We start from the raw sequence: 100,757 nt of genomic DNA on the forward strand, positions 1-100,757 counted from the left end.
TAAAGCCGGTCGAGAGCATGTACACACCAGCAACGATCAGCCCGACAATAGCAACGATCTTGATGAGGGCGAACCAGAATTCGATTTCACCGAAATTGCGCACTGTCGGCAGATTGAGCGCCAGAAGCGTGAAGATCAGCCCGAGCGCTGGTACCCAAAGCGCAAGCTCCGGGAACCAGAATGAGACATAGCCCGATACGGCAACAACATCGGCCACGCCCGTCACGATCCAGCATAGCCAGTAGGTCCAGCCAGTGAAGAACTGCGCCCATGGCCCAAGATAATCGCCTGCGAAATCCGCAAAGGAACGATATTCGAGGTTGGACAGCAGGATTTCGCCCAGCGCGCGCATAACAAAGAACAGCATGAAGCCAATGACTGCATAGACAAGCAGGATCGACGGGCCAGCCAGCGAAATGGTCTTGCCCGAGCCCATGAAAAGGCCGGTGCCTATCGCGCCGCCAATGGCGATCAGTTGCAGGTGTCTGTTGGACAGGTTACGTGCAAGATGGGGGGCCTCCTCCCGATGTGGATCGGCAGAAGGCTTTGATGCGATGTTCATTCAAACGCCTCTTGTGGTTGGCCGACGCTGAAAGACAACCTCGCCTGGGCGAGGAGGAGCGTCCTTCCCGTACCGCCTTTTCAGGCAGACTGTGCCTTCTGATAGACGATGTGAGCGCTCCTGTGAACAGAGCGGAATGTAGCAATTGGAATCATATTGGATAGAGAAAGCCGCTGGGTACTGATCAAACAATAGCTTAATCGAGCTGGTGCGGCCCAATAACTAGGGATTTGCGTTCTTCTGCGGCCAGGAAAAATCGTCGGCTCTTCCAGGTGACGGTTTGATTTCAGTGCGGGCTGGGCGCGTGGCTTGCGGGCGCGCAAGGCTACCACCGAGCAGAACGCCGCTTTGATCCTTGTCGATGTCGCGAATACTGACCGGCGCCACGCGGTCCACCGGTTTTGATGGATCATGCGCGCCGACCGCGGGCAGTGGCTGGTCTTCTTCCTTCGCGCCGCCGAGATAGGCACGAAGCGGCTTTTCCGCATAGAAGGCGAGCTTGCGCTTGCCGGCTGAAGTTATGTTGATGCCGTCATTACCGCGCAAACGCGCGGTCTGACCGTTAATATCGAAACCGGTTTGCGTGAAGTTTCCGTCCTCGTCAACAAAACCGTCCCAGACATCGGCGAATTTGCCGCCAGCCTTTTCGGTAGCTGTGCGATAGATTTCATTGAGCGCCAGCATATCCTGTGACATGCCTTTCGGGCGGAAGGGCGGCTGGCCGATCCACACCAGAGGAAAGTGCTTGTCGTTGATGACTTTGATGAAAGCAGTGACCCGCTTTTGATATTCTTCATTCCATTCCGGGGACCGGGGCGGCAGGCTTGCGCCTTTCTCGGTGATCGCCTGCCTGTCGTTGGAGCCGATCATGACTACAACTGCAGCGGGCTTCTCCTCCTCCAGTATCTTGCCGATATTTTCGGGCCAGTTGAAATGGTCGTTGCGCACAAAGCCTGAGGAGCCGTTTATCCGGGTCACGACCTGGAGGTCGGCGTCGGATGCGAAAGCAACATCAAGGCCTTCGGCCAGGCCGTTGCCGATGAAGTCGCCGACGACAAGGACTTTCTTTGCATCCGGCTTTTTCTCGACGAATTCGACCGCGGGGCTTGCCGCTGGCGGCGGTGTCGGGCGTGAAGCGGGAGAAGCTGACTTGGGGCGCTTCGCCTTGGGTCGGGCGCGTTGCGGGGCACGTTGCTCATATTGACGCTGTGGTTGCGCCTGCCGGGAGCCAAACAATAGATCGAAAAGCGTTCTCGGCCGTTCCTGTGCGGATGCCGTGGCGATGTCTGAAAACAGCAGCGCTGTCACCGCCAGCACGATGCTGAAAGCTTTCACAAGCTTGGTCACAGTCCGATTTCCACGCATCCGTTTCGTCTTCATGGCTTGCATAATAGCTTGGCAATCTTGAAAAACAAAATGGAGCGCACTTTTGGTAAAGTGCGCTCCATTCGATCAATCCGACAGTTTAACGACGGCGCAGAACCGACAGGACTTCCTTGCTCGGATGGCCGTCCGGCTGAAGTCCGTTGCGCTGCTGGAAGGCTTCAATAGCTGCCCGCGAGGTGGAGCCGATCTTGCCATCGATATTGCCGTCATAATAGCCGAGCGCCTTCAGATGCGTTTGCAGCTCCTGGCGCTCGTTCATGGTGATTGGCGTAAATGGACGGTTCCAATCCTGACGCAGTCCCTGATAACCGCCGATGCGGTCCGCGAGGAGGCCGACAGCGAGCGCATATTTGTCGGCATTATTGTAACGCTTCAACACGAAGAAATTCTTCGTCATCAGGAATGCCGGGCCCTGACGACCATCCGGCACTTTCAGCGTTGCCTTTTCGTTAGGATCGGGGAAGGCGCGTCCGTTAGCGCGAACGAGACCGATTTTCTGCCATTCGGCGATCGAAAGCGAGCCGGAAGGGAACTTGCGTCCCTGTGGTAGAGCTACCTCGTAGCCCCAGCTACGGCCCGGTTGCCAGCCATTGCGATGTAGCAGATTTGCCGCCGTGCCCAGCGCATCGGGAACAGAGTTCCAGATGTCGCGCTTGCCGTTACCGTCTATATCGACTGCGTAGGCCTGATAGCTGGTCGGGATGAACTGCGTGTGGCCGAGCGCACCGGCCCAGGAGCCGGAAAGATGACCGCGGTCGATATCGCCGGTCTGGAGAATCTTCATCGCGGCAATTAACTGCGTGCGGCCATATTTGGCGCGACGCTGGTCCGCATAGGCGAGTGTCGCCAGCGAACGCACGGCGTCGCGCATCACGTCATCGCGCTTGAGAATTTCGCCATAATTACTTTCCATCGACCAGATGGCGAGCAGGATATTGCGATCGACCGAGAAACGCTGCTCGATGCGCTGGAGCCATGGTCCCCATTTGCGGGCCATGTTCTGGCCGACCGAGACGGATTGCTCGTTCACGCGGTTATCGACATAGTTCCAGACAGGTTCGGTAAATTCAGGCTGGTAGCGTGCCTTTTGCAACACGACCGGATCCGGTGCATCGACACCGCGGAATGCGCGATCGAAAGTGGAAGGCGAAACACCTGCCTTTATAGCGACAGGGCGAAAACTGGCGACCCATTGGCGAAATTTTGCATCGGCCAATGCGGAGCCGGTTGTCAGTGTGGAGGCAAGCACAGCTATCGCAACCGTTGTAGCTGCTTTCAGCTTCAGCGTCTGGCCCACCGTGAATGGAAATCGCAGCATTCTGTGTTTCCCTTCTGCAATCAAATTTAGCCGATACCGGCGCGTTTCCCTTCGATCTGGATTCTGCGCGCTCCGGATTGCATTAGTCAATTAATACCATCCTGTGTTGAATTTGAGCCAGCAGAAAATTCCGGATCGAACCGTTGAACGATCAAATTAGAACCTCTCGGTTAGCAATTGGTTTACCATCGCGGGCTTGCTTGAAAAATTGCCCGAAATTTCGAAAAGTTTTTGAATCAAGCAACATTAAGGTCGGGTCATTGAATGTGATGGGATGAGCCACGCAATTTCGTCGTTCTTTAATGAAAAGGCCTTATTTGAAATTCAGTCGTTTCAATGCTTTGATAGCAAATCTGAAATAGTGAAATCGAGGAGAGGAATGAGTTCTATCCGAAAAATTCGCAAGGCCGTCTTCCCTGTTGCAGGTCTTGGCACCCGCTTCCTGCCCGCCACCAAATCCATTCCCAAAGAAATGCTGACTGTCGTGGACAAGCCCGTCATCCAGTATGTGGTCGATGAGGCGCGCGAAGCAGGTATCGAGCATCTGATTTTCGTCACCGGGCGAAACAAAGCGGTCATCGAAGACTATTTCGATGCACAGGTAGAGCTATATTCCACGCTTGCCGAACGCGGCAAGACTGCTGAACTGGAGCATCTTCAAGATATCCAGCCGCAGCCGGGAACGACCAGCTTCACCCGTCAGCAGGTGCCGCTTGGTCTCGGTCATGCGGTCTGGTGTGCTCGTGAACTCGTCGGCGACGAACCTTTTGCTCTCTTGCTGCCGGACATGGTCATGCAGTCGAAGAAGGGCTGCCTGAAGGAAATGGTCGAGCTGTACGAAAATACTGGCGGCAACGTCATTGCCGTGCAGGAATGCGATCCGGAGGAAGCCCATAAATATGGCATCGTCGGCAAAGGCGAAGCCATCGGTAGCGGTTTCGAGATCACGCAGATGGTCGAAAAGCCTGCCAAGGGTACGGCACCGTCCAATCTCTATATTAACGGTCGCTATATTCTGCAGCCGGAAATCTTCGAGCTTCTGAGCAAGCAGGAAAAAGGGGCCGGCAACGAAATCCAGCTCACGGATGCGATGCTGAAGCTTGCCGATGCCCAGAAATTTTTCGGTTTCGATTATCGAGGCCTGACATTCGACTGCGGCTCCAAGGCGGGCTTCATTGAAGCCAACGTCGCGTTTGCGCTGTGGCGCAACGACATTCGGCCTTCGGTTGAAAGCTCAATCGGCAATCTGCTGAATACTATCAAGCCTGCTTGATATAAACCTGCCTGAACTCTGGTCACGCCCCCTGCAAAGGGGGCGTTTTTTTATGGTTGTGGGCGAGCTCCGGTGAAACTTGCTTTTTTCGACAATGACAATAGGTATTTGACCTAGAACGTATCCCGAAAAGTGTGAAACCCTTTCACGATACGATCGATCAAACAAGTTTTCTCCCCATCATAAGGAAGAATCGCATGCAGGAATTCGAGCAGACGATGGGGGCAGGCGCGCTCATCTCCATCGCGGTGGGCGCTGTGTTATTGTTGCTTTTACTCATCATCCGGTTTCGCGTCCATGCGTTCGTAGCGCTTATAATCGTCAGCCTCCTGACAGCGCTTGCGACCGGCATTCCGGCAGGCAATATTCTGGCGACAATCACTTCCGCCTTCGGTTCTACTCTCGGCGGCGTAGCGCTTCTGGTCGGTCTCGGTGCGATGCTGGGCCGGTTGCTTGAAATATCCGGCGGCGCGCAGGCGCTTGCCGATGATCTCATCAGGCGGTTCGGCGAAAAACGCGCCCCCATGGCGCTTGGCATCGCATCGCTCATCTTCGGCTTTCCGATTTTTTTCGATGCGGGACTGGTCGTGATGCTTCCCGTCGTCTTCACCGTCGCGCGGCGCCTCAAGGGAAGCCTGCTTCTTTACGGTATTCCGGTCGCCGCAGCTTTTTCGGTGATGCATGTTTTCGTGCCGCCTCATCCGGGGCCGGTGGCGGCATCCGAGCTGTTGGGTGCGGATGTGGGGCTTCTCATTCTGGTCGGGATCGTGGTCGTCATACCTGTCTGGTTTATTGCCGGGCACCTTTTCGGCGCATGGATCGGCAAGCGGATCAATCTTCCTATCCCTGAGAGTTTTGATGCCGGGAAGAACGCAGAAGAGGCTCTAAATCCTCCAAGCTCCAGCCTGGTCATATTGCTTCTCCTGTTGCCGCTGGTTCTGATTTTCATCAATACGGGTCTGGATTTCGCCCGTGCACAAGGTTGGGTAAACGCCCAGGCCGACTGGTATCAACTTGCGCGGATGATCGGATCGACACCGGTCGCTCTTCTGATTTCGGTGCTGGTGGCATCTTATGTGCTGGGACCCCGGCGCGGCAGGGACTTGGCCAGTGTCGAACGCATTCTCGATTCGGCGCTCGGTCCGGTGTGTTCCATCATTCTGATTACAGGCGCGGGCGGAATGTTCGGTGGCGTCCTGCGTGCTTCCGGTATCGGTGACGCCTTGTCAAATGCGTTCGCCAATACCGGACTGCCCGTTATCGTGGCGGGCTTCCTGATAGCAACGATCTTGCGCGTTGCGCAGGGGTCGGCAACGGTGGCGCTGATAACTGCTGCCGGACTTGTTCAGCCTGCGGTTCAGGCGGCCGGATATCACGGACTTGAGACTGCGGCGGTGGTGATCGCCCTTGCTGCAGGGTCGGTCATGCTCTCCCATGTCAACGATTCCGGTTTCTGGCTCGTTGGACGTTTCTTCAATATGGACGTCAAGACAACGCTGAAAACCTGGACTGTCCTGGAAACCCTCATCGGGCTTCTGGGGTTCGGCATGGCGTGTATTCTGTTCTGGCTCGCTTAGGCCGACCACGACACGGCATCCCGAAAGGGATGCCGTTCTATCTGTTTATCTTTACGCATTATCCAACGCATCGAAGCGGGATAAGAAATCAGTCCAGTGAACTGGTTTCCCCGCGTAGACGCTACGCACTTTTGCTGGAAACGCTTTAGCGTTGAACCTTCACGCCGAGATAGACGCTGTCGGCTGTATACTCGCGGTCAGATATCCTGCTTGTCAGGAATTCGTGACGCAGGCGTGCATCCAGCCCAACGAAACGATTGATCCAGTAGGTTGCGCCGATCTGCGCGCCGATTGTGTAATCGGTTCCGGTGCCATCCTTGTTTTGCCGGATATTGGCATCAAGCCTGCCGTTGAGGCTCAGGTCGGAGCGTATGCGACGGGTCACATCAAGGCTTGCGAAATGCAGGAGTGATCCGGCAATGCCAGGCGTGGTCGAAGTGTCGACAATTGTTTGCGCATAGAGACGCATGTCGGTTCCGCGTAGCGGTGACCAGTTGAGCGCTGCATTGATCGAAGGACCGCTAATGTCGCTGAGACGGGAATCGTCGCTGTTGGCACGCATGTAACCGGCGGCAAATTCGCCGTTCAGCTTCTCGCCCATATCCAGCATCATGCCGCCGCGCAGCGCAAATTGCGATCCGCTGCGCTCGTATCCGTTGTTGTCCATTTTCTCGTCGAAGATGCGCTTGCCCAGTTCCACTTCGGTGAAGGGTTTGATTGCGGGGGACAAGGAAAAGCCGCCGCGCAATGTGACGCTGGCATAGGTATTGTCGCGGTCTTTCTGAGTGACCGTGCCTCCGGACGACAGCTCCGCATCGCCGTAAATATTGTGTTCAACCCGCCCGGTTGCACTACCGAAGATAAGGCCCATGTCGCGCTCGACGCCGAGACTTCCGTTGAGGGTGTGAACCAGAGGACGCTGCAAGGCGTCGACCACGCCGTTGGGGCTCGACGCGCTCTCACGACGCAACCGGTACCCTGCACCGGTGTTGACGGTCGTTTGGTCGCCGAGATCGAAGCGTAGCTTACCCTGAATATCGACCTGCGGTTCGGAGACGTCTTCGCCCGAAATGGATTTGGCCCAGGTACCTGATGCGTCAAGTGTTGCCTGATGGCGCGCCCAATCCGACTGTGCGTTGAGCCGCAATGTGGTTTCGTTAAGAACTGCGCTGGAGCCGGTTGCGCTGCTGTCGCCATTCGTCGTGACACGGATACCCTGTTCCAGCGACGGTCGCAGGATGAACGAGCCGGTGCGAATGCCGATCGGCGCGAATGGGTCGACTTCCTGTGTGATGCCGCGTCCTTGCTCAGGCAACTGCCGGAAGTTTTCGCGTTGCGCCCGGCCCGTTTCTTCGCTTGTCTCGGTGTCGACTGAGCCGACACGCATATTGTCGGGTTGCAGCGGCTGGTGGTCCTGCGAAACGGCAACTGCCGGAACGGTTTGCGCCGTTGTTGCCGCATCTGTCGCGGGTGTGCTTTCAGGCGGGGTATAACCGTCGTCGGTCGCTTCACCGCCACCATCGTCATATCCAGGTGCGGCAAGCCCACGATTTGCAAGCGTTTCCGGTGAGGATGCGGAAAGCACATCCTCGGCAACGCTTCCGCGCAGATAGGCTTCCTGAGCAAAGGAAGGGCCATGACCGATTGCCATCGCCACGCCCGCCAGAAACAGGCATTGCAGCCTGCGGGCAATGGGCGTCGAACCGCCGGATAAGGCCTTGGCAAAAAGCATGTCGTGTTTTCAAACCGTCGCAACGTGGTAGATGAACGGTAAAGGCACATGGTTAATTCTTGGTTGCTATGGTCGAATTCAAGACCATGTTTCGCTGCACAAATGTTTGGACAACCGGCTGCGAAGAAGTTAACCCTTGCCGCCATGGAAAAGCTCGATCAGATCATCCCTCCGGCAGACGCGGAAGCAGCCATCGCTTCAGCGCTGCGCACCATAAAGACTGAAAATGCGGGCCTTGTTGCGCTGGAAGAAGCACTGAATGACGGCCTTTCCGGTCCATTTGTCGAAGCGGTGAAGCGTATCGTTGCGTCGCGCGGACGTCTCGTCGTCACGGGCGTGGGCAAAAGCGGCCATATCGGCTCCAAGCTTGCCGCCACTTTTGCTTCGACCGGTACCTCGGCATTTTTCGTTCATTCGGCGGAAGCCAATCATGGTGATCTTGGTATGATCGGCCGCGACGATGTCATCCTGGCCATTTCGTGGTCGGGCGAAACGGCGGAACTGAAGGGTATCGTCAATTATTCGCAGCGTTTCCGCATTCCACTGATCGCAATCACCGCAGGCGAGAATTCGGCGCTCGGTCGCGCGGCGGATGTCGTCCTGCTATTGCCGAAGACTGCGGAGGCCTGCCCGCACGGTCTGGCGCCCACGACCTCGACAATGATGCAGCTTGCCATCGGTGATGCGCTGGCAATCGCGCTTTTGGAAGCGCGCGGCTTCACCCCGAGCGACTTCAAGACCTTTCATCCCGGCGGTTCGCTGGGCGCAAGCCTCATCCATATTCGCGATATCATGCATCGCGGCGAACGCCTTCCGCTGGTGAGGGTGGGGACGTCGCTACCGGATGCGATGAAGGTTCTGGCACAAAAGAGCTTTGGCTGTGTGGTCGTCGTCGATGACGGTGGTGATCTGGCGGGTATCGTTACCGATGGTGACATATCGCGCAATCTGAGCCGCAATCTCGCGGCATTGGCGGTTGATGACATCATGACGCGCAAGCCGAAGACGGTGGATCAGAACATGCTGGCGACCGCAGCACTCAACACCATCAATGAAAATCACATCGGCGCGCTGATCGTCGTCGAAGCCGGACGCCCGATAGGGCTCGTGCACTTCCACGACCTGTTGCGGATAGGCGCGGCGTAAGGGAGTAAGGGAGTAAGGGAGTAAGGGAGTAAGGTAAAAATCACTCGTTTTTAGCTTATCCGATTCCTGTTTATTCCCCTATTCAGCAACTTCAATCTCCAGTGAAACGGGATCGAAAGCGATTACGTGAACTTCTGTTCCCGTCGGCAGATCAGGCCCTTTCACGCGCCACATCGTATCGTTGATACGGATACGCCCACGGCCGTTGATGATCGGCTCCGTCAGTGTGGCGCGTTGGCCGACAAGCTGCTCGCCGCGACGATTGAGAAAAGGTTCGTCGGCGTCGCTGCTGCGTGAGCCGAAAAAGCGACGGCCCAAAAGCACAAAAATTATGGATAGAACCAGAAACGCGACGGTCTGAAACTGCCAGCCAAATCCTGCCGTTGAAGACAGGAGAAAGGCCAGTGCACCCGTTACAAGTGCAGCAAGCCCGAACCAGATGAAGAAAAAGCCGGGCGCCGAGATTTCCAGAATGAGCAGAACCAGCCCGAAAACGAGCCAGTTCCAGATGCCGAGACTGGACAGAAACTCGATAATCATGGCGCCCTCTCTCTGTTTGTACGCATTACCCTACGCAAAGCCGCTTTGCACTTTTGCCAATAACGCTCTATCTTTTTGTCTTTACGCGCATCTTGTTCCGAAAACCGTTTCACACTTTTCGGGATGCGCTCTAGCGCCCCGCGGTTGGAACGCTACGTGAGCGGGAAGGCGTCGGCGGCTGCGGTGCCGGATCGATCGGTCGGTTACCATCACCAAAAACTTCCTTGGCAATTGCGCCAATACCGCCAAGCGAGCCGATGAGGGAGCTTGCCTCAAGCGGCATCAGTACGATCTTCTGGTTCTTGGCGCTGGCGATATTGCTGAGCGCTTCCGTATATTTCTGTGCTACGAAGTAGTTAAGCGCCTGCACATTGCCGTTGGCAACGGCATCAGAAACCATGGTGGTGGCCTTCGCTTCGGCTTCAGCGAGGCGCTCGCGGGCTTCCGCTTCGCGCTTGGCTGCTTCCAGTTTGCCTTCAGCTTCAAGAATCTGCGATTGCTTCTGGCCTTCGGCGCGCAGAATTTGTGCGTTGCGATCGCCCTCGGCCTCCAGAACCTGCGCTCGCTTGTCACGCTCGGCCTTCATCTGGCGCGCCATCGAGGCGACGATATCTGCTGGCGGATTGATATCCTTGATTTCCACGCGGGTCATCTTGAGACCCCATGGGTGCGCTGCTTCATCAACGACCCGCAGCAGGCGGTCATTGATCGCATCGCGGTTCGACAGCAGTTCATCAAGATCCATCGAGCCCATGACCGTGCGGATGTTGGTCATGGTCAGATTAAGGAGCGCATATTGCAGGTTCGCCACCTGATAAGCCGCCTGTGCTGCATTCAGCACCTGATAGAAAGCCACGCCATCGACGCCGACGATAGCGTTATCGCGGGTGATGACTTCTTGTGTCGGCACATCGAGCACCTGCTCCATCATGTTGAGGCGCGCACCGATGCGGTCGAAGAACGGTACGATCAGGTTCAGGCCTGGATTGAGCGTACGCGTATAGCGACCGAATCGTTCGACTGTGTAGTTAAACCCTTGCGGCACGGTCTTGATGCCGGCAAACAGCGTTGCCAGAACCAGTGCGGCCAGAATGAGCAGCGTGATATCGAAACCGGTCATTGTCTTTCCTTAAGGCAATAGGGCAATCGGGCAATAAGGCAGTAGGTGGAATCTATCACAGGTCAGAACATACTGCCCTATTCCCTTACTCCCCCTACTCCCTTCAATCTAAACCCATCCCTGTAATTCGCGGCGCACCAGTGTCTCGATGACCTTCATGCCGTCTTCGCTGTCGTTGAGACAAGGAATATGGCTGAAATTCTCGCCGCCATTTTCAAGAAATTCTTCGGCGGCCTCGTTGCCGATCTCATCCACCGTTTCCAGACAGTCGGCAACGAAACCCGGATTGAGAACAGCCATCGACTTGACCCCGTGCTTGGCCAGCTCTTCCACCGTTTCGTCCGTATAGGGTTGCAGCCATTCTTCCGGGCCGAAACGCGACTGGAATGTGGAGCGAAACTGGCTGTCATCAAGGCCCAGCCGCGCCTGCAACAGGCGCGACGTTTCAAGACATTGCTGGCGATAGGGATCGCCCTTGTCCGAGTAGCTTTTCGGAATGCCGTGATAGGATGCGAGAACCACTTCCGGCTTGAAAGAAAGCGTTTCCAGATGCTTCTCGATGGAGCGGGCCAGTGCTTCGATGTAAACGGGTTCCGTTTCATAGGACGGCACGATGCGCACAGCCGGCTGGAAGCGCTTTTTCATAAGCGCTTCGAAGAACTTGTCGTTCACTGTTGCGGTCGTCGTTGCCGAATATTGCGGGTAGAGCGGAAACATGACGATCCGCTCGCAACCTTGCTGCAGCAAACGATCAGTTACGCTTTCGATGGATGGCTGGCCATAGCGCATCGCCCAGTCCACGATCACATTTGGATGGTCGGCAAGTGCCTTGGCAAGCTTCTCGCCCTGCGCGCGCGTATAGGTCCGCAACGGAGATTCGTTTTTCTCGCGATTCCAGATGCGGTCGTAAAGCTTGCCGGAACGTTTCGGGCGGGTGTTGAGAACGATGCCGTAGAGGATCGGATACCAGATAAGGCGGGGCCATTCGATGACACGGCGATCCGAAAGAAACTCGGCCAGATAGCGCCGCATCGGGCCGTAACTCGTGCCATCCGGCGTGCCGAGATTGACCAGCAGAACCCCGACCTTTGGCAGCTTTACCTGCATCTCAGGCTTGGTTGTCTGGCTGGGCTTCTCCTGCACTTTATCCATCTCACTCATCTTCCGACTCCTGTTCAGCCGGAAAACTAGAGAAAAAAAGACAAATTACAATCCTGACAATTGCCGCTGGCAAAATTCTATCGGCGCAGATGTTTTCCGCGCCGTAAATATTTGAAATTTACCCAAGATATCGGGTGCTTACCCTACCGCCTTGCGCGTCAGGGAGAAGCGTGAACCCGATGACGACGTGCAGTTGAGCTGCGCCGGCGACACGAGCGCGCAGTTCACTTTCGACGACGTGCCGCGCACGATGGAGCGCATGTCGATTTCGACAAGCTGCGGCGACTGGTAACGATAGTTGCCCTCGGCCAGCTTCTCGTTCGTGTCGGTGGCGCGGGTTTCGAAAATGCCGCCGTTGAACGATGAGACGATGCCGTTTGGATCAACCCAGCTACCTTCGATGCCAGCCGGGCCACGGGAGACGGTCGGAGTATTGCCGCCGACCGGGCCGGTCGTTTCACACGCGGCCAACGCCAGCGACATGACTGCAAGAGGGGCAATGATGCGGAAGCGTTTCATATCCATGCTCTCCATTAGAGCATTTCCGAGCCAGAATTGTGAAATGGCTGGCGCCTGAAATGCTTAAAACCAAGTAATTAGAGCGGCTTCAACGATTCCGTGCTGATTGGAACCGCTCGGGGATGATTAGTTTGATGTATTGAAACTTGCACGAAAACAAGCCCTCATTGTGAGGATTACGCGATTGTTGCGAAACTGCCGCAATGAAAACTGCCCGATTTTTACCGGGCAGTTGTTTCAGTTCAGCGCACCAGAATATTCCGGAACTGCCACGGATCCTTGGTGTCGAGGTCTTCCTTGAACAAATGGCCGCGACCTTCCAGTGGCGTCCAGTCGGTATAATAGCCGTTCACCGGGCCAAGATATTGCATCTGGACTTCGAGACAGCGGCGGTAATCCATTTCATCGGTCTCGACAATGCCGCTTCTCGGATTTTCCAGAGCCCAGACCATACCTGCCAGAACGGCTGAAGAAACTTGCAGGCCGGTTGCGTTCTGATAGGGAGCAAGCTTGCGCGCGTCCTCAACGGTTAGCTGCGAGCCGTACCAATAGGCATTCTTCTCATGGCCATAGAGCAGAACGCCAAGTTCATCGCTGCCATCCAGAATTTCGTGTTCTTCCAGAACGTGCTGCACCGGCTGCGCCCGGCCAGCGGCGCCGAACATTTCATCAAGCGCCAGAATGGCGTCATTGCTCGGGTGATAGGCGTAATGGCAGGTCAGGCGGAAGTCGAGCTTGCCCTTCTTGTCGCGCAGCGTGAAAAAATCGGCGATGGAAATCGCTTCATTATGGGTGACCAGCAGGCCATATTGTGCGCCGAGCGTCGGGCACCAGGTGCGAATGCGGGTATTGCCGCCGGGCTGTTCGAGGAAGATCGCAGCCTTGTTGCCCTTCTTCTGCTTGCGAGCATTCTTGGGCATCCATTTTTCATGGCTGCCCCAGCCAAGCTCCGCGGGCTGCAAGCCTTCGGCAATGAACCCTTCCACAGACCACGTGTTCCAGAACGTATTGAAAGGCTTCGGCTCCTTGGCGCGCTGGGTATCGCGTTCCGCGATGTGGATACCCCTGACGCCAGCCTTCTTCATCAGCTTTGCCCAGCCGTGGCGATCATTTGGCGCCGGTTCGGTGAAATCAAGTTTCAGTTCGGTCGCAAGGTTGACGAGCGCTTTCTTGACGAACCACGACACCATGCCCGGATTGGCGCCGCAGCAGGAAACGGCGGTCGATCCGCCGGGGTTCTTGCGCTTTTCGGCGCGAACGGTTTCGCGCAGCGCATAATTGGTGCGCGAGGCATTGTCGGCCTCTTCATCGAAATAGAAACCGAGCCAGGGCTCCACCACCGTATCGATGTAGAGTGCGCCATGCTCTCGGGCGTAACGCATCAGGTCGAGTGATCCGGTATCGACCGAAAGATTGACGACGAAAGGCTGACCTTCCGTTTCCTTCAGCAGAGGACCAAGGACCTTCTTGTAGTTGTCCTTGGTGATTGCTTCCTTGATGAAGCGAATGCCCTTGTCATCGAGTATCTTGCGATTGGCTTCGCTCGGATCGATCACGACCATGCGCGATTTGTCGAATTTGAAATGACGCTCAATCAGCGGCAGGGTACCGCGCCCGATCGACCCAAAGCCGATCATGATGACGGGGCCGGTTATCTCACCATAGACTTGCCATTTCGCTTTCGCCATTTTCTTCCTCTCAGATGCCGCAGAATTGCGGTGTTGGGTTATCCTTAGCCCGGTTTAGCTTATGTGCGGGAACGATAACACAACTTCATAGAAAGAAAGAAACAACACAAACCTATGACATCAATACGTGTTTAACGTGTTTTAGCTTTTTAAGCCTCGAGAAGCTTCGCGCGGATCATACCGCGCAGCGAATTGCCGACGAGAATGTTGCGCGCGCTTTTCAGTGCATCGACAGTAACGATACCCTCTTCGACGACGCTGTTTTTCAGCAATTCGCGGCGCAGCACTCCGTCCAGAAGACCGCACGAAAGCGCGGGTGTCGTGCAGGTTGTGCCGCCAACATCGAGAAATATCGACGTAATGGTTCCTTCGCAGACTTCGCCGCGATCATTGAGCAGGATGACTTCATCGATCTCCGCCGGAGAATATTCTTCGCGCGCGGCGATATATGCCTGCCGTCGCGTCGTCTTGTGGCGCAACAGGGGGTCGTTGTGATCGAGGTGCGTATGTGCAATTGCGATCCGCCAGATCGTCTGGGATGGCAGCGGTTCGTAAGGAATGCTGGAGACCGTAGCGACCCCGTCCGGCGCAAGTGTCAGGCGCAGCTTCAAAGCCTGTTCACCAGTTCCGCTTTCTGCAACCTTCTGCCGGATAGCTTCCATATTGCAGGAGAACCCGAGTTCACGGGCAGAATTCTCAAGGCGCGCCATGTGCAGATCGAAACGCAGCACGCCCGAGAGCGGCTCCCAGCGCATGGTTTCGATCAACTGGTAATCCGGCTCTATCAAAACGACTTCAGCTCCGTCTGATTGGATAGAGCTGCGAACCGTGCTTTCAGAAGACATTCCTCGTACTCCGCTTGCGCCGTGGAATCGAAGACCACGCCGCCCCCGACATTGAAGATCGCACGATTTTCATCCAGAAGCGAGATCGTGCGAATAGCAACGTTGAAACGCATCCGCCCGCTCGGCTCGATCCAGCCGAGCGAACCGCAATAGATGTCGCGTGGCCCGGATTCCAGCTTGCGGAGGATTTCCATGGCGCTGATCTTCGGTGCACCGGTGATGGAACCGCATGGAAACAACGCGGCAAAAAGCGTACGCAGCGGCAGGTTTTCTTTCAGCCTGGCCCGTACACGGCTGATCATCTGGTGTACGGTGGGGTAGGTTTCTACGCGGAACAATTCCGGCACATCGAGCGACCCCACTTCGCTGACGAGCGAAATGTCGTTGCGCAAGAGATCGACGATCATGCGGTTTTCGGCTTGGTTCTTCGGATCGTTCAACAGAAACTGCCGGTTCTGCTCATCTTCTTCCGGCGTCGCACCACGCGGCATGGTGCCTTTCATCGGATGGGTTTCAATCCAGCCGTCGCCGTCGACTTCGAAAAAGAGTTCCGGCGAGCGCGACAGGACAATCGGACCACCAAGATCACAATAAGTCGCGTAGCGCACTGGCTGACGCTTCGCGAGCATATTGAAAAGGATCAGCGGGTCGCCGCTCCATTCGGCACGGATCGGAAAGGTGAGATTGCCCTGATAGCAGTCGCCTTCGCGCAGATGCCTGTGAAGTCGCTCGAAACGCGGCGCGTAGTCGTCAAACGACCACTGTGCAATGGGGGCACGCAGAAAGGTGGCATTGTCCTCGTCGCGACCGTGCACAAACTGGTCGGAAGGGCCATCGAACACACCAAAGCAGAGAAGCGGTGCGTTGCGACCCTTCGGCAGCAGCGGTTTCAGCTTGGGCTCGAGAAGATAGCCGGCTTCATAGCACAGATAACCCGCAAGCCATTTTCCGGCGTCGTGGGCTTTCTGTATCGCATTCCATGCGGGTTCGAACTCATCTGGCGTGTCGGCGCGGATGATCGATGAGGGGGCCGTGAAAAGCACATCGCGGCCCGCCTTGTCATCCCGGAACAGGATACGCGGCTTATTGCTTTGGTGAGTCACGCAAGTGCTCAGTCTTCCATGGCTTCAAGCTCGTCGATGATGCCTTCGATCACCGACAGGCCCTTGCTCCAGAAATCCGGATCGCTCGCATCCAGACCGAACGGTGCAAGCAGTTCCTTATGATGCTTGGTGCCGCCAGCTTTCAGCATGTCGAAATATTTCTGCTGGAAGCCCTTTTCCGAGTTCTGGTAAACCGCATAGAGCGAGTTCACCAGGCAGTCGCCGAAAGCATAGGCATAAACATAGAACGGCGAATGGATGAAATGCGGGATGTAGGTCCAGAAGGTCTCGTAACCTGGATTAAGATTGACTGCACCACCAAGGCTTTCGCGCTGCACATCCATCCAGATTTCGCCGATGCGCTCAGAGGTCAGCTCGCCTTCGAGGCGCTCGGTGTGGACCCGACGTTCGAACTGGTAGAAGGCAATCTGGCGCACGACCGTGTTGATCATGTCCTCGGCCTTCTGTGCCAGCATAGCCTTGCGTTCCCGCTTGTCTTTCGTGCGCTCCAGAAGCGAGCGGAAAGTCAGCATTTCGCCAAATACGGATGCAGTTTCAGCAAGGGTCAGCGGCGTTGAAGCCATCAGCGCGCCTTGACCGCCCGCCAGAACCTGATGCACGCCATGGCCCAGCTCATGTGCCAGCGTCATCACATCGCGCGGCTTGCCCATATAGTTGAGCAATACGTAAGGATGCGCCGACGGAATGGTCGGATGCGCAAATGCGCCCGGTGCCTTGCCGGGACGAACCGGCGCGTCGATCCAGTTCTTGTCGAAGAAATCCTTGGCAATCGCGGCCATTTCCGGCGCGAAATTGCCATAGGCGGAAAGCACGGTTTCGCGCGCGTCATCCCAAGGGATCAGCGCTTGCGGCGTTTCCGGCAGCGGCGCGTTGCGATCCCAGTTTTCAAGCTTTTCGAGGCCAAGCCATTTGGCTTTCAGAGCGTAATAACGGTGTGAAAGGCGTGGATAGGCGTCCTCGACAGCCTTGGCGAGAGCATCCACAACGTCCCGCTCGACGCGGTTGGCGAGATGGCGGCTGTCGGCTATGTCCTGAAAACCGCGCCAGCGATCGGAAATTTCCTTGTCCTTGGCGAGTGTATTGGTGATCAGCGTGAATGTGCGCAGATTTGCGCCAAAAGTCTTTGCCAGGGCTTGCGATGCCTTTTTGCGCACAGCACCATCGGCATCCTGAAGCATGTTGAGCGTCTGCTCAATGGCCAGTTCTTCACCATCGACTTCAAAGCGCAGGCTCGACACGGTTTCATCAAACAGTCGGTTCCAGGCGCTATAGCCGGTGATCGATTTTTCGTGGAAGAGCTGCTCCAGCTTGTCATCGAGCTGGTATGGCTTGTCCATGCGCAGATCGGTAAGCCATGGGCGGTAGTGGCCGATGGCTGCATTATCGCTCATCGCCTTTTCGAGCACCGCATCATCGATACGGTTCAGCTCCAGGCCGAAGAAAATGAGATGGGTGCTGGCGTCGGTCAGCTTTTGCTGGATATCGCCGAAAAGTTTCATACGCTTCGGGTCGGTCGTATCACCGTAGTAATAGAGGCCTGCGAAGGAGCCGATACGGCCCATCAGCTCATCCAGCGCTTCGAATTCCTTGACTGCATCAGCAAAGTTACCGCCATTGGTCTTGGCTGCCTCGTTGCCGAGCTTGCTTTTCCAGCGTTCCTCGAACGCTGCTGCCTCTTTCATGGCTTTTTCGATATCGTTCTTCAGCTCGGCGCTGTCCGCAGATGGATAAAGATCGCCCAGATTCCATTCCGGCAGATTGCCGAGGCCAGTGTTTTCGGCTGCAACCGCATCACCGGCGGGCGCGCGCAAAACCTTGTTGAAGGAAAGAGATTCTGAAAAGCGGGTCATGAATATTCTCCAAGAGCATTTCCAGCAAAAGTGCGAAGCGTCTACGCGGGGAAATCAGTTCACTGGACTGATTTCTTATCCCGCTTCGATGCGTCGGACAATGCGTACAAACAAAGAGATAGAGCAGTTCCACGATTTCGCGCTAACCGGAACCGCTCTATTGGGTTTCCTTCTCGCATGTCTTGTCAGGATCGCCAAGAGGTGGGAAAAGCGCTTTGAATTTTTGCGACGGCTTGCCGGGCGATAGGCTGCAGGAAAGCAAATGTCTGAAGCCGGAAGTGGATTCAGGATACAAATTTTGTGAATGGGACACTAAGGCACATTTTAGTATCTTGCATTCGTTGAAGGCTTGGCCCCAAATAACACGCCTGGAATATGAGACACTTAAACTGTTTAAGTATTTTGGGCGCGGGAACTCCATAGGTTGATAATAGCTATTAATGGGCACGCGCATACTCATAGCGGATGACGATCCGATTCATCGACGCAATCTCGAAGCGATAGTCATGCGCATGGGCTATCGAACCATCCTTGCAGACGGCGGAGCAAGCGCGCTTGGCTTTGTAAGCCAGCGTAAGGACATTGTGCTGATGCTGCTCGATCTGTCGATGCCAGATATGGACGGCCTGACCGTTTTGCGACGGATGCGTGAAGCTGGAAGTGCTGTTCCCGTTATCGTTCTTGTCCAAAACGATGATCTCCAGCCAGTTTTACAGGCAATGAAAATGGGCGCGGTCGATTTCGTGACCAAGCCTGTCGCCTTCGAGCGCGTGCAGGTGTCGGTTTCCAATGCCCTGAAAATCGATGCGCTGACACAGGAAATTCACCGGGCCCGGTCATCCTTGAAAGCGCATCTGTCGCTTTCCGATATGGCGATCAAGAGCCCGGAAATGGAGCGGGTCAGCATTCTGGCGCGGCGGGCTTCGGCGCTGGATGCGCCGCTTCTGATCGAAGGAGAACCCGGTAGCGGCAAGGAAACGCTGGCGCGTGCCATTTGCAGCGGCGGTGCCCGCTGGCGCGGCCCTTTCGTGACCGTCGATTGCCGCTCCTTGACGGTGGAGAATGCCGACGACGTCTTTTTCGGTGTTTCGGCGGTGCGGCGCGATCGCCGCGAGGACGATGCCATCCGCAGTCTCGGCAAGCTTGTAGAAGCCGATGGCGGAACGCTGTTTCTTGATGAAGTCGGCGCGCTGCCGCGCCACACGCAGATCAAGCTTTTTGCTGCCATGCAGTCTGGCCAGTTCGAAACCGGCGGGGGAGGCGAGCGCGGGCTTTCCAATGCCCGCATCATGGCATCGAACAGCCGCCCTCTGGCTGATCTCGTCCATATGGGGCGCTTCCATGCCGGGCTTTACCATCTGCTCGGCTCTTTTGCCGTGGCCATGCCGCCCCTGCGCAACCGTCTGGAGGACATTCCGATCCTGCTGCATCAGTTCATGATGCGCTATGTCAGCGAAGAACGGATGGGGCATATCACCGGCATCACCACACACGCGCTTGAAAAGCTGAAGACCTATCACTGGCCCGGCAATGTGCGGGAACTGAAAAATGCCGTTTATCGGGCGGTGCTTCTCTGCGAGACTGGGGAACTGACGGCGGCTGACTTCGTTCAGATCGGTGTGGGGACCGAGGCTGCAAGGGCTGCGCAGCATTCCGCCCGATTCAACCTTGTCGATCGTGATCCAAGTGTGAGTGGTCCGGCAGGCGTGTTTAGTGGGGTCGATGGCGAAGGCGAGGTGCGCACACTTGCCGCAGCCGAGGAGGAAATGATCCGGTTCGCGATTGCTCATTATGACGGCCAGATTAGCGAAGTCGCTCGGCGTCTGGGCATTGGAAGAACCACGCTTTACCGGAAGCTGAAGGAATATGGCATCGATGTGGCGTCGATTTCCGGCAAGGGACCGGGCCTCGATGAGGCGGGTGAAACCACCCCTTTCAACCGTGCTGCAAGCTGACGAAACTGTACTTAACTATTTGAATTTTAGGCATTTATAATGAATATGTTGCCACGCTTCGCAGGTACTGTTGCTGATTAAAGACTGTTAATAATTTTTTAACCATGGCGAAAATAGATGCACCTGTGTGGCTTTTTTGCCATGGTGTTTCCTCATTTGTTGTTCACTAAGCGTCCATTAACCATTAAATCCGACAATCGGAGCTCGAGCGGAACTGGGACGCAGGCTTTTTGTGACACCACAAAGAAAGTCCCGAGGGATGCCTGGAGAATGCCTCTGACGGCGGAAAAACGGTAAGGCGATACGATTCGATGAACAGCATATCGACCATTAAAGCGCGCTTTGCGAAGGCTTGGACCGGAATGAAGACCAAGATGAAGGTATCTGTGTCTATTCCGTCTGCCCTCGCCGCTGCTGCGGTTCTCATAGCGCTGTCTCCTTCGCAGGCTTCGGCTGAAACCCGCTCTCTCAAGCTCTATTACGTTCATACCGGCGAAAAAGCGGAAATCGTCTTCAAAAGAAACGGCCGCTTTGATGCCCAGGGCCTGAAAAAGCTGAACGTCTTCCTGCGTGACTGGCGCCGTAACGAGCCGACCAAGATGGACCCGCGCCTGTTCGATCTGGTCTGGCAGGTTTATCGCTCCTCTGGGTCGAGCCAGTATATCACCGTTGTTTCCGCTTATCGTTCGCCTGCCACCAACGCCATGCTGCGTTCGAGCACGCGCGGCGTCGCAAAGAAGAGCCAGCACATGCTTGGCCGCGCGATGGACTTCTATATTCCCGGCGTTCCGCTCGCGAAGCTGCGCGGCATCGGCATGCGCTATCAGATCGGCGGCGTTGGCTATTATCCGCGTTCCGGCTCTCCGTTCGTGCACATGGATGTCGGCAATGTTCGCTCCTGGCCGCGCATGAGCCGCCGCGAGCTGCTCGCGCTGTTCCCCGATGGCAAGACCGCTCACCTTCCCGCAGACGGCAAGCCGTTGCCTGGCTATGAGCAGGCACTGGCCATGATCGAAAAGCGCAAGGCCGGCGGCGGCGAGATCATGGTGGCCAGCAATTCCGCCCCCCGTCGCAGCAAGAGCCTGTTTGGTGCGCTGTTCGGCGGCGGTGCCGACGAAGAAGAAGATAATGGTGATGTAAGCGCCCCACCGGCGACTGCACGTCCGGCCCGCGCCGCGCCTGCGCGTCCGGCACCAGCGGCGGTCCCGGAACAACCGGTCGAGCAGCCACGTGAAACCATGGTCGCTGCTCTGCCTGCCCGCGACGCTCCGCTTCCGATACAGGCGCCGCGTCCGGAAACCGGGCTCGATGCCCAGGCGCAAGCCGCAGCGGAAATTCCGGTCGCCGCACTCAATGTTCCGATTCCGGCTCGCAAACCGGCCATGGCACCGCAGGATGCCGTCGCGCTCGCCGCAGCCGAACCTGCCGCCGATGCTGCAGCCGCTGCCCGCGCTGCCGTGGATGCGAACACGTTACAGGTTGCCGATGCCGGTACGCCTTCGCCATTGATGAACGGTTTTGTGCCAATTCCGTCCGCTCGCCCGCAGCTTGAGACGGATAATGTGCAGCTTGCCGCAGCCGTGGTCCCGTCGGCGCGTCCAGAGCGGCCGGGTGAACACCCTGCCGCCAGTGGTCAGGATGCAATTGCCGCGCTGGTCAATGGCGAGCAGGCAGAACCGACACAGGTTGCCGATGCAGGCAATGTGGCTGTGCCTCAACCGGGTGAAACGGCGGCGTTCCCGCTGCCGAAGGAAGCGCCGCGTGCCAACACGCAGCTTGCCCTGCTTTCCAAGAAGGATGAGATCGGCGAACTGATCGCACCGCCTTCTGACGATTATTACGATAGCAAGCCGGTCGCAGACGCTACGCCAAAACAGGCTCCGGCAACTACGCAGACGGCCTCGGTTGCCCGCACGGCACCGGCAAAGCCGACGGCCACCGCGTCTGCCGCAGTCCATAAGCAGGTTGCAGCAATCGGCAAGGCTGCCGAAACTGGCGTTCGCACGACGGCAAAGGGCGGGCGTTATGTGGCCAAGGCTCAATCCAGGCCGCGCGCCGTTGTCCAGCCGGCAGCGATGCCGACTTCGGAAGTCGCCATGTCGACGGAATCGGTGTCGAGCACTGTGCCGGTGACCAACCCGGTACTCCGCAACGACGCACTGCGTTCCGCACCGGCCATGGTCTACACGGCGGGCTTCCAGCGCGGCGATTTGCCGACCGAACGCGCCAACCAGTTTAGCGGCAATGCCGTTACCTTCCTGACGGTGGCCAAGTTCACGGAAACCAACTGATCGCCGGACAGACGATAACAAACCAAAAGAAAAGGGGCCTTCGAGGCCCCTTTTTGCATTGGCATTTAGTCATGTTCAGCTTTTCAGATCAGCCGCTTCGCTTGCAAGGTCGGTGATTGCATCCCAGTCGCCAGCCTCAACGAGTTCTTTCGGTGCAACCCACGAGCCGCCGACGCAGACGACGTTCGGCAGTGACAGATAATTCCTGGCGTTGGCAAGACTGATACCGCCTGTCGGGCAGAAGAAGGTTCCGGCCAGTGGTGAAGACAGGGCCTTCAGGAATGATGCGCCGCCTGCCTGTTCAGCGGGGAAGAATTTCAGATGGGTGTAGCCTTCTTCGCGCAGCGCCAGCATTTCGCTCGGCGTGATTGCAGCGGGTAGTAGCGGCACGTCGCTGTCATTGGCTGCGGCGACGATGTATTTCGTCGCGCCGGGGCTGACGATGAAGCGCGAACCCGCCTTCGCTGCGTCCTCATATTGTTTGGCGTTGAGGATCGTGCCTGCACCGACGATTGCTTCCGGCACTTCCGATGCAACAGCGCGAATGGCGTCGAGTGCTGCTGACGTGCGTAAGGTGATCTCGATGGCAGGCAATCCGCCCTTGGCAAGCGCGCGCGCCAGCGGAACTGCATGTTCCACCTTGTCGATCAACAGAACCGGAATGACCGGCTGGCCTGTCATGATGGGGACGAGAAGATCGGTTTTCTGGGGCATCGGCTTGCTCGGCTGTTTGAGTGGATAAATCGATTTAAATCCCCTTCGGTGGTTTGTCTACCGTCGAACAGGACTTGCTCATGCGGCTTTTCTAGAACTGTCGAGTTGCTTTTGCCAGCGCTGATAGGCTTCGGCCATGCGTTTGTCATATTCGTTGCGGGCAAAAGCCGGGCCGTTATAGCGTCGGGCGAATTCGCGCCAGTCGTGGGCTCTCAACGCTTCCAAAAGCTCTGCCTTGTCAATGAAGCGCAGCATCAAGCGCGCCTGGCCGGAAACAGATCCGCGTGCTTCTGCCACAAGGTCGTCGATGGTGCGATAGCCAAGCCACTCCCAATGCGCGCCCATGACCTGCCCAAGACCCCATGACGTGGATTCAAGTGCTGCCTTTTTGCTCAAGCCCATCGCACGTTCAAGCAGGACCCAGCGCGCGGCTTGCGATTTCGGATTGCGTATCTGGCCAGCAACCGGCGCCGACAGGCCGTTGCTCCTGGCATAGTCACGCAGGCGGCCGGATAGTCTGCGATCGAAATAATGCCCTTCGAACCGGATGGCCGGTTCCTTGCCTCCGTTGATATCGAACAGTGCGCGCCCGCCGCTTTCCACTTCCGCAATTGCCAGCAAGGCCGCCGGCTCGATGCCCACCTCATTTGCCGTTGTCGTCAGGGCTGCGATCGTTTGGCTGTCGAACATGTATCTCTCCTCGAAAAGTTGCTCTTCGAGGCGGATTTTGAGGCGACTTGGTCGCATGAGGATAAAGTTGACTTGAATTCGCCGTTTGTGGGGATTAGTTGCGGGTTAAATTTTCAAAGAAGACAGAACCGATGAGCAATTTGCCTTTTACCGTTGCCGCCCTTTATTGCTTTGCGCCGCTCCCGCAATATGAAAGCCTGCGCGAGCCGTTGGCGCAGCTTTGCTGCTCGAATGGCATCAAGGGAACGTTGCTTCTGGCAGCGGAAGGCATCAACGGGACGGTTGCAGGTACTGCACAGGCGATTGAGAAACTTGTGCAACACATAACAGCCATCCCCGGTCTGGCTCAGCCGGAGCTCAAATATTCCCATGCGACCGAAATGCCGTTTCATCGCATGAAGGTGCGGTTGAAGCGCGAAATCGTCACCATGGGTGTCGATGGCATCGATCCGTTGAAAAGCGTTGGCACCTATATCGCGCCGCAGGACTGGAATGCTCTGATTGCCGATGAAAACACAGTCGTGGTCGATACGCGCAACGATTATGAATATGCCATCGGTACATTCGAAGGGGCACTCGATCCTCAGACCAAGACTTTTCGCGAGTTTCCGGACTGGGTCGAGCAGAACCGCGACAAGCTGGAAGGCAAGAAGATTGCCATGTTCTGCACTGGCGGTATCCGCTGCGAAAAGGCGACAGCTTTCGTCAAGGGGCTCGGCTTCGACGATGTCTTTCATCTCAAGGGCGGTATCCTGAAGTACCTTGAAGAAGTCCCGCATGAAGACAGCATGTGGAACGGTGAGTGCTTCGTGTTCGACGAACGCGTAGCTGTGGGCCATGGCCTTACTGAAAGCGACGTTGAACTTTGCCGCGCTTGCCGTCGTCCGATTTCGCCGGAAGACAAGCTTTCGCAGTTTTTCGAGGAAGGTGTTTCCTGTGCCGGTTGCTATGACGAGCGCACGCCGGAAGATCGCGCGCGTTATGCGGAACGCCAGAAGCAGGTGAAGCTTGCCGAACTGCGCGGGGCGCACAAACACATCGGTAGCTGATGCCGCACGCCCTTCATAGGGCTGGTCAAACAGATTTCACCGCATTATGGTGGCTTTGGTTTCGGAACGATCTGAATTCGTTACGGAATTTTGGGCGGCTTTTGCATGGACGCCCGTGCATCAAGGGTTTGACGGCATCCGGGTCGCGTTTGCCTCCATCACACCCATCATCGCAAGTCGGGGCATTGGAATCTCCAATGCTCATACAGAAACAACGCCGGTTTACCGGCGGATGATGGTTTGTCTGTTGTTACAGGCAATATGGAGGATATTCATGAAAAAACTGATCGCCGCATTTCTCATCACCATTGCTGCGGGTGCAGCCTCGGTCGCTCACGCTGCCGAGAAGGTGACCGTTTTCGCTGCCGCCAGCATGAAGGACGTTATCGAAGAAGCCGCCAAGCAGATGAAAGCCAAGGATGGCACTGAAGTGGTCGCGTCGTTTGCGTCTTCGTCGGTCCTTGCCAAGCAGATCGAGCAGGGTGCACCAGCCCAGATTTTCATTTCCGCTGATCTCGACTGGATGGATTATGTCGAAAAGGCCGATGCTATCGACAAGGCTTCGCGTAAGGTGATCGCTGGCAACGCGCTGGTGATTGCAACGCAGAAGGACACGCCGAAGGGCGAGGCCAAGGAGCTTTTGAGCGCTGGTCGCTTTGCCATGGGTGACCCGTCGAATGTCCCGGCGGGCAAATACGGCAAGGCTGCGCTTGAAAAGCTCGATATCTGGAAGGATGTCGAGAAGAATGCAGTCTTCGCCGAGAACGTACGCGTTGCGCTGCAATATGTCAGCCGTGCCGAAGTGAAGGCGGCCATCGTCTACGCATCGGACCGCGCTGCGGCACCGGAACTTGTGGAAGCCTATCGCTTCCCGGCGACCAGCCACGCACCGATCCTTTATCCGGCGGCGCTTGTTGCGAAGAACGAAACCGATGCCGCCAAGGCTTTCCTGGCTTTCTTGACCAGCGATGCCGGCCAGGCGATCATCAAGGATAAGGGCTTTGTAGGCGCTGCGGAGGCTGCCGAATAAATGATAGAGGGCAACGTCTGGCAGATTGTGTCTCTGTCGCTCCGGGTTGCCGGAATAGCTATCATTGTCGCTCTGCCGGTTGCCTTTATCGTTGGCTGGATTCTTGCCCGGTTCAATTTTCCGGGCAAGTCGCTGGCGCAGGCCATCGTCACCATGCCGCTGGTCCTGCCGCCGGTGGTCACGGGCTATCTGCTTTTGGTCCTGTTTGGCGCGCGGGGTGCCTTTGGTGCACCTTTGCAGGAATGGTTTGGCGTTTCCTTTGCTTTTCGCTGGACGGGTGCCGCACTTGCTGCCGGTATCATGGCATTTCCCTTGCTCGTTCGCCCGATCCGGCTTTCGATAGAAGGGCTTGATCGCGGACTTGAAGAAGCGGCGCGCACACTTGGTGCCAACCGGTTCACAGCCTTCTTCACGGTTATTCTGCCGCCTCTGCTGCCGGGGGTGCTGGCAGGCGCAGTGCTTGGTTTTGCCAAGGCGCTGGGTGAATTTGGCGCCACGATCACATTCGTATCCAATATTCCAGGCGAAACGCAGACCCTTTCGCTTGCCATCTATGCCCTGATGCAGACCCCATCCGGCGATGCCGAGGCATTCCGTTTGATTGCCATATCCGCAGTGATCTCGATTGTTGCCGTGGTGCTTTCCGAATGGCTGCAGCGCAGGCTTGCAGGAGCAACGAAATGAGCGGGCTTTCTGTCTCGATTACAGGCCGCAATGGCAGGTTTCCTGTTGAGGCCGACTTCGCCGCCGACTGGGGTGTGACCGCCTTGTTCGGTCATTCCGGTGCGGGCAAGACGACGCTTCTGAAAATGATCGCCGGAACACTCCGTCCAGAGAGCGGGCGCATTGCGGTCGGTGATTTCACGCTGTTCGATGCTGCCAAAGGCGTCAATCTGCCACCTGAAAAGCGCCGTATTGGCTATGTGTTTCAGGAAGCGCGGCTTTTCCCGCATATGAGCGTCAAACGCAATCTGACTTATGCGCGCTGGGCCGGGCACAGGCAGGCAACGCGCAGCTTCGACGAGGTGGTGACGCTGCTCGGTATTGAGCCTCTCCTCGATCGTCGTCCATCGACGCTGTCAGGTGGTGAACGCCAGCGTGTCGCCATCGGTCGGGCACTTTTATCCGATCCGGCGCTGCTTTTGCTGGACGAGCCGCTTTCCTCGCTCGATCATGCGCGCAGGCAGGAAATCCTTCCCTTTATCGAGCGTCTTCGCGATGAAAGCCATGTGCCGATCGTTTATGTGAGCCATGAAATCGATGAAGTCGCGCGGCTTGCCGATCAGATCGTGCTTCTATCTGCTGGCCGGGTGACGGCAAGCGGGGCGGCGGCGGATGTGTTTCCGCTGATCGACGCCGAAGGCGAGGGCGGCGGCGTGCTGCTGGAGGGGATGGTTTTGTCCTATGACGAGCGCTACAAGCTGGCGGAAATCGATCTTGGCGGTGCTTCATTCCAGCTCAGCGATGCAGGGCTGAAACAGAACATGCATGTGCGGTTGCGCGTGCGAGCACGTGACGTCTCCATAGCGCGCAAGGCGCCGGAGAAGATCAGCATTCGCAACGTGCTACCGGTTACAGTAACGGGCATCGAAGCCGACGAAGGGCCGAATGCGCATGTCTCGCTCGATTTTCAAGGCCGTCGTCTTGGTGCACGGCTGACGCGGCGCTCGGTTGACGAATTGGCGCTGCGATCGGGGGACCATGTAGTTGCGCTGGTAAAGGCGGTTTCGGTTGATCGGGCGGCTATTCGGGAAAAATGACACAGGGACAATAATCCGGTTTTCGCCCCGCCTCTTTTATGCTCCTGTCTCTGGCGAATGGGAGAATATGCATGACTGATTTGCAGAACTGGACGCCGCGCCCCAAGCCGGAACGCAAAGTGCTTGAAGGCCGTTATGTGCGGCTGGAACCGCTGGACCCGAAGAAGCATGGGGACGAACTTTTCGCCGCTTCGTCGGTCGCTGATGCTGATCAGCGCTTTAAATGGTTGTTCGAATTTCCGCCTGCCACCCGAGACGAATTCGAGCCCTGGCTGGACAAGGTGACGAAGAGCGAAGACCCGCTGTTCTTCGCTGTCATCGACAAGGCAAGCGGCAAGGTTGCCGGACGCCAGACCTTGATGCGCATCGACCCGACCCATGGCGTTATCGAGATAGGCAGCATCTATTGGGGGCCGCTGATTTCGCGCAAGCCTGCCGCCACGGAAGCGCAGTTCCTGTTCATGCAGTATATTTTCGACGAGCTTGGTTATCGCCGCTACGAATGGAAGTGCCACAACGAAAACGAACCTTCCAAGCGGGCTGCCGAGCGTTTCGGCTTTTCGTTCGAGGGGATTTTCCGCCAGCATATGGTGGCAAAGGGCAGGAACCGCGATACGGCGTGGTTTTCCATTCTCGACAGCGAATGGCCCGCCTTGAGACAAGCCTATCAGGCATGGCTTGCGCCGGAAAACTTTGATAGTGACGGTCAGCAGAAGAAGAAGCTTGAGGAGTTTCGTGATCTTGGTTGAGCGTAAGAAGAGCAACCCGGCAATTGCCGCTGCCATTATCCTGATCGGCTTCGGGGTGCTTGCCTATTTCGTGCCCAGCATCATGCTGGCGCTGGGCGAACGCTCACAAATCGCGGCGATCATCTTCCCGATTGTTTTCGTTCTGGGCTTCTTCGCCATTTTCTGGCTGCGCTCGCGCCGTCAGAACAAGGACTAACCAACAAGCGAAGCACTGAGCAGCAGTGCGCCAGTCAGCGCGATGAACAGGGCGGCGGCGACTTCGATTGCCGCCTTCAGGCGTCCCGACATGGCATTGCTGCCTGCAAATCTGAGTGCCGTGTTCTTTGCAGTGACGGCGAGCGTGGCGAGAACAGCGACGGTGATGAATGTGCCGAACGCCATGGCGAAAACCGAGAGAAGCCCGCCGACCATCAGGCCATTCAACAACGCAAACGTGAGCACGATCAGCGCACCCGAGCAGGGGCGCAGGCCCACCGACAAAATCGCCGACCAAGCCGTTTTCCAGTTGAAATCTTCGCCTAGCGTCGATGGATCGGCAATATGGGCATTGCCGCAGGCGGCGCACACATCACCTTCACCGATGAAGATATGATCCGACGCCGCAGCGGCTACAGGTTTGTAATTGAGCTTTACCGTGTTTCCGACCGCTGCCGCCCGCGTGGTTTGCGAAATACTGCCCTGCCATGCCGGACCGGAAGCCATTGCCGGTTCAGGTGCTGCTGCAAAAAGCGACGAGGCCGGGCTGGGGCTGGCATTGTCCTGCTTCTTGAAAAGCAGCGGCAGTTTGCGCGCCAGAAGCCATAGGCCGAAAAACAGGACAAGCGCAAAACTTGCGATTTCCATATAGCGGGCAGTCTGGTTCATGGAGATGCCGGTGCCGCGCAGCAAAAACCATGCGAGGCCGACGACCGCAATCGCCATGATTGCCTGCAAAAGCGATGAAATGAATGACAGGAAGATGCCACGCCGAAGCGCCGTTTCATTGGCGATCATATAGGAGGAGATGACGGCCTTGCCGTGGCCGGGCCCTGCCGCATGAAAAATACCGTAGATGAAGGAAAGCCCGACAAGAACAGAAGCCTGCCACGGATCTTCGCGCATGGCTTTCAGCGCGTTGGTCATGGCGAGATAGAATGTGCGCTGTTGCTCGTTCATCCAAAGGATGATGTGTGCGAAAGGCCCGGTCGGCTTCATAGCCACCTCATTCGCGCCAATGCCGAGCGATGACTGCGCATAGGCTTGCGCAACGATCATCGTAAGGCAAAGGGCCAGAATGACGGCAGCCGGTTTTCTCATCAGCCTGTCTTTCCTTTCGGTTCACAGTCTATCTCAAGACGGGTTGCGAATATTTTCGACATGTCCGTGCCTGTCGGATCGTTGAAGAACGCATCGGTCAGTGTCGCCTGGTTCTGGGCGAGTGCCTCATCCGGATTGGGGCGTATGACCTTGGCGGTGCAGCCAGCGGGCAGGCCTTTCACGACCAGATCGCTGTCATTCATGTAATCAATCGCGGTATAGAAGGTCGGGTCATAGACACCGAAGCTGACCTTGTGGCCAGCGGCAAGCTTCAACGGCTTTTCAGGCTTGCTCGTGAAGATGATGAGCAGGCGATTATCGACGAAATCTGCTGCAAGATCAGTCGGCCTTGCCATTTTCACGTCCTTGCCGTCGTCCAGAACGGTCTGGAAATATTTGAATTCGGCAATTGAACCATTGATGACATGGCCGAGGTCAATCAGCTCGTTTTTGTCGAGTTGCAGATCGCCATCCTTGTCGAACTCCATCAGAACGGTCGAGGAGAAAACATCGTCGAAACGCCAGACATGCGCAAGCTGTTGCACGGTGCCGTCGGGTGCAATGGAAAGCTCCAGCCGCGCTTCGGCGAAGACATGTGGGTGAGCGAGCGCAAGTGTTGGCAAACATCCGGCCAGCAATGCAATTGCGGCAGACTGGATGAAACGACGCTTGAGCCGGGGCAAAACCACCATAGAAAATTCCATTAGATCACGCTTATGCCCGAAGGCGGCGAAAGTGGGACGTTTTACTTGTTTTATCGCGCATCTTAGTCCCGAAAACCGTTTCACACTTTTCGGAATGCGCTCTATTCCCGCTCCTTGAACCATTGGGTCAGAAAATCGACCAATGCCCGGATTTTTGCCGGCAGATAACGCCGATGCGGATAGACGGCATAGATGCCGCCATCCTTCACGATGAATTCATTCAGGCAGGCGATCAGTCTGCCGCGTTCGATTTCCTCTTCGGCGATGAAGGCTGGAAGCATACAGAAGCCGAGACCGGCCAGTGCCGCATTCTTGGTGGCAACCGGACTGTTTACCTCAATCGGGCCGTTGACGGGAACCGTCATCATGGAGCCGTCAGTATTGCGGAAATGCCAGTTGTTGCGCGAACGTGCATTGGTGTCGATGATGCAAGGCCGGTCGGCCAGATCTTCGGGACGTTCAGGCTTGCCGACGCGGGCGATCAGTTCTGGTGCGCCGCACAGGATGGAATGGAACGGCGATAGCCTCTTTGCAATGAGGGAAGAGTCCTGCAATCGCGTGATGCGGATTGCAAGATCGAAGCCTTCTTCCACCAGATCGACAAAGCGATCATCCAGCCGCACATCGAGAACGATCTCCGGATGCGCGAGGCAGAAGTCGATCAGTGACTGGCCGATGACGGCATCGGCGAACGTGCGCGGGGCCGACAGCTTGATGCGCCCGCGCGCATCCGAACTGGTTTCGCTGACGGCATCTTGCAGCGCGTCGATCTCACGGATGATTTCCAGGGCGCGATGATAATAGGTGTGACCGGCTTCGGTCAGCGAGAACTGTCGCGTGGTGCGGTTCAGAAGGCGCGCACCAAGTTCGTCTTCCAGCTCGCGTACATATTTGGACAACAGCGCCTTGGAGCGACCGATCTTTCGCGCTGCAGCGGAAAAGCCCTCAGCCTCGACCACGTCGATGAAGGCGCGCATACGTGTGAGGGTGTCCATGGTCTAGCCCCGCTCTCCGATGATGTTTCTGGCCAATGCGATCAGCGCCCGGTCGCTGCCGCGTGGTCCGATGAAGGAAATGCCGAAAGGTGCGCCCTGCACCTGTCCCAATGGCAATGTAATCTGTGGCAGGCCGGAAAGCACTGAAAGACAGAGCAGACGCAAAGCCTGTTCACGATAGGCCTGCAAGGTTTCGAAAGGCTCGTTCGCCAGTGGGGCAGCGCCCGGCACGGTTGGCAGTGCCAGCACCGCGTCATTGCCGATAATCTGTTCTAGTTCCTGCGTAAAATGTGCTCGCCGCACACGCTGGCCGGCAACGAGATCAGCGGCGATTTCCGCGCCGAAAGCAAAACGGTCCGCGACGCCGGGGCCGAGCTTGCGATCGCCCGAAGAAATCCAGCCACCGTGTGTCGCCCAGGCTTCCGCCCCCTGTATATGGCGGAAGACCAGATAAAGCTCGTCTATCGAGAGTGTCGGTTGGCTGGCCGCCTTGATGCTTGAGAAGTGCGGGCGCACTTCGGCAAACATGGCGCGATAGGCGTCTGTTTCTTCCTGGCCAAGCAGAAGCTGTTCCAGAACCGGCATATAGAGCAGTTGCGTCAGGCCGAATTCTCTGGCGTCGTCGCCAAGCAGGATGGTGCCAACCCAGTCGTAGAGTTGGATGTCACGCGCAAACCATCCAATCGTATCGAGCGAAGGCGCAAGCGGCATGATGCCTTCGAGCGGAATGCGGCCATGGGTGGTCCGCAAACCAACGAGACCGCAGAAGCTCGCAGGCGCCCGGATGGAGCCGCCTGTGTCGGAGCCGAGCGCAATATCGGCGATCTTGCCCGCCACTGCCGCCGCCGAACCGGACGACGAGCCGCCGGTAACGCGATCCGGTGCCGCCGGATTGATCGGATAGGGGAAATGCGAATTCTGTCCCATTAGGGAGAAGGCCAGTTCATCGGTCTGGGCCTTGCCGACAAATTCGGCACCGGCGTCGAGAAGCTTTGCCACCACGGGAGCCGATCTTTCGGCGACAGGTGATTCGGCCGCGATCTGCGGATTGCCGCATCCGGTCACCATTCCGGCGATGTCATAAATGTCTTTTACGGCCAGCCGTTCACCTCTAAGTGGCCCATTCGATGTATGAACAGGCGGCTTTTCGGGCTTTGCAATGATGGCATTGAAGAAATCGAAACTGGCCATTGTTCACAACATGCAGCAATTAACGGGTTGTTTACGCTCTTTCGAGGCGGGTTCGTGCTGTGAATGTTTCACTTATATTGAACAATGGCAAGCATGCCGTTCAACGCGATTCCACCAAAAATAAATTAGTCCGGAGAAATTTTTGTCATTGAATGGACACGACTTTGCGCTTATATCGCGCTTGCCCAAAGTCGCACGTGCCTGTGGGTGTCCGCCGATCCTCGAATGGTGAGGAATTCGGTACGGTACCTGGACCTAACCGCTCCAGTCGATCTGTTGGCCAACCGCCAGATCGAGGACATCTTGAAGCAACGACGGTGCGGGCCTTTCTAGTGTCTTTCGGCTGTCCAAAAGCCGAAATTACTGAAGAGGCACACCTTCATTGCCAGAAGTGCGGATGCGGTTCTCCAATTCCAATCCAAGGCAGACAAAGCGGAGTAACGCGGACCTAGCGTTGTTCCATCGCCGCATGAGTTTTCGCGTGACATCAGCACCTCCAAAGGCTGGCCTCACGGCGGATACGTTCATGCACACTTTGTCCCTTAGATGCGGCAACAGATAAGCCGTGCGGGAGAACGACCATGGCAACGCAGCGTATTATCGATTTCCTCAACACCTGCCGTCCGGACGGTCCTTGCCTCGTCGTCGACACCGACGTCGTGCGCGACAACTATCTAAGCTTCGAGAAGGCTTTGCCCTATTCGCGCATCTTTTATGCGGTGAAAGCAAATCCTGCGCCGGAAATCCTGCGCCTACTCGCTTCGCTCGGCTCGTGCTTCGATACTGCTTCGGTTGCTGAAATCGAAATGGCGCTGGAGGCAGGCGCGACGCCAAACCGTATCTCCTATGGCAACACCATCAAGAAGGAGCGCGATATTGCGCGCGCTTTCGAGCTGGGTATTCGCCTTTATGCGGTCGACTGCGTGGAAGAAGTCGAGAAGGTTGCCCGCGCTGCTCCCGGCAGCCGCGTGTTCTGCCGTGTGCTGACGGACGGTGAAGGTGCTGAATGGCCGTTGTCGCGCAAGTTCGGTTGCGTGCCTGCGATGGCCATCGACGTTCTGCGCCGCGCAAAGTCGCTCGGTCTCGATTCCTACGGTGTATCGTTCCACGTCGGCTCGCAGCAGACGGACCTCACCGCATGGGATCGCGCGCTTGGCGATGCAGCATCGGTGTTCCGCACCCTTGCTGACGAAGGCATTGTTCTGCGTATGGTCAATATGGGCGGCGGTTTCCCGACCCGTTATCTCAAGGACGTGCCAACTGCTCAGGCCTACGGCATGGCGATCTTCGACGCGCTGTCCAAGCATTTCGGCAACCGTATCCCGGAAACCATTATCGAACCGGGCCGCGGCATGGTCGGCAATGCAGGCGTGATCAAGACCGAAGTGGTTCTGGTCTCGCGCAAGGCGGACAATGACAATGTGCGCTGGGTCTATCTCGACATCGGCAAATTCGGCGGTCTCGCCGAAACCATGGACGAGGCGATCCGCTATCAGATCGTGACCCCGCATGACGGCAGCGAAACCGAGCCATGCGTGCTGGCTGGCCCGACCTGCGACAGTGCGGACGTGCTTTATGAAAAGACGCCGTACCCGCTGCCGGTTTCGCTGACCATCGGTGATGAAATCCTCATCGAAGGCACGGGCGCATACACTACCACCTATTCGGCGGTGGCGTTCAACGGCTTCGAACCGCTCCGATCCTACGTCATCTGATCGTTAGGGCTTAAACCTAATTGATCCTCTCAATCCGTCTGGTGCCGCAAGGCACTGGGCGGGGTGTGCTGCTGCCGCTTTGCGGGGATAGATGTCATGAATGCAACTCTGGAAATTCAGGAAAATATCGCAACTGTTGTCGCTCCCGCTTTCACAATAGCGGGCGAAACGCTGGAGCACGTGCTTGCGCGCGAAGCGCTGCTTGATCGTGCCATGGGTGAAGGCCGTCGCCGGAAATCATCGGAAAAGCTGCGTCGCGGTCGTCTGCCCGCAGAAGGGCTGGCTTTTGCCGCACTTGGCGAAGACGGATTGCTCGCAGGCACTGTGCGGTTGTGGGATGTGCATGCCGGTCTCGATGCTTTCGGCTTTCCGGTGTCTGCCTTGCTGCTCGGCCCGCTGGCTGTCGATCCATCCGCTGCCGGTTGCGGTATCGGCTCGGCCTTGATGCGTCATGCGATTGAGGAAGCAAGATGCCGCGGTCACGGTGCGATCCTGCTTGTGGGTGACCCGGAATATTATGAGCGCTTCGGTTTTACCGCTGAAAAGACCGGCGAGCTTGCCATGCCCGGTCCTTATGAGAAGCGTCGCTTTCTGGCGCTCGAACTGAAGCCCGGCCATCTTGACGGGGCACATGGCATTCTGCGTGCCAGCGGACGCAAGGTGGCGCGTGTAGAGGCCTCTTTGCAGCAGTCCGCGTGAGTTAGGATAAACGCAGCAGCCGTCCGAAGTTGCGGACGGCTGTGATCGCAAGGCCTGCGAGGAAGCCCGCAATCAGCCCGGCAATGACGATCAGCTTGCGTGATGTGCCTGCCGGATCGAGCGGCGGGCGAGCTTCCGACAAAACCCTGACATTGGCCGTATTCAGACCTTCCTGTTCGTTCGTCTCGCGCGAGCGCAGGAGGAAGGCTTCGTAGACCGAGCGCCGCGCTGTGGCTTCGCGTTCAAGTTCACGTAATTTCACCAGATCACCGCTATTGTTCGCCTGCTGCGATTTGAGCTGCGCCAGACGGGCGGTCAGGTCTTTTTCCTGCTGTACGGACCGGGCGACCTCAACTTGCAGCGAGGAGCGGATGCGCCGCAATTCGGCATCGATGTCGTTCAGAACCGTGCCTGCCTGCGACTGCGCCTGAATAAGCGCGGGATGACGTGGCCCAAGCTGGGTGGAAAGGCCGCTTGCCGTCTGGCGGGCCTGCGCATATTGCGCGCGTAAGGCCGTCAACGTGTTGGAGCGCATATCTTCCGGCAAAGTCCCGGACACCACGCTGTTGGATGTCGCGCTGTTCAGCACCTGCACGCGGGCCTGAAGCCGCATGGTTTCGGCACGCTGGTTGGTCAGTTGGTCGTTGAGCCGTGTCAGGTCGTTATCGCTGATCAGCTTGCCGTCGACATTGACCAGATCGTGCGAGGCGCGGAAATCGGCCGCTGCGCGCTCCGCTTGTTCGACATTGGCGCGCATATCGGCAAGACGGTTCGACAATTCGTCCGAGGTGCGCCGTGCGGCATCGGATTGCACCGATGCAAGCTCGCTCTGGAAAACGGAGCTGATCGTATTCGCAAGCGATGCCGATTTCTGCGGATCACGCGTCTTCACCGAGATCGAATAGATGAATGTCTTGGCGTCGCGACCGATGGCGATGCTCTTGTGCAGATTATAGAGAACGCGGGTTTGCAGTGTCTGGCTGTCGCTCACCTTTTTGGGCGACATCATGTCCCTGATCTGTGCAAATAACCCGGCAATGCCGGTAGGGACCAGAGTGCCGTTGAATTCAGGGTCTTTTGTCAGGTCCGTCTTGTCGATCACTTTCAATAGCACGCTGCTGGAATCGATGATTCGTGCCTGACTTTCCGCAACTGCGAGCGATGCATCGGTCGGGAGTTGACCCGGCGTCAGTTCGTCTCCCACCGTCTTGATATTGCGCGGATCGACCAGAATATCGGTCGAAGCGACATACATCTGCGGCAAGGACAATGCATAGAGCGCGGCGATTACACCGCCCAATATCGTGCTGACGAGCAGGAGTTTGCGCGATCCCCGCACGACGTTGATAGCAATGCGCGGATCAATCAGCGGCTTCCATTCGGCATCTGGTGCCGGTCTGTCAACGATCGGACGTGGTTGCTCATGCTGGACCGGTTCGTCGGTCGGCTCGGATAGCGGAACAGAAGTTTCGATTGTGACTTTGCGGCGTTCCCGCTCCTGAACCTTGCGTTCCAGTTCCTCTTCGATCAGCGCGATGCGCTCCTGAAGCTCAGCGACGTCCGTATCATCCAGTTCTTCTTCAAGAACGGGTTCCGCCGGCGCCGGCATTTCTTTTGCGACATCAGCGGCGTGGGCGGCATGATCGTGCTGGCGAAAAAATGCAGCGCGTTCATCCGGTGTCGCGGGCGGCGTCCAGGGTGGCACGGCTTCGTTGTTCCGACGAGCGTTGGAGAATGCGAGAAGAGGTTTCTCAACTCCCGCCTTTCTGCGCTCCTCGTGATCGCTCATTGCCGAAATCGTCCGTATCTGTAGCCGTTTCTACCGTTTCCGGTATCACTGCTGCTTTGAAATCCATAAGCCAAGGTTCCCACATGCCAAACGGGAATCCGGTTGGCGCGCACCTGAAGGCCGAATGTAATTTTTTATAGAAAACAAAACGTTAAAATAATGTCGGACGAAATTACGAAATGCACGATCCAAGAACTTTAGCTTTTGCTTGTTTACTCTTTGAGCTTGCAAAGAAGAGTTTAAGTCTTTTTAGCTAAAACCTTGAGCATTTCCTGTTTCATTTGAATCGTTGGAAATGCTCTATCTTTTTGTTTTTACGCATGTCTTTATCCCAAAACCGGTTCCCACTTTCGGGAGACATGCTCTAATACCGCGATAAAAGAGGCGCCCTGTTGATAGCGAAAGCCTTCCGGAAACTGTCAGGCAACCATGCCGGAATGGTGCGTGATTATTTGTCCCTGTTTTCCGGTTCTGCGGGCAGGCTGGTCGTCTCACTCGTCTATTTCATCGCGCTTGCCAACACACTGCCGACCGGTGATTTCGGTATATTTGCCACCGCCTCGGGTACGGGGGTGGTTCTGTCACGCATCGTTTCCCTGGGCTTCAGTTCGCCGCTTTATCGCATATCGACAGTGAAGCCGCGCCTGCTCGGCATCTATACGGCAGGTTTTCTCGTCGCCATTCTGGTGTCCTTGCCGCTGTTCGCACTGGCCTCCTGGCTGGTTTATTTCGTCTTTTTCAGCCGCGATATCTCCTTTCTGCCATTTGCGATGGTGGTGTTTGCTGAAGCCTTACTCTGGCGTTCGGCGGAAATCGTCATCATCGTCAACAATGGCATGCGCCGTTTCGGCATATCAGCGGGGCTGGTGATTTTCGGGACGGCCACGCGCGCCGTGGCGGCAATCCTTTTCATGTGGCTGGCGAGTGTCCATGACATTGCCCATTGGGCGTGGTGGTATGCGGCGGCCAATGGCGTTGCGCTGCTGACGGCGCTGAAATTCTATCCGTCTATCCGGCTCCGTTTCAAACCGGCGCTTTACATGCGGCGGCTTTCCGATGCGATTGCGGTCATGGGGGCCGAACTGCTGTTCTATATACAGGCTGAACTCGACAAGCTTCTTGTGCTGACAGTCGGCGGGCCTGCGACGGCAGGTCTTTACGCGATCATCATGCGGCTTGTCGACCTGACGGCCCTGCCGGTGCGGTCCTTCAACATGATGCTGGTGCAAAAGCTCATGCGCACGCCTGACATGCTGTCCTCGTTGCGCATCCGCGCCGGGCTGGAACTTGCGGTCTTTGCCGTCTCGGTGGCAGGTCTCGGCGCGATGGTCGTGTTCCTGCAGATATTCCCGAACGCGCTTGGCTCAAGCGTTGCGCCGATTGTCGGGTTGTTGCCGCTGGTGCTGCTCGTGCCGGGGTTCCGCAATCTCATCGAATACCAGACCGAAATTCTGTACGCGCGCGGCCAGTCCGGGCTCAGAACACTGAGCATGGTGCTGATGACCGCCGCGAAAGCATTCTTCGTCTGGCTTCTGCTCGTGAATTATGTCGATAACCACGACTGGATTCTTGGGCTCAACGTCGTATTCGCCGGACTTTATCTGCTGTCGCTGGTTTTCACCTATACGAGCATCCGTCTGCCAGCCAAGCGGGTTTAGACAGTTATGATCCGGCGAATATCGTCGACCGAAAGGCCGAGGAAGGATTGCATGCCGATAGCGACCTGATACGGCTCCATCTCGGCGATGAAAGTGCGGAATTCCTCTTCGCTCGGCGGCGGTGCGAACCACTGCATCCGGCACAGATCGTGGGTGTCGCTGTAATGGCCGGAGCCATGCAGCACGTCATCAACATAGCGACCGTAGATGAAGCATTCGGAAAAACGGCGTATATTGCCAAGAGCCGCCACCCAATGCTGTCCGGTATGGGCTTCGATCCTTTCGCACATGGAAATCACGCTGTCGCGCCGCCACGAGACGAGCTGTCCGATATAATCGTTCAGCCCGCTTTTTCCGTTCTCGATACCGAGCAGCTTGGCGGCATTGGCAGCCCAGACCGGGTGTTCCGGCCATTCCGGATTGGCAAGCGCATTGGGACGCACGAAAAGCCGGAGCTTTTCGCCATGCCATAGCGTGCTGCAATCGAAGGGGCGCAAAAAGGCCGTGTCGGAATCCGTATAGAGAAATCCGTCTTCCTCCACAGCACCGGCAAGCGCGATGCGGCGTAATTGCTGTACATGCCAGCCGCGCAGCGGCTTGGTTCTGAGCGAGAGCCAGACCCGCCTGCGCCATAGATAGGTCGGGTCCCAGAAGGCATGCAGCCAGGAAGGCAGCAGATCGCGTTCATCGATGATGACACGGTACGCGCTTTCAAGTTTGCGAAACAGGGCCACATCCTTGCTGTCGACAAGGATGTAATGTTTCGTGAAACCGCTGACATATTTGTCCATGGTCTCGCAAAGCAGCTTGCAACGCTCGAAATCCTGATCCCAACTGGCTGTGACGATAGCGGTTTTCACCGGGGTGCTCCCTTCATCCAGCCTTTGGCGACGCGCCACAGAAATACGGGATTACCGATGAGGTAGCGTTTTGCGAGCCGTCGCGGCTCCTGCAGCAGCCGGTGCACCCATTCCATCTGGACCTTGCGCACCCATTGCGGTGCGCGCTGCACGCGACCCGTATGCAGATCGAACAGCGCACCGACGGCACTGGCGATCGTGCAATGCTCCGCCGTGATATGCTTGTCGATGAAGAGCTCCTGCCGTGGAACGCCCATGGCGACGAGCAATATGTCGGGATGAAAATCCTTCAGTTGCCCCAGAATTCCATCGAGATCGGCGGGCTTGAAGAAACCGTCGGAAATGACGCGATAATCGTGGTGCGGGATCTGCTGCATGAAAAGCTGCGCGGCATCGGCAGCGACGCCGGGACCGCCGCCCAGTAGGGCGACTTTCAACGGGCGCTTCATGTGTTCCAGTAAGCCAGGAATGAAGTCCGTTCCGTTGAGATTGGCCGGGAACCTGCTGCCATAGGCGACCTTGCTTGCAATATCGACACCCACACCGTCAGGCAGGATCAGGAAATCCTCCAATGCGGCACGGTAAGCGGGCTCCGTCTCTGCAATGTTGGAATTGTTGGCGTTGAGCCAGCCCTGTTTCATGAACCGGCCGTCATCGATGCGGTTCTCGAAGAAGGTGAAAGCGCTGTCCCAATCGAAACAGGCGACCTTCACGCCAAGGATATTCCGGTAGGTGACATTTTCGGTATACATCATGCCTGGTCCGTCATTTTCTCTTTGCCATGAAGTGCTTGCAGACCTCTGGCAACTGCGCGGTCCATGCCTTCGATTTGTGACCGGGTGAAGGCTTTGCCGTCCAGTCTCTGGTGATCCCCAGATCTGATCTTTTTAATGCGCTCTACAATTGCCGCTGCGAATGCTTGTGGATCGTCGGCAATGGTGCAATTGTCCGGAATATTGCCGATACCGCGCACGGAATGTGTGGTGGCGACGCTCGGCATGCCCAGCTCGAATGTCTCGATGGTCTTGAGCTGCACGCCGGTTCCCGCACGACTGATGAGCGGTACGAGCGCACCGCTTTCCACAAATTCGGTCGCATCCGGCACCTTGCCGACGAAATTGACGCCGGACCAAGCTGCAATCAGGTCCGCGGGCGTGTTGCCTGCAATCGCGATGGAAATATCGTCGGGAAGATGCGGTTTTACCGCGCGCAGGAACCATTCGAGACCGATGCGGTTCGGGTGCCATGTCCATGTGCCGATCAGAGCAAGGTCGTATTTTACAGGGCGCTGCTGCGTGGCTTGTGCGCCGCCGGGCGTGATGAGCGGCATCGTCGCAAACCGGTCAGGGCCAAGCCCGAGCGCCGCTCCGTCATCTTCGGCAAAAGTGAAGACGAACCGCGCTTTTCCACTGAGGCGGCTTTCCAGCCCTTTGAGGATGCGGGCTTCGCGACCGAACAGAAACTTCTGGATGAAACTACCAGCGTCGGCGGCGTTTTCTTCTGCCGAACGATATTCCACATTATGCGCCACAAAAAGTGATGGCTTGTCCTTGAAGATATCTTCAAACGCACCGGGCAGGGTTACGCCATTTAACACATAGGCATCGAACGGACCGATCTTGGCGATGGCCGCGCGCAGTGTCCCAGCCGGTATCACCCGCAGCTTCGCCGAGGAAACCGTCAGCCCGGTCAGGAAAGACTTCAGCACCCAGCCAATCTTGCGTTTGATGCCAGCACCTTCGGTTCGCACCTCGACTTCGCCCAGAACGACAGTATCCGCGGCATCGGCTTTCACGCCCGGCCATGTGAAGCCAAGAACAGTCACTTTTGCGCCCGAACGACGCAAGCCATCGACCACGGCGGCATTCGCCACTTCATAGCCGGTGGTCGGTACTCCGTGCGGAACAATCGATGTCACGAAAACAAGGTGAGGGGACGGCAATTCAACTCCTGAACAGTCATTCTGTTGCGTGCAGCATGAAAAATCATACTTCGCGCCTAATCTTTTCCTAATGCATTACTCACCTAAAAAGCCTTAACATTTCAGGCCGGTATGCTCTATGATAGTTTTGATCAGTGTTTATAGCCCTGCGATGAACTTTTCTTTAAACGTTTTTCAATAGTAGCGGATAGCAAATATAGAAGTTCGAAATATCCGGTAGCGTTTATGTCTGATTTACCAAATCATATAGAAGTAATTGCTAAAACACCTGGGCTTCGTTTCGATGAAGTCGAGGTCGTCGTTACATTACCGACGTTCCGCCGTCCGGAACACGTCATCCGCACGCTGGATACGCTTAACGCTCAGCTCACAAATCGCCGTTTCGCAGTCGTGGTGATCGAGAATGAGGCGGAGGACCGCGAAGGCGCCAAGGTTGCGGCACCGCAGTTCGAGACCGGAAAATATACCGGCATGCTGATCGTTGAATCCCATCGCGGCAACTGCAACGCCTATAATGCGGGCTGGCTGACCGCGATGACCTATTTTCCGAACTTCAAATATGTGATCGTCATCGATGACGATGAATTGGCTGATCCCGCCTGGATCGAAAACATGGTAGCCACTGCGGAGCGCTATAACGCCAGCCTCGTTGGCGGCCCGCAATATCCGATCTTCGAAAAGCCGGGCGCGGAAAAATGGGCGAGACACCCCGTCTTCCTGCCGCATTACAACAAGACCGGTCCGGTTCCGATCATCTATTCGTCCGGCAATCTGTTGATTGCGCGTCCGGTGCTGGAAGCGATCGGCTATCCGTTCATGGACCTGAAGTTCAACTTCACCGGCGGCGGCGATTCAGATTTCATCAATCGCTCGCGGGCCAAGGGCTTCAATATCGCCTGGTGCAATGAAGGCATTGTCCGCGAGACCATTCCGGCGCGGCGGCTGGAGAACGACTGGATCAGGGCACGTGGCTTGCGCAACGGCGTCTTGTCGACGCTGATTGAACAGCGCCAGCGCAAGAACGAACCTTTCGGCCAGGTACGCGTCTTCTTGAAGAGCCTCGCACTTCTCGGCTATTCCCCGATCAAGGCCGTGCGGCGCGGTTTCGCAGCGCGCTTCGTGCCGGTCGGGACCTATTTCATCCATATCGGGCTGGGCCGCGTCATGGCCCATTTTGGATATCTGAATGAGCAGTATCGCAACCCGGACAAGAACTGACACCCGTTCCGACGTTGCGACGCAAACCGACATGCGGGCGACAATTCGCACGATTGCGCTCGTTATCGCCACAATAACATTCTGCATCCTGCTGATTTCGTTCCGTCCGTTCAATCCGCTGAGTGCGGCGATGGATGGCGACGCGTCGGGCGGTGGTGACGTCATCAACCAGCTTGGCTTCGGCTGTCTCGGCGCGGTGGCGCTTTTGTCGCTTGCGATGTTCGCCGATCCGAAGAAGGTGATCAAAATCGTCAGCCCTGGCTGGTTGCTGATGCTCGCCTTCCTGTTCGCGTCGGTTTTTGCAAGCCCCGATCCATCTACTGCGATACGCGGTGTGCTGTTGACAATGATCGGCATTCTGACGGTCATTGCTGTTTTGATCCTGCCGCAGGATGGCGACGCTTATGCGTCGATGCTGGTCACTATGGCTTCCATCGTGATCGTCATTTCCTATGCGGGCGTTATTCTTCTGCCGAATCTCGGCACACACGGCGCCGATGCGCTGGAACCGCAAAACGCTTATCTCTGGCGCGGTGTGTTCACACACAAGAACATTGCCGGGCCGGTCATGGCCGCTTTGGCCTTTGCCGGTGTCTATCTGTGGCGGCGCGGCTGGCGTGTCAGCGGCTTTCTGATTGCGGTCTCGGCATTGATCTTCGTTTCGCAAACCGGATCGAAGACCACGGCGGCGCTGGTGCCTCTCGCCATGCTTCTCGTGATCGGCCCCGGCATTTTCGGTCTCCGTTTCCTTGCACCGGTGGCGATCTTCACGATCCAGTTTCTGCTCGCACTATTTACTTTCGGCACGGTCCTGTTTGAGCCGATGCACCAGCTCGTTCTGCAGCTCGATGTCGACCCCACCTTCACCGGACGCACCTCCATCTGGGCCTTTGCCGTTGAGGCGCTTTCCCGTCGCCTGTGGACCGGCTTCGGCTATGAAAGCTTCTGGGGCACGCCGATCGTGAAAGAGGCGGCCAATCCATACTATCTCGATTGGGATGTGCGTGGCATCGTGCATGGACACAATGGTTATCTCGATATTGCGGTATCGATGGGAATTCCGGCGCTGATCTGCGCGATCTTGGTCATCATTGTCATGCCGCTGGTCAATTATGTGCGGTGCCGTCCGGTGCGCGAAAATCTGCTGCTTGCCGATTTCTTCCTGATGATCGTGTTCTTCGGGACGTTGAATGCCATGCTGGAAAGTTTTTTCTTCCGCCGAATGGACCCGGTCTGGCTGACGCTCGTCTTTGCGATCTTTGGCCTCAGGCTGACCGCGAAAATCATCATTCACAAAAGGGTAGCCGGAGCCACTACATGAATATCGCGATTGTCGGGACCGGGTTCGTTGCCGATTATTACATGACCACACTGCGTAATTATCCCGAGCTGACGCTGCGCGGGGTCTATGATCGATCACCTGAACGGCTGAAAGCGTTCTGCGCGCATTATTCAGTCAGCGCCTACGACAGTTTTGAGGCTGTGCTCGCAGATCCAGACGTGCAGATCGTCGTCAATCTGACCACGCCCGAAAGCCATTTTGAAATCTCGCATGCAGCGCTTGTCGCCGGAAAGCATGTCTATTCCGAAAAACCGCTGGCCATGAATTACGACGATGCGGAAGCGCTGGTCGCTTTTGCGCGGCAATCCGGCCTCACGCTGGCGGCGGCCCCGGCCAATGGTCTCAGCGAGGCCTATCGTCTGGTAGCAAGCGTGATCAACGGCATCGGCATGCCGCGTCTCGTTTATGCCGAAATGGAAGACGGGCCGGTATTTCGTGATAAATGGTCGACCTGGCGTTCGCAGTCGGGAGCGCCATGGCCGGGCCTGCATGAGTTCGAGATCGGCTGCACGCTGGAACATGCAGGCTATGCGCTGTCATGGCTGGTGTCGCTGTTCGGCCCGGTCGAGAGCATCTCGGCATTTTCTGCCATAACCTTTCCCAACAAGGGGCCGGGGACCGAACATCTTGATATGGCGCCTGATTTTTCGGTCGGCTGTCTTGTGTTCAAGTCGGGGCTGGTGGCGCGCCTCACATCGGGGCTTGCCATGCCGAAGGACCGCAGCCTGACAATCGTTGCCGACAAGGGCTCGATTGTGGTGGACGATCTCTGGGATAATCGCTCTTCTGTCCGTCTTGAACGCACGGAAGAAAAACGCCGTTTTCTGGCGCGCCTGTTTGGCATTCTGGAAATGCGCATCGGCAAGTTTCTCGCATGGAAACCGGGTGTCGGCACGAAGCTGTCCTATCCGAAGGCCGACAAGCGGTCGCTGCCGATGTACCCTTCGCAGATCGATTTCGTGCGCGGCATTGCCGATCAGGCTCGCGCTATCCAGACCGGTGACAAGGCGTTCTTTTCCGGTGATGTGGCACTGCATATCACTGAAATCGCGCTTGCCTTGAACAATGCTGGCGAAAACGCACAGCCGTACCAGATGAGAAGCAGCTTCTAGCCTTTAGCCAGCACCTTGCGGACAATATCGGCAACGGCTGCACTCTGGTCCAGCGGCATGATCGCATTGGAGATTTGGCCGCTTTGCACCGCATCGCGGACCGCTTCGGCCTGAAATTGCAGCCCGTTGCCGGAAAAGGCATAAGTTTCGATTGTGCGGCCCGGCAGGGGCAGGCGGTTCATTACCTTGCCGACAAAGCCTTTTCCGCCATTCGGCCCGAGCGACGACCGCGCGGCAAAGGCAGAAAACAGGGTCAGCCTCTGGGCTTTCAGAAACGGCGCGTGGATCAGGATCGTGCCCCTGGTTCCCTCAATCAGCATGCGATTGTCGCCGTCGCGATCGAAGCCGCAGGAAAGACTGGCCGTGGCACCCGGCCAGCCAAGCTGGAACTCGGTGCGCATGTCCACACCGCTTTTGGCGCGCTGCCAGCGACCATCGACGTGATCCGGCAGACCTAGAAAATACAGTGCCAGCGATACCGGATAGACGCCGAGATCGAACGCCGCACCGCCGCCAAGGTCCGGGCTGAAGAAGCGGCTTTGCGGGTCGTAGGCGCGGATATAGGACAGGTCGGCTTCAATGCGCGTCACGGTGCCGATGCGACCGCTATCGATATGCTGTTTGGCAGCGCGGATCGCGGGCAGAAAACGGCTCCACATGGCCTCCATGGCGAAGACGTTTTTAGCTTTCGCCGCGGCTTCGATCTGCCGTGCGCCAGCGGCATCCAGCGCGAGCGGCTTTTCGATCAGGCAGGGCTTGCCGGCTGCGATTGCCTGCATGGCCTGCAGCACATGCATGGCGCTGGGCGTCGCAATATAGACGGCATCGATATCCGCGTCGGAAAGAAATTCACCTGAATCGCCAAACGCCTTGTCGGCGCCGATACGCCGCCGGAATGTTTCGGCTGTCTCTGATGTCCGCGAGCAGACTGCGGTAACGCGCATTCCGGTACTTGCCTGAATATCGGCAGCAAAGGCGGCGGCTATCGTGCCTGTGCCCCAAATGCCCCAGCGGAAATCCGTCTTTACCTGATTGTCGCGATTCACGTGCTTGCCCCACAGCTTCATACAGGTGCTATATAACCCATGTAATGCGGCTAACGAAGTTTGTTTATCCTGTCAGGGAAGGTGGACGTGATGCGTGGAATTGTCGTGGCTGTGGCGCAGGACGGCGAGCATCGTTTTTCAAAACAGGTCGTGCCGGAAATCCGCATCGTCACAGGGCTGGGCGTCGAAGGCGATGCGCATCAGGGCGTGACGGTGAAACACCGTTCACGTGTGCGGGCCGATCCAACGCAACCCAATCTGCGGCAGGTGCATCTCATTCACGCCGAACTGTTTGACGAGCTTGCGGAAAAGGGTTTCGACGTCGCGCCTGCCGATCTTGGCGAGAATGTCACCACGCGCGGCGTCGATCTTCTGGGGTTGCCGCAGGGCGCTTTGATCCGGATTGGGGACGAGGTCGTTCTGGAAGCAACGGGCCTGCGCAACCCTTGCGCCCAGATAGAGAATTTCCAGACCGGGCTTCTCGATGCCGTACTGGATCGCACGCCCGATGGCGAACTTGTTCGCAAGTCCGGCATCATGACCATCGTTCTTGCAGGCGGCACGGTGAAGGCGGATGACGCGATAGTGGTCGAATTGCCGCCGCTGCCGCATCGCAAGCTGGAACGCGTCTGAGGATCGCGAAATACGGGTTTTTTGGGTGAGCTAACCGATTTAGCAAGCCGCTAGTGCAGGCAAAACCAGTGATTTTCGTCATGGCAGGTCTATCAACTTTGCGTCATATGCCCTAGATCATCCCACAATAGGATACAGATTGACATGCGCTGCTGCCAAAATTCGGCTTGCAGCCTATTCTTATCGGTTCGGCTTGTCGGCGTTCGATGTTCTGCATGTGTCTAGACGACGGCCGGTCGGTTGCATTTGCGAAGGGCACAAAATGGAAAAAGCAGATATCGGAATGGTCGGCCTTGGCGTCATGGGCTCCAACCTGGCGCTGAACATAGCCGAGAAAGGCTACACGGTAGCCGTCTATGACCGTGATGAGCCTGTGCTGAAAGCCTTCGTTGAAAAGGCTGGCCCGCTGCGCGACAAGATCATCCCTTGCCCCACTTTCGAGGATCTGGCTGCCAATATCCGCAAGCCGCGTCCCATTATCTTCCTCATCAAGGCAGGCAGCCCCGTCGATACTGAGACCACCCGCCTCAAGGCCTATCTTGAGAAGGGCGATATCATGATTGATGCCGGTAATTCCGATTACCGCGATACGGTGCGCCGTCTGAAGGCGCTTGGCCCCAACGATCCAACCTTTGTCGGCATGGGCGTTTCCGGCGGTGCGGAAGGTGCACGCCATGGCCCGTCGATGATGGTCGGCGGTACCGAGGAAGCCTATGAGCGCATCGCGCCGATCCTGCTTGCCGCTGCCGCCAAGTACAAGGACGAGCCTTGCTGTGCACTGGTCGGTCCAGATGGCGCCGGTCATTTCGTCAAGACGATCCATAATGGCATCGAATATGCCGACATGCAGATGATTGCCGAAATCTACGGCATCCTGCGCGACGGGCTTGGACTTTCGGCTCCGGCCATCGGTGATGTGTTCGAGAAGTGGAACGAAGGTCCGCTCAACTCCTATCTGATCGAAATTACCGCCAAGGTGCTGAAGGCCACCGACCCGGAAACCGGCAAGGCGATGGTCGATATGATCCTCGATGAAGCTGGTCAGAAGGGCACGGGCCGCTGGGCGGCCATCGAGGCGCAGATGCTTGGCGTTCCGGCAACGGCCATCGAAGCCGCTGTTGCCGCGCGCTCGCTGTCCTCGCTGAAGGCCACGCGTGAGCTTGCGGCGAAGGCCTATAGACCGGGTTCGCGCAGCCTCGACATTGCCGATCAGGCAAAATTCCTGGCCGATCTGGAGCATGGCCTGCTTGCTGGCAAAATTGCTGCCTATGCCCAAGGCTTCGCGGTGATGGAAGCAGCCTCGCAGGAACATGGCTGGAACATTCCGCTTGCCGAAACGGCGCGCATCTGGCGCGCAGGCTGCATCATTCGTTCGCAGCTTCTGGACGATATCGCCCATGCCTTCGAAGACAGCGAAAGCCGCAACCTGCTGCTCGCACCTGCGTTTGTCGACCGCATGAGCAAGGCTTCCAAGGGCCTTCGCCAGATCGTCGCCAAGGCGGCGCTCGCTGGCCTGCCTCTGCCAGCGCTCGGTTCGGCGCTCAGCTATTTCGACAGTTTCACGCAGGCTCTCGGCACGGCCAATCTCATTCAGGGCCAGCGCGATTTCTTCGGTTCGCACGGCTTCAAGCGTATCGACAAGGATGGCGATTTCCACGGCCCTTGGGGCGAATAAAATTCGCTGTAATTGAAAAAGCCGCCCATCGGGCGGCTTTTTTATTTTAATCTGCCAGCACGAGCAGATCATGCGAGGCGAAATGCACCGTCACCTTGTCGCCGCGTTGCGGCGGAGGCTGGGTCGGGTCGTTGAATGTATCGAACGATAGCCGGTTCTTGCCGAGCGTCACGCGTGTGCGGATGACGGAGCCGAGAAAATGTACGTCGTCGATAGTTGCATCCAGTGAGGTATCGTGGCTCTTGCGGGCTTCGAGGCTCACTGCTTCCGGGCGCAAGGCCAGCGTCAGCGGCTTGCCCTTCGGATGATGGTCGAGCTTTTCCTGCACGGTGATGGTGCGGCCGTCGAGCTCGATACTATTCTTGCCCGGTTCGCTGACCGAGGCTTCCAGCATGTTGAGCGTGCCGACGAAAGACGCTACGAAGCGCGAGGCAGGGCGATTATAGATGTCGAAGGGCGAACCGATCTGGTCGGCGCGGCCTTCATGCATGACCACGATGCGGTCGGAGATCGACAGCGCTTCTTCTTGATCATGCGTGACGAAGACGGTTGTAATGCCCAGCTTCTGCTGGATGGCGCGGATTTCTTCGCGCAAGGATATGCGGATTTTCGCATCCAGCGCCGATAGTGGTTCGTCGAGCAGAAGAACCTGCGGCTTGGTTGCAAGAGCGCGGGCAAGTGCGACGCGCTGCTGCTGGCCGCCCGACATCTGATAGGGATAACGATCCGCCAGATGATCGAGGCGGATGAGCCCCAACATCTCCTTCACTGTGGCGTCGATCTCCGCCTTCGACTTTCCGGCAACACGCAGGCCGAACGAAACATTCTGCGCCACCGTCATATTGGGAAACAGCGCATAGGCCTGAAACACCATGCCGATATTGCGCTGGTTGGGCTTCAGATCGACCACATCCTTGCCGTTAATTTCGATGGCACCGCTGTCGGGTCCCTCGAAACCGGCAATCATACGCAGAACAGTTGTCTTGCCGCAGCCCGATGGACCGAGGAAGGATACGAATTCTCCCTTTTCCACTGCGAGGTTGAAATCGTGGACGACGGTATTGGCGCCGAAGCTCTTTTTCAGGTTTTTGATATTGAGAAAAGCCATGAATGTTACCCGGCGTTTGTCTTGAATTTATTGAGGCGCGAGACGAGCTGCAGCATGATGATGCTGAGCCACGTGATACCGAACGAAATGATCGCCAGCGCCGACGGTTCGTAGGCGCGGTTTGCGCCGACGAGCTGCAGGTAAGGACCGAAGGCCGGACGGTTCAAAAGCGAGGCCAGCGTGAATTCGCCGATGACGATGGCGAATGTGATGAAGGCGCCGCTCATTACGCCGGAGATCACGTTCGGGAAAATGACCCTGAACATGATGCGGCCCCAGCCCGCGCCGAGGCTTTGGGCTGCTTCCGTCAGCGTATTGACGTCGATGGTGCGCATCGCCGTATCGACTGCACGATACATATAAGGCAGCGACAGCGTCATGTAGCCGAACATCAAGAGCAGGTCGGTCGCGCGCGTCGATGCGGTAAATGGCAGCCACGACGACGAGTTATAGATGCGTAAGTAACCGAACACGATGACGATGGCCGGAATGACCAGTGGCATCAGCGTGATGAATTCCATTACCGGGCGCAATTGCGGCAGGCGCAGGCGCACCCAATAGGCCGTCGGCACCACCAGCAACACACCGAAAATAATGGTCAGGAGGCCGAGCAGGATCGAATAGCCGAAGGTGGCCTGGAAATTCGGATCTGCGAATACGACCCGATAGGCATCGAAGGAATATTCGCCACGCCGCATGCGCAGCGAGAATTCGAATGTACCGATCAGCGGGACGAGGAAGTAGATTGCGCCGATCAGGAAGGCGATCCAGGCGCCGATCTTCTGGGCGTTGAAGCCTTTCTTTTTCATCGCTGCCACCTCTCGGCGCGCATGCGCAGCCATATATAGATGAGGTTGGAAACACCCGTAATGACGATCATGCCAAGTGCCAGCGCATAGCCGAGGTTCTGATTATGCAGAACGTCGCCGCGAATCTGCGCATAAAGCAGGATCGGCACGATGTTGAGCGAGGAGCCCGTCAATGCGTAGGCGGTCGCAATGGCGCCGAAGGCATTGGCGAACAGCAGAAGCGTCGTGCCGAGCAGGCTTGGCCAAAGGATCGGGAATGCCACCATGCGCCAATATTGCGCGGTGGTCGCGCCAAGAATGGATGAGGCTTCCCGCCATTCCTTCTTCAGGCCGTCGAGCGCTGGCGTCAGGATCAACACCATCAGCGGTATCTGGAAGAAGAGATAGGTCAGCGTCAGGCCGAAGAAGGAGAGCAGGTTGAAGCCTGTCGAATAGAGGTTGAAGCCGAACCATTCCCTGAGCAGGATCGTCACAAAGCCGGTCCGCCCGAGCGTCGCCAGAAAGGCGAAGGCAAGCGGCACACCCGCAAAGTTCGATGCCACGCCGGAAAAGGTCAGCACCGTCGGGCGCAGCCACGATGGCAGGTTGCCGAGAACCACCGCCCAGGCAAGAAAGAACCCGATAATCGCGCCGCCAATGGCCGATGCGAGGCTGACTTTGATCGATACCCAGTAGGCGCTCATGATCTGCGGCTGGAACAGATCGTGGATGTTCTGGAGTGTGAAGTTTCCGGCCGGGTCCTGAAAAGCGCCGATGATGAGATACATCGTCGGCCAGATCAGAAACAAAATGGCGAAGATGAAAAACGGTGTCACGCCAAGCCAGGACAACGGAAGCTGGCGCTTGCGCACTCCGCTGGGGGCTGTTGTTTCGGCTACTGCACTCATGCGCTCTTTCTTTAGACCGGTTCCCGCCAGAACGGAACTGACAGAACCGTTCCGACTTTTTGTTTTTATTTTTTGCGATCAGCAGGGCTGCCATTCGCCCCTGCCGGAAATAGCTAGAGCATTTCCTGTTTTGATTGAATCATTGAAAATGCTCTATCCATTTGTATTTACGCGCATCTTTTCCGAAAATCGCTTTGCACTTTTCGAGATGCGCATCCTGCTTGCCAATGAGCGGGGCGCTGTTTGGAAAAGAGGACCGGCGACACAGATGAAAGCCGCTTTGATATCGCGCCGACCGTGTAGGGCCGACGCGATATGTTTTCGATGCGACAGGCGCGCTTACTGTACGTTTGCGCCCACGACGCTATCCCATTCCTTGGTGATCGAGGTCTGTGCGGCCTCGATCTGCTCCAGCGTCGGGAAGATCGCCTTTTCATAGGCTGCTGCCGGTGGCAGCTTGTCCAGCAGTTCCTGCGGGATCTTGCCAGCCTTCGCCATCGCATTGAAGCGGATCGGGTGGCAGTAGCCCTTCAGATAGCCGAGCTGGCCTTCATCCGAATAGATGTGTTCCATCCACAGCTTCGCAGCGTTCGGATGCGGTGCGTAGGCGCTGATCGCCTGAACATACACGCCAGCGATAACACCGGACTTCGGAATAACGGTTTCGATTTCCGGGTTGCCCTTGAGCGTGTCGCGGTCGGCGAGCGCGTTGTAATCCCAGCGGATGACAATCGGGGTCGAGCCCTGTGCCAGCGAAGCAGCCTTGCCGATGACTGGAACGAAATTTCCGTTGGCATTCAGTTCCTTGTAGAATTCAAGGCCCTTCTTGCCTGCGGCTTCGCCCGGTTCCGCACCACGGGCAATACCGGCGGCATGCACGCCGAGGATGGCCTGTGCCGAAACGCGCGGGTCACCTGCAAGCGCGACCGAGTTTGCGTAGTCGCTCTTGAGGAGGTCTTCCCAATCCTGCGGGATGTCCTTGACGATGTCCTTGTTCACTTCGAATGCGAGAACGCCGTAATAATCACCGTACCAGTAGCCTTCGGCATCCTTGGCGCTGTCTGGAATTTCGTCCCAGGTCGCAACCTTGTATGGCTGGATGAGGCCGTCCTTCTTGGCCGATGCGCCGAAGGCAAAGCCGACGTCGATGACGTCAGGAGCCTGCGGGCCCTTGTTGTCCTTGTTTGCCTTGATGGCTTCGATTTCATCGCCCGAACCGGCGTCCGGGTTCAGTTCGTTGACCTTGAGGCCGTATTTGTCCTTGAAGCTCTGGATGACTTCGCCATAGCCGCACCAGTCATGCGGGAGCGCGATTGTCGTCAGTTCGCCTTCTGCCTTGGCAGCGGCGATCAGTTCGGCTGACGGTTCAGCAGCGGCGATGGAAACCCCGGCAACGGCGATTGCCGTCGAAAGCGACAGCAGACGCGCTGTGTAAGCAAGCATTGTTTGACTCCCCTGTTTAAGGTCCGGCGAACGCCCCCGGTCGATTCCGGTGCTCGCGCATTCCCGATACCCGCCCTACATGACGGTTGGATGACAGTTTATGGTTTGTCACAAACTACCAGCGGCGGAAAGTGAAACACGTTTTCAGGGACTTAGCAATTCATCCGTTAGCGGGAGTAGCATTTTTATGACAAGAAATGTGACAGCGAATTCGTCACTGTCATAATTCTGCGGGAGGCTTTTCCCTGCGCGACAGCGGTTTGTCTCAGCGCGGCATTAGTGTGATATATGGGGGATAAACGAAAATTTCCGAAAGAAGAGTGAACCTTCACGGGTTTCGTATGAAGCTGGAGGATGAGGGGCTTAATGCCCCCCACCGCCGCCGGCAACCTGCTTCGGTTTGCGCAGCATGATGGCGCAGACGGCGAGCGAACAGAACATCATCGTGAGGATAAAGAACACGTCGATGAAGGACAAAAGGGTCGCTTGCTGGCGCACCATGCCGGAAAGTTTGGAAATGGCGATTGTCGCCCCATCCATGCCAGCCGCGTTGTATTTGGCCGTCAGGTTGGCGATCATCTTCTCAGCTTCGGCATTGCCCCAGCGAACGTGCTCGGCCAGACGCTCATAATGCATGTCGCCCCGGCGGGTCAGGATCGTGTTGATGACAGCAAGGCCGACGGCCCCGCCCAGGTTACGCGTCAGATTGAACAGGCCGGATGCGTTTTTCAGCAAGGCGGGCGGCAGCGTGCCGAGCGCCAGATTGTTGATCGGCACCATACAAAGCATCAACGAACAGCCGCGCAGGATCTGAGGCAGCAGCAGTTCGTAGAAATCCCAGTCGGCGGTGAGGCCGGTCACCATCCAGGTGCCTGCCGCGAAACCGAGGAAGCCGATCATCATCATCAGGCGCGGGTCCATCCTGTTGGACAGGAAGCCCGCGAGCGGTGCGGTGAAGAACATGGCAAGGCCGCTGACGAAGAGCGCTTCACCGATCATGAGAGCGTCATAGCCGCGAACGCTGCTCAGATAGAGCGGATAGAGATAGGTGAGGCCATAGAGGCCGACACCCATCACGAAGGAGAACAGCGAACCGAATGCAAAATTGACGTTCTTGAAGGCGCGCAAATCCACGATAGGCTCTTCTGCCGTAAAGGCTCTGAAGAAGAAGAGAATACCGCCAATCGTCATGATGATCGTCAGGATGAAGATCGCATTGTCCTGCAGCCAGTCATTGCGCGGTCCTTCTTCCAGAACATACTCCATCGAGCCGAGGAATGCTGCCATACCCGCAAGCCCCCACCAGTCGAACTTGCTCAAAAGCGAGCTGTCGCCCTCGTCGAAGTCGATGAGGTTCCATGCGGCGATGGTGACGAGAATGCCAGGGCCGACATTGACTAGAAACAGCCAGTGCCAGGAGAAGGCGTGGCTGAGATAGCCGCCGACGGTGGGGCCGATGGTCGGCGCAAGCGTTGCCACGAGGCCGATCATCGGCGAGACGATCGAGCGCTTGGAAGGCGGGAAGATGGTGAATGCGGCTGCGAAAACGCTGGGGATCATGCCGCCGCCGATGAAGCCCTGAATGGCGCGGTAGACGATCATCTGCTCGATGTTGGTCGCCGTCGCGCAGAGCACGCTGGCAAGGGTAAAACCCGCAGCCGAAATGGTGAAGAGGACGCGCGTCGACAACAGGCGCCCAAGGAAACCCGATAGCGGAATCATGATGACTTCCGCGATCAGATACGACGTCTGGACCCAGGAGATTTCGTCAGAACTGGCGCTCAGACCGGCCTGGATTTCAGCAAGCGACGCCGAGACGATCTGAATGTCCAGGATCGCCATGAACATGCCGAACACCATCGCCAGAAAGGCGAATGCTTTCTTGGGGTCGATGCGGTCGTCTGCCGGGGTCATGGACCCCATTGTCGTGTCTGCAGCCATGACGGCGCACTCCGGAATGGAAAAGAAAGGCGGCGCGAAATCCGTTTCGCCGCGCCACCATCGGTTGTTTCAAGTCAACCCACAGGTTCGATCAGTTGGCCTTTTCGTCGGGTGCCGTGCGCGTATCGATATCGACCACGACACTGAGGCCTGCGCGAATCTTGCCGGATTCCAGCGCTTCCGTCGGGATCATGATACGCACAGGAACGCGCTGCACGATCTTGGTGAAGTTGCCGGTCGCATTTTCCGGCGGCAGCAGCGAGAACACTGCTCCCGAAGCTGGTGCGATGGACGCGACCTTGCCGTCGAACTTCGTGCCGTCGATTGCGTCGACATAGATATGCGCGGTTTCGCCGGTCTTGATCTTTGCGAGCTGTGTTTCCTTGAAGTTCGCATCGATATAAAGCTCATTGACGGGGACGAGTGCCGCGATCTTCTGGCCCGGTGAAACGAGATCACCCTTCTTACCGGCAAGGTTACCGATCACACCGTCAAACGGCGCGCGCAACGTCGTGAAGGATAGATCGCGCGCTGCCTTGTCGCGGGCAAGTTCCAGCGATTTCATCGTGCTTTCGGCCTCGCTATACTGGGCATTGAGCACTTCGATATTGGCCTTGGCGGAGGCGATCTGTGCGTCTGTTCCTGCGAGCTTGGCGCGAGCCTGGTCGAGCGAGGACTGGGCCGTGTCGAGATCGGCCTGCGCGACGAAACGCGTTTCATGCAGCTTTTGCACGCGTGCAATCGTGTTCTGTGCGTTGGTCAGAACAGCCGTTGCGGCCTGCTTGTCGGCGTTTGCCTGCAGGAGCAGCGCCTGCGCGGCATCGGTTTCCGCCTTGATGCGGATGAGCGTCTGCTTCTGGGTTGCGAGCTTGGCTTCGGTTTCGTCGAGCGCAATCTGGTAGTCGCCCGCATCAAGCTGGAATATCACATCGCCAGCCTTCACCTGCTGATTGGCCGCCACCGGGATGTTTTCGATGTAGCCGGTAACTTTCGGTGCGATGGACGCGATGTCGCCCTGAACATAAGCGTCGTCGGTCGAAACCATGAAACGTCCGACCGTCCACCAGTCGTAACCGAACCAGAGGCCGCCAGCGACCGCAACCGTCAGAATGCCAGGGAGAAGGACGCGTTTGCCGAAGCCCTTCTTCTTGCCGCCCTTGGCGGTTTCCTTGGGGGCGGTTTCCTGCGGGCTCGGCGCGGTATGGGGCTGCGATCTCTCGTTCACAGGTGCCTCACTTGTCGCCGGCTGGGTTGCCGAGGCGAAGTTCTTGGCGTTGGGGAACGGATGAATATCGGCCTTATCAACGGACTTCGGGGCGGACATAGGGGAAACTTTCTGTACATCCTTCGGATTGAACCGCTCGGTTCGATGTTGACATAAATCAATAAGATGCGCATATCAAGAGAATATCGAACCGCTTGGTTCGAAAAAAGTTAAGAGTCTTGTGAAATGAAACCCGATCGCAACACCAAAGGAACAACCGATACGATGATGCATGACCGCAACCGGCATGATGAGAAAAACGTCAGCCGACCGGGTGATGGCAAATCGTCCGGTTCCGAAACGGAATGCGGTCGCACGCGGCTCGGCGCTGGTCAGGACCCTGCCAAACGCCGCCAAATCCTTGAAGGCGCTCAGGATGTGTTCCTGCGTATGGGGTTCGATGCAGCCAGCATGAACGACATCACGCGCGAAGCTGGCGTCTCGAAGGGCACGATCTACGTCTACTTCAACAGCAAGGAAGACCTGTTTGTAGCCCTTTGCGAGCATTATCGCGATACAATGTTTCGTGAACTGATCGCAAAACTCGACAAGGGGTTCAATTCTCGCGAGCAGTTGACCGATTTCGGCGTGGCGCTGGTCACGTTGATAACGTCGTCGACAGCGGTGCGTGCGCAGCGCATTGTTCTGGGCGTCAGCGAACGTAAGCCGGAGCTTGCAGCCCGCTTCTATGAGCGTGGGCCGAAGCGCAGCCTCGTCCTTATGGCCGACTATCTCAAGGACATGATCCAGAAAGGCGAGTTGGAGCCTTTCGATCCCGAAAAGATGGCCTATCATCTTTCCGATCTGTTTCTATCCGGCCTTTATCGCCCCCGGCTGTTTGGCGCGTTGCCGGAACCTCCATCGGAGGAAACGATTCGCGAGAACGTTGATCTGGCGATCGATTTTTTCTACCGTGCCTACGGTCGAAATCAAAGAAGTGTTCAAAAAGAGAACAACTGATCTTCAGGAAGCGGTCGAGTGATACTTATTTGCCTTTTAGACTTATAAATTTCTCAAGAGAGCCTTAATTTCTACATTGTTTTTTGTGTGTAATGGTTTGCAATCCATTAATTGCGGGTTGTCAGAGACCCCATTTTTTATGTCACTCATAAATGATTGAAGAGCTTTTGAGCTATGATTCGCTGATATTCCAAATGCAGTAAAATAATAGCGCTTGAGCTTGAGTACCAAGGATATTGTAGAAATGACACTCGATCTCATTCATTTTCCGAATTTCAAAAAGACGTTCTTTGGAACGGCTTTCCAAAGCGACACACTTGCTCTCCTGACGCGAATTCGCGACGAGATCGGTTGCCGTCATATCCTGCACACCTATCGCGGACGGATGGGTGATTGTGCAAAGACCAATTCCGCAGACCTTACGGTCGTGATGACCGTGCCGACAAGCTGGGCCGCGCGGTATTCCACCAAGAACTATTTCGTCATTGATCCGATCTTTCAGGAAGACGCGCCTTATTTCCAGAACGATGCCAGCGGCATTGTTCGCGACCTTCAGGAAGATGCCAACCAGTGCCCTGATATCGCCGAACTGTTGCAGGACGCCGAGAAGCACGGGCTGGGCAATATTTTCATTGCCGTATCGGCCCGCAGCCAGAAGGGCGCGGTGGGATGCAGCTTGTTCAGCTTCGATATCAGCCCGGATGAGGATCGCGAACAGTTTGTGTCCAAGCTTCGCCCGCGGCTTTTGAGCTTGTCCGGGATCATTCATTCCGCCCTGTGCGGCTGCAAGGACGTTGCGACGGTCGCAAGCCTTCTCACTCCGCGTGAAGTGGATTGCCTGCGCTGGGCCGCAAGCGGCAAGACAGACGGAGAGATCGCAGAAATCCTGAGCATCGCGCGCTGGACTGTCGTGACCTATCTGCAGAATGCGAAGATCAAGCTTAACTGCTCCAACCGTACTTCGGCAGTTGCAACCGCGCTTTCGCTCGGCATCATCGAAATGCCGGAAGTCCACCATCTGATGTAATGTCGGCGGTCGCACAGCGATTTAGCCAGAGACACCGGATGTCCCGTGCATCCGGTGTTTGAAGTATTTGCTTTAACCGCATTTCCAGCAGAATCGTTTCGCGCTTTTGCTGGAAATGCTTCAGGCCCTTTTTCTAAGCGGAAGGCGCGCGGCGTCAAATGCGTTGGCGAGCCGTGCGGTGTTTTGGGCCGGGTCTTCGTCCGCATCCTCGAAGGCGATATGGTTCAGCTCTACACCGGCCGTCTTGTCGGTCAGCGTCAGGCGGAAATAGGCATAAACACCCTGATTGCGAAACTCCATGTCGAGTACGATGGCAGGTGCTGACTGCCAGTCGCAGAGATATTCGCCGCCGTGGCCGAGCTCCAGCGTGCCGGGGAAGAAATAAAGCTCGGTGGCTGAGCTGACGATATCGGCGATATTGGCAAAAAGCTCGCAGCGTATGAAGGCAATGTAATCCGCCGGATCAACCAGGCGAAGATCGGTCGCGACCTCACGCAGATTCTGGGCAATGATCGCCTCGCGTTCGTTCGAGAATTGCAGGCTCTTCATCATTTCACCGCCGATCTGGAGGAACAGGCTGTCACTGTTCTGAAATATATAAAATCCATGGCTATCCATCAATGTATCGCATGCCGGGTATTGATGACCCGGATAAGTTCGGCAACGGCCTTGTAGAATTCCGGTGCGATCATCTGGTCGACATTGACCTGCTTATAGAGCGCTCGGGCCAACGGAACGTCCTCGAAGATCGGGATGGAATGCTGCGCGGCAATCTCTCTTATCTTGAGCGCGATGAGATCCTGTCCCTTTGCCACGACTATTGGGGCGGCATCCTGATCGGGCTTATAACGCAGTGCTACGGAAAAATGAGTCGGATTTGCGACGATCAGCGTTGCTGTCGGAACGGTGTTGATCATCCGGCGACGGGCCCGGTCGCGACCAAGTGAACGCAGGCGCGATTTGACCAGCGGGTCACCTTCCGACTGCTTCAGCTCGTCCTTGACCTCCTGTCGCGTCATGCGCAGTTCCTGCCGCCAGTGAATGCGCGACCAGGCAAGGTCGAAACCCGCAATGGCCGTGATTGCGAGAACATTGGCAACGAGCAGACGCACCATGTTCTCGCGCAGGAATTCCGGCAAGGTGCTGGGATCTGAAGCGACCGCATCGGTGAAAAGACTGTTACCGTTGAAGAAAACGACAAAAACGATGACGCTTGCAGCCAGAAACTTTGCCAGCGATTTGAGAAATTCCACCTGACCGGCGCGTCCGAAAATGCGCTGCCAGCCTTTGAGCGGGGATATGCGCGATGCTTGCGGGCGGATGCGTTCGCCGACGAAACGCGGTGCGTTCTGGAATGCGGAGGCCGCAATACCGGCAAGCGGGATGATGATGAATACAGGCACGAGGGCTGCGCCGACCGCCAGCGCCAGCACGCCGAACAGACGGCTTGCATCTTCCGCGCTGTTGAGGAGCCAGTCCTCGGGGCGGTCGATCAGCTCACGCAGGAAGACGGCAAGTTTCGTGGTGGCAGGCCCTGCGACAAAGACCGCGATAATCAGAAAGGAAGCGATACCGGCGAGGATCGGCGTTTCGCGGGAGAAGGGCATATTGCCCTTGTCCAAGGCGTCGCGAATCTTCTGCTCGGTGGCTTCTTCTGTTTTGCTTTCCTTGTCAGCATCATCTGCCATGGGTCACACAGGGATTAGGCAGCGGTTTCGCCAGCGTCGAGGGTGATGATACCGCGCTCGGAAAGATCGATGGCGATACGGGCTATCGTGCGGCGCGCATCGGCAATGTTCTGCGCGGTTATGTTGCCCTGCTCGGCGCCAAGCTCGGTTTCCACCATGCGGCGGCCACGGGTCGAGAGCGACGAGAGAACAAGTTCCTGAAGTCTTGCATCGGCTCCGCGCAACGCGGTGGCGATCTGTTCCGTCTGCACTTCATCGAAGAGCAGCAGGCGCGCGCGCTGCGACAGGCGCTCGATGTCTTCAAAGGTAAAGAGCTTGGCCTTGATGCGGTTGAGGTCGTCGCGGTTGAGATCCTCGAGGCTCGCCATCAGTTCTTCCATCTCGTTTCTGTCGAGCTGGTTGAAGATATTGGCGATCTGGCCGTGATGAGCCTTGACCGGTCCGGCGTCGCCGCGACCGAGAAGGTCGCGCCGCAGCACGTCTTCGAGAAGTTCGGCGGCTGCCGGTGCCACATTGCCGATATGAAGCGAGCGCTGCACGACGGCATTGCGAAGTTGTGGCGGCAGGACGACGAACAGGCGGGCTGCAAGATCAGAAGGCAGCTTCGACACGATATAGGCGATGATCTGCGGATGCTGGTCCGTCAGATAGGCCTGCAGGCTTTCCACCGGCAGGCGTCCAAGCTGCACCCAGACCGATTCCTGAACGAGCTGTGGCTGGACGCGGTCTTCCAGAACTGCATCGACTTCTTCCTGCGGCAGAGCCTCCCGCAACAGGCCTTCAAAGCGCTGGGCAGCTTCCGAAACCGGCGCGCCTTCGGCAAAGGAGTCCTCGAACTGCTTGACGAGCTGTTCGAAATCGAGCGGAGAAATCGGCTCCAGCGTGCGAGCATGACCGGCAAGTTTGCGCAGGTCCTCGGCATTGAAGTGCTTCAGAAGACGCGAGGCGGCGGGGCGTCCGATGGCAACAAGGATCGCCGCCGCTTTTTGAGAGCCGGTCAACGTATCGATAAGCCCGGTGGAGCCGTCTTCAGCCAGGGCTTGCTGCTCGTTTTCGGTCGAAGTGCCTGTCATGAGAATATCCGCAGTGCGTCTGTTACTTGCCGATGATTTCGGTGAGGCTGACACCGAAACGCGAGGAATCGTCTTCAAGAACGATAACTTCGCCGCGAGCGATGACGCGGCCATTGACCACGATATCGACCGGATCGCCGATCTGCTTGTCGAGCGTGATGACCGCGCCGCGGCCGAGCTTCATCAGATTGGCAACCGGCATGGTCGTACCGCCAAGAACAACCTGAACATCGACCGGGATGCCCATGATAAGTTCAAGATTGGGCTTGGATGGCCCCTTCTGCGCGCTGCGCGGCTTTTCTTCGCGCAGTTCCTCAATGGCTTCGTCCAGTTCCTGCTGCATGTTCTTGTCCTTGTTGTCAGCGCTCATGCCTGCCCCGCAAGTTCGACGGTAGCTTTACGAACCGCACGACGCACGAAAACCGGCAGCGCGTTCTTTTCCTTCGGGAGCGATTGTTCGGTGGCGGTCGCGGTTTTTTCTTGTGCTCGTGGCGTGCTGTCGGCAACGTTGCGCGCATGGCGGATGTCGCGGGTCAGCGCCTTGCGCAGCCGGTTCAGTTCCTCGATTGCCTCGTCCATTTCGCGGCGCACACGCTGCGTTTCGGCAAGGCGGGCTTCGAGCTTGTTGTTTTCATCCGCCAAAGCAGTGCCAAGATCGGTGCGTTCGCTTTGGATCGCCTTGACGGCGCGCTCCAAACCGTTGGAGGCGGCTGCCACGCGCAGCGCCAGCACCTTGCCAAGCTTGATCGTCTCGTTGGCCTTGCGACCAACCACGATGAGTGCAGCAAGTGAGGCAAGAGCCATCATTGTGGAAAGCACGTTAGCCAGCAACAAGCTCATCGATGAAATCCTCTTCCTGATTGACCGGGTCGCCGACCTTGACTGTGAAATGAATGCCGGATTTGCCGAGCGTGCACTTGAAAAGCTGCTGATCGCCCGCCCGCAGGCGCACCTGTTCCATGGCGTCGGCGGGCAGTTTCAGAACCTGACCGATTTCCAGCATCGACAATGCGTCCAGCGTCATCGATCCCTGCTGGATGAAAGCTTCGAGTTCGATGCGCGCACGGCTGACTTCCTGCCGCATCTTCTTCGCCCAGGTCGGATCGGCCTGATCCATCGGGCGGCGCAGAAAGGCTGCGACTGCATCCTGCATCGGCTTGTGTGTGCTGCGCGGCAGAAGCAGATGAACCTGGCCGGTTTTGCCGGCGGCAGTAACATCGATGCGGCAGGCGAAAAGGCGCGAGCGCTCGAAATTCTCACGGTCGAATTCGGCTGTGTCGGTGCATTCACCGGCTGCGAAAAGCGCCTGTCCGTTTCCGGCAAAGACCTGATCAAGCGAACCGGCGAGATGACCGGTAAGAAGAGCGGAAATCTTCTGTTCCAGCATGCCGAAAGGCCGGTCCTCATCGACAGAACCGACATTGCCCATATTACCTTGTGCGCCATACATGGCTTCGATCACTGAGAAAACGAGCGTCGCATCGGCAGTGAGATAAAGTGTGCTGCCCCAACGCTCGGCCTTCAGAGGTGCGATGATCACGGCCTTGTCGAGAATATCGGCAAAGGCGGCATCGTCGGTGCTTTCCACCTGGCCTGCCTCAACGTCGAATGCGGCAGCGCAGCCATGTTTCAACCGGTCGCAGAAATGTGTCGAGGCATCCTTGAACACATGGGCAAGCGATTTCAGGTCGTCGCCCGAAAGACCCGCTGCCCGCAGCAGGTTCTCGGCCAGAACATCATTTTTGCGGTTTTGCCCCAATGTAGTCATCTTACGCCGCCTGCTGGGTCGGCGCGCTTGCCATGGTTTCCTGCTCGACCACATCGATGGTCGGGCGATCATAGGCGGAGATGGTCTTGCGCCCATACTCAACGGCAATCTGCGGCAGGGAACCGTTCATATAGGCGAGAAGCGTCTGCTTCACGACGATGTAGAGACGATTGTTCTTTTCGCGGGTCGATTTGATCTTGGCTGCGATCGGGCCGACCACGCCATAAGAGAAGAAGATACCGGCAAAGGTGCCGACAAGGGCAGCGCCGATCAGATGGCCCAGCACTTCCGGCGACTGGTCCAGCGCGCCCATGGCCTTGATGACGCCGAGAACGGCGGCCACGATACCGAGCGCAGGCAGGGCTTCGGAAATACTGACCATTGCTTGGTAGGGCTTGAGCTTGTCGCGGGCGATGGTGTGGATTTCCTCGTCCATCAGCGCTTCGATTTCGTGCGAGCGCACATTGCCGACGATGATGAGACGGCAATAGTCGCAGATGAAATGGGTGAGGTCCTCTTTCTTCAAGACGCTCGGATATGCCTGAAAGATCGACGATTCCTTCGGATTGTCGATGTGCACTTCCACTTCGTTGCGCGACTTTGCGCGCAGTTCACGCATCAGGCTGTAGAGCAGGCCCAGAATGTCCAGATAGTCACGCTGCTTTGGAACCGCATTGCTGAATGCTTCCATGCAGGCGCGGCCGGTGTCTTTCACGAGCGAAAAAGGGTTGGCGATGAAGAAGGTCCCGAGTGCCGCACCCAGAATGATGACGAACTCCCAGGGCTGGATAAGCACGCTGACATGCCCGCCCATGGCGATAAAGCCGCCCAGCATACAGCCCAGTGTGATGACAAGACCGACAATAATGCCCAAAGCTCGAGACTCCCGTACATTCTCTTTGTCGGGAACCTAAGTGCTGCGGCTTGCGCGAACCTTGTCTTGGTCAAGCCAGCTTCGGACAAGCTTGACCTTTCATAAAGAGCGTAAATATCAGCAAGGGGTCATGCGCATGGTCGATACGATGACGAGCTATCGCCTGATCGCGTCGGATATGGCGCGGTCGTTGCAGCGTGTTTCGAAGGAACCGATGGTGGAGCGGGAAACCGCCTATTACAAGGAGAATATCGGCAATGTGAAATCGCTTGACGATTTCATGGCTGACACCCGCCTTTTTAATTATGCGATGAAGGCATTCGGTCTGGAAGACATGGCCTATGCCAAGGCGTTCATTCGCAAGATCCTGACCGAGGGCGTCTCGGACAAGGATTCGATGGCGAACCAGTTGACCGACAAGCGTTACAAGGAGTTTGCGACGGTCTTCGATTTCACGGGCAAGGGCGCGGAGACGACGCAAGACGTCGTGGCGCAACAGGGAACCGTGGACAAATATCTGCGTCAGACGCTGGAGCAGGAAGCGGGCGACCAGAATGACGGCGTCCGGCTGGCGCTCTATTTCGAGCGCAAGGCATCGACACTGACCAATGCCTATGAAATTCTCGGCGACAAGGCGCTCCTGTCGATGGTGCAGACGACCTTTGGCTGGCCTTCCACCATGTCCAATGCCGATATCGACAAACAGGCGAAGCTGATCTCCGAGAAGATCGATTTCACCAGAATGTCCGATCCCGAATATGTGTCGAAGTTCATTTCGCGCTTTACCGCCATGTATGAAATAAATAACCCAACGGCGAGTAGCCCGGCGTCGATTGCATCCCTGCTTCTGGGCGGAACCTCGTCTGTCGGCATTTCGATGGATATTCTGAGCACCTTGCAGAACTTCAAGCCGGGCGGACGCTAGATAATGCAAAGCAATTCAATCTATGTCGGGCTTTCGTCGCTCATCACGCTGGAACGGCGGATGGATGCCATTGCCCATAATGTCGCCAATGTTTCCACGGTCGGTTTTCGGGGCGAAGGCACCAAGTTCGACACCATCGTTTCGAACAAGGCCAGCGACGATGTCAGTTTCGCCACGGCGGGCAAGAGCTTCATCCGCACCGAAGCAGGCCCGATGATCAAGACCGACAATCCGCTGGATGTTGCGGTCAAGGGCGATGTCTGGATGTCGATCTCCACGCCGCAGGGACAGATTTACACGCGTGACGGGCGCATGAACATGCTGCCGACGGGCGATCTCGTTTCCATCACCGGCCATCCGGTTCTCGATGTCGGCGGCGCGCCCATCGTACTCAATCCGGGTGGTGGTGCGCCGAAGATTTCGAGCGACGGCGCGATCTATCAGAACGGTGCGCAGGTCGGCTCCATCGGCCTCTTCACGATTCCCGCCGATGCCGACCTGACCTATGCAGGTACGTCCGGTGTGATCCCGAACAAGCCCGCCCAACCGGTGGTCGATGACAACAGCGTTGGCGTCGTGCAGGGCATGATCGAAGGATCGAATGTCGATGCCATGACGGAGATGACCCGCCTCATCAGCGTGAGTCGCGCCTTCGAACAGGTCAATAATCTGTTGTCGCAGCAGGAAAGCACGGTTTCTGAAGCCATCAAGACTCTGGGCTCCAGAAACGGATGACGCCTGATCTGCCGCTCTCTCGTCTGGCCGCTTTTGCCCGTCAGCAATCGGTGGCACCAAAGCCACTGACCGGCATTGGCGGAACGGTGAGCGACGTGTCGCGCTCGGCCATTGCCGTGCGCGGGCTTTCGCGTGATGCGCGTTTGGGCGATGCGGTGGCAATCCATGCACAAGGCGGTCAGAGTCTTGCCGAGATCATCCGGGTTGCGGATACGCAAGTGCTCGTCAAACCGTTCGATGACCGCATCATTCCATCGCTCGGTGCTGCGGTGTTCGAGGAAGGGCTGCTCAGCATCCGTCCGGCACCGGAATGGCGGGGACGTGTCGTCAATGCACTTGGCGATGCGGTTGACGGAAAGGGCGCGTTGCAGCCCGGTACCCGGCCGATGGCATCCGAGAATCTGGCGCCCGCAGCCCTGCGTCGCGGGCGTGTCGACAGGGGCTTGCGCACCGGCGTCAATGTCATCGATATTTTCACGCCGCTTTGTTTCGGCCAGCGTATTGGCATCTTTGCGGGCTCTGGCGTCGGCAAGTCGACGCTGCTTGCCATGATGACGCGCGCGGCGGATTTCGACACGGTGGTGCTGGCCTTGACCGGCGAGCGCGGACGCGAAGTGCGCGAGATGCTGGAAGAAACCATGGCGGGCCATCTCGACAAGACCATAACCGTGGTGGCGACGGGCGATGAAAGCCCGATGATGCGCCGTCTTGCTCCCAATACGGCGACGGCCATTGCCGAATATTTCCGCGACCTTGGCCAGAATGTGCTGCTGATCGTCGATTCCGTCACGCGCTTTGCCCATGCGGCGCGCGAAGTGGCGATTGCCGCCGAGGAACCGCCGGTTTCACGCGGCTATCCGCCGAGCGTCTTCAGCCAGCTACCCCGCCTTCTGGAGCGGGCCGGTCCCGGTATCACAGAGGCCGGCGGCAGCATCACCGGCATCTATTCGGTGCTGGTCGATGGCGACGATCACAATGATCCGGTTTCCGACACGATCCGCGGTACGCTGGACGGCCACATCGTGCTTGATCGCGCAATTGCGGCGCAAGGGCGCTTTCCGGCGGTCGATATTCCGGGTTCGGTTTCGCGTCTGGCAAAGCACAACTGGACACCGGAGCAGCGCAAGCTGGTCAACCAGCTACGTGGCATGGTCGCCCGTTTCGAGGAAACCCGCGACCTGCGCGCCATCGGGGCGTATCAGAGAGGCCATGACGGCCTTCTGGATCAGGCGGTCGATCTCGTGCCGCGCATTTACGACGCCTTGCAGCAATCGCCGGAAACCGGCCTATCGGACGATCCTTATAACGACCTTGCCGCGGCACTGCGCGGCGACAGACAGGCGCAACACGCATGATGACGGGCTTTCGCAAGACAAAGGAAGAGAAACTCCTTGCAGACCTGACGGCGGAGGTCGAGGCCGCTGCACGACAGGAAGGCATGAAGAAACCGCAGAGCAAGGTGGACCGCTATCTGAAGATCGCGGCCATCACGCTCGCCGCCGGAAGCGCGATGCTGCCTTTCGTCACCTATCTTCAGCGTGTCGATCTGGGCTCGCCCGAGAAGGCCGAACGCAAGATCATCGATCCGCTGGACCGTTCGGAGCAGAAAACGGTGCGCCGTTTCCCATCATTCCGGCCGTCCGAACAGGCCGCGCCGGATGCGGATGTAGACAATACGATGACGGGCTCCGTCATGTCGAACGGCAAGGGTCTTCCGGGAACCGGCATGGGCAATGGCGGCGACGGAAGCGGGGAAGGGCAGGCTTTCCCGAAGCCGGTTTTCGCACTGCGTGAGGTTGTCGGCGGCATGGCGATGATCGAGGATACATCAGGCTACTGGTTTGTCGAAAAAGGTTCGCTGCTGCCGGATGGCAGTCACCTTGTTTCAATCGGTCGTGGTGCAGGTACATGGCAGCTCACGACATCGTCCGGCGATGTGATTGAGATGCGGAAATAGGGGAGTAGGGCAGTAAGGGAATAGGGGAGTATGTTTGCCCCGCGCAATCAGCGCTCTTTCTCACGCAACGACATATCGTTCTTAGAAAACATATTCCCTTACCCCCCTATTCCCCTACTCCCTTATTCTGCGCAAGCTTGACGCAAGTTCCGGCCTTTAAGTTAACCAACTGTAAAGGCGGGATACTCAATGAGCTCCATTCATCTTTTCGATCTGGCTGCAAGGCAGGCACAGTGGTTGTCGGTTCGACAGGCCACCGTTGCGGGCAATGTCGCCAATGCGAACACGCCGGATTTCCGGGCTCGGGACGTGCAGCCCTTCGCGGATGTGCTGGACAAGACGCAGCTCACCATGGCTGCCACCAGCCCCCTGCATCTGGAAGCCGAGGCGGACGGGATCGCCGGTGCGCGCCTGCGCCCGGATGACATCACCGAGCAGACCCATTCCGGCAATACGGTCGATGTCGAACAGGAAATGATGAAGGCTGGTGAAATCGCCCGCGAATATTCGCTCAACACAAGCATCGTCAAGGCGTTTCATCGCATGATGCTTTCGGTCGCGAAGGGGTAATTATGTCTTCCGATGCCTTGCAAAGCACATTGAAGATCGCAGCGTCGGGCCTTTCGGCCCAATCGACGCGTCTGCGCATCGTTTCCGAGAATATCGCCAATGCGCAGTCCACCGCCAAGACTGCCGACGCCGATCCCTATCGCCGCAAGACGGTTTCCTTCCGTACCGAGCTGGAACAGGGCACCGGTGCAGCCGAAGTCCGCATTGCCGAAGTCGGCAAGGACACATCGGCCTTTATCGAACAATACGAGCCGAGCCATCCCGCAGCGGATGAGCGCGGCTATGTCCGCTATCCAAACGTCAACATGGTCGTCGAAATGGCGGACATGCGTGAAGCCAACCGTTCTTATGAAGCCAATTTGCAGGTCGTGAGACAAGCCCGTGAGCTGATCTCCATGACGATCGATCTCCTGAGGAGCACATAATGTACGACTCGATCATGAGCATTTCGGCGCGCAATGCCCTGTCGCGCCTGTCGGAAACCGTTGCCGAAACGGGTGTGGGTTCCGCTTCCGCGCCGCAGGCTGTTCCGGCCGCTCCCGGTGCCTCGTTCGGCGAAGTTCTGTCACAGATGACGGATTCCGTCGGCCAGAGGCTGCAGGCGGCGGAGGCAACCTCCATTCAGGGCATCAAGGGCGATGCGCCGGTGCGCGATGTGGTCGGCTCCGTCATGGAAGCCGAACAGTCGCTCCAGACGGCCATCGCGATCCGTGACAAGATCGTGCAGGCCTATCTCGAAATCAGCCGTATGCCAATCTGATTTACGGCAACTAAGGATACGCCATGAAAGCCCTGACGATTGCCGCCACCGGCATGAACGCCCAGCAGCTCAATCTGGAAGTGATTGCCAACAACATAGCCAATATCAACACAACGGGCTTCAAGCGCGCGCGTGCTGAATTCTCCGATCTGCTTTATCAATCCGAGCGGACGGCAGGCGTGCCCAATCAGGCGAACCAGTCGATCGTGCCGGAAGGTGCATTGGTTGGTCTCGGCGTGCAGACGGCGGCGGTGCGAAACCTCCACATGCAGGGCAGTTTCAACCAGACCGGCAATCCATTCGATCTGGCTTTGACGGGCAAGGGCTGGTTTCAGATTCAAAGCCCGACCGGCGAAACGCTTTATGCACGCGCCGGCGCGTTCAACAAGAACGCTGATGGCCAGCTCGTGACACTCGACGGCAATCCGGTCGAACCGGCGATCACCATTCCGCCGGACGCTGTTGAAGTGACTGTCACCGATACGGGACAGGTTTTCGCGAAGCTGCAGGATCAGGTCAATCAGGTCGACCTCGGCCAGCTAACTCTTGCAAATTTTACCAATGAAGCTGGTCTGGAGCCGCTCGGCGGCAATCTCTACCGCGAGACGGAAGCTTCCGGCGGTCCGCTGGTCGGCGTTCCGGGTGATCCGGGCTACGGTTCGATCAAGCAAGGCTATCTCGAAGCGTCGAATGTCGATCCGGTGAAGGAAATCACCGATCTCATCACGGCGCAGCGCGCCTATGAAATGAATTCCAAGGTTATCCAGGCTGCCGACGAGATGGCGGCAACCGTGTCCAAGAACTTGCGCTGACGGTGATGGCGATGGGCTGTGTGAAGGCGATCTTTCAAAAGAAAAGGCTGGCTCTTGCCGGTGGCTTCCTGCTTGCCGCAATGGCTGGCGCCGGTGCGGCGGACCGCATCGCTTTTGTCGTGCCTTCGGCTACCGTCTATCCCGGCCAGATCGTGAGCGATACGGCGCTGCTGGAAAAGCAGTTCTTCATCAATGCGCCAGCGGCGAACCAATATGTGCTGTCCGCAGATCAGGCGGCAGGCAAGGTGGCACGCAAGACGCTGCTCCCCGGCAAGCCGATCCTCGTTTCCGCATTGGGCGAGCCGTCTCTGGTCACGCGCGGGGTTCCGGCACCGCTGGTCTTTACCGCCGGTACGCTGACCATAACCGCCATGGGCACGCCGCTTGAATCCGGGGCGGCTGGCGATTTCATCAAGGTTCGTAACGTCGACAGCGGCATCATCGTGTCCGGCACGGTGCTGGCCAATGGTCGCATTCAGGTGGGGATGCAGTGAAAAAAACATGCGCTGCCCTGATAGCCGCTTTGGCAATTATTCTCCAGCCCGTCGCGGGCTTTGCGGATGAATCGTCGAAGAATGCGCGGGAATTCGGTTCCGCAGTGGATGCCGATGCCGATTGGCTTGGCTCCGGCGGTGATCCGTCGAAAATGTCCTATGCGGAGCTTGGCCGGGGCAGCGCGGTTGCGCGGCTGAAGGATATCGCCACCATTCAGGGTGTGCGTGAAAACCAGCTAGTCGGTTACGGTCTTGTCATCGGCCTCAAGGGTACCGGCGACAGCCTGCGCAATTCACCGTTCACAGAACAATCCATGCGCGCCATGCTGGATAATCTCGGCATCAGCGCGCCGCGCAACTCCACCCGTTCGAAGAATACGGCGGCGGTCATCGTGACGGCCAACCTGCCCGCCTTTGCCGGTGCCGGTTCGCGCATCGATGTGACGGTGTCCTCGCTTGGCGATGCCACATCGCTGCAGGGCGGTACGCTGGTCATGACCCAGCTCATGGGTGCGGACAACCAGATTTATGCCGTTGCGCAAGGCAACATGATTGTGTCCGGCTTTTCAGCCGAAGGTGAAGCCGCAACCGTGACGCAGGGCGTGCCGACTTCCGGTCGCATCCCCAATGGTGCGCTGGTCGAGCGTGAAGTGGCGGGTAATTTCGGCAAGGAAAGCGAAATGATCGTCGAGTTGCGCGATCCCGATTTCACGACTGCCGTGCGCGCCGCCGATACGATTAATATCTTCGCCAAGCGCCGTTACGGTCGCGGTGTTGCCATTGCGCGCGATGCCAAGACGATCCGCCTGTCACGCCCGAAGAATGTGCCTGCCGCCCGCTTCCTCGCAGAGCTTGAAGGCTTGCCGATCACGACCGACGAAGTGGCGCGGGTGGTGGTCGATGAGCGCACCGGAACCGTCGTCATCGGCGAGAAGGTCCGCATTTCCAAAGTGGCGATCAGCCATGGCAGTCTGACGGTTCGTGTGACGGAAACGCCGATGGTTGTTCAGCCGGAGCCATTCAGCGACGGTGTAACGGCTTTCGAACCGAACACCGATATCGCCGTCAACCAGCAAAATTCCAAAATCGGCATTCTGACAGGCGCAAATCTTGAAAACCTGGTGAAGGGCCTGAATCAGATCGGCGTGAAGCCGACCGGCATCATCGCAATATTGCAGGCCATCAAGACATCCGGCGCCCTTCACGCGGAACTGGTGGTGCAATGACCATGGCTCATAGAATGATCCGGTATGGTTCGGCAGTGGCGCTGTTTCTGGCGGCCTCTGCCCCGGCTTTTGCGCAGCAGGCGCCGACGCCTGCTCCAGCGCCGGTTGAAGCGTCGGCGGCGCAGCAGCTTGCCTCTTCGCCGCCGCTTGGCAACCTCGATGAGATCCGCAAGTTCTGCGGCAACATCGATGATCAGGCGGCAGACGCCCGTTATGCGTTGCAGGCCAAGCAGTTGACCGAACTGAAGGCCGATGTCGAGGAGCGGATGCGCGCGCTTGAGGAAAAGCGCCGGGAATATGAAATGTGGCTGAAGCGCCGTGACGAGTTCGTCAGTAAGGCACAGGATTCGCTCGTCGACATTATCTCGAAAATGAAGCCGGATGCCGCGGCCGCGCAAATGGCGCTGATCGGCGACGAAGCGGCAGCGGCGCTCATCCTCAAGCTCAATCCGCGTGTATCCAGCATTATCCTCAATGAAATGCCTCCGGAAAAGGCGGCAAAGCTGGCGCGCGTCATCGTCGGTTCGCAGCGCACGACGACCGCGCCGCAGGCTGTGAAGGATCAGCGCGCCGCGGCGCAGTCCGGGAATACGGTTCAATGAAAAACAGCATGAACAAAGCGACCCTTGCAGCAGCGACACTCATTCTTCTGGCCGGTTGTGCCACCAAGCCGGAGGAAATCGGTCGGGCACCCGACCTGTCACCGGTCGCGGCTCATCTCGGTATGCAGAACAATCCGCAGTTCAACGGCTATCCGGCGCGTCCGAGCAAGGCGTCCTATTCGCTCTGGGATCAGCGTTCGACCAATTTCTTCAAGGACCCGCGTGCGGCCACGCCGGGCGATGTCCTGACGGTTATCATTTCTATCAACGACCGCGCCAACCTCGATAACAAGACGGACCGCGAGCGTGTGTCGAAAGGCATTTACGGTGCGGGTGGTTCGTTCGCGACGAGCAGCAGCACGGGTGCTGGCGCTGGCGGCGATATGGACGCTTCGGTCAATACCCATTCCGACAGCAAATCGAAGGGCAAGGGCACCATCGAGCGCAGCGAAGATATCCGCCTGCAGGTCGCGGCCATCGTCACCGATACGCTGCCTAACGGAAACATGATCATCCGTGGATCGCAGGAAGTACGCGTCAATAACGAGCTGCGTGTGCTCAATGTCGCTGGTGTCGTGCGTCCGCGCGATATTTCCGGCAACAACACGATTTCCTACGACAAGATCGCCGAAGCCCGCATTTCCTATGGCGGGCGCGGACGACTGAGCGAGATTCAGCAGCCGCCTTACGGCCAGCAGATTCTCGATCAGGTTTCTCCTTTCTAGGTTGGCTGGCATGAGCGACACGACGGCAACGGAAAAGGACGGCAAGGCGAAAGGCTCCCTGACGGGGTTGCTTACGGCCGTCGCGGTCCTGACCATCATCGCTGGCGGCGGCGGCTGGTATCTGGGCGGTTTGATTTCCGCCGATCAGCTCGTATCGGCCAAGCCTTCCGGCAAGGAAGACAAGCCCAAACGCGGCGATTTCGAATCGCGCGCCATCGGCACTGTCGTGCCCTTGCAGCCGATTATCACCAATCTCGGCATCCCGCAGAATACATGGGTGCGTCTCGAAGCTTCGCTGGTGGCAAAGCCGGGGCATGAAATTCCGGCGGCGATGGCGGCAAGTGTCGGCGACGATTTCCTGAGCTTCCTGCGCAGCGTCAACCTCATGCAATTGCAAGGCGCCGCCGGGCTTGCCTATCTGCGTTCCGATCTCGAAGAACGTGCGCGCCTGCGTTCGGAAGGTGCGGTTGATCGTATCTTCATCTCGGCGCTGGTAGTGGAATGAAGAAAATTCTCGGCCTTGGCGTCGTCCTGACGTTCGCTCTCACTCTCTCCGCCCAGGCGCAACAGGCGCTGACGCTCGACAACCTGCTGCCTGCGGGAAGCGGTGCTGCGAGCGGCCAGATCGTGCAATTGTTCGGGCTTCTGACGGTGCTGTCCATTGCGCCGGGCCTGCTCATCATGGTGACGAGCTTCACGCGCTTCGCCATCGCGTTTTCGCTGCTGCGTTCGGGCCTTGGTCTCCAGACCGCGCCGGCCAGCATGGTGATGATTTCTCTTGCCCTGTTCATGACATTCTACGTCATGGCACCCGCTTTCGACCGGGCCTGGAACAATGGCGTGCAGCCCTTGATGCGCAATGAAATCACGCAGCAGGCAGCTTTCACCGAAATATCGCAGCCTTTCCGTGAATTCATGATGGGACAGGTGCGCGACAAGGACCTGCGGCTCTTTGAAGATCTCGCCGATCCGTCTTTCCGTACCGGCGATGATGGCATTGTTGATTTCCGCGTGCTGGTTCCCGCCTTCATGATTTCGGAACTGCGGCGCGGTTTTGAAATCGGCTTCCTGATCGTGCTGCCATTTCTGGTGATCGATCTCGTCGTCGCGACGCTCACCATGTCCATGGGCATGATGATGCTGCCGCCGACAGTGATCTCGCTGCCGTTCAAGATTCTGTTCTTCGTGCTGATCGACGGCTGGAATATTCTGGTCGGAAGCCTCATACGCTCCTTCTCCTGACCCATTTTGGTACGCTTCGGATCGCGCAAGCCAGAATTCTGAGTGAGAATTTGCGAATCTGTTAAATTTCGACCGAATAAATTAGCCTTTATTTAATGTTTGGGCTCTAACTGTCGGCTCATGGTGGGTTCCGCGCGTAACGCGGTAACAGGCATGATGCCGCTCCACCATGCCGGTAATTTCAAATCCGGCCTGTCCCTCAGATTGTTTTTCCCAAGGGGCAAAATACCATGGCAAGTCTTCTTACCAACGCTTCTGCGATGACTGCACTGCAGACCCTGTCGCAGACCAACAAGAATCTCGCAACCACCCAGAACCGTATTGCCACCGGCGAACGCGTTTCGACCGCAGCCGACAACGCAGCTTACTGGTCGATTGCAACCAGCATGCGCGGCCAGAGCGCCACGCTCAGCGCCGCTCAGGACACGCTCGGCGTTGGCAAAGCCGTTGTCGATACGGCTGTTACCGGTCTGGAAGAAGCGATCAAGCTTGGCACGCAGATTCAGGCGAAGCTGGCAACCCTCGGCACGCCGGGCGTTGACGACGCTATCGTCAATGCTGACGTTGCACAGCTCTCCGCACAGATCGTCGATATCGCGAAGTCGGCTTCGTTCGAAGGCATCAACCTGCTGAAGTCGGGCGGCACGGACGTGACCATCACCACCGGCTATACCTCGGTGGCTGGCGGCGGTACGGCTGCCCTGAACACGCTCGACGTCTCCGCATACGATCTTGAAGCCGACTATACCACGGCTCCGACCGATGCGATGGCAGCCGAAGCTCTGGTCGTCAAGATGCGCGATGCCGCTGCAACCCTCGGTGCTGCTGCAACCCGTATCGACTCGCAGTCGTCGTTCAACAGCAAGCTGATCGATGCTATCGACCGCGGCATTGGCCAGCTCGTCGATGCCGACATGAATGCTGAATCGGCTCGCCTTTCGGCTCTCCAGACCCAGCAGCAGCTCGGCGTTCAGGCGCTTTCGATTGCCAATTCGAGCACGCAGGTCATCCTGTCGCTGTTCCGCGGCTAATCTGAGTAAACAGCAAGGGCGCCGGGTTGCCGGCGCTCGCGAGTTCTCAGGTAAATCAGGGGTTCGCATCCGAACCGACCTGATCGGATCGGATGTCTTTGGGCGGAAAACGGGGCGCGGGATTTATTCCGCGCCCCAATTCTTTGCGCTCATTTCCAGTTTCCGGAAGCACTTGCTTCATCAGCCGCCACTTTCGCGCAAGCTTCGCGGGCTAGTTTGCATCCATCATTATGGCGGTGGTGTGGATGCAGCAGAATTTCCAGCAATTGATCGAACAGCTCAAGGCTACGCTCGGCAAGCTCGGCGCGCGAAAACTCATCGCGCTCGGACTGGTGGGCGCGGCACTCATGGGCGCGATCCTTTATACGAGCATCTATCTGAGCCGCCCTTCCTACGAGACGCTCTATGTGGGCCTTTCGCGCGACGACGTGAACCGCATGGGCCTTGCGCTCGGTGAAGCTGGCATTCCTTTCGATGTGAAAGCCGACGGCTCGTCCATCCTCGTACCCATCGGCAAGGCTGAAAATGCCCGCATGTATCTGGCCGAAAAGGGCCTGCCGACCTCGAACAATGCCGGTTATGAGCTGTTCGACAATATGGGGTCGCTCGGCCTCACCTCGTTCATGCAGGAAATCACCCGTGTGCGCGCGCTCGAAGGCGAAATCGCCCGCACCATCCAGGCCATTCGTGGTGTGAAAGCCGCGCGTGTCCACATCGTTCTGGCGGAAAAGGGTTCTTTCCGTCGTGGCGATCAGAAGCCCTCAGCCTCGGTCGTCATCCGCGCCGAAGGCAGTTTTTCTGCTGAATCCGCCCAATCCATCCGACAGTTGGTCGCCGCCGCCGTTCCATCGCTCGATGCTTCCGCCGTTACCGTTCTCGACACCAACGGTCGTCTGCTGGCATCGGCTGGCGAAGCTGCCAATGGCGCAGCGCTCATGACCGCCTCGCTGGAACAACAGGTTGCTGGCAATGTGGATGACAGCATCCGCAAGGCGCTGGCGCCTTATCTCGGCATGGGACATTTCCAAACCAGCGTTCAGGCCGTGCTCGATACGGACCGCCGCCAGATCAACGAGACGACCTACGATCCTGAATCCCGCGTCGAGCGTTCGGTGCGTGTTGTCCGTGAAAGCGGCGATTCCCGCAACAATCGCAACGACAATGCAACCGGCGTGGAACAGAACATCCCGCAGGAGGAAATCCAGAACCGGAACGGTGAAAGTTCGACAGAAAAGACTGATCGCCGCGAGGAACTGACCAATTACGAAATGAACAGCAAGACGGTTTCCACCGTCAGCGACGGCTATGCCGTCAAGCGGCTGTCCATTGCCGTGGTCATCGATCAGGCGCGGCTTCTGGAAACTGCGGGAACGACGCCACCGCCTGCCAATTTCGTCGATCAGCAGATCACCAAGATTCGCGACCTCGTCGCAACCGCTGCCGGTCTCAATGCGGATCGCGGCGACGTCATCAACGTGACGGCGGTGAACTTCCTCGATCCTGCCGGTGCCGATATGGAACCGGTCTCCACGCCATGGACCGATACGGTGCTTCGCCAGAGCGGCTCCTATGTCAATGCGCTCGCCATTCTTGCCGCCGTCGGTCTCCTGATCTGGTTCGGTCTGCGCCCGCTGCTGCGTGACCAGAATGCCAAGCCTGCAGGCACGGAAGTGGCTGTCCGCGAGACCAGTGAAGTGGCAATGCCGAATTTCGTCGGTGGCGAAGCGGCAGGTGACGGCGTGCAGGCCGTCATTGGCGGACCCGAGGCCTATGCCGACCAGATGAAGACGAGTCTCAGCGATCTTCGCCAGCGCATGCGCATGCCCGCAAAGCTGCGTCTGGAGCAGATGATCGACATGGATGAGGAGCGCGTTGCCGCCGTTCTCAAGCAGTGGATCCACGAAACCGCCGCCAGCCGCGAGGCGCAGCCGGTAAAGGCTTCGGTCATGCCGGAGCGTGAGGCGGCCTGACGATGAGCGCGCTTTCCCTCAGCCGTTATCTTCCCGATTTTTCGACCCATCATATCGAGGATGAGGCGGTCGAGATCATTGCTGCTCCGGCGCCGCAGAAGCCGCTGAAACAAACGTCCGTTGCGCAAACAGGCAGTGATGCACCGAAACGTCCTGCCACGGCCGAAAAAGCTGCCGCTGTCGAGCAGGCGGAAGTCGCTGCTGCTATCGCAGTCGAGGAAGAAAAGCGGGTGGCTTTTGAAGCAGGGCGTGAGGATGGCCACAGGGAGGCTCAAGCGCTTTACGATGCCGAGAGGGCACGGCTTGTCCGCGAGCACGAGACCGAGATCGAAACGTTGCGCGCTACCTTCTCGCGCGAGCAGGCCCTGTTGCTGGCAGGCAGCCTGACCGACGCGTTGACCGCACTTGAACGAAATTTCTCCGCCCAGATCGCCGAAATCCTGATGCCTTTGCTGGCGGAAAAAATGGAGCGTGAGGCAGTTGCGGAATTCGCACGGCGCATTGCGGCGCTGGCGCTCGATGGCGAATCACCGGAAATCTCAGGCCCGGCGCGATTGATTGCGCCGCTGCGCGATCATGCCGCCCTGCTTCCATCAGGTTGCCGGTTTTCAGAAACCGGGGCGGACGAACTTTCCTTTTCCTTTGGCGACCGGATGCTTGAAACGCGCATCGCGCCGCTTCTTGAAGAACTGAAGGCTGCGGTTCAATGAACATCGATCCCGAAACCAAACGTGAGATCATCATTGTTCGCCGCGGCGGGCACGACGACCATGACAGCCATCATGGTGGTGTGTGGAAGATTGCTTATGCCGACTTCATGACCGCGATGATGGCCTTCTTTCTCGTCATGTGGCTCATCAATGCCGCCAATGAGGAGACCAAGGCAGCGGTTGCAAGCTATTTCAATCCCGTCAAACTGATGGACCGGCATTCAAGCCCCAAGGGCGTGCAGGACGTTGAGGAAAAAGACGGCAAGGTTCGCTATGAAAGCGACCAGCAGATCGAAAACAGCACCAAGGTCATCAACGATACGACGGTTGCGCCGGTGAGCGATCAGGAAGAGCGGCAGCTTTTCCGCGAACCTTATGCCGTGCTGTCGGAACTGGCGCATGAAACCGGCGTTCTGCAGAACCAGTCTGCCAAGGGCGATGGCGGCACGTCGCAATCCGGTCCCGCAACGGGTGCTGATGGCGGCGACGCATATCGCGATCCGTTTAGCCCGGATTACTGGTCGAGCAAGGCTGTCGAAGATCTGACCCCACCGGATGCCGCGCCTGCCGCACCGTCCAAGCCGGAAGCAACCCAGCCGAAGCCGGAGAAGGCCGAAAAGACTGCTGAAACGCAAGCGCAGTTGATTGCTGACTTGAAAAAGGCGGCTGAAGGCGAAACTACGAAAGAGAGCGCGCAGGCGAAAAAGGCCGAGCCAATGCCCGATGTAACGGTGGTTCCGGTCGATGGTGGGGTGATGATCCAGCTCACCGACAAGATCGATTACGGCATGTTCACCATCGGCTCGGCCAAGCCGGATGCCCGCGTGGTGCAGATGCTGGAGCGTATCGCGCAGGTGATTTCCCGTCAGCCGGGCGAAGTCATCATCAGCGGGCATACGGATGCACGTCCGTTCAAGAGCGCGACCTATGACAACTGGCGTCTGTCCTCGGCACGCGCGCAAATGGCTTATTACATGCTGGTTCGCGGCGGGCTGGATGAAAAGCGCGTGCTGCGTGTGGAGGGCTATGCTGACCGCCAGCCGAAGAACACCAACGATCCGAATGCGGCTGAGAACCGTCGCATCGATATTTTCCTGAAGTCTGCTCCATGATGCAGTCCGGGAGGCGGCTCGCCATGCGTTCCCTGTTGGCATGTGTTGCAGGCTTCTCTCTGATGGGAGCGGCTTATCCAGCCATTGCGCAAACGCAGGCATTGGCCGAGACCCGTACGCTGCCCGTTCTGGAACCCTACAAGCTCGTGCGTTCGCTGCGCATGTTGCAGGATCAGGTCGTTGCCGGAAAGCCGGAAGCGGTGGTGATGCTGAACAAGCTTCTGGGCTTCGTCAGCGCGGATATGGGCCGAGCGTCGAATGACGTCTGGAGCAATCCGGAAAATGTCTATGCGGCGATCATCTATCTCTTCAATGGCGGCAATCCTGAAGCAGTACGCAAGGTCCTAGCCGACCTCAAGACGGATGCCGTACCGCCGGAACTGGTCAAGGGCGCGCTGGCCTATGCTTCCGGCCAGACGATTGAAGTGGTGAAGCTCTTCTCGGTTCCGCTGTCATCGGATGTTCCGGCGGAACTGAAGGCATCGATTGTCCTTGTAACGGCCAGCCAGATGACTGCTTTCGATCCCGCGACGGCCTTGATGCGGCTAGATCAGGTGCGGCTTGAAGCGCCGGGTACCTTATTCGAGGAAGCAGCGATCCGTCGTTCGATGCCGATTGCGGCCAAGCTTGGCGATGCCGACAAGATCAGGCTCCTGTCGCGAAACTATCTCCAGCGCTTTCCCCGTTCGCCCTATATGCGTGATTTCATGGCGCAATTTGTCGATGCTGCGGTGAAACTCAACGACCGTATCGGCAATGCGGAACTGGCAAAACTGATCGGCTCGGCTGATCCGGTGATGCAATATTCGCTTTATCTGCAGATTGCGCGCGGCGCGCTTGTCGATGGTCAGACGGAGCGGGCGCGGTTCATGTCGGCGGAGGCGAAAAAGCTTGCCGACAGACTGAAAGCCGACCCCACCCGCGCCAATCTTTATGCGGCCGCAAGCGATGTGGCTTCGGATTCGGCGGGTAGCGCGCTGCGCGAACTGTCGCAGATTTCACCCGACAAATTGCAGGAGCGGGACCGGAAATTGCTAAAGGCCGCCGAAGCTGTCGGCACGGTCGTCACCCGTACTCCAGGCGCATTGCCGCCTGCAAAATCGACCCTCACCGAACGGGATGTGCCGTCGATGGCAGTTGCGGATTCGCAGGAACATCAGGTGGAAAAGCCGGTACCAAACGCCGTGCCGGGTCCAATGGCTGTCAGCCTGAAGCCGGTCAGGAACCAGCCGGAAGACGATTTGCAAAAAACGATGGAAGATGCGCGGCGCAAGCTTGCCGAGATCGATGCCTTGCTAGGAAAGACCGTTCAATGAGCATTGATATTTTGCTGAATTCCACCAGCCGACTTGCCTCGCTTGCCCGCAACTCCGGTCCTTCCCAGGCAAAAGCCGACGGTGAGGGACAGGATAGTGCCGACCCGGCAAAACTGTTCAGTTCTCTCCTCGAAAAGCCACAGGGCAAGGTCGAGAAGAAGGGTGAAAGTGAAGCCGACGTCAGCTCGGATGAGGCAGATGCGAAGGAAGAGGAAGCGGCGAAACCGACCGTTGCATTCGCTTTGCCACAAAATCTCCTTTCTTTGGCCGCTTCGTCGCCTGATTTGAAAGGGGTAAATCACAATTTTGCCACAGCAAATATTGCGAAAAACGACACAAATGCCTCCGATCCGCTTTCTGCCTTAATTAAGGAACCCGACCCGAAGCAGTTGGGCGAACAGGGTGCCGAGCAGCACACTGATCAAAGCAGGCACGCGTCCGAAACCGCGTCTTCGAAGACCGCCGCAACGCCATCGGCCAGCGGCAAAGCGGATCAGGCGATCAATCCGGATACAGCAAAAGCGACCGGTGACAGTCAGGCCGAAGGCGCTGGAGACGATTTCTCCAGCCTTCCGAAAACGGACAAGGGGCAGGCGCAGCAACAGTCGGGCCACCAGGTGCCCGACAGAACCGATATCCAGCAGCAACCGGCCGCAAAGGGCAACGGTCCGGGGGACATCAAGGCAACGACCACACCATCACAGGCGGCAGCCCGGATTGCCGATATTCAGGTGGTTTCCGAGCGCAGTTTCGGCACGATCAAGACGTTGCAGATCCGCCTCGATCCGGTGGAACTTGGCGCGGTGACGGCACGCATTCGCGTGGGGTCGGGAGGTGTCGAGGTGCATCTCGTCGCTGAAAAGACCCATGGGGCGGAAGCGCTCGCTGCCGACCGCTCGATGATCGAGAAAGCCCTGAAGGCGGCAGGTATTGCAGACGATGCGAAAATTTCGGTGACCGTCGCCGACCGCAACGCGGCGGGTGCCGTGCAGCAGGCGCAGGCATCGCAGAATGCGGGCCAGCAACAGGCCAGTGGCCAGCAACCGGGTCAGCAGCAAGCTTTCAACATGCAGCAGGGCTTCGACGGGCGAAACGGCGCTGAGGCACAGGCGGGTTTTATGGGCGGCGAGGGCAGGCAGAATGGCGAATCCGGTCAGGCAGGACGCGAGCGCTCGGACATGCAAATCAGTCAGGAAAGCGGGAACGGCATTTCTCGCAATGATGGTCGCAACCGCGGTCTGGTTGTCTGATAGCGGGCCAGCCCGCGCCGAGAATGTCTGCGAGCGCGAAATGCACCGGGCATCAGCCCGCTATGACGTTCCGCTCGGTATCCTCTATGCGGTAGGCCTGACGGAAACGGGCCGCAAGAATTCCCTGCAACCCTATGCGATGAACATCGAGGGGCGTGCGGAATTCATGCCATCGCAGATGGCGGCGGTAAGGCGTTTCGATGAGGTCCGGGCCGAAGGTGCGAAACTGATCGATCTCGGCTGCATGCAGATCAATTACTATTATCACAGCAAGGAATTTCCGTCGGTCGCGGCGATGCTGATGCCAAGCCTCAATGTCGATTATGCGGCGCGTTTTCTGCGTCAGCTTCGACAGCGCGAAGGCAACTGGACGATGGCGGTCGCGCGCTATCACGCGGGCCCGAATAACGACCCTGCCCAGAAGCGTTATGTCTGTCGCGTGATGACGAATATGGTCGCCACCGGCTTCGGAAATTGGACGCCGCAGGCGCGAAGCTTCTGCTTCGGCTGAAATGGAATCCTGTAAAATTTTTGGGTTGTAACAGACCGTCGGGTGCACCCATCTGGTGGGTGTTCAACTACTGGTTGGTGCTCTTGCTGGTGGTTAATTTAGCGAGCGGATTTTTAAGCCCTTGTAAAGAATCGTAAAATTTCGTGAGCCGTTAACGTCTGGTTAAGGTTCCTACCGCTAAAGAGGTAGGCGTATTGCAATCAATGCGATTCCCATTAAATTAGAATACACTAAATTACCTCCCAATATATTGCGGGCAATTATTTGCCATTGCTGCGGATTCCTCCTGCCAGTTATTTCTATCGTGCTTGGGCTAACATATTGATTCGGAAGGCGGGCCGATGATTGTTGTCGTAGACGACAGAGATATAGTGACTGAAGGATACTCTTCCTGGTTCGGTCGCGAAGGCATCACGACAACGGGTTTCACCCCTACCGATTTCGATGAATGGGTGGACAGCGTTCCGCAACAGGACATCATGGCTATCGAAGCTTTCCTGATCGGCGAATGTGCGGATCAGCATCGCCTTCCGGCCCGAATTCGTGAACGCTGCAAGGCGCCCGTGATCGCCGTCAATGATCGTCCCTCGCTTGAGCATACGCTGGAGCTTTTTCAATCCGGGGTTGATGATGTTGTTCGCAAGCCGGTGCATGTGCGCGAAATTCTTGCGCGCATCAATGCGATCCGCCGCCGTGCAGGCGCGTCCGCAGCTTCCACCGACAGTGGCACTGAGCTTGGCCCGATCCGTGTTTTCTCCGATGGCCGTGATCCGCAGGTCAACGGCACTGATTTTCCGCTGCCGCGCCGCGAGCGCCGCATCCTGGAATATTTGATTGCCAATCGCGGTCGCCGCCTGAACAAGGCGCAGATCTTCAGCGCAATCTACGGTATCTTCGATAGCGAAGTAGAAGAAAACGTCGTTGAAAGCCACATCAGCAAGCTGCGCAAGAAATTGCGCGAGCAACTGGGTTTCGATCCCATCGATTCCAAGCGTTTCCTCGGCTACTGCATCAACATCGAGTGATATTGCTGCATCGCCTGCATTTCCCAGTATCGCGATTTCGACTGCTATCCCTTGTTCCAAAATCGCGTCGGTCCCCTCAGTAAAAGCGTAAAAAGTCCCGAGGCTACAGTTTCACGCAAGCGTGGTCCATTAGCTTCATCGTGGATGACTGGATCGGTGCGCCGGTTCAATCGCTCGATTTTACGGATTCCAGTTCAGATTTTTCAGAATTTTTGCTGGATGCTACAACTTCTCAGGAGCTGCCAATGAGCCTCTACGGTATGATGCGGACCGGTGTTTCGGGAATGAACGCGCAGGCCAACCGCCTGTCGGCGGTCGCTGACAACATCGCGAATGCGAGCACCGTCGGTTACAAGCGCGCCGAAACCCAGTTTTCGTCGCTCGTTCTGCCGAGCACCGGCGGACAATATAATTCCGGCAGCGTTCTGACCAATGTTCGTTACGGCATTTCCGATCAGGGCGGTATTCGGTCCACATCGTCCACGACAGACCTTGCCATCGACGGCAATGGCTATTTTGTCGTGCAAGGGGCGGACGGCTCGACCTTTCTGACGCGCGCCGGTTCCTTCGTTCCCGACAAGAACGGTAATCTGGTCAACTCAGCCGGCTATTATCTTTTGGGTGCCGGTCCGAACGATCCGGCTGGCGCGCTGACGACAGCCGGTTTGAACATTATCAATGTCAATGGCGCTGCACTTCCGCCGGAGGCCAGCACGTCGGGCAATTTCACCGTTAATTTGCCGTCTACCGATCAGGTCCCGGCAGCCGGCGAGTTCAATCACAAGACATCGCTGATCTCCTACAATGACAAGGGCGAAAAGATCACGCTCGACGTCTATTTCACCAAGACCGGCGCGGACGAATGGAGCGTCACGGTCAAGAACGCTGCTGACGATGCTGTGGTCGGTGGTCCAACGACGCTGACATTCGATCCGACGACGGGTGCGATGAACCCCGGTGGCAATATTGCCGTCGACCTCGCAGCTTATGGCGGCCAGACCCTCAACCTCGATCTGGGTGCATCGACGCAGCGCGCCGGTGATTACACGATCTCGCAGGCACAGATTAACGGTCAGGCGCCATCTTCGGTCAAGGGCGTGGATGTGGCCAATGACGGTTCGGTTGTTGCCATTTACGAAAACGGCACGCAGAAGGTGCTGGCGCGCATTCCGCTGGCCAATGTGGCAAGCCCTGACCGCATGACGGTCGTGAGCGGCAACGTCTTCCTGCCGAGCGCGGAATCGGGCGATGTCCGCCTCGGTTTCCCGCAGAGTGACGGCATGGGCAAGATCATGTCGGGCACGCTGGAGGAATCCAACGCCGATATTGCGCAGGAATTGACCGACATGATCGAGGCGCAGCGCAGTTATACGGCCAATTCGAAAGTCTTCCAGACGGGGTCAGAACTCATGGACGTTCTGGTCAATCTGAAGAGATAAATCGAGGTGATTCCGGGGAAGGCATAAGTCTTGCCCGGAATTGCTGCAAATCCGGTCCGTTCAGGCAACAGGCAACGGACCGGACGCTTGAGAGCAGTTCCGATTCAGGCGGAATAGTGGGAAGTGCTCCAGGTAGTTAATTCAGCCGCATTTTCGGGGGTGAGGCCGCTTCATACCTTGACCGGGGATGCACCAGAGCATGTCTCCCCGAAAGTGGGAACCGGTTTCGGAATAAAGACATGCGTAAAAACAAACAGATAGAGCGGTTCCAACGGCTCTGTTTTAACCGGAACCGCTCTAGTAGGATGGGGTAAGATGTCGCTTAGTTCTGCTCTTCTGACGGCCAAAAGTTCGCTTGCGGCAACGTCCAAGCAGACCTCCGTTGTCTCGAGCAATATTGCCAGGGCCAACGATCCGGATTATTCCCGGCGTACTGCTTCTCTCGTATCGGGGCCTTATGGCTCCCTTTACGTGGGTATCAGCCGTTCGGCGGATGAAGCCTTGTTCAACAGGTTTACCCAGTCGAATAGTTCGGCGTCTTCCTCTTCCATTCTCGCTGGCGGGCTTGACCGCCTTTCGTCGCTTTATTCGGCAGACAATTATTCGGGTTCGCCTTCGGCCCTGATCGGCGATCTGCGTGATGCGCTCCAGACCTATGCGGCTTCGCCATCCAACAGTGCGCTTGGCGACAGTGTCGTATCGACGGCGCAATCGCTCGCCAATGCACTTAATGCCGGAACCAAGCAGGTTCAGTCGCTGCGCAACGACGCGGACCGTGAAATTGCGGATTCCGTCGCCAACATCAATGATCTTCTGACCAAGTTCGAAAAGATCAATCAGGAGATCGTCGGTGGAACGCGCGCCAATCGCGATGTCTCCGACTATATGGATCAGCGCGATGCGATCCTGAAGCAGCTTTCCGGCGAGATCGGAATCACAACCATGATGCGCGGCGATAATGACATGGTCATTTTCGCCGAAAACGGCGTGACTCTGTTCGAGACGACAGCGCGCAAGGTGAGCTTCGAGCAATCGACGGTGCTGGCGCCGGGCATTTCCGGCAATGCGGTGCTGGTGGATGGCGTGCCGCTCAATCACGAGACGTTCGACCAGCCTTATGGCACCGGCCGCCTGAGCGGGTTGTTGCAGTTGCGCGACCAGATCGCGCCACAATACCAGATGCAGCTCGACGAGATCGCGCGAAATCTGGTGACGATGTTCGCGGAAAGCGACCAGACCGCCGTTGGAGCCGACAAGACGGGTCTCTTTAGCTGGGCCGGATCACCCGATGTCCCCGGCGCGGGCATTTCGGCAGGTATTGCAGGCACCATCAAAGTGTCTTCGGCCTTCGTTACCTCCGAAGGCGGCAGCCCGCTTCTTCTGCGCGACGGCGGGGCCAACGGGGCCGATTACAAATACAATAGCGAAGGTGCGGCAGGTTTCAGCGATCGCCTGCGCGCGCTCAATGAAGCATTTTCCGAGCCGATGACCTTCAATTCGGTGGCAGGGCTCGCGACCAGTTCCAGCCTGACGGACTATAGCGCCTCGTCGATAAGCTGGCTCGAAGGTAAGCGTCAGAAAGCCAACAGCGAATTTTCCTATAATGCGACGGTTGCCGGTCAGGCGGATACAGCCCTCTCCAACGCCAACGGTGTCGATATGGACACCGAAATGGCGCTGCTTCTCGATCTTGAACATTCCTACCAGGCATCGAGCCGGGTGCTGACCACGATCAGCGCAATGCTCGACGATCTTCTCAACGCGGTGTGAGGCCAATGAAAGCGCAATCGATTTCCACCTATGGCGCAACGTCATCCCTGCGGGCTTTTGTAGCGAAGAACAAGGCCGAGATGTTGAAGGCGCAGCAGGAAGCGACCACGGGCACCGTGTTCGATGTCGGCCTTTCGCTCGGCTCCAAATCCGGCCAGACCGTATCGTTGCGCAAGGAATATGATCGCCTGAGCGTGCTGACAGACATGAACAAGCTGGTGCAGGAACGCATGACGGCGACGCAGAACGCCGCTGGCACCATCATCAAGGACGCGCAGGATTTTCTGGGTGCGCTTGCAGGAGCCAACAACGCTGGCGCCGACATGATTGCCAAGACGGCGCGCTCCATGCTGGATTCCGTGACCGGCATGCTGAACAGCAGCTTCAATGGCGAATATATTTTCTCCGGTGTGAATACCGATGTGAAGCCGGTTGCCGATTATACCGATGGCGGGGCCGCGCAGGCGGCGATCCGTCAGGCATTTCAGGATCATTTCGGCTTTCCGGTCGGTGATCCGCAGGTGGCAAATATCACGGCCGACGAAATGACGGCATTTCTGGAGGGCGATTTTGCCGACCAGTTCAATGACGCGAATTGGTCCGCCAACTGGTCGGACGCTTCCGACAATGTCATCAAAAGCCGCATTTCGCCGAGCGAGACGGCGGATACGTCCGTTTCGGCGAATACCGATGGTTTCCGCAAGACGATCATGTCGGCAGTGATGGTTGCCGAGTTCGGCAATATAGGTCTCAATGAAAAAGCTTTCGCAGCGCTGACCACGCAAGCCGTGCAGACGACCGCACAGGCTATTACGGATACGACCGCGCAGCAGACGACGCTTGGTCTGGCCCAGTCGCGCACCGAAGCGGCGAGTACGCGCATCGCGGCGCAGCAGAAGATCCTGAACCAGTCCGTACTCAATCTCGAGGAAGTCGATCCTTATGAAGCAGCGACGCGTGTAAACGCTCTGAAGACGCAGATCGAAACTTCGTATTCGCTGACGGTTCAGTTGCAGAATATGAGCCTGCTCAACTATCTCAGATAGTCGGGATGAAATGAGGACGGACGCAGCATGATGCGAGCCCGTCCGACTGGTACGGATAGACGGAGACACCATGTATCAGATGCGCTACGAAGATGTCATGAATGACGATATGGCGAGCGCCAAGGAACGTGAGCGGATGCTTTTCGACCGTTCCATCGAAATGCTCGAGGCGGCGAAAGCCAATGGCAGCGGCTCGCGCGAGGCGATCGATGCCGGCTATTTCACCACGAAACTCTGGACCGCGATCATCGATGATCTGGGTTCGCAGGAAAATGCGCTGCCGAAGGAACTGAAGGCCGCGATCATCTCCATCGGCATCTTCGTGCTCAAGGAGATTGACCGGATTCGCCTCGGCGAAAGCAACGATTATGCGACGCTGATCGAGATTACCCAGTCGATCCGGGACGGGCTTTGAAATGACGGAAACTGGCAAACCGGCAATCCGTCTCTCGCTGCGGGCCGGCGAACGAATTTTTATCAATGGCGCTGTGCTGAAGGCGGATCGCAAGGTTTCGCTCGAGCTTCTGAACGATGCGACCTTTCTTCTGGAAAACCATGTTCTCCAGCCGGAAGACACCACGACACCGCTGCGCCAGCTTTATTTCGCGGCGCAGATGATGCTCATCGAACCAGCCATGCGCGAACAGGCTCACACCACTTTCGCGCAGATGCTGCGGGGCATGTTCGCCGCGTTCAAGGATGCGGAAATCCTGAATGCGCTGAAGCTGGTCGACGAGCTGGTACATAACGGGCGCGTTTTCGAGGCGCTCAAGACAATTCGCGCGCAATATCCACGCGAGGCCGAACTGATGGGGCATGAAAGCCCGGCTTTGCCTGTGCTCAAAACCCGGAAATCTGCGGAGGTAAACCCATGACCACGACGCCGCCGATCGGCACGAATACGACGAATAACAACACGACGAACAACAGCAATTCTGCAGCCAACAAGGCAAGCGTCGATTATAATTCCTTCCTGAAGCTTCTGGTGACGCAGATGCAGAACCAGGACCCGACGCAGCCAATGGATGCGACGCAGTATGTTTCGCAGCTTGCGACCTTCTCCAATGTCGAGCAGGCCGTCCAGATGAACAGCAAGCTTGAAACCCTGATCGCCAACACGTCGCTGACGCAGGCCGAAGGCTGGATCGGCCGCACGCTGACCAATGCCGATGGCAGCATATCGGGCGTCGTGAAGTCCGTTACCATCCAGTCCAATGGCATGCTGGCCGAACTGGAAGACGGCAAGACGCTGATGATCGGCCCAGGCGTCAAGGTCAGCTAGGAATAATGCGGTGAACGAGGCCGATGCGCTCGATATCGTCAATTCGGCGATCTGGACCGTGCTTATGGCAAGCGGCCCGGCAGTGCTCGCTGCCATGCTTGCGGGTATCGGTATCGCGCTTTTTCAGGCATTGACGCAGATACAGGAAATGACGCTGACCTTCGTGCCGAAGATCATCGTCATTTTTGTCGTGCTGGCCCTGACTGCGCCGTTCGTCGGTGCACAGATCAACTCGTTCACACTGCTTGCCTATTCGCGCATCGAGAAGGGGTTTTAGCGCGCAGCCTCGCGCAAGCTTCACAAGCTAAGGTCCGCTTCGTAACAGGAGACGGATGTGCAGCAGGCAGCGGCTAAACCCTTCACGAAAAGCGGATTTCTGACCGGCAGCGATATGGGGCTGGCGGTTGGTATCATCATCATCCTGACGGTGCTTTTCCTGCCTGTTCCGGCTGTCGTGCTGGATATCGGTCTGGCGTTTTCGATCGCTTTTTCGGTCCTGATCCTGATGGTTTCGCTCTGGATTCAGCGCCCGCTGGACTTTTCCGCCTTCCCGACGGTGCTGCTCATCGCCACCATGATGCGATTGTCGCTGAATATCGCGACGACACGCGTGATTCTCACCCATGGCAATGAAGGCTATCTCGCCGCCGGGCATGTGATCCATGGCTTCTCGCAATTCGTGATGGGCGGCGACTTCGTCATCGGTCTGGTCGTTTTCTGCATTCTCATCATCGTCAACTTCCTCGTCATCACCAAGGGCGCGACACGTATCGCGGAAGTGGGCGCGCGTTTCACCCTCGACGCCATTCCCGGCAAGCAGATGGCCATCGATGCCGACCTGTCGTCCGGCCTGATCGATGAAAAGGAAGCGCAGCGCCGCCGTCGCGAGCTGGAAGAGGAAAGCTCCTTCTTCGGCTCCATGGACGGTGCGTCGAAATTCGTGCGCGGTGACGCGATAGCGGGCCTCATCATCACAGCCGTCAATATTTTCGGCGGCATCATCATCGGCGCCACGCGCCACGACATGGATATTGCGCACGCCGCCGACGTCTTCACCAAATTGTCGGTTGGTGACGGTCTGGTCACGCAGATTCCGGCCCTGATCGTGTCGCTTGCCGCCGGTCTTCTGGTGTCGAAGGGCGGCACGCGCGGTTCCGCCGATCAGGCGATCTTCGGCCAGCTTGGCGCCTATCCGAAGGCACTCCTGGTCGCGGCTATGCTGCTCTTTGTCCTCGGCATCATGCCGGGCCTGCCAGCCTTCCCGTTCTTCATGCTGGGTGGCGCAATGGCCTTCATCGGCATTGCCGTACCCCGTCGACAAGCGCGCCAGCGCGAGGCAGAAGCGACCGAAGCCGGTAAGAAACAGCGCGACGCGGAAGAGCAGGAGCGCAATTCCGTCAAGGCTTCGCTGGAAACCAACCAGATCGAGCTTTGCCTCGGCAAGCAGCTTTCCGCTCGCCTGATCGCATCACAGCAGGAGCTGGCGCACCGCGTCAACAAGATGCGCCGCAAGTTCGCGCAGGAATACGGTTTCGTCATCCCCGAAATCAAGGTGACGGACGATATCGCGCTTCCGCCGAAAAGCTATCGCATCAAGATACACGGCACGGCGGTCGCCAGCCACGAGCTGCGCGTCGGCGAAACGCTTGTCGTGCTTGGTGACCGTCCGATTCCATCCATTCCGGGTGAGGAAGTGCGCGAACCGGCCTTCGGTATGCGCGCCTATTCGGTGCCGGAAACCTTTGCATCCGATCTGCGCCGCGACGGTTATATGACCGTGGATAATCTCTCGGTCCTGCTGACGCATTTGAGCGAAATCGTCCGCAACAATCTGGCCCAGCTTCTGTCCTACAAGGATATGCGTATTCTGCTGGATCGCCTCGGCTCTGAATATCGCAAGCTCCTGGAAGATATATGCCCGTCGCATATTTCCTATTCTGGCCTGCAGGCGGTGCTGAAGCTGCTGCTCGCAGAGCGCATTTCCATCCGCAACCTGCATCTGATTCTCGAAGCCATTGCCGAAATCGCGCCGCTCGTCCGCCGCCCGGAAATGATCGTGGAGCATGTCCGCATGCGCATGGCGCAGCAGATTTGCGGCGATCTTTCCGATAATGGCGTGCTGAACGTGCTGCGTCTCGGCAATCGCTGGGATCTGGTTTTCCACCAGAGCCTCAAGCGTGACGCCAAGGGCGAAATCGTCGAATTCGACATCGATCCACGCCTGTTGGAACAGTTCGGCACGGAAGCCTCCACTGTCATCCGCAAGCATTTCGACAATGGCGAACGTTTCGTGCTGGTTTCCTCGCCGGAAGCGCGGCCATACATTCGCATGATTATCGAGCGTCTGTTTGCCACTCTGCCAGTCCTGTCCCATGTCGAGATCGCGCGTGGCGTGGAAGTGAAGTCGCTCGGTGCGATTTCCTGACCGGGAGAGAACCCGTTGCCTATCACGCAACTACCGCTTAACGAAATCATCCTGGCCGCCGTTTTGGCGTTCTGCCGCATCGGCGCGTGCCTGATGCTGATGCCGGGGCTTTCGAGTGCGCGCATTCCGTTGCAGGTCAGGCTCTATATCGCGCTGGCCTGTTCATTCGCGGTCTTGCCACTGGTGCTGCAGCGTATCGCGACCGTTGTTGATGCCGGGCAGCCGTGGACCCTGTTCCGCCTGATGGCGAGTGAAATGTTCGTCGGCGCGGTTATCGGCATTCTGGCGCATATCTATTTCTGGGCACTGCAATTCATGGCCAGCACGATGGCCGTCTCAGTCGGCTATTCCGGTTCCCCTGCCGATGCCATAACCGAAAGCGAACCGCAGGCGACACTTGCCACCATCGTCACCTTCAGCGCGCTGTTCCTGTTCTTCATCACCGACATGCATCTGGAAATCTTCCGGGCGCTGCTCAATTCCTATGTGGCCATTCCGGTTGACGGGCAATTCCGGCCCGATGCGGCGATGATCGATTTCACCGATGCGCTTTCAGCGGCTTTTCTGGCAACATTGCGTATCGCAGCGCCGTTCATCGTCTTTGCGATCCTCGTCAACTTTGCCATCGGTCTGGTGAACAAGCTGACGCCGACCATACCCGTTTACTTCGTATCGATGCCATTCGTGCTGGGGGGAGGGCTGCTGGTGGTCTATTTCATCCTGCCGGAACTCCTGCGTTTCTTCACCAACGAAACTGCGTCGCAGTTGCGCGAGCTGTTTTAAGGGTGGCCATGACGAACCCGCGTAATCTGAAAAAGCTGATTGAATTGCAGAAGCTCGGCAGCGCCCGGCTGGAGCAGGCTCTTGCCACAGCCAATGCACGCAAGAACGCGCTGGATGAGGAGCGCGAGGCGCTCATCGCCATGCAGGATCGTCGTTATGACGGCGATGCGTTCAATATCGACCCGTCGCTCCTCATCAAGCGCCTCGGAGCCAATGCCGCCGAATCGCAACAACTGGAACAGCGTCTCGAATCACAACGCAAGGCACTTCTGCAGGAACAGAGGCGGGTCGGGTTGCTGGAAGATCGCCTGACGGATGCTGGAAATGATCGCGAACGGCGCGAACTTTCCAGTCTGATCGAGGAGTTTATTAGCCGGAAAACGACAAATAAGTCGCAAAACCCTGATTAAGCGCAAAATTGAAGCTGAACGCACGCACAAGTTTCAGTCAAGTTTGACCCATTATGGTGCAAGTAACAAAGCGCATCCCAAAAAGTGCGAAGCGGTTTTTGGACAAGATGCGCGGTAGCACTAAACGTTAGAGCGCCGATCTGATGCAATCAGATCGAAACGCGCTCTAAAACAAGGAGTTGTGCATGGCGATCAACCCGCCGTCAGATCTGGTGATGGACGTGGCGCGTGCTGCCGATCCGCAAGCCTATCGCATGGCGGCGGAACGCTTGAGAGCGCCGTCCGCATCGGGAACCATGGTGGCATCCGCTACCGGGGGGCTGACGCGGGATAATTTCGCAAGCTTTTCCGACAGCCTTGCGGCTGGGATCAGCGTGCGACCGGATGCGCAGAATGTGGCCAATCCGGCCTATCGCAAGTTTGAGGCCTTCATGCTGCAATCCTTCGTGCAGTCGATGTTCACCAGTGACACGACGGCGACCTTCGGGAAGGGGATTGCCGGTGAATACTGGAAGTCCATGATGGCGGAAGCCATGGCAAACAAGATGGCGGATGGCGGCGGTGTCGGCATTGCCAAGTTGCTTGAGGAACAGGCGGCGCGCAACGGGCGGGCAGACGCGCCGACGACGATAGCGTTAGGAGACGTGATCAGCAATCTGGGAGAGAGTGTGAGCCAGAATGGCGTATCGAAGGACATTGTGCATGGCTTCGAACGCAAGCTCATTCAAAAGCAGCTTGAGCATGTCTCCCGAAAGTGGGAACCGGTTTCGGGATAAGACATGCGTGGAAACAAAGAGATAGAGCGGTTTTGACGGCTTACTGAAACCGCTCTGGCCAACAACAACGATACGGACCCGGCGCGCGGCTGACTGGCCCGCAACCATAGCGTCCGCCATGCTTCATAATTGAGGACCCCTAAATGACCGAGACAAGCTCTGAAAACAGCCTGCCGCCAGAGGATTCGCAAATCGTCATTGTCACGAGCGAACCCGGTCAGGTGCTGGCAGAGGAACCGGCCGAGAACCCCACATTGAAGCCGGTCGTGCGGGCAATCCAACGTCTGGAAGATGTCATCGACACCGAAACGCGCCTTCTGCTGGAGGGCGGCAATCCGGATCTGGCGGAAATCAATTCCCGCAAGAGCCGCGGACTTTATGACTTCAACAAGGCGATCAAGAAAGCAGCCAGCGCTGCCGAACCCGCGACGATGAAGCGGCTTCAGCCGCTGCTCGACAGCCTGAAGCAGAAGCTTGAGAAGAATTGCGAAGCGCTGCAACTGCATCTGCGGGCTGTCGGCGAACTGGCCGACCTCATTCGCGGCGCGCTGGAAACGCAGGAAGCCGACGGCACCTACAGCATGCAGAGCGCGAGGCTCGGTCACGCACGATGATTCGCATCCTTGCCATCGGTCTTTGGATTTGCGCCGTCGCATTCGGTTCGCTTTTCATGGCGGTGCGCCTGAACGCCTCATCTTCGGATGGGGCGCAAGCCGCGACCGGCGGGTTTGGCGGTGTGGATTATGTCAAGACGGATGTGATGAGCGTACCGATCATCTCGAACGGCAGCGTTGCCGGTTATGTGGTGACGCAGCTTGTTTATACGATCGATTCGAACATCCGAAAGAAGCTGACCGTGCCGCTGGAGTTTTTCATCAGTGATGAAATCTTCCGCAAATTCTACGGCAGCTATTCGGATACAAAAGATGTCGAGAAGGTAAGTTTCGAGGACGTTCGCGCCTCGATTATCGGCGATCTGAATGCACGGTTCCCCGAGCCGGTCATCAAGGACCTTCTGGTCGAGCAATTCAATTATATTTCAGCCGAAGAAATCCGTGCCATGAACATGCGCGGTACGCCGACACCGACGGCTCCGGCCAAACGAGAGCCGGAAAAGCAGGCAAACGCTGAACCTGTTAGTCAAAGCGAATAATATTTGCCTGCAAGCTGGGCGAGGCGCTCTTCGTCCAGCGGCGTGACAGCCGGGTCCGATATAAGTTCCACGCCCATTTCTCGGCCATTGCGCCAGGCGACGCGGGCCAAAAGTGCGCGACCGTAATAATCATCGAATAGCCAGAAGCGTTCGGGCAGGGTCGGGACTTCGACGGTTCTCAGCTTGGCGCCGTGGGGCGCGATATCGCTGAACTGGCATTCGATGATGAAGCGACCGTCGAGGCCCACGATCTTTCCAGAGCGCAGCCTTGTACGCTGTCTCTCTTCCCTGCGACGTTCGTGGGATGGCTTAACCCGTGCCATATCAAAATCTTACCTGCTATTCCCCTGGGCCTAATCTAGCAGGTTTCGATTGCGGATGCGTTACTTTTTAAATCTGGAACCTTCGGACATGGTTACCTTGAACAGGTTCCTGCATGTTCAGGTGACATTTGCCGGATCAATGTTCTCCGCAAGCTTCGCATAGGCCGCGCAGCTCCAATGTCGTCTTGCGCGATTTGAACCCGTTCTGAAGGCTCCAGGCGCTGACGAGATTCTCGATCGCCGCATCGGCGAACTCCGTCACCTGACCGCATTTCTCGCAGATGGCGAACGCCACGAGACCCTGCTGATGACATTGCGGATGCGCGCAGGCAACGAAGGCATTGAGGCTTTCGAGACGATGGATCATTCCGTAATCGAGCAGCTTTTCCAGCGCACGATAGACCTGCAGCGGTGCGCGGAAACCGTCGTCACGCAACTGGTCGAGGATCGTATAGGCGCTGAGCGGCCCTTCCGCCTTGGACAGAACGTCGAAAACCAGTGTCTGATTGCGGGTCAGGTCCTGGGGGGCGTGATGATGATGATGCGTGCTCATTGTCCAGCGATCCGTTTCGGTGATGCCTGTTCCCTCTTATGTAGGGGTAGCAGGCTCAAAATGAAAATGGCAAGCGCCGCGACCACGATGGAAGGGCCGGACGGCGTGTCGAAATGAATGGAACCATAAAGTCCGCCGATCACCCCGGCTGCCCCGATCAATGAGGCCAGAATGGCCATCTGCTCGGGCGTGGAGGAAAAGCGGCGCGCGGTCGCTGCCGGAATGATGAGCAGCGAGGTTATCAATAGAATTCCGACGATCTTCATCGCAATGGCGATGACGATGGCCAGAAGCAGCATGAAAACAATGCGCGACAGGGCAGGGTTCATGCCTTCGGCGCGGGCAATATCCTCGCTGACGGTGGCGGCGAGGAAAGGGCGCCACAGCCAGGCCAGAATGGCCAGCACGAACACGCCGCCGCCATAGATGAAGGCGATATCCATCCGCGAGACGGCAAGAATATCGCCGAACAGGAACGACAGCAGGTCGACGCGCACCCATGTCATGAAGGCGACGAGAACGAGGCCGAGCGACAGCGTGGCATGGGACAGAATGCCGAGGAGCGAATCCGCCGACAATGTATGACGGCGTTGCAAGAGCAGCAGAATGGCGGAAATTGCTACTGCAACAGCGAATACGCCGATCATCATATTGATGTCGAAAATGAGCGCCAGCGCCACGCCGAGCAAGGCCGAATGTGCCATAGTGTCGCCGAAATAGGCCATGCGCCGCCAGACGATGAAGCAGCCGAGCGGGCCTGTTGTGAGCGCCAGTCCGACACCGGCGATGATGGCGCGGGTGAAGAAGTCGTCAAGCACGCGACGCACTCCCTTCGTGGTGATGATGTTCGTGGTCGTGCTCATGGTCATGATGATGGCCATCATCGGCATGGCAGTGTTCCGTCACGGAACCGTCGGCATGCAGCACGCGTCCGTCGGGCAGATGGGTGTGATCGTGGTGATGCTCATAAACGGCAAGCGGCCCCACGGCCCGGCTGCCGAAAAGCCGCATATATTCAGGGCTCGCCGTCACATCGCGCGGTGTTCCGCTGCAGCAAACATGGCCGTTGAGGCAGATGACGCGGTCGGTCGCCGCCATGACCAGATGCAGGTCATGCGAAATCAGCAGGACACCGCACCCTGTGTCGTCGCGCAGTTTCGCAATCAGTTCGTACAACGCAGCTTCGCCGGAGAAATCGACGCCTTGCACCGGTTCGTCCAGCACCATGAGGTCCGGCTTGCGGGCAAGCGCCCGCGCCATCAGTGCGCGCTGGAACTCGCCGCCCGAAAGGTTAGCGATCTCGGCCTTTGCAAGATGCGGTATGCCCACCACTTCCAGTGCTGCTTCAATATCCTTGCGCGCCAGAGGGCCAGTCAATGTCATCAGGCGTTCGACGGAAAGCGGCAGCGTGCGGTCGACATTGATCTTCTGCGGCACATAGCCGATGCGCAGGCCCGGCGCGTGGACCACGCTGCCTTCATCCGGCTTCAGGATGCGCAGCGCCATCTTGGCGGCAGTGCTTTTTCCCGCGCCATTTGGACCGATCAGGGTCACGATCTCCCCGCGCTCGACGCTCAGGTCGACATTGCGCACGAGCCAGCGTCCGTCGCGATAGACGCCGGCATCCTTCAGTTCGATCAATGTTTCCCGTGCCTTTTCGGCGGGGAGGGGTGACTTCCTGCTCATCTATTCCGGGCTTTCACTGCCTGTATGTTCTGTCCCACGCACGGATTATTCGCCGATTCGGGATTTTTCCTATCAGCTTTTTGCGGCTCGTTATCTTACGCAACCACCGCTGTGATTTTTCCAAAATGGGGGTTGCCTCACCTTATGGCAGACGTTATAGCATAACGCAACTGACGTAATAAAATAACATATCACTTGAATATAATACCCTTTCCCAATCGTACAAGAGAGAGACTATGAAACATCTCCGCTCCCTCCTCCTCGCCTCAGCATTTCTGGCCGTTACGGCAAATGCCTCGCTTGCCGCAGAACGCGATGGCGTTGTGGTATCAATCAAGCCGCTCCATTCAATCGTTTCCGCAGTCATGCAGGGCGTGGGCGAGCCGAAACTGATCGTTCAGGGTGCGGGTTCGGAGCATGTCTACAGCCTGAAGCCATCCGATGCCGAAGCAATCGAACACGCCAAGGTGATTTTCTGGGCGGGTCCGTCGATGGAAACCTTCCTCGACAAGCCTATCGATACGCTTGGCGATGGCGCGAAGGTCGTCGCGCTTGGCGAAGCCGATGGCCTGACGAAGCTGAAATTCCGTGAAGGCGGTCCGTTCGAAGCGCACAATCATGGTGCGGAAGGCCACGACCACGGCGCCGAAGGTCATGATCATGCTCATGACGACAAGAAGGATGCCGACAAGGCGCATGATCATGGCGCCGAAGCGTCGGAGGGCGGGCATGACCATCATCATGGTCACAGCGAATATGATCTGCATTTCTGGCTCGATCCGCAGAACGGAAAGGTTCTGGCGGCGGATATCGCCAAGACGCTGAGCGAAAGCGACCCCGAACATACCGCGCAATATGAAAAGAATGCCAAGGACTATGGCGAGAAGATTGATGCGCTGACCAAGGAAGTCGCCAGCGAACTGGAGCCGGTTAAAGACAAGCCGTTTATCGTCTTCCATGATGCCTACCAGTATTTCGAAAATCGTTTCGGCGTGAAGGCGGCGGGCTCGATCACGGTCAGCCCGGAAAAGGCTCCGGGTGCTGCGCGCATCAAGGAAATTCATGAGAAGATCAAGTCGCTTGGCGCAACCTGCGTGTTCTCAGAACCGCAGTTCGAGCCGAGGCTGGTGAACACCGTTATCGAAGGGACGGATGCTAAAACCGGCATTCTCGATCCTCTGGGTGCAGAATTGAAGGATGGCCCTGATCTCTATCCGCAGCTCATCCGTAATCTGGCCGATTCTCTGAAAAGCTGCCTGTCGAAATAACAGCCGTAGCCGCTTCCCTTTGCTGGGTGCCTGTGCATTCAGCAAGGCGGCTGCAACAGTGCCGGGCAGTGACCTACCGGCAGCTCGGCACTTCAGAACCAGAATAAAGTAATCGCGCGTCAGCTAACGCAAACCGTTTCATGGTTCTTGCTGAAACACTCAAGGGCGGTTCCGACCGCCCATTTTTACCCATAAAATTGTTACGATATAACATTAAGGAGAAGGAAATGCACAACTTCGTCAGGGCACTTCAGACCGGTGCCGTTTTGACTTTTCTTGCTCCCGCGGTTGCGGGTGCGCACGGTATCTGGATTGCCGAGCGCCATGGAACGCAAGCCGTTGTTTATGGTCACGGCGCAAGCGATGAGGCCTATGATCCGCAAAAGCTTAAGACGGTGACTGCCAAGGACGTGGATGGCAAGGAAGTTGCTGTCGAGATCAAGCGCCAGGAAGATCACGCCCTGCTGGGCGTGCCCAAGGATGCAGTTGTGGTCAGTGGCACGTTCGACAATGGCTTCTGGGCCGAGGGACCGGACGGCAAGTGGGTCAACCAGCCGAAATCGGAAGTGCCGGGCGCCAAACAGTCCAGCCAGAGTCAGAAGTTTGCCGTCACGATCCTGGACCATTTGCGCAAGAAGCCACAGGCGCAGGGCTTGCCGTTTGAAATCGTCCCGTTGATGGACCCGACGATATTGGAGGCGGGCAATGAGCTTCCCGTACAGGTTCTGTTCGACGGAAAGCCGGTGGAAGGCGTCGAGGTCACGGCGGATTATGTCAATGACAGCCATGCGGCACCGGTGAAGACCGACGCGGAAGGCATCGCCAAGATCAGGATTCGCAATGCAGGTCTCAACGTCGTTGGAGCCGGCTATTCCAAGCCGCTGTCCGATTCAAAAGAGGCCGACAAGCTCAGCTTTTTCACCACGCTGACCTTCAATCTCGATCACCACCATCACGATTGACTACATCCGGTTTAAACAAGGAACGGAGTCATGAGAAAGAGACTACCCGTCACGGTCTTGTCCGGCTTTCTTGGGGCAGGGAAGACGACACTACTCAATCACGTGCTCAATAATCGCGAGAACCGCCGCGTCGCGGTGATCGTCAATGATATGAGTGAGGTGAATATAGATGCCACTCTCGTTCGCGAGGGCGGAGCCAATCTTTCCCGCATGGATGAACAGTTGGTCGAAATGACCAATGGCTGCATCTGCTGCACATTGCGCGATGATCTCCTGAAGGAGGTTTCGCAACTGGCAGCTCAGGGACGCTTCGATTATCTGCTGATCGAATCGACCGGCATAGCCGAGCCATTACCCGTTGCCGCCACGTTTGAGTTTCGCGACGACAAGGGCAACAGTCTTTCGGATGTCGCCCGGCTCGATACGATGGTGACAGTTGTTGATGCCGCCAATCTGCTGAAGGATTATGCGTCGAACGATTTTCTGCGCGATCGCGGCGAATCGCTTGGAGAGGATGACGAGCGCACGCTTGTCGATCTTCTGGTCGAACAGATCGAGTTTGCTGATGTCGTCGTGCTGAACAAGATATCGGCGGCTTCAAAAGAAGAGCGCGATCTGGCTCATAAGGTCATCCGCTCGCTCAATCCCGATGCCCGCATTGAGGAGGTCGATTTCGGCGAAGTGACGCTCGACGCCATATTGGACACAAAGCTCTTCGACTTCAACAAGGCGCATGAGCATCCGCTCTGGTACAAGGAGCTGCATGGTTTTGCCTCGCACACGCCGGAGACCGAGGAATACGGGGTTCGCTCCTTTGTCTATCGCGCGCGGCGTCCCTTTGATCCCGAAAGGTTTCAGTCGTTCATCGACAAGGGCTGGCCGGGTGTTGTGCGGGCGAAAGGCTTCTTCTGGCTTGCGACACGGCCCGATTTTGTTGGTGAAATCAGTCAGGCTGGCGCATTGGTGCGCACCGGGAAAAGAGGCCGCTGGTGGTCATCCGTGCCGAAGCAATACTGGCCGTCTGAACCCGAATGGCAGCGTGCCATGGTGCCCTATTTCCATCAGGAGTGGGGGGATCGACGTCAGGAGATCGTTTTCATCGGTATAGATCCAATGCAGGAAGATGCACTCATCGATGAACTGGACCAGTGTCTCCTTCGGGAAGAAAACTTCGCACCGGAGCGCTGGTCGGGGCTGAACGATCCGTTCCCGAACTGGTCGGCCGCCTGACGCCTATTCTGACAATGAGGCTATATCCAGGGCCTTGTTGTCAGCGAGCGTTCGATGATCCAGAACGCTGGCGATGGCTTCGCGCACATCGAGCATCATCTGGCGAACCTCGCATTCGTCCTCATCGCAGTCGTCGCAGGGGCGATAGTCTGTCTTGCTGGCGCAAGCGATGGGGGCAAGCGCGCCGTCGAGCGCGCGGATGATATTGCCGATAGCAATCTCGTTGGCCGGTCGGGCAAGGCAGAAGCCGCCACCCTTGCCTTTGCGACTCAGAACAAAACCGGCATTGCGAAGCTCGGTGAAAATATTGTCGAGAAACTTGCGCGGTATATGGTGTTTTTCGGCGATCTCGCTGGCCGAAACCAGTTGTCCATCTGTAACGCCCGCCAGATGCACCATGGCTTTCAGGCCATATTTGCCCTTTTTGGTCAGCATGCCACCCCTGTGGAGCATTTCCTCGAAGAACGGAAACCGGTTTCCGCCCGGAAATGCATGAAGAGAATCCGCAACAAACGCCGCCGTTAAAAACGGCGCCGCTTTATAAGTTCAGGTCAAAACCTGTATATAAGAAGTTAGGGGGTAAACCCCGCCGCGACAAGTCTTTTCGCCGCGACGACATCGATCCGAAAGTCGGGATCGATTTTCGGACCGATGCATGACTTCTATAGTGTGGAGCATCCGCGATGGCGCATGGCGTTCTGGCGGTCAATCTCGTCCGTTTGTCAGCAAGGCGAGCGATAAAGCGCCCTGCAACGCATCGCCAAGCGCGGGTTGAAAGAGCTCACGATGCGGAAGAAATGGTAGCGCTGCATAGGATAAGGCGAGGCCCCCCGTAAGGCTGAACCGGCCAAGCGTCTCTATGTCGAGCCGTTCCAGGCCGCGGGCGATATAAGTGCAGGCGCGCTGCAGGATCAGAATGCCGAGCGCATCGCCCTTATGCGCATAGTCGAAAACGGTAGGAGCGAAGGCCGCATAATCTGCAGCCGTCGCCGAGCGCGAAAAGGTGATGATCCGGCGCAGGTCACCGTCGAACCGTGTCAGTATGGCATCTACGAGTTCCGTGCGTTCGGCCATGGCGTCCAGAGCAAGCAGGGTCTCCTCGAGAAGTTCGCGACCAAGCCGTGCGCCGCCTGCATGATCGCTCAACATGAAGCCGCGACCGCCGACAATCTCGAATGCGTCTCGTTTCCTTTTGACGAAGACCGAGCCGGTGCCGAGAATAACGACCGCACCGTCTTCATGACCGAGCGCACCTTGCAGGGCAGAAACAGCGTCGGAAACGATCATCACTTTGCCGAAGGGGAGGCTCTGTTCCACGCGGCCCTTGTCGACAAGCGAATTTGCACCTGCGAGCCCGAACACGGCGCAGGTCTCGTTCAATATAGAGACATCCAGTCCGGCATCGTCCGCAGCCAGTGTCGCCGCGCGCATTATATTATCCAGTGCCGTTGCCGGGTCAGCCCCGATATTGGCCGGACCGCTTGAGCCCCGGCCTATGGGGGCACCATTGTCGTCGGCAAGCAGCGCCCGGCATCCGGTACCGCCGCCATCGACTGCCAGAATATAAGGCATAGGCTTCATGCTCATTCATCCAATTGTCATGCCGGGTGTCATGGAATCGTCGCAACTGTTCGAATCGCCAGTTTTTCGCGGTTGATATTTGGTTAAAAAGGACCATATTGTCTGTGGAAAGAAAATTCCTGAATTTTTGCGAAACTGCGTTGACAGTTTGGAATGATGGGGTCTATATGGCGCCACAACGAGGGCGGCGACGCTGCTAGCGGCAGGTTGGTTCGTCCGTTGAGTTGGTTGATTGGGTTTGGCGGTGACGTTGGATTTGGTTGGCTGGCGGCATTGACGGGATGAGAGTTCTGTTGATGTA

General features: G+C 57.4%; 101 protein-coding genes and 1 pseudogene (1 of these 102 only partly in view). 59 read left to right on the top strand and 43 right to left on the bottom strand.

Going from position 1 to position 100,757, the window contains the following annotated elements:
• The 3 genes from cycA to ACYSN1_RS19910 all read right to left on the bottom strand — a co-directional run.
• Positions 1-562, bottom strand: the 5' end (the start) of a protein-coding gene (gene cycA, locus ACYSN1_RS19900) for a D-serine/D-alanine/glycine transporter (protein WP_461727252.1). 842 nt of this gene lie to the left of the window's left edge; the window shows 562 of its 1,404 coding nt (coding positions 1-562); the start codon lies at positions 560-562; its stop codon lies off the left edge, out of view.
• A gap of 222 nt (positions 563-784) precedes the next feature.
• Complete coding sequence (locus ACYSN1_RS19905; protein ID WP_461727253.1) at positions 785-1,927, bottom strand: SGNH/GDSL hydrolase family protein; 1,143 nt, start codon at positions 1,925-1,927, stop codon at positions 785-787.
• 100 nt (positions 1,928-2,027) lie between these two features.
• Entirely contained in the window at positions 2,028-3,266 is a 1,239-nt protein-coding gene (locus ACYSN1_RS19910; protein WP_461727254.1) for a lytic murein transglycosylase, read from the bottom strand.
• A 379-nt stretch (positions 3,267-3,645) separates the two neighbouring features.
• On the opposite strand from ACYSN1_RS19910, the gene galU reads away from it, so the two are divergent.
• Entirely contained in the window at positions 3,646-4,539 is an 894-nt protein-coding gene (galU, locus tag ACYSN1_RS19915) for a UTP--glucose-1-phosphate uridylyltransferase GalU (protein WP_140021775.1), read from the top strand.
• 197 nt (positions 4,540-4,736) lie between these two features.
• Complete coding sequence (locus ACYSN1_RS19920) at positions 4,737-6,116, top strand: GntP family permease (protein WP_461727255.1); 1,380 nt, start codon at positions 4,737-4,739, stop codon at positions 6,114-6,116.
• A gap of 145 nt (positions 6,117-6,261) precedes the next feature.
• Here the strand turns inward: ACYSN1_RS19920 and ACYSN1_RS19925 are convergent, their stop codons facing one another.
• Positions 6,262-7,848, bottom strand: a complete 1,587-nt coding sequence (locus tag ACYSN1_RS19925; protein WP_461727256.1) for an outer membrane beta-barrel protein — start codon at positions 7,846-7,848, stop codon at positions 6,262-6,264.
• A 144-nt stretch (positions 7,849-7,992) separates the two neighbouring features.
• Here ACYSN1_RS19925 and ACYSN1_RS19930 point away from each other — a divergent pair, with 144 nt between their 5' ends.
• Entirely contained in the window at positions 7,993-8,994 is a 1,002-nt protein-coding gene (locus tag ACYSN1_RS19930) for a KpsF/GutQ family sugar-phosphate isomerase (protein ID WP_461727343.1), read from the top strand.
• A gap of 78 nt (positions 8,995-9,072) precedes the next feature.
• On the opposite strand, the gene ACYSN1_RS19935 is transcribed toward ACYSN1_RS19930, so the two are convergent.
• The 8 genes from ACYSN1_RS19935 to ACYSN1_RS19970 form a co-directional block, all read right to left on the bottom strand.
• Complete coding sequence (locus ACYSN1_RS19935; RefSeq protein WP_461727257.1) at positions 9,073-9,534, bottom strand: NfeD family protein; 462 nt, start codon at positions 9,532-9,534, stop codon at positions 9,073-9,075.
• A 130-nt stretch (positions 9,535-9,664) separates the two neighbouring features.
• Complete coding sequence (locus tag ACYSN1_RS19940; protein WP_461727258.1) at positions 9,665-10,654, bottom strand: SPFH domain-containing protein; 990 nt, start codon at positions 10,652-10,654, stop codon at positions 9,665-9,667.
• A gap of 108 nt (positions 10,655-10,762) precedes the next feature.
• Positions 10,763-11,815 carry a ferrochelatase gene (hemH, locus tag ACYSN1_RS19945; protein ID WP_461727259.1) on the bottom strand — a complete coding sequence of 351 codons (1,053 nt, stop codon included), beginning with the start codon at positions 11,813-11,815 and terminating at the stop codon, positions 10,763-10,765.
• Positions 11,816-11,953: 138 nt separating this feature from the next.
• The gene (gene omp10, locus ACYSN1_RS19950) at positions 11,954-12,334 is read right to left on the bottom strand and encodes an outer membrane lipoprotein Omp10 (protein ID WP_140021781.1); all 381 of its coding nucleotides are present in this window, start codon (positions 12,332-12,334) and stop codon (positions 11,954-11,956) included.
• A gap of 242 nt (positions 12,335-12,576) precedes the next feature.
• Complete coding sequence (locus tag ACYSN1_RS19955) at positions 12,577-14,022, bottom strand: homospermidine synthase (protein ID WP_461727260.1); 1,446 nt, start codon at positions 14,020-14,022, stop codon at positions 12,577-12,579.
• A gap of 149 nt (positions 14,023-14,171) precedes the next feature.
• On the bottom strand, positions 14,172-14,867 hold the full coding sequence (locus ACYSN1_RS19960) for an aminotransferase class IV family protein (protein WP_461727261.1): 696 nt from the start codon (positions 14,865-14,867) through the stop codon (positions 14,172-14,174).
• Entirely contained in the window at positions 14,807-15,970 is a 1,164-nt protein-coding gene (locus ACYSN1_RS19965; RefSeq protein WP_461727262.1) for an aminodeoxychorismate synthase component I, read from the bottom strand. The genes ACYSN1_RS19960 and ACYSN1_RS19965 overlap by 61 nt, the downstream gene beginning before the upstream one ends.
• Positions 15,971-15,978: 8 nt before the next feature.
• Positions 15,979-17,841, bottom strand: coding sequence for a M3 family oligoendopeptidase (locus tag ACYSN1_RS19970; RefSeq protein ID WP_461727263.1), 1,863 nt, complete (start codon positions 17,839-17,841; stop codon positions 15,979-15,981).
• A gap of 440 nt (positions 17,842-18,281) precedes the next feature.
• Between ACYSN1_RS19970 and ACYSN1_RS19975 the strand changes: the two genes are divergently transcribed.
• A complete protein-coding gene (locus tag ACYSN1_RS19975; protein ID WP_461727264.1) occupies positions 18,282-19,796 on the top strand; it encodes a sigma-54-dependent transcriptional regulator in 1,515 nt (504 codons plus the stop codon).
• Positions 19,797-20,107: 311 nt separating this feature from the next.
• The gene (locus ACYSN1_RS19980; protein ID WP_461727265.1) at positions 20,108-22,087 is read left to right on the top strand and encodes a DUF882 domain-containing protein; all 1,980 of its coding nucleotides are present in this window, start codon (positions 20,108-20,110) and stop codon (positions 22,085-22,087) included.
• A gap of 75 nt (positions 22,088-22,162) precedes the next feature.
• Here the strand turns inward: ACYSN1_RS19980 and ACYSN1_RS19985 are convergent, their stop codons facing one another.
• Both ACYSN1_RS19985 and ACYSN1_RS19990 read right to left on the bottom strand, forming a co-directional pair.
• Positions 22,163-22,801, bottom strand: coding sequence for a 2-dehydro-3-deoxy-phosphogluconate aldolase (locus ACYSN1_RS19985; protein WP_461727266.1), 639 nt, complete (start codon positions 22,799-22,801; stop codon positions 22,163-22,165).
• Between the two features lie 78 nt (positions 22,802-22,879).
• Positions 22,880-23,491 carry an N-acetylmuramidase family protein gene (locus ACYSN1_RS19990; protein WP_461727267.1) on the bottom strand — a complete coding sequence of 204 codons (612 nt, stop codon included), beginning with the start codon at positions 23,489-23,491 and terminating at the stop codon, positions 22,880-22,882.
• A gap of 131 nt (positions 23,492-23,622) precedes the next feature.
• On the opposite strand from ACYSN1_RS19990, the gene trhO reads away from it, so the two are divergent.
• The 6 genes from trhO (at position 23,623) to ACYSN1_RS20020 (ending at position 28,275) form a co-directional block, all read left to right on the top strand.
• The gene (trhO, locus tag ACYSN1_RS19995) at positions 23,623-24,540 is read left to right on the top strand and encodes an oxygen-dependent tRNA uridine(34) hydroxylase TrhO (RefSeq protein WP_461727268.1); all 918 of its coding nucleotides are present in this window, start codon (positions 23,623-23,625) and stop codon (positions 24,538-24,540) included.
• A 274-nt stretch (positions 24,541-24,814) separates the two neighbouring features.
• Entirely contained in the window at positions 24,815-25,570 is a 756-nt protein-coding gene (gene modA / locus ACYSN1_RS20000) for a molybdate ABC transporter substrate-binding protein (RefSeq protein WP_461727269.1), read from the top strand.
• Positions 25,571-26,254 carry a molybdate ABC transporter permease subunit gene (gene modB, locus ACYSN1_RS20005; RefSeq protein WP_461727270.1) on the top strand — a complete coding sequence of 228 codons (684 nt, stop codon included), beginning with the start codon at positions 25,571-25,573 and terminating at the stop codon, positions 26,252-26,254. It begins immediately after the preceding gene.
• Complete coding sequence (modC, locus tag ACYSN1_RS20010; RefSeq protein ID WP_461727271.1) at positions 26,251-27,330, top strand: molybdenum ABC transporter ATP-binding protein; 1,080 nt, start codon at positions 26,251-26,253, stop codon at positions 27,328-27,330. Before modB ends, modC begins: the two co-directional genes overlap by 4 nt.
• Positions 27,331-27,401: 71 nt before the next feature.
• A complete protein-coding gene (locus tag ACYSN1_RS20015) occupies positions 27,402-28,079 on the top strand; it encodes a GNAT family N-acetyltransferase (RefSeq protein ID WP_461727272.1) in 678 nt (225 codons plus the stop codon).
• Positions 28,066-28,275, top strand: a complete 210-nt coding sequence (locus ACYSN1_RS20020) for a hypothetical protein (protein ID WP_461727273.1) — start codon at positions 28,066-28,068, stop codon at positions 28,273-28,275. The genes ACYSN1_RS20015 and ACYSN1_RS20020 overlap by 14 nt, the downstream gene beginning before the upstream one ends.
• Here the strand turns inward: ACYSN1_RS20020 and ACYSN1_RS20025 are convergent.
• The 4 genes from ACYSN1_RS20025 to ACYSN1_RS20040 all read right to left on the bottom strand — a co-directional run bounded on the left by ACYSN1_RS20025 (position 28,272) and on the right by ACYSN1_RS20040 (position 32,265).
• Complete coding sequence (locus tag ACYSN1_RS20025) at positions 28,272-29,375, bottom strand: nickel/cobalt transporter (RefSeq protein ID WP_461727274.1); 1,104 nt, start codon at positions 29,373-29,375, stop codon at positions 28,272-28,274. The two genes, ACYSN1_RS20020 and ACYSN1_RS20025, sit on opposite strands and share 4 nt — an antisense overlap.
• Positions 29,375-30,079 carry a DUF1007 family protein gene (locus ACYSN1_RS20030; protein WP_461727275.1) on the bottom strand — a complete coding sequence of 235 codons (705 nt, stop codon included), beginning with the start codon at positions 30,077-30,079 and terminating at the stop codon, positions 29,375-29,377. The genes ACYSN1_RS20025 and ACYSN1_RS20030 overlap by 1 nt, the downstream gene beginning before the upstream one ends.
• A 101-nt stretch (positions 30,080-30,180) precedes the next feature.
• Positions 30,181-31,074, bottom strand: coding sequence for a LysR family transcriptional regulator (locus ACYSN1_RS20035; protein WP_461727276.1), 894 nt, complete (start codon positions 31,072-31,074; stop codon positions 30,181-30,183).
• Positions 31,075-31,077: 3 nt separating this feature from the next.
• Positions 31,078-32,265 (bottom strand): amidase, encoded by a 1,188-nt coding sequence (locus ACYSN1_RS20040; RefSeq protein WP_461727277.1) that lies wholly within the window; start codon positions 32,263-32,265, stop codon positions 31,078-31,080.
• 581 nt (positions 32,266-32,846) lie between these two features.
• Between ACYSN1_RS20040 and odc2 the strand changes: the two genes are divergently transcribed.
• Together odc2 and ACYSN1_RS20050 are read left to right on the top strand one after the other, a co-directional pair.
• Entirely contained in the window at positions 32,847-33,980 is a 1,134-nt protein-coding gene (gene odc2 / locus ACYSN1_RS20045; RefSeq protein ID WP_461727278.1) for an ornithine/lysine decarboxylase, read from the top strand.
• Between the two features lie 96 nt (positions 33,981-34,076).
• The gene (locus tag ACYSN1_RS20050) at positions 34,077-34,679 is read left to right on the top strand and encodes a GNAT family N-acetyltransferase (RefSeq protein WP_461727279.1); all 603 of its coding nucleotides are present in this window, start codon (positions 34,077-34,079) and stop codon (positions 34,677-34,679) included.
• Between the two features lies 1 nt (position 34,680).
• Here the strand turns inward: ACYSN1_RS20050 and ACYSN1_RS20055 are convergent, their stop codons facing one another.
• Complete coding sequence (locus tag ACYSN1_RS20055; RefSeq protein WP_461727280.1) at positions 34,681-36,468, bottom strand: GumC family protein; 1,788 nt, start codon at positions 36,466-36,468, stop codon at positions 34,681-34,683.
• A 392-nt stretch (positions 36,469-36,860) separates the two neighbouring features.
• On the opposite strand from ACYSN1_RS20055, the gene ACYSN1_RS20060 reads away from it, so the two are divergent.
• Positions 36,861-38,126 (top strand): lipopolysaccharide biosynthesis protein, encoded by a 1,266-nt coding sequence (locus tag ACYSN1_RS20060; RefSeq protein ID WP_461727281.1) that lies wholly within the window; start codon positions 36,861-36,863, stop codon positions 38,124-38,126.
• Here ACYSN1_RS20060 and ACYSN1_RS20065 read toward each other — a convergent pair.
• From ACYSN1_RS20065 to ACYSN1_RS20075, 3 genes are read right to left on the bottom strand one after another with little or no spacing between them, the layout of a single operon-like run.
• Complete coding sequence (locus tag ACYSN1_RS20065) at positions 38,123-38,986, bottom strand: DUF6492 family protein (protein WP_461727282.1); 864 nt, start codon at positions 38,984-38,986, stop codon at positions 38,123-38,125. The genes ACYSN1_RS20060 and ACYSN1_RS20065 overlap by 4 nt on opposite strands.
• The gene (locus ACYSN1_RS20070; RefSeq protein WP_461727283.1) at positions 38,983-39,741 is read right to left on the bottom strand and encodes a WecB/TagA/CpsF family glycosyltransferase; all 759 of its coding nucleotides are present in this window, start codon (positions 39,739-39,741) and stop codon (positions 38,983-38,985) included. Before ACYSN1_RS20070 ends, ACYSN1_RS20065 begins: the two co-directional genes overlap by 4 nt.
• Positions 39,738-40,928: a glycosyltransferase family 4 protein gene (locus ACYSN1_RS20075; protein WP_461727284.1), complete on the bottom strand. Its 1,191-nt coding sequence runs from the start codon at positions 40,926-40,928 to the stop codon at positions 39,738-39,740. Before ACYSN1_RS20075 ends, ACYSN1_RS20070 begins: the two co-directional genes overlap by 4 nt.
• Before the next feature lie 225 nt (positions 40,929-41,153).
• On the opposite strand from ACYSN1_RS20075, the gene ACYSN1_RS20080 reads away from it, so the two are divergent.
• From ACYSN1_RS20080 to ACYSN1_RS20090, 3 genes are read left to right on the top strand one after another with little or no spacing between them, the layout of a single operon-like run.
• Complete coding sequence (locus tag ACYSN1_RS20080; protein ID WP_461727285.1) at positions 41,154-42,146, top strand: glycosyltransferase family 2 protein; 993 nt, start codon at positions 41,154-41,156, stop codon at positions 42,144-42,146.
• The gene (locus tag ACYSN1_RS20085) at positions 42,115-43,467 is read left to right on the top strand and encodes an O-antigen ligase family protein (protein WP_461727286.1); all 1,353 of its coding nucleotides are present in this window, start codon (positions 42,115-42,117) and stop codon (positions 43,465-43,467) included. Before ACYSN1_RS20080 ends, ACYSN1_RS20085 begins: the two co-directional genes overlap by 32 nt.
• The gene (locus tag ACYSN1_RS20090) at positions 43,464-44,600 is read left to right on the top strand and encodes a Gfo/Idh/MocA family protein (protein WP_461727287.1); all 1,137 of its coding nucleotides are present in this window, start codon (positions 43,464-43,466) and stop codon (positions 44,598-44,600) included. Before ACYSN1_RS20085 ends, ACYSN1_RS20090 begins: the two co-directional genes overlap by 4 nt.
• On the opposite strand, the gene ACYSN1_RS20095 is transcribed toward ACYSN1_RS20090, so the two are convergent.
• On the bottom strand, positions 44,597-45,646 hold the full coding sequence (locus tag ACYSN1_RS20095; protein ID WP_461727288.1) for a Gfo/Idh/MocA family protein: 1,050 nt from the start codon (positions 45,644-45,646) through the stop codon (positions 44,597-44,599). The genes ACYSN1_RS20090 and ACYSN1_RS20095 overlap by 4 nt on opposite strands.
• A gap of 90 nt (positions 45,647-45,736) precedes the next feature.
• Between ACYSN1_RS20095 and ACYSN1_RS20100 the strand changes: the two genes are divergently transcribed.
• Together ACYSN1_RS20100 and gndA are read left to right on the top strand one after the other, a co-directional pair.
• Complete coding sequence (locus ACYSN1_RS20100; protein WP_461727289.1) at positions 45,737-46,279, top strand: MOSC domain-containing protein; 543 nt, start codon at positions 45,737-45,739, stop codon at positions 46,277-46,279.
• A 262-nt stretch (positions 46,280-46,541) separates the two neighbouring features.
• A complete protein-coding gene (gene gndA, locus ACYSN1_RS20105) occupies positions 46,542-47,954 on the top strand; it encodes an NADP-dependent phosphogluconate dehydrogenase (protein WP_461727290.1) in 1,413 nt (470 codons plus the stop codon).
• Positions 47,955-48,000: 46 nt separating this feature from the next.
• Here the strand turns inward: gndA and ACYSN1_RS20110 are convergent, their stop codons facing one another.
• The 6 genes from ACYSN1_RS20110 to ACYSN1_RS20135 form a co-directional block, all read right to left on the bottom strand.
• Positions 48,001-49,062, bottom strand: a complete 1,062-nt coding sequence (locus tag ACYSN1_RS20110; protein ID WP_461727291.1) for an ABC transporter ATP-binding protein — start codon at positions 49,060-49,062, stop codon at positions 48,001-48,003.
• A gap of 5 nt (positions 49,063-49,067) precedes the next feature.
• Complete coding sequence (locus tag ACYSN1_RS20115; RefSeq protein ID WP_461727292.1) at positions 49,068-49,871, bottom strand: ABC transporter permease; 804 nt, start codon at positions 49,869-49,871, stop codon at positions 49,068-49,070.
• Positions 49,868-50,758 carry an ABC transporter permease gene (locus ACYSN1_RS20120; protein WP_461727293.1) on the bottom strand — a complete coding sequence of 297 codons (891 nt, stop codon included), beginning with the start codon at positions 50,756-50,758 and terminating at the stop codon, positions 49,868-49,870. The genes ACYSN1_RS20115 and ACYSN1_RS20120 overlap by 4 nt, the downstream gene beginning before the upstream one ends.
• Before the next feature lie 339 nt (positions 50,759-51,097).
• Positions 51,098-52,201: an ABC transporter substrate-binding protein gene (locus ACYSN1_RS20125; protein WP_140021816.1), complete on the bottom strand. Its 1,104-nt coding sequence runs from the start codon at positions 52,199-52,201 to the stop codon at positions 51,098-51,100.
• 363 nt (positions 52,202-52,564) lie between these two features.
• Positions 52,565-54,142, bottom strand: a complete 1,578-nt coding sequence (locus ACYSN1_RS20130) for a DHA2 family efflux MFS transporter permease subunit (protein WP_461727294.1) — start codon at positions 54,140-54,142, stop codon at positions 52,565-52,567.
• 91 nt (positions 54,143-54,233) lie between these two features.
• Entirely contained in the window at positions 54,234-55,466 is a 1,233-nt protein-coding gene (locus tag ACYSN1_RS20135) for an HlyD family secretion protein (RefSeq protein ID WP_461727295.1), read from the bottom strand.
• Between the two features lie 126 nt (positions 55,467-55,592).
• On the opposite strand from ACYSN1_RS20135, the gene ACYSN1_RS20140 reads away from it, so the two are divergent.
• Positions 55,593-56,366 (top strand): TetR/AcrR family transcriptional regulator C-terminal domain-containing protein, encoded by a 774-nt coding sequence (locus ACYSN1_RS20140; protein WP_461727296.1) that lies wholly within the window; start codon positions 55,593-55,595, stop codon positions 56,364-56,366.
• Positions 56,367-56,610: 244 nt separating this feature from the next.
• Positions 56,611-57,393, top strand: coding sequence for a helix-turn-helix transcriptional regulator (locus ACYSN1_RS20145; protein WP_461727297.1), 783 nt, complete (start codon positions 56,611-56,613; stop codon positions 57,391-57,393).
• Positions 57,394-57,513: 120 nt separating this feature from the next.
• Here ACYSN1_RS20145 and ACYSN1_RS20150 read toward each other — a convergent pair whose 3' ends face one another.
• From ACYSN1_RS20150 to motA, 7 genes are all read right to left on the bottom strand, one after another.
• Positions 57,514-57,942, bottom strand: a complete 429-nt coding sequence (locus tag ACYSN1_RS20150) for a hypothetical protein (RefSeq protein WP_461727344.1) — start codon at positions 57,940-57,942, stop codon at positions 57,514-57,516.
• Between the two features lie 68 nt (positions 57,943-58,010).
• Entirely contained in the window at positions 58,011-59,081 is a 1,071-nt protein-coding gene (gene flhB / locus ACYSN1_RS20155; protein ID WP_461727298.1) for a flagellar biosynthesis protein FlhB, read from the bottom strand.
• A gap of 14 nt (positions 59,082-59,095) precedes the next feature.
• On the bottom strand, positions 59,096-60,154 hold the full coding sequence (locus ACYSN1_RS20160) for a flagellar motor switch protein FliG (protein WP_461727299.1): 1,059 nt from the start codon (positions 60,152-60,154) through the stop codon (positions 59,096-59,098).
• Between the two features lie 22 nt (positions 60,155-60,176).
• Positions 60,177-60,524, bottom strand: a complete 348-nt coding sequence (gene fliN / locus ACYSN1_RS20165; RefSeq protein WP_461727300.1) for a flagellar motor switch protein FliN — start codon at positions 60,522-60,524, stop codon at positions 60,177-60,179.
• Entirely contained in the window at positions 60,521-60,994 is a 474-nt protein-coding gene (locus ACYSN1_RS20170) for a BAB2_0123 family type IV secretion system effector (RefSeq protein ID WP_461727301.1), read from the bottom strand. The genes fliN and ACYSN1_RS20170 overlap by 4 nt, the downstream gene beginning before the upstream one ends.
• A complete protein-coding gene (locus tag ACYSN1_RS20175; protein WP_461727302.1) occupies positions 60,975-61,922 on the bottom strand; it encodes a FliM/FliN family flagellar motor switch protein in 948 nt (315 codons plus the stop codon). The genes ACYSN1_RS20170 and ACYSN1_RS20175 overlap by 20 nt, the downstream gene beginning before the upstream one ends.
• 1 nt (position 61,923) lies before the next feature.
• The gene (gene motA / locus ACYSN1_RS20180; RefSeq protein WP_140021826.1) at positions 61,924-62,796 is read right to left on the bottom strand and encodes a flagellar motor stator protein MotA; all 873 of its coding nucleotides are present in this window, start codon (positions 62,794-62,796) and stop codon (positions 61,924-61,926) included.
• A gap of 136 nt (positions 62,797-62,932) precedes the next feature.
• Here motA and ACYSN1_RS20185 point away from each other — a divergent pair, with 136 nt between their 5' ends.
• The 35 genes and pseudogenes from ACYSN1_RS20185 to ACYSN1_RS20355 all read left to right on the top strand — a co-directional run bounded on the left by ACYSN1_RS20185 (position 62,933) and on the right by ACYSN1_RS20355 (position 92,853).
• A complete protein-coding gene (locus tag ACYSN1_RS20185) occupies positions 62,933-63,721 on the top strand; it encodes a DUF1217 domain-containing protein (protein WP_461727303.1) in 789 nt (262 codons plus the stop codon).
• 3 nt (positions 63,722-63,724) lie between these two features.
• Positions 63,725-64,456 (top strand): flagellar basal-body rod protein FlgF, encoded by a 732-nt coding sequence (gene flgF, locus ACYSN1_RS20190; RefSeq protein WP_461727304.1) that lies wholly within the window; start codon positions 63,725-63,727, stop codon positions 64,454-64,456.
• A complete protein-coding gene (gene fliI, locus ACYSN1_RS20195) occupies positions 64,453-65,811 on the top strand; it encodes a flagellar protein export ATPase FliI (protein ID WP_461727305.1) in 1,359 nt (452 codons plus the stop codon). Before flgF ends, fliI begins: the two co-directional genes overlap by 4 nt.
• Complete coding sequence (locus ACYSN1_RS20200) at positions 65,808-66,413, top strand: hypothetical protein (RefSeq protein ID WP_140021829.1); 606 nt, start codon at positions 65,808-65,810, stop codon at positions 66,411-66,413. Before fliI ends, ACYSN1_RS20200 begins: the two co-directional genes overlap by 4 nt.
• A 189-nt stretch (positions 66,414-66,602) precedes the next feature.
• Entirely contained in the window at positions 66,603-66,983 is a 381-nt protein-coding gene (gene flgB / locus ACYSN1_RS20205) for a flagellar basal body rod protein FlgB (protein WP_061347652.1), read from the top strand.
• Between the two features lie 2 nt (positions 66,984-66,985).
• Entirely contained in the window at positions 66,986-67,408 is a 423-nt protein-coding gene (gene flgC, locus ACYSN1_RS20210; protein WP_109988831.1) for a flagellar basal body rod protein FlgC, read from the top strand.
• Positions 67,408-67,743, top strand: coding sequence for a flagellar hook-basal body complex protein FliE (locus tag ACYSN1_RS20215; protein ID WP_461727306.1), 336 nt, complete (start codon positions 67,408-67,410; stop codon positions 67,741-67,743). The genes flgC and ACYSN1_RS20215 overlap by 1 nt, the downstream gene beginning before the upstream one ends.
• Before the next feature lie 23 nt (positions 67,744-67,766).
• Positions 67,767-68,555: a flagellar basal-body rod protein FlgG gene (flgG, locus tag ACYSN1_RS20220; protein ID WP_012093514.1), complete on the top strand. Its 789-nt coding sequence runs from the start codon at positions 67,767-67,769 to the stop codon at positions 68,553-68,555.
• 11 nt (positions 68,556-68,566) lie between these two features.
• Entirely contained in the window at positions 68,567-69,049 is a 483-nt protein-coding gene (gene flgA / locus ACYSN1_RS20225) for a flagellar basal body P-ring formation chaperone FlgA (protein WP_061347704.1), read from the top strand.
• On the top strand, positions 69,046-70,275 hold the full coding sequence (locus ACYSN1_RS20230) for a flagellar basal body P-ring protein FlgI (protein WP_461727307.1): 1,230 nt from the start codon (positions 69,046-69,048) through the stop codon (positions 70,273-70,275). The genes flgA and ACYSN1_RS20230 overlap by 4 nt, the downstream gene beginning before the upstream one ends.
• Positions 70,272-70,877 (top strand): MotE family protein, encoded by a 606-nt coding sequence (locus ACYSN1_RS20235; protein WP_461727308.1) that lies wholly within the window; start codon positions 70,272-70,274, stop codon positions 70,875-70,877. Before ACYSN1_RS20230 ends, ACYSN1_RS20235 begins: the two co-directional genes overlap by 4 nt.
• Entirely contained in the window at positions 70,874-71,602 is a 729-nt protein-coding gene (flgH, locus tag ACYSN1_RS20240) for a flagellar basal body L-ring protein FlgH (RefSeq protein ID WP_461727309.1), read from the top strand. The genes ACYSN1_RS20235 and flgH overlap by 4 nt, the downstream gene beginning before the upstream one ends.
• 10 nt (positions 71,603-71,612) lie before the next feature.
• A complete protein-coding gene (locus ACYSN1_RS20245) occupies positions 71,613-72,107 on the top strand; it encodes a flagellar basal body-associated FliL family protein (protein ID WP_461727310.1) in 495 nt (164 codons plus the stop codon).
• Entirely contained in the window at positions 72,104-72,844 is a 741-nt protein-coding gene (fliP, locus tag ACYSN1_RS20250; protein WP_461727311.1) for a flagellar type III secretion system pore protein FliP, read from the top strand. The genes ACYSN1_RS20245 and fliP overlap by 4 nt, the downstream gene beginning before the upstream one ends.
• A gap of 230 nt (positions 72,845-73,074) precedes the next feature.
• Positions 73,075-73,875, top strand: coding sequence for a flagellin N-terminal helical domain-containing protein (locus tag ACYSN1_RS20255; RefSeq protein WP_461727312.1), 801 nt, complete (start codon positions 73,075-73,077; stop codon positions 73,873-73,875).
• Positions 73,876-74,105: 230 nt separating this feature from the next.
• Complete coding sequence (gene fliF, locus ACYSN1_RS20260) at positions 74,106-75,845, top strand: flagellar basal-body MS-ring/collar protein FliF (RefSeq protein WP_461727313.1); 1,740 nt, start codon at positions 74,106-74,108, stop codon at positions 75,843-75,845.
• Between the two features lie 2 nt (positions 75,846-75,847).
• Positions 75,848-76,555: a hypothetical protein gene (locus ACYSN1_RS20265; RefSeq protein ID WP_461727314.1), complete on the top strand. Its 708-nt coding sequence runs from the start codon at positions 75,848-75,850 to the stop codon at positions 76,553-76,555.
• Positions 76,552-77,667 carry a flagellar motor protein MotB gene (locus ACYSN1_RS20270; RefSeq protein WP_461727315.1) on the top strand — a complete coding sequence of 372 codons (1,116 nt, stop codon included), beginning with the start codon at positions 76,552-76,554 and terminating at the stop codon, positions 77,665-77,667. Before ACYSN1_RS20265 ends, ACYSN1_RS20270 begins: the two co-directional genes overlap by 4 nt.
• 62 nt (positions 77,668-77,729) lie before the next feature.
• Positions 77,730-78,920, top strand: a pseudogene (locus tag ACYSN1_RS20275) (chemotaxis protein); the annotation flags it as partial.
• A 59-nt stretch (positions 78,921-78,979) separates the two neighbouring features.
• Positions 78,980-80,233, top strand: coding sequence for a flagellar hook-length control protein FliK (gene fliK / locus ACYSN1_RS20280; protein ID WP_461727316.1), 1,254 nt, complete (start codon positions 78,980-78,982; stop codon positions 80,231-80,233).
• On the top strand, positions 80,202-80,744 hold the full coding sequence (locus ACYSN1_RS20285) for a transglycosylase SLT domain-containing protein (protein WP_461727317.1): 543 nt from the start codon (positions 80,202-80,204) through the stop codon (positions 80,742-80,744). The genes fliK and ACYSN1_RS20285 overlap by 32 nt, the downstream gene beginning before the upstream one ends.
• 341 nt (positions 80,745-81,085) lie before the next feature.
• Positions 81,086-81,769 (top strand): flagellar transcriptional regulator FtcR, encoded by a 684-nt coding sequence (gene ftcR, locus ACYSN1_RS20290; protein WP_461727318.1) that lies wholly within the window; start codon positions 81,086-81,088, stop codon positions 81,767-81,769.
• 245 nt (positions 81,770-82,014) lie between these two features.
• Entirely contained in the window at positions 82,015-83,208 is a 1,194-nt protein-coding gene (locus ACYSN1_RS20295) for a flagellar hook protein FlgE (RefSeq protein ID WP_461727319.1), read from the top strand.
• 315 nt (positions 83,209-83,523) lie between these two features.
• Entirely contained in the window at positions 83,524-84,978 is a 1,455-nt protein-coding gene (gene flgK / locus ACYSN1_RS20300) for a flagellar hook-associated protein FlgK (RefSeq protein ID WP_461727320.1), read from the top strand.
• Between the two features lie 5 nt (positions 84,979-84,983).
• Positions 84,984-86,024, top strand: coding sequence for a flagellar hook-associated family protein (locus ACYSN1_RS20305; protein WP_461727321.1), 1,041 nt, complete (start codon positions 84,984-84,986; stop codon positions 86,022-86,024).
• Between the two features lie 70 nt (positions 86,025-86,094).
• Positions 86,095-86,439: a flagellar biosynthesis regulator FlaF gene (gene flaF / locus ACYSN1_RS20310; protein ID WP_105543829.1), complete on the top strand. Its 345-nt coding sequence runs from the start codon at positions 86,095-86,097 to the stop codon at positions 86,437-86,439.
• A gap of 1 nt (position 86,440) precedes the next feature.
• Positions 86,441-86,899 (top strand): flagellar biosynthesis repressor FlbT, encoded by a 459-nt coding sequence (gene flbT / locus ACYSN1_RS20315; RefSeq protein ID WP_461727322.1) that lies wholly within the window; start codon positions 86,441-86,443, stop codon positions 86,897-86,899.
• Complete coding sequence (gene flgD, locus ACYSN1_RS20320; RefSeq protein WP_461727323.1) at positions 86,896-87,306, top strand: flagellar hook assembly protein FlgD; 411 nt, start codon at positions 86,896-86,898, stop codon at positions 87,304-87,306. The genes flbT and flgD overlap by 4 nt, the downstream gene beginning before the upstream one ends.
• 10 nt (positions 87,307-87,316) lie before the next feature.
• Complete coding sequence (gene fliQ / locus ACYSN1_RS20325; protein ID WP_006469393.1) at positions 87,317-87,583, top strand: flagellar biosynthesis protein FliQ; 267 nt, start codon at positions 87,317-87,319, stop codon at positions 87,581-87,583.
• A gap of 57 nt (positions 87,584-87,640) precedes the next feature.
• Positions 87,641-89,731: a flagellar biosynthesis protein FlhA gene (gene flhA / locus ACYSN1_RS20330; protein WP_461727324.1), complete on the top strand. Its 2,091-nt coding sequence runs from the start codon at positions 87,641-87,643 to the stop codon at positions 89,729-89,731.
• Between the two features lie 15 nt (positions 89,732-89,746).
• Positions 89,747-90,514 carry a flagellar biosynthetic protein FliR gene (gene fliR / locus ACYSN1_RS20335; protein ID WP_461727325.1) on the top strand — a complete coding sequence of 256 codons (768 nt, stop codon included), beginning with the start codon at positions 89,747-89,749 and terminating at the stop codon, positions 90,512-90,514.
• Positions 90,515-90,522: 8 nt separating this feature from the next.
• Entirely contained in the window at positions 90,523-90,924 is a 402-nt protein-coding gene (locus ACYSN1_RS20340) for a hypothetical protein (protein WP_461727326.1), read from the top strand.
• Between the two features lie 185 nt (positions 90,925-91,109).
• The gene (locus tag ACYSN1_RS20345; RefSeq protein WP_461727327.1) at positions 91,110-91,700 is read left to right on the top strand and encodes a rod-binding protein; all 591 of its coding nucleotides are present in this window, start codon (positions 91,110-91,112) and stop codon (positions 91,698-91,700) included.
• A 143-nt stretch (positions 91,701-91,843) separates the two neighbouring features.
• Entirely contained in the window at positions 91,844-92,314 is a 471-nt protein-coding gene (locus tag ACYSN1_RS20350) for a flagellar protein FlgN (protein WP_461727328.1), read from the top strand.
• Positions 92,311-92,853 (top strand): hypothetical protein, encoded by a 543-nt coding sequence (locus ACYSN1_RS20355; protein ID WP_461727329.1) that lies wholly within the window; start codon positions 92,311-92,313, stop codon positions 92,851-92,853. The genes ACYSN1_RS20350 and ACYSN1_RS20355 overlap by 4 nt, the downstream gene beginning before the upstream one ends.
• Here the strand turns inward: ACYSN1_RS20355 and ACYSN1_RS20360 are convergent.
• The 4 genes from ACYSN1_RS20360 to ACYSN1_RS20375 all read right to left on the bottom strand — a co-directional run bounded on the left by ACYSN1_RS20360 (position 92,841) and on the right by ACYSN1_RS20375 (position 95,415).
• Positions 92,841-93,176, bottom strand: a complete 336-nt coding sequence (locus ACYSN1_RS20360) for a PilZ domain-containing protein (RefSeq protein WP_461727330.1) — start codon at positions 93,174-93,176, stop codon at positions 92,841-92,843. The genes ACYSN1_RS20355 and ACYSN1_RS20360 overlap by 13 nt on opposite strands.
• A gap of 136 nt (positions 93,177-93,312) precedes the next feature.
• Positions 93,313-93,729, bottom strand: a complete 417-nt coding sequence (locus tag ACYSN1_RS20365) for a Fur family transcriptional regulator (protein ID WP_105543839.1) — start codon at positions 93,727-93,729, stop codon at positions 93,313-93,315.
• Positions 93,726-94,592 (bottom strand): zinc ABC transporter permease subunit ZnuB, encoded by an 867-nt coding sequence (gene znuB, locus ACYSN1_RS20370; RefSeq protein ID WP_461727345.1) that lies wholly within the window; start codon positions 94,590-94,592, stop codon positions 93,726-93,728. The genes ACYSN1_RS20365 and znuB overlap by 4 nt, the downstream gene beginning before the upstream one ends.
• Complete coding sequence (locus tag ACYSN1_RS20375; protein ID WP_461727331.1) at positions 94,540-95,415, bottom strand: ATP-binding cassette domain-containing protein; 876 nt, start codon at positions 95,413-95,415, stop codon at positions 94,540-94,542. Before ACYSN1_RS20375 ends, znuB begins: the two co-directional genes overlap by 53 nt.
• 236 nt (positions 95,416-95,651) lie before the next feature.
• Between ACYSN1_RS20375 and znuA the strand changes: the two genes are divergently transcribed.
• The 3 genes from znuA to zigA all read left to right on the top strand — a co-directional run bounded on the left by znuA (position 95,652) and on the right by zigA (position 98,875).
• Positions 95,652-96,683: a zinc ABC transporter substrate-binding protein ZnuA gene (znuA, locus tag ACYSN1_RS20380; protein WP_461727332.1), complete on the top strand. Its 1,032-nt coding sequence runs from the start codon at positions 95,652-95,654 to the stop codon at positions 96,681-96,683.
• Positions 96,684-96,910: 227 nt separating this feature from the next.
• Positions 96,911-97,645, top strand: coding sequence for a DUF4198 domain-containing protein (locus ACYSN1_RS20385; RefSeq protein ID WP_461727333.1), 735 nt, complete (start codon positions 96,911-96,913; stop codon positions 97,643-97,645).
• A 30-nt stretch (positions 97,646-97,675) separates the two neighbouring features.
• Positions 97,676-98,875: a zinc metallochaperone GTPase ZigA gene (gene zigA, locus ACYSN1_RS20390; RefSeq protein ID WP_461727334.1), complete on the top strand. Its 1,200-nt coding sequence runs from the start codon at positions 97,676-97,678 to the stop codon at positions 98,873-98,875.
• Positions 98,876-98,878: 3 nt separating this feature from the next.
• Here zigA and ACYSN1_RS20395 read toward each other — a convergent pair whose 3' ends face one another.
• The 3 genes from ACYSN1_RS20395 to ACYSN1_RS20405 form a co-directional block, all read right to left on the bottom strand.
• Positions 98,879-99,310: an RrF2 family transcriptional regulator gene (locus tag ACYSN1_RS20395; protein WP_461727335.1), complete on the bottom strand. Its 432-nt coding sequence runs from the start codon at positions 99,308-99,310 to the stop codon at positions 98,879-98,881.
• A gap of 270 nt (positions 99,311-99,580) precedes the next feature.
• Positions 99,581-100,462: a glucosamine kinase nucleotide-binding domain-containing protein gene (locus tag ACYSN1_RS20400; RefSeq protein ID WP_461727336.1), complete on the bottom strand. Its 882-nt coding sequence runs from the start codon at positions 100,460-100,462 to the stop codon at positions 99,581-99,583.
• Positions 100,463-100,539: 77 nt separating this feature from the next.
• The coding region (locus tag ACYSN1_RS20405; RefSeq protein WP_461727337.1) for a hypothetical protein at positions 100,540-100,757 on the bottom strand (218 nt) is incomplete at its 5' end.

The sequence above is a fragment of the Brucella sp. LJL56 genome, from assembly GCF_054871705.1.

Coding starts and splice junctions, on each gene's coding strand:
- ACYSN1_RS19940 (WP_461727258.1), bottom strand. CDS start 10,654: ATGACCGGTTTCGATATCACGCTGCTCATTCTGGCCGCACTGGTTCTG.
- ACYSN1_RS20245 (WP_461727310.1), top strand. CDS start 71,613: ATGAGCGACACGACGGCAACGGAAAAGGACGGCAAGGCGAAAGGCTCC.
- flgG (WP_012093514.1), top strand. CDS start 67,767: ATGAAAGCCCTGACGATTGCCGCCACCGGCATGAACGCCCAGCAGCTC.
- trhO (WP_461727268.1), top strand. CDS start 23,623: ATGAGCAATTTGCCTTTTACCGTTGCCGCCCTTTATTGCTTTGCGCCG.
- ACYSN1_RS20080 (WP_461727285.1), top strand. CDS start 41,154: ATGTCTGATTTACCAAATCATATAGAAGTAATTGCTAAAACACCTGGG.
- ACYSN1_RS20030 (WP_461727275.1), bottom strand. CDS start 30,079: ATGGAATTTTCTATGGTGGTTTTGCCCCGGCTCAAGCGTCGTTTCATC.
- ACYSN1_RS20345 (WP_461727327.1), top strand. CDS start 91,110: ATGGCGATCAACCCGCCGTCAGATCTGGTGATGGACGTGGCGCGTGCT.
- ACYSN1_RS20145 (WP_461727297.1), top strand. CDS start 56,611: ATGACACTCGATCTCATTCATTTTCCGAATTTCAAAAAGACGTTCTTT.
- ACYSN1_RS19905 (WP_461727253.1), bottom strand. CDS start 1,927: ATGCGTGGAAATCGGACTGTGACCAAGCTTGTGAAAGCTTTCAGCATC.
- ACYSN1_RS20150 (WP_461727344.1), bottom strand. CDS start 57,942: ATGAAGAGCCTGCAATTCTCGAACGAACGCGAGGCGATCATTGCCCAG.
- ACYSN1_RS20115 (WP_461727292.1), bottom strand. CDS start 49,871: ATGAAAAAGAAAGGCTTCAACGCCCAGAAGATCGGCGCCTGGATCGCC.
- ACYSN1_RS20110 (WP_461727291.1), bottom strand. CDS start 49,062: ATGGCTTTTCTCAATATCAAAAACCTGAAAAAGAGCTTCGGCGCCAAT.
- ACYSN1_RS19920 (WP_461727255.1), top strand. CDS start 4,737: ATGCAGGAATTCGAGCAGACGATGGGGGCAGGCGCGCTCATCTCCATC.
- hemH (WP_461727259.1), bottom strand. CDS start 11,815: ATGAGTGAGATGGATAAAGTGCAGGAGAAGCCCAGCCAGACAACCAAG.
- ACYSN1_RS20235 (WP_461727308.1), top strand. CDS start 70,272: ATGACCATGGCTCATAGAATGATCCGGTATGGTTCGGCAGTGGCGCTG.
- ACYSN1_RS20355 (WP_461727329.1), top strand. CDS start 92,311: ATGATTCGCATCCTTGCCATCGGTCTTTGGATTTGCGCCGTCGCATTC.
- fliK (WP_461727316.1), top strand. CDS start 78,980: ATGAGCATTGATATTTTGCTGAATTCCACCAGCCGACTTGCCTCGCTT.
- ACYSN1_RS20295 (WP_461727319.1), top strand. CDS start 82,015: ATGAGCCTCTACGGTATGATGCGGACCGGTGTTTCGGGAATGAACGCG.
- ACYSN1_RS20085 (WP_461727286.1), top strand. CDS start 42,115: ATGAGCAGTATCGCAACCCGGACAAGAACTGACACCCGTTCCGACGTT.
- flgK (WP_461727320.1), top strand. CDS start 83,524: ATGTCGCTTAGTTCTGCTCTTCTGACGGCCAAAAGTTCGCTTGCGGCA.
- ACYSN1_RS20125 (WP_140021816.1), bottom strand. CDS start 52,201: ATGCTTGCTTACACAGCGCGTCTGCTGTCGCTTTCGACGGCAATCGCC.
- flgF (WP_461727304.1), top strand. CDS start 63,725: ATGCAAAGCAATTCAATCTATGTCGGGCTTTCGTCGCTCATCACGCTG.
- ACYSN1_RS20200 (WP_140021829.1), top strand. CDS start 65,808: ATGATGACGGGCTTTCGCAAGACAAAGGAAGAGAAACTCCTTGCAGAC.
- ACYSN1_RS20385 (WP_461727333.1), top strand. CDS start 96,911: ATGCACAACTTCGTCAGGGCACTTCAGACCGGTGCCGTTTTGACTTTT.
- ACYSN1_RS19930 (WP_461727343.1), top strand. CDS start 7,993: ATGGAAAAGCTCGATCAGATCATCCCTCCGGCAGACGCGGAAGCAGCC.
- znuB (WP_461727345.1), bottom strand. CDS start 94,592: ATGAGCACGACCACGAACATCATCACCACGAAGGGAGTGCGTCGCGTG.
- fliP (WP_461727311.1), top strand. CDS start 72,104: ATGAAGAAAATTCTCGGCCTTGGCGTCGTCCTGACGTTCGCTCTCACT.
- ACYSN1_RS20305 (WP_461727321.1), top strand. CDS start 84,984: ATGAAAGCGCAATCGATTTCCACCTATGGCGCAACGTCATCCCTGCGG.
- flhB (WP_461727298.1), bottom strand. CDS start 59,081: ATGGCAGATGATGCTGACAAGGAAAGCAAAACAGAAGAAGCCACCGAG.
- ACYSN1_RS19910 (WP_461727254.1), bottom strand. CDS start 3,266: ATGCTGCGATTTCCATTCACGGTGGGCCAGACGCTGAAGCTGAAAGCA.
- ACYSN1_RS20285 (WP_461727317.1), top strand. CDS start 80,202: ATGATGGTCGCAACCGCGGTCTGGTTGTCTGATAGCGGGCCAGCCCGC.
- fliI (WP_461727305.1), top strand. CDS start 64,453: ATGACGCCTGATCTGCCGCTCTCTCGTCTGGCCGCTTTTGCCCGTCAG.
- ACYSN1_RS20360 (WP_461727330.1), bottom strand. CDS start 93,176: ATGGCACGGGTTAAGCCATCCCACGAACGTCGCAGGGAAGAGAGACAG.
- ACYSN1_RS20160 (WP_461727299.1), bottom strand. CDS start 60,154: ATGACAGGCACTTCGACCGAAAACGAGCAGCAAGCCCTGGCTGAAGAC.
- ACYSN1_RS20100 (WP_461727289.1), top strand. CDS start 45,737: ATGCGTGGAATTGTCGTGGCTGTGGCGCAGGACGGCGAGCATCGTTTT.
- znuA (WP_461727332.1), top strand. CDS start 95,652: ATGAAACATCTCCGCTCCCTCCTCCTCGCCTCAGCATTTCTGGCCGTT.
- ACYSN1_RS20070 (WP_461727283.1), bottom strand. CDS start 39,741: ATGATGTATACCGAAAATGTCACCTACCGGAATATCCTTGGCGTGAAG.
- ACYSN1_RS20175 (WP_461727302.1), bottom strand. CDS start 61,922: ATGACTACATTGGGGCAAAACCGCAAAAATGATGTTCTGGCCGAGAAC.
- ACYSN1_RS20170 (WP_461727301.1), bottom strand. CDS start 60,994: ATGAGCTTGTTGCTGGCTAACGTGCTTTCCACAATGATGGCTCTTGCC.
- odc2 (WP_461727278.1), top strand. CDS start 32,847: ATGGCAACGCAGCGTATTATCGATTTCCTCAACACCTGCCGTCCGGAC.
- ACYSN1_RS19975 (WP_461727264.1), top strand. CDS start 18,282: ATGGGCACGCGCATACTCATAGCGGATGACGATCCGATTCATCGACGC.
- ACYSN1_RS19970 (WP_461727263.1), bottom strand. CDS start 17,841: ATGACCCGCTTTTCAGAATCTCTTTCCTTCAACAAGGTTTTGCGCGCG.
- ACYSN1_RS20135 (WP_461727295.1), bottom strand. CDS start 55,466: ATGTCCGCCCCGAAGTCCGTTGATAAGGCCGATATTCATCCGTTCCCC.
- modC (WP_461727271.1), top strand. CDS start 26,251: ATGAGCGGGCTTTCTGTCTCGATTACAGGCCGCAATGGCAGGTTTCCT.
- ACYSN1_RS20255 (WP_461727312.1), top strand. CDS start 73,075: ATGGCAAGTCTTCTTACCAACGCTTCTGCGATGACTGCACTGCAGACC.
- ACYSN1_RS20375 (WP_461727331.1), bottom strand. CDS start 95,415: ATGAGCAGGAAGTCACCCCTCCCCGCCGAAAAGGCACGGGAAACATTG.
- omp10 (WP_140021781.1), bottom strand. CDS start 12,334: ATGAAACGCTTCCGCATCATTGCCCCTCTTGCAGTCATGTCGCTGGCG.
- ACYSN1_RS19980 (WP_461727265.1), top strand. CDS start 20,108: ATGAACAGCATATCGACCATTAAAGCGCGCTTTGCGAAGGCTTGGACC.
- flbT (WP_461727322.1), top strand. CDS start 86,441: ATGACGGAAACTGGCAAACCGGCAATCCGTCTCTCGCTGCGGGCCGGC.
- ACYSN1_RS20015 (WP_461727272.1), top strand. CDS start 27,402: ATGACTGATTTGCAGAACTGGACGCCGCGCCCCAAGCCGGAACGCAAA.
- ACYSN1_RS20270 (WP_461727315.1), top strand. CDS start 76,552: ATGAACATCGATCCCGAAACCAAACGTGAGATCATCATTGTTCGCCGC.
- ftcR (WP_461727318.1), top strand. CDS start 81,086: ATGATTGTTGTCGTAGACGACAGAGATATAGTGACTGAAGGATACTCT.
- flgB (WP_061347652.1), top strand. CDS start 66,603: ATGAGCTCCATTCATCTTTTCGATCTGGCTGCAAGGCAGGCACAGTGG.
- galU (WP_140021775.1), top strand. CDS start 3,646: ATGAGTTCTATCCGAAAAATTCGCAAGGCCGTCTTCCCTGTTGCAGGT.
- ACYSN1_RS20120 (WP_461727293.1), bottom strand. CDS start 50,758: ATGAGTGCAGTAGCCGAAACAACAGCCCCCAGCGGAGTGCGCAAGCGC.
- ACYSN1_RS20055 (WP_461727280.1), bottom strand. CDS start 36,468: ATGAGCGATCACGAGGAGCGCAGAAAGGCGGGAGTTGAGAAACCTCTT.
- ACYSN1_RS20340 (WP_461727326.1), top strand. CDS start 90,523: ATGACGAACCCGCGTAATCTGAAAAAGCTGATTGAATTGCAGAAGCTC.
- modB (WP_461727270.1), top strand. CDS start 25,571: ATGATAGAGGGCAACGTCTGGCAGATTGTGTCTCTGTCGCTCCGGGTT.
- fliN (WP_461727300.1), bottom strand. CDS start 60,524: ATGAGCGCTGACAACAAGGACAAGAACATGCAGCAGGAACTGGACGAA.
- ACYSN1_RS20265 (WP_461727314.1), top strand. CDS start 75,848: ATGAGCGCGCTTTCCCTCAGCCGTTATCTTCCCGATTTTTCGACCCAT.
- ACYSN1_RS20365 (WP_105543839.1), bottom strand. CDS start 93,729: ATGAGCACGCATCATCATCATCACGCCCCCCAGGACCTGACCCGCAAT.
- ACYSN1_RS20185 (WP_461727303.1), top strand. CDS start 62,933: ATGGTCGATACGATGACGAGCTATCGCCTGATCGCGTCGGATATGGCG.
- ACYSN1_RS19955 (WP_461727260.1), bottom strand. CDS start 14,022: ATGGCGAAAGCGAAATGGCAAGTCTATGGTGAGATAACCGGCCCCGTC.
- ACYSN1_RS20215 (WP_461727306.1), top strand. CDS start 67,408: ATGTACGACTCGATCATGAGCATTTCGGCGCGCAATGCCCTGTCGCGC.
- ACYSN1_RS19925 (WP_461727256.1), bottom strand. CDS start 7,848: ATGCTTTTTGCCAAGGCCTTATCCGGCGGTTCGACGCCCATTGCCCGC.
- modA (WP_461727269.1), top strand. CDS start 24,815: ATGAAAAAACTGATCGCCGCATTTCTCATCACCATTGCTGCGGGTGCA.
- fliF (WP_461727313.1), top strand. CDS start 74,106: ATGGCGGTGGTGTGGATGCAGCAGAATTTCCAGCAATTGATCGAACAG.
- flaF (WP_105543829.1), top strand. CDS start 86,095: ATGTATCAGATGCGCTACGAAGATGTCATGAATGACGATATGGCGAGC.
- ACYSN1_RS19960 (WP_461727261.1), bottom strand. CDS start 14,867: ATGTCTTCTGAAAGCACGGTTCGCAGCTCTATCCAATCAGACGGAGCT.
- flgA (WP_061347704.1), top strand. CDS start 68,567: ATGGGCTGTGTGAAGGCGATCTTTCAAAAGAAAAGGCTGGCTCTTGCC.
- ACYSN1_RS20140 (WP_461727296.1), top strand. CDS start 55,593: ATGAAACCCGATCGCAACACCAAAGGAACAACCGATACGATGATGCAT.
- ACYSN1_RS20395 (WP_461727335.1), bottom strand. CDS start 99,310: ATGCTGACCAAAAAGGGCAAATATGGCCTGAAAGCCATGGTGCATCTG.
- ACYSN1_RS20040 (WP_461727277.1), bottom strand. CDS start 32,265: ATGGCCAGTTTCGATTTCTTCAATGCCATCATTGCAAAGCCCGAAAAG.
- ACYSN1_RS19985 (WP_461727266.1), bottom strand. CDS start 22,801: ATGCCCCAGAAAACCGATCTTCTCGTCCCCATCATGACAGGCCAGCCG.
- ACYSN1_RS20350 (WP_461727328.1), top strand. CDS start 91,844: ATGACCGAGACAAGCTCTGAAAACAGCCTGCCGCCAGAGGATTCGCAA.
- ACYSN1_RS19990 (WP_461727267.1), bottom strand. CDS start 23,491: ATGTTCGACAGCCAAACGATCGCAGCCCTGACGACAACGGCAAATGAG.
- zigA (WP_461727334.1), top strand. CDS start 97,676: ATGAGAAAGAGACTACCCGTCACGGTCTTGTCCGGCTTTCTTGGGGCA.
- ACYSN1_RS20400 (WP_461727336.1), bottom strand. CDS start 100,462: ATGAGCATGAAGCCTATGCCTTATATTCTGGCAGTCGATGGCGGCGGT.
- ACYSN1_RS20130 (WP_461727294.1), bottom strand. CDS start 54,142: ATGGCTGCAGACACGACAATGGGGTCCATGACCCCGGCAGACGACCGC.
- flgC (WP_109988831.1), top strand. CDS start 66,986: ATGTCTTCCGATGCCTTGCAAAGCACATTGAAGATCGCAGCGTCGGGC.
- ACYSN1_RS20035 (WP_461727276.1), bottom strand. CDS start 31,074: ATGGACACCCTCACACGTATGCGCGCCTTCATCGACGTGGTCGAGGCT.
- ACYSN1_RS20090 (WP_461727287.1), top strand. CDS start 43,464: ATGAATATCGCGATTGTCGGGACCGGGTTCGTTGCCGATTATTACATG.
- flgD (WP_461727323.1), top strand. CDS start 86,896: ATGACCACGACGCCGCCGATCGGCACGAATACGACGAATAACAACACG.
- ACYSN1_RS20025 (WP_461727274.1), bottom strand. CDS start 29,375: ATGAGAAAACCGGCTGCCGTCATTCTGGCCCTTTGCCTTACGATGATC.
- gndA (WP_461727290.1), top strand. CDS start 46,542: ATGGAAAAAGCAGATATCGGAATGGTCGGCCTTGGCGTCATGGGCTCC.
- ACYSN1_RS20050 (WP_461727279.1), top strand. CDS start 34,077: ATGAATGCAACTCTGGAAATTCAGGAAAATATCGCAACTGTTGTCGCT.
- flgH (WP_461727309.1), top strand. CDS start 70,874: ATGAAAAACAGCATGAACAAAGCGACCCTTGCAGCAGCGACACTCATT.
- ACYSN1_RS19935 (WP_461727257.1), bottom strand. CDS start 9,534: ATGATTATCGAGTTTCTGTCCAGTCTCGGCATCTGGAACTGGCTCGTT.